At 71.2% G+C, this 115,343-nt stretch carries 90 protein-coding genes and 3 pseudogenes (2 of these 93 cut by a window edge); 61 read left to right on the top strand and 32 right to left on the bottom strand.

Translation table 11 applies throughout. The annotated features are described in order from the left end of the window. Positions 1-1,941 carry the 5' portion of a DEAD/DEAH box helicase gene (locus tag ACZ69Q_RS13540; protein WP_471041121.1) on the bottom strand. It extends 573 nt beyond the left edge of the window, so the window shows 1,941 of its 2,514 coding nt (coding positions 1-1,941); it begins with the start codon at positions 1,939-1,941; the stop codon falls past the left edge of the window. Between the two features lie 145 nt (positions 1,942-2,086). Here ACZ69Q_RS13540 and ACZ69Q_RS13535 point away from each other — a divergent pair, with 145 nt between their 5' ends. Next, positions 2,087-2,881: a metal-dependent hydrolase gene (locus ACZ69Q_RS13535; RefSeq protein WP_471041120.1), complete on the top strand. Its 795-nt coding sequence runs from the start codon at positions 2,087-2,089 to the stop codon at positions 2,879-2,881. Positions 2,882-2,982: 101 nt separating this feature from the next. Here ACZ69Q_RS13535 and ACZ69Q_RS13530 read toward each other — a convergent pair whose 3' ends face one another. The 4 genes from ACZ69Q_RS13530 to ACZ69Q_RS13515 all read right to left on the bottom strand — a co-directional run bounded on the left by ACZ69Q_RS13530 (position 2,983) and on the right by ACZ69Q_RS13515 (position 8,122). Continuing rightward, the gene (locus ACZ69Q_RS13530) at positions 2,983-3,243 is read right to left on the bottom strand and encodes a type B 50S ribosomal protein L31 (RefSeq protein ID WP_471041118.1); all 261 of its coding nucleotides are present in this window, start codon (positions 3,241-3,243) and stop codon (positions 2,983-2,985) included. 144 nt (positions 3,244-3,387) lie between these two features. Further along, entirely contained in the window at positions 3,388-3,858 is a 471-nt protein-coding gene (locus ACZ69Q_RS13525; protein ID WP_471041116.1) for a DUF5709 domain-containing protein, read from the bottom strand. Positions 3,859-4,376: 518 nt separating this feature from the next. Beyond that, positions 4,377-6,164 (bottom strand): ABC transporter ATP-binding protein, encoded by a 1,788-nt coding sequence (locus ACZ69Q_RS13520; RefSeq protein WP_471041114.1) that lies wholly within the window; start codon positions 6,162-6,164, stop codon positions 4,377-4,379. After that, positions 6,161-8,122, bottom strand: a complete 1,962-nt coding sequence (locus ACZ69Q_RS13515; RefSeq protein WP_471041112.1) for an ABC transporter transmembrane domain-containing protein — start codon at positions 8,120-8,122, stop codon at positions 6,161-6,163. The genes ACZ69Q_RS13520 and ACZ69Q_RS13515 overlap by 4 nt, the downstream gene beginning before the upstream one ends. Before the next feature lie 189 nt (positions 8,123-8,311). On the opposite strand from ACZ69Q_RS13515, the gene ACZ69Q_RS13510 reads away from it, so the two are divergent. The 3 genes from ACZ69Q_RS13510 (at position 8,312) to ACZ69Q_RS13500 (ending at position 12,374) form a co-directional block, all read left to right on the top strand. Continuing rightward, complete coding sequence (locus ACZ69Q_RS13510) at positions 8,312-9,064, top strand: hypothetical protein (RefSeq protein ID WP_471041110.1); 753 nt, start codon at positions 8,312-8,314, stop codon at positions 9,062-9,064. A gap of 50 nt (positions 9,065-9,114) precedes the next feature. Then, positions 9,115-10,758, top strand: a complete 1,644-nt coding sequence (locus ACZ69Q_RS13505; protein WP_471041109.1) for a peptide-N4-asparagine amidase — start codon at positions 9,115-9,117, stop codon at positions 10,756-10,758. Between the two features lie 176 nt (positions 10,759-10,934). Then, positions 10,935-12,374, top strand: coding sequence for a cation:dicarboxylate symporter family transporter (locus ACZ69Q_RS13500; protein ID WP_471041108.1), 1,440 nt, complete (start codon positions 10,935-10,937; stop codon positions 12,372-12,374). An 80-nt stretch (positions 12,375-12,454) separates the two neighbouring features. Here ACZ69Q_RS13500 and ACZ69Q_RS13495 read toward each other — a convergent pair whose 3' ends face one another. The 3 genes from ACZ69Q_RS13495 to ACZ69Q_RS13485 all read right to left on the bottom strand — a co-directional run bounded on the left by ACZ69Q_RS13495 (position 12,455) and on the right by ACZ69Q_RS13485 (position 17,729). Further along, positions 12,455-16,798 carry an nSTAND1 domain-containing NTPase gene (locus ACZ69Q_RS13495; protein WP_471041107.1) on the bottom strand — a complete coding sequence of 1,448 codons (4,344 nt, stop codon included), beginning with the start codon at positions 16,796-16,798 and terminating at the stop codon, positions 12,455-12,457. 12 nt (positions 16,799-16,810) lie between these two features. Beyond that, complete coding sequence (locus ACZ69Q_RS13490; protein ID WP_471041106.1) at positions 16,811-17,167, bottom strand: CU044_2847 family protein; 357 nt, start codon at positions 17,165-17,167, stop codon at positions 16,811-16,813. Positions 17,168-17,279: 112 nt separating this feature from the next. Then, positions 17,280-17,729: a MarR family winged helix-turn-helix transcriptional regulator gene (locus tag ACZ69Q_RS13485; RefSeq protein WP_471041104.1), complete on the bottom strand. Its 450-nt coding sequence runs from the start codon at positions 17,727-17,729 to the stop codon at positions 17,280-17,282. Between the two features lie 113 nt (positions 17,730-17,842). On the opposite strand from ACZ69Q_RS13485, the gene ACZ69Q_RS13480 reads away from it, so the two are divergent. Next, the gene (locus ACZ69Q_RS13480) at positions 17,843-19,645 is read left to right on the top strand and encodes an ABC transporter ATP-binding protein (RefSeq protein ID WP_471041102.1); all 1,803 of its coding nucleotides are present in this window, start codon (positions 17,843-17,845) and stop codon (positions 19,643-19,645) included. Between the two features lie 43 nt (positions 19,646-19,688). Continuing rightward, the gene (mltG, locus tag ACZ69Q_RS13475; protein WP_471041100.1) at positions 19,689-20,549 is read left to right on the top strand and encodes an endolytic transglycosylase MltG; all 861 of its coding nucleotides are present in this window, start codon (positions 19,689-19,691) and stop codon (positions 20,547-20,549) included. Between the two features lie 44 nt (positions 20,550-20,593). On the opposite strand, the gene ACZ69Q_RS13470 is transcribed toward mltG, so the two are convergent. The 5 genes from ACZ69Q_RS13470 to ACZ69Q_RS13450 form a co-directional block, all read right to left on the bottom strand. Beyond that, complete coding sequence (locus ACZ69Q_RS13470) at positions 20,594-21,679, bottom strand: NAD(P)-binding domain-containing protein (RefSeq protein WP_471041099.1); 1,086 nt, start codon at positions 21,677-21,679, stop codon at positions 20,594-20,596. Positions 21,680-21,721: 42 nt separating this feature from the next. Then, positions 21,722-22,729, bottom strand: coding sequence for an ABC transporter substrate-binding protein (locus ACZ69Q_RS13465; RefSeq protein WP_471041098.1), 1,008 nt, complete (start codon positions 22,727-22,729; stop codon positions 21,722-21,724). Between the two features lie 27 nt (positions 22,730-22,756). Continuing rightward, on the bottom strand, positions 22,757-23,530 hold the full coding sequence (locus ACZ69Q_RS13460; RefSeq protein WP_471041096.1) for an ABC transporter ATP-binding protein: 774 nt from the start codon (positions 23,528-23,530) through the stop codon (positions 22,757-22,759). Beyond that, a complete protein-coding gene (locus tag ACZ69Q_RS13455) occupies positions 23,503-24,405 on the bottom strand; it encodes an ABC transporter permease (protein ID WP_471041094.1) in 903 nt (300 codons plus the stop codon). The genes ACZ69Q_RS13460 and ACZ69Q_RS13455 overlap by 28 nt, the downstream gene beginning before the upstream one ends. A gap of 130 nt (positions 24,406-24,535) precedes the next feature. Continuing rightward, entirely contained in the window at positions 24,536-24,619 is an 84-nt protein-coding gene (locus ACZ69Q_RS13450; protein WP_349817350.1) for a putative leader peptide, read from the bottom strand. Between the two features lie 123 nt (positions 24,620-24,742). Here ACZ69Q_RS13450 and ACZ69Q_RS13445 point away from each other — a divergent pair, with 123 nt between their 5' ends. Continuing rightward, a complete protein-coding gene (locus ACZ69Q_RS13445; RefSeq protein WP_471041093.1) occupies positions 24,743-25,165 on the top strand; it encodes a secondary thiamine-phosphate synthase enzyme YjbQ in 423 nt (140 codons plus the stop codon). Positions 25,166-25,679: 514 nt separating this feature from the next. On the opposite strand, the gene ACZ69Q_RS13440 is transcribed toward ACZ69Q_RS13445, so the two are convergent. After that, positions 25,680-26,165, bottom strand: coding sequence for a TetR/AcrR family transcriptional regulator (locus ACZ69Q_RS13440; RefSeq protein ID WP_471041091.1), 486 nt, complete (start codon positions 26,163-26,165; stop codon positions 25,680-25,682). A gap of 120 nt (positions 26,166-26,285) precedes the next feature. Then, positions 26,286-27,275 carry an AraC family transcriptional regulator gene (locus ACZ69Q_RS13435; protein WP_051918932.1) on the bottom strand — a complete coding sequence of 330 codons (990 nt, stop codon included), beginning with the start codon at positions 27,273-27,275 and terminating at the stop codon, positions 26,286-26,288. A 385-nt stretch (positions 27,276-27,660) separates the two neighbouring features. Between ACZ69Q_RS13435 and ACZ69Q_RS13430 the strand changes: the two genes are divergently transcribed. Next, positions 27,661-28,425, top strand: coding sequence for a LuxR C-terminal-related transcriptional regulator (locus tag ACZ69Q_RS13430; protein ID WP_471041090.1), 765 nt, complete (start codon positions 27,661-27,663; stop codon positions 28,423-28,425). Here ACZ69Q_RS13430 and ACZ69Q_RS13425 read toward each other — a convergent pair. Then, complete coding sequence (locus ACZ69Q_RS13425) at positions 28,389-29,696, bottom strand: beta-ketoacyl-[acyl-carrier-protein] synthase family protein (protein WP_093695581.1); 1,308 nt, start codon at positions 29,694-29,696, stop codon at positions 28,389-28,391. The two genes, ACZ69Q_RS13430 and ACZ69Q_RS13425, sit on opposite strands and share 37 nt — an antisense overlap. A gap of 287 nt (positions 29,697-29,983) precedes the next feature. Here ACZ69Q_RS13425 and ACZ69Q_RS13420 point away from each other — a divergent pair, with 287 nt between their 5' ends. Together ACZ69Q_RS13420 and ACZ69Q_RS13415 are read left to right on the top strand one after the other, a co-directional pair. Continuing rightward, entirely contained in the window at positions 29,984-31,867 is a 1,884-nt protein-coding gene (locus ACZ69Q_RS13420) for a fatty acyl-AMP ligase (RefSeq protein WP_471041087.1), read from the top strand. A gap of 113 nt (positions 31,868-31,980) precedes the next feature. After that, complete coding sequence (locus tag ACZ69Q_RS13415) at positions 31,981-33,747, top strand: fatty acyl-AMP ligase (RefSeq protein ID WP_471041085.1); 1,767 nt, start codon at positions 31,981-31,983, stop codon at positions 33,745-33,747. Positions 33,748-34,255: 508 nt separating this feature from the next. On the opposite strand, the pseudogene ACZ69Q_RS13410 reads toward ACZ69Q_RS13415, so the two are convergent. Next, a pseudogene (locus ACZ69Q_RS13410) lies at positions 34,256-35,292 on the bottom strand (fatty acid desaturase family protein). A 556-nt stretch (positions 35,293-35,848) separates the two neighbouring features. Between ACZ69Q_RS13410 and ACZ69Q_RS13405 the strand changes: the two are divergent. Then, positions 35,849-36,281, top strand: a pseudogene (locus tag ACZ69Q_RS13405) (serine/threonine-protein phosphatase); the annotation flags it as partial. 639 nt (positions 36,282-36,920) lie between these two features. Here ACZ69Q_RS13405 and ACZ69Q_RS13400 read toward each other — a convergent pair. Next, entirely contained in the window at positions 36,921-39,458 is a 2,538-nt protein-coding gene (locus tag ACZ69Q_RS13400; RefSeq protein ID WP_471041083.1) for a SpoIIE family protein phosphatase, read from the bottom strand. A 435-nt stretch (positions 39,459-39,893) separates the two neighbouring features. Beyond that, positions 39,894-40,454, bottom strand: a complete 561-nt coding sequence (locus ACZ69Q_RS13395) for a hypothetical protein (protein WP_471041081.1) — start codon at positions 40,452-40,454, stop codon at positions 39,894-39,896. Between the two features lie 327 nt (positions 40,455-40,781). Here ACZ69Q_RS13395 and ACZ69Q_RS13390 point away from each other — a divergent pair, with 327 nt between their 5' ends. Further along, positions 40,782-42,053, top strand: coding sequence for a PP2C family protein-serine/threonine phosphatase (locus ACZ69Q_RS13390; protein ID WP_471041079.1), 1,272 nt, complete (start codon positions 40,782-40,784; stop codon positions 42,051-42,053). Between the two features lie 25 nt (positions 42,054-42,078). On the opposite strand, the gene ACZ69Q_RS13385 is transcribed toward ACZ69Q_RS13390, so the two are convergent. After that, complete coding sequence (locus ACZ69Q_RS13385) at positions 42,079-42,234, bottom strand: hypothetical protein (protein WP_471041077.1); 156 nt, start codon at positions 42,232-42,234, stop codon at positions 42,079-42,081. A gap of 140 nt (positions 42,235-42,374) precedes the next feature. Here ACZ69Q_RS13385 and ACZ69Q_RS13380 point away from each other — a divergent pair, with 140 nt between their 5' ends. Beyond that, a complete protein-coding gene (locus ACZ69Q_RS13380) occupies positions 42,375-42,884 on the top strand; it encodes a hypothetical protein (protein ID WP_471041075.1) in 510 nt (169 codons plus the stop codon). Here the strand turns inward: ACZ69Q_RS13380 and ACZ69Q_RS13375 are convergent. Then, a complete protein-coding gene (locus ACZ69Q_RS13375) occupies positions 42,871-43,341 on the bottom strand; it encodes a bifunctional DNA primase/polymerase (RefSeq protein ID WP_471041073.1) in 471 nt (156 codons plus the stop codon). The two genes, ACZ69Q_RS13380 and ACZ69Q_RS13375, sit on opposite strands and share 14 nt — an antisense overlap. A 289-nt stretch (positions 43,342-43,630) precedes the next feature. Between ACZ69Q_RS13375 and ACZ69Q_RS13370 the strand changes: the two genes are divergently transcribed. From ACZ69Q_RS13370 to ACZ69Q_RS13305, 14 genes are all read left to right on the top strand, one after another. Continuing rightward, positions 43,631-44,230: a DUF998 domain-containing protein gene (locus ACZ69Q_RS13370; protein WP_471041071.1), complete on the top strand. Its 600-nt coding sequence runs from the start codon at positions 43,631-43,633 to the stop codon at positions 44,228-44,230. Positions 44,231-44,359: 129 nt separating this feature from the next. Continuing rightward, positions 44,360-44,620: a hypothetical protein gene (locus tag ACZ69Q_RS13365; protein ID WP_471041069.1), complete on the top strand. Its 261-nt coding sequence runs from the start codon at positions 44,360-44,362 to the stop codon at positions 44,618-44,620. Continuing rightward, positions 44,620-46,962: a heavy metal translocating P-type ATPase gene (locus ACZ69Q_RS13360; RefSeq protein WP_471041067.1), complete on the top strand. Its 2,343-nt coding sequence runs from the start codon at positions 44,620-44,622 to the stop codon at positions 46,960-46,962. Before ACZ69Q_RS13365 ends, ACZ69Q_RS13360 begins: the two co-directional genes overlap by 1 nt. Continuing rightward, positions 46,959-47,501: a copper chaperone PCu(A)C gene (locus tag ACZ69Q_RS13355; protein WP_471041065.1), complete on the top strand. Its 543-nt coding sequence runs from the start codon at positions 46,959-46,961 to the stop codon at positions 47,499-47,501. Before ACZ69Q_RS13360 ends, ACZ69Q_RS13355 begins: the two co-directional genes overlap by 4 nt. Before the next feature lie 157 nt (positions 47,502-47,658). After that, the gene (locus ACZ69Q_RS13350) at positions 47,659-48,297 is read left to right on the top strand and encodes a hypothetical protein (protein WP_471041063.1); all 639 of its coding nucleotides are present in this window, start codon (positions 47,659-47,661) and stop codon (positions 48,295-48,297) included. Between the two features lie 166 nt (positions 48,298-48,463). Continuing rightward, entirely contained in the window at positions 48,464-49,225 is a 762-nt protein-coding gene (locus ACZ69Q_RS13345; RefSeq protein WP_471041062.1) for a sigma-70 family RNA polymerase sigma factor, read from the top strand. 116 nt (positions 49,226-49,341) lie between these two features. Next, positions 49,342-50,406, top strand: coding sequence for an ABC transporter substrate-binding protein (locus ACZ69Q_RS13340; protein WP_471041060.1), 1,065 nt, complete (start codon positions 49,342-49,344; stop codon positions 50,404-50,406). A gap of 14 nt (positions 50,407-50,420) precedes the next feature. After that, on the top strand, positions 50,421-51,494 hold the full coding sequence (locus tag ACZ69Q_RS13335; RefSeq protein WP_471041539.1) for a FecCD family ABC transporter permease: 1,074 nt from the start codon (positions 50,421-50,423) through the stop codon (positions 51,492-51,494). 19 nt (positions 51,495-51,513) lie between these two features. Then, positions 51,514-52,392 carry an ABC transporter ATP-binding protein gene (locus ACZ69Q_RS13330; protein WP_471041059.1) on the top strand — a complete coding sequence of 293 codons (879 nt, stop codon included), beginning with the start codon at positions 51,514-51,516 and terminating at the stop codon, positions 52,390-52,392. A gap of 29 nt (positions 52,393-52,421) precedes the next feature. Beyond that, positions 52,422-52,673: a hypothetical protein gene (locus tag ACZ69Q_RS13325; protein WP_471041058.1), complete on the top strand. Its 252-nt coding sequence runs from the start codon at positions 52,422-52,424 to the stop codon at positions 52,671-52,673. 155 nt (positions 52,674-52,828) lie between these two features. After that, a complete protein-coding gene (locus tag ACZ69Q_RS13320; RefSeq protein WP_471041057.1) occupies positions 52,829-54,181 on the top strand; it encodes an MFS transporter in 1,353 nt (450 codons plus the stop codon). 14 nt (positions 54,182-54,195) lie between these two features. After that, the gene (gene asnB / locus ACZ69Q_RS13315) at positions 54,196-56,022 is read left to right on the top strand and encodes an asparagine synthase (glutamine-hydrolyzing) (protein ID WP_471041055.1); all 1,827 of its coding nucleotides are present in this window, start codon (positions 54,196-54,198) and stop codon (positions 56,020-56,022) included. Between the two features lie 15 nt (positions 56,023-56,037). Continuing rightward, a complete protein-coding gene (locus ACZ69Q_RS13310; RefSeq protein ID WP_471041054.1) occupies positions 56,038-57,282 on the top strand; it encodes a cytochrome P450 family protein in 1,245 nt (414 codons plus the stop codon). 253 nt (positions 57,283-57,535) lie between these two features. After that, complete coding sequence (locus tag ACZ69Q_RS13305) at positions 57,536-58,468, top strand: L-tyrosine/L-tryptophan isonitrile synthase family protein (protein ID WP_471041052.1); 933 nt, start codon at positions 57,536-57,538, stop codon at positions 58,466-58,468. A gap of 4 nt (positions 58,469-58,472) precedes the next feature. Here the strand turns inward: ACZ69Q_RS13305 and ACZ69Q_RS13300 are convergent, their stop codons facing one another. From ACZ69Q_RS13300 to ACZ69Q_RS13290, 3 genes are read right to left on the bottom strand one after another with little or no spacing between them, the layout of a single operon-like run. Then, positions 58,473-59,477 (bottom strand): ABC transporter substrate-binding protein, encoded by a 1,005-nt coding sequence (locus tag ACZ69Q_RS13300; protein WP_471041050.1) that lies wholly within the window; start codon positions 59,475-59,477, stop codon positions 58,473-58,475. Then, complete coding sequence (locus tag ACZ69Q_RS13295) at positions 59,462-60,244, bottom strand: ABC transporter ATP-binding protein (protein ID WP_471041048.1); 783 nt, start codon at positions 60,242-60,244, stop codon at positions 59,462-59,464. Before ACZ69Q_RS13295 ends, ACZ69Q_RS13300 begins: the two co-directional genes overlap by 16 nt. Positions 60,245-60,246: 2 nt before the next feature. Next, positions 60,247-61,326, bottom strand: coding sequence for a FecCD family ABC transporter permease (locus ACZ69Q_RS13290; RefSeq protein ID WP_471041047.1), 1,080 nt, complete (start codon positions 61,324-61,326; stop codon positions 60,247-60,249). Between the two features lie 335 nt (positions 61,327-61,661). Between ACZ69Q_RS13290 and ACZ69Q_RS13285 the strand changes: the two genes are divergently transcribed. The 8 genes from ACZ69Q_RS13285 to ACZ69Q_RS13250 all read left to right on the top strand — a co-directional run bounded on the left by ACZ69Q_RS13285 (position 61,662) and on the right by ACZ69Q_RS13250 (position 71,193). Then, complete coding sequence (locus ACZ69Q_RS13285) at positions 61,662-62,387, top strand: ankyrin repeat domain-containing protein (RefSeq protein WP_471041045.1); 726 nt, start codon at positions 61,662-61,664, stop codon at positions 62,385-62,387. A gap of 242 nt (positions 62,388-62,629) precedes the next feature. Further along, positions 62,630-64,027, top strand: a complete 1,398-nt coding sequence (locus ACZ69Q_RS13280) for an FAD-binding oxidoreductase (RefSeq protein ID WP_471041043.1) — start codon at positions 62,630-62,632, stop codon at positions 64,025-64,027. A gap of 114 nt (positions 64,028-64,141) precedes the next feature. After that, a complete protein-coding gene (locus ACZ69Q_RS13275; RefSeq protein WP_471041042.1) occupies positions 64,142-65,569 on the top strand; it encodes a cytochrome P450 in 1,428 nt (475 codons plus the stop codon). Between the two features lie 188 nt (positions 65,570-65,757). Beyond that, on the top strand, positions 65,758-67,233 hold the full coding sequence (locus tag ACZ69Q_RS13270; RefSeq protein ID WP_471041538.1) for an MFS transporter: 1,476 nt from the start codon (positions 65,758-65,760) through the stop codon (positions 67,231-67,233). A gap of 61 nt (positions 67,234-67,294) precedes the next feature. Beyond that, positions 67,295-68,488, top strand: coding sequence for an esterase-like activity of phytase family protein (locus ACZ69Q_RS13265; RefSeq protein WP_471041040.1), 1,194 nt, complete (start codon positions 67,295-67,297; stop codon positions 68,486-68,488). Between the two features lie 208 nt (positions 68,489-68,696). Next, positions 68,697-68,888, top strand: coding sequence for a putative ATP-grasp-modified RiPP (tgmA, locus tag ACZ69Q_RS13260; RefSeq protein ID WP_471041038.1), 192 nt, complete (start codon positions 68,697-68,699; stop codon positions 68,886-68,888). A gap of 15 nt (positions 68,889-68,903) precedes the next feature. Next, on the top strand, positions 68,904-69,857 hold the full coding sequence (locus tag ACZ69Q_RS13255) for an MvdC/MvdD family ATP grasp protein (RefSeq protein WP_471041036.1): 954 nt from the start codon (positions 68,904-68,906) through the stop codon (positions 69,855-69,857). A 109-nt stretch (positions 69,858-69,966) separates the two neighbouring features. Beyond that, positions 69,967-71,193 carry a cytochrome P450 gene (locus ACZ69Q_RS13250; protein ID WP_471041033.1) on the top strand — a complete coding sequence of 409 codons (1,227 nt, stop codon included), beginning with the start codon at positions 69,967-69,969 and terminating at the stop codon, positions 71,191-71,193. Between the two features lie 13 nt (positions 71,194-71,206). Here the strand turns inward: ACZ69Q_RS13250 and ACZ69Q_RS13245 are convergent, their stop codons facing one another. The 4 genes from ACZ69Q_RS13245 to ACZ69Q_RS13230 are packed head-to-tail and all read right to left on the bottom strand — an operon-like array spanning position 71,207 to position 75,541. After that, positions 71,207-72,076 carry a sugar phosphate isomerase/epimerase family protein gene (locus ACZ69Q_RS13245; RefSeq protein WP_471041031.1) on the bottom strand — a complete coding sequence of 290 codons (870 nt, stop codon included), beginning with the start codon at positions 72,074-72,076 and terminating at the stop codon, positions 71,207-71,209. After that, a complete protein-coding gene (locus ACZ69Q_RS13240) occupies positions 72,073-73,089 on the bottom strand; it encodes a Gfo/Idh/MocA family oxidoreductase (RefSeq protein WP_471041030.1) in 1,017 nt (338 codons plus the stop codon). Before ACZ69Q_RS13240 ends, ACZ69Q_RS13245 begins: the two co-directional genes overlap by 4 nt. 53 nt (positions 73,090-73,142) lie before the next feature. Next, entirely contained in the window at positions 73,143-74,567 is a 1,425-nt protein-coding gene (locus tag ACZ69Q_RS13235) for a sugar porter family MFS transporter (RefSeq protein WP_471041028.1), read from the bottom strand. An 11-nt stretch (positions 74,568-74,578) separates the two neighbouring features. Beyond that, on the bottom strand, positions 74,579-75,541 hold the full coding sequence (locus ACZ69Q_RS13230; RefSeq protein WP_471041026.1) for a TIM barrel protein: 963 nt from the start codon (positions 75,539-75,541) through the stop codon (positions 74,579-74,581). A 208-nt stretch (positions 75,542-75,749) separates the two neighbouring features. Here ACZ69Q_RS13230 and ACZ69Q_RS13225 point away from each other — a divergent pair, with 208 nt between their 5' ends. After that, a complete protein-coding gene (locus ACZ69Q_RS13225) occupies positions 75,750-76,754 on the top strand; it encodes a LacI family DNA-binding transcriptional regulator (RefSeq protein WP_471041024.1) in 1,005 nt (334 codons plus the stop codon). A gap of 121 nt (positions 76,755-76,875) precedes the next feature. Here ACZ69Q_RS13225 and ACZ69Q_RS13220 read toward each other — a convergent pair whose 3' ends face one another. The 4 genes and pseudogenes from ACZ69Q_RS13220 to ACZ69Q_RS13205 form a co-directional block, all read right to left on the bottom strand. Further along, the gene (locus ACZ69Q_RS13220) at positions 76,876-77,880 is read right to left on the bottom strand and encodes a substrate-binding domain-containing protein (protein WP_471041022.1); all 1,005 of its coding nucleotides are present in this window, start codon (positions 77,878-77,880) and stop codon (positions 76,876-76,878) included. A gap of 303 nt (positions 77,881-78,183) precedes the next feature. Continuing rightward, positions 78,184-79,716, bottom strand: coding sequence for a C40 family peptidase (locus ACZ69Q_RS13215; protein ID WP_471041020.1), 1,533 nt, complete (start codon positions 79,714-79,716; stop codon positions 78,184-78,186). 358 nt (positions 79,717-80,074) lie between these two features. Continuing rightward, on the bottom strand, positions 80,075-81,133 hold the full coding sequence (locus ACZ69Q_RS13210; protein WP_471041019.1) for an NAD-dependent epimerase/dehydratase family protein: 1,059 nt from the start codon (positions 81,131-81,133) through the stop codon (positions 80,075-80,077). A 49-nt stretch (positions 81,134-81,182) separates the two neighbouring features. Next, a pseudogene (locus ACZ69Q_RS13205) lies at positions 81,183-82,028 on the bottom strand (enolase C-terminal domain-like protein); the annotation flags it as partial. 528 nt (positions 82,029-82,556) lie between these two features. Here ACZ69Q_RS13205 and ACZ69Q_RS13200 point away from each other — a divergent pair. The 25 genes from ACZ69Q_RS13200 to paaE all read left to right on the top strand — a co-directional run. Then, a complete protein-coding gene (locus tag ACZ69Q_RS13200) occupies positions 82,557-84,422 on the top strand; it encodes a phage tail sheath subtilisin-like domain-containing protein (RefSeq protein WP_471041018.1) in 1,866 nt (621 codons plus the stop codon). A gap of 33 nt (positions 84,423-84,455) precedes the next feature. After that, positions 84,456-84,980, top strand: coding sequence for a phage tail protein (locus ACZ69Q_RS13195; RefSeq protein ID WP_004003113.1), 525 nt, complete (start codon positions 84,456-84,458; stop codon positions 84,978-84,980). Between the two features lie 26 nt (positions 84,981-85,006). Next, positions 85,007-85,735, top strand: a complete 729-nt coding sequence (locus tag ACZ69Q_RS13190) for a T4 family baseplate hub assembly chaperone (RefSeq protein ID WP_471041017.1) — start codon at positions 85,007-85,009, stop codon at positions 85,733-85,735. Beyond that, on the top strand, positions 85,728-86,474 hold the full coding sequence (locus ACZ69Q_RS13185; RefSeq protein ID WP_471041015.1) for a hypothetical protein: 747 nt from the start codon (positions 85,728-85,730) through the stop codon (positions 86,472-86,474). The genes ACZ69Q_RS13190 and ACZ69Q_RS13185 overlap by 8 nt, the downstream gene beginning before the upstream one ends. A 111-nt stretch (positions 86,475-86,585) precedes the next feature. After that, positions 86,586-87,521, top strand: coding sequence for a Pvc16 family protein (locus tag ACZ69Q_RS13180; protein WP_471041014.1), 936 nt, complete (start codon positions 86,586-86,588; stop codon positions 87,519-87,521). A 33-nt stretch (positions 87,522-87,554) separates the two neighbouring features. Continuing rightward, positions 87,555-89,570: an ATP-binding protein gene (locus ACZ69Q_RS13175; protein WP_471041013.1), complete on the top strand. Its 2,016-nt coding sequence runs from the start codon at positions 87,555-87,557 to the stop codon at positions 89,568-89,570. Then, entirely contained in the window at positions 89,561-89,857 is a 297-nt protein-coding gene (locus tag ACZ69Q_RS13170; protein ID WP_471041011.1) for a hypothetical protein, read from the top strand. The genes ACZ69Q_RS13175 and ACZ69Q_RS13170 overlap by 10 nt, the downstream gene beginning before the upstream one ends. Further along, positions 89,854-96,621, top strand: a complete 6,768-nt coding sequence (locus tag ACZ69Q_RS13165; RefSeq protein ID WP_471041009.1) for an eCIS core domain-containing protein — start codon at positions 89,854-89,856, stop codon at positions 96,619-96,621. The genes ACZ69Q_RS13170 and ACZ69Q_RS13165 overlap by 4 nt, the downstream gene beginning before the upstream one ends. Before the next feature lie 14 nt (positions 96,622-96,635). Continuing rightward, positions 96,636-97,199 (top strand): HEAT repeat domain-containing protein, encoded by a 564-nt coding sequence (locus ACZ69Q_RS13160; protein WP_471041008.1) that lies wholly within the window; start codon positions 96,636-96,638, stop codon positions 97,197-97,199. Between the two features lie 54 nt (positions 97,200-97,253). After that, the gene (locus ACZ69Q_RS13155) at positions 97,254-97,952 is read left to right on the top strand and encodes a hypothetical protein (RefSeq protein ID WP_471041007.1); all 699 of its coding nucleotides are present in this window, start codon (positions 97,254-97,256) and stop codon (positions 97,950-97,952) included. 10 nt (positions 97,953-97,962) lie between these two features. Next, positions 97,963-98,349, top strand: coding sequence for a LysM peptidoglycan-binding domain-containing protein (locus ACZ69Q_RS13150; RefSeq protein ID WP_471041005.1), 387 nt, complete (start codon positions 97,963-97,965; stop codon positions 98,347-98,349). Then, on the top strand, positions 98,342-99,481 hold the full coding sequence (locus tag ACZ69Q_RS13145) for a hypothetical protein (protein WP_471041003.1): 1,140 nt from the start codon (positions 98,342-98,344) through the stop codon (positions 99,479-99,481). Before ACZ69Q_RS13150 ends, ACZ69Q_RS13145 begins: the two co-directional genes overlap by 8 nt. A gap of 53 nt (positions 99,482-99,534) precedes the next feature. Continuing rightward, positions 99,535-100,071, top strand: a complete 537-nt coding sequence (locus ACZ69Q_RS13140; RefSeq protein WP_471041002.1) for a phage baseplate assembly protein V — start codon at positions 99,535-99,537, stop codon at positions 100,069-100,071. 86 nt (positions 100,072-100,157) lie between these two features. Beyond that, positions 100,158-100,493, top strand: a complete 336-nt coding sequence (locus tag ACZ69Q_RS13135) for a hypothetical protein (protein ID WP_471041001.1) — start codon at positions 100,158-100,160, stop codon at positions 100,491-100,493. Further along, positions 100,490-100,882: a GPW/gp25 family protein gene (locus ACZ69Q_RS13130; RefSeq protein ID WP_471040999.1), complete on the top strand. Its 393-nt coding sequence runs from the start codon at positions 100,490-100,492 to the stop codon at positions 100,880-100,882. The genes ACZ69Q_RS13135 and ACZ69Q_RS13130 overlap by 4 nt, the downstream gene beginning before the upstream one ends. Further along, a complete protein-coding gene (locus ACZ69Q_RS13125; RefSeq protein ID WP_471040998.1) occupies positions 100,879-103,980 on the top strand; it encodes a putative baseplate assembly protein in 3,102 nt (1,033 codons plus the stop codon). Before ACZ69Q_RS13130 ends, ACZ69Q_RS13125 begins: the two co-directional genes overlap by 4 nt. After that, positions 103,977-107,783: a putative baseplate assembly protein gene (locus ACZ69Q_RS13120; RefSeq protein ID WP_471040997.1), complete on the top strand. Its 3,807-nt coding sequence runs from the start codon at positions 103,977-103,979 to the stop codon at positions 107,781-107,783. Before ACZ69Q_RS13125 ends, ACZ69Q_RS13120 begins: the two co-directional genes overlap by 4 nt. Beyond that, complete coding sequence (locus ACZ69Q_RS13115) at positions 107,783-109,969, top strand: hypothetical protein (RefSeq protein ID WP_471040996.1); 2,187 nt, start codon at positions 107,783-107,785, stop codon at positions 109,967-109,969. The genes ACZ69Q_RS13120 and ACZ69Q_RS13115 overlap by 1 nt, the downstream gene beginning before the upstream one ends. A 78-nt stretch (positions 109,970-110,047) precedes the next feature. Continuing rightward, on the top strand, positions 110,048-111,595 hold the full coding sequence (locus tag ACZ69Q_RS13110) for a DUF6519 domain-containing protein (RefSeq protein WP_471040995.1): 1,548 nt from the start codon (positions 110,048-110,050) through the stop codon (positions 111,593-111,595). Next, the gene (locus tag ACZ69Q_RS13105) at positions 111,595-112,482 is read left to right on the top strand and encodes a peptidoglycan-binding protein (protein WP_471040994.1); all 888 of its coding nucleotides are present in this window, start codon (positions 111,595-111,597) and stop codon (positions 112,480-112,482) included. The genes ACZ69Q_RS13110 and ACZ69Q_RS13105 overlap by 1 nt, the downstream gene beginning before the upstream one ends. A gap of 144 nt (positions 112,483-112,626) precedes the next feature. Beyond that, a complete protein-coding gene (gene paaA, locus ACZ69Q_RS13100; protein ID WP_471040992.1) occupies positions 112,627-113,604 on the top strand; it encodes a 1,2-phenylacetyl-CoA epoxidase subunit PaaA in 978 nt (325 codons plus the stop codon). After that, positions 113,601-113,894, top strand: a complete 294-nt coding sequence (paaB, locus tag ACZ69Q_RS13095) for a 1,2-phenylacetyl-CoA epoxidase subunit PaaB (RefSeq protein ID WP_030957096.1) — start codon at positions 113,601-113,603, stop codon at positions 113,892-113,894. Before paaA ends, paaB begins: the two co-directional genes overlap by 4 nt. A 10-nt stretch (positions 113,895-113,904) precedes the next feature. Further along, positions 113,905-114,732, top strand: coding sequence for a 1,2-phenylacetyl-CoA epoxidase subunit PaaC (gene paaC, locus ACZ69Q_RS13090; protein ID WP_471040990.1), 828 nt, complete (start codon positions 113,905-113,907; stop codon positions 114,730-114,732). Then, on the top strand, positions 114,726-115,235 hold the full coding sequence (gene paaD / locus ACZ69Q_RS13085; protein ID WP_471040988.1) for a 1,2-phenylacetyl-CoA epoxidase subunit PaaD: 510 nt from the start codon (positions 114,726-114,728) through the stop codon (positions 115,233-115,235). The genes paaC and paaD overlap by 7 nt, the downstream gene beginning before the upstream one ends. Beyond that, a protein-coding gene (gene paaE, locus ACZ69Q_RS13080; RefSeq protein WP_471040986.1) for a 1,2-phenylacetyl-CoA epoxidase subunit PaaE crosses the window boundary here: on the top strand, positions 115,236-115,343 show its 5' end (the start). It continues 1,008 nt past the right edge of the window; 108 of the gene's 1,116 nt are visible here — the first part of the coding sequence; the start codon lies at positions 115,236-115,238; the stop codon falls past the right edge of the window.

The following is a 115,343-nucleotide window of genomic DNA, read 5'->3' as shown; positions in this document are numbered from 1 at the left end:
GTAACGCAGCACGATGCCCTCGGTGCGGGCCAGCTCGTAGACGGACACCAACTCCGTGAAGGTCAGCGCCCGTTCGTACATGTCCCGGATGACCGACTTCGGCGACAGCGGGTGGTCGCCGACCCAGGGGTGGCTCTTGCGGTACGTGTCGTACGCGTGGAAGAGCAGCTCCTCCAGGGGCTTCGGGTAGCTGATGTCCTGGAGGCGCTCCATGCGCTCCTCGTACTCGACGCCGTCCGCCTTCATCGCGGCGACGGCCTCGCCCTTCGCCTTGTTGAGCTGGGCGACGAGGATCTGCCGCGGGTCGTCCAGCGTGGACTCGACGACGGACACCATGTCGAGTGCGTACGACGGCGACTCCGGGTCCAGCAGCTCGAACGCGGCCAGCGCGAAGGTGGACAGCGGCTGGTTGAGCGCGAAGTCCTGCTGAAGGTCGACGGTGAGGCGGGCGATGCGGCCGGTGCCGTCCGGCTCGTCGAGCTTCTCGACGATGCCGCCGTCCAGCAGCGAGCGGTAGATCGCGATTGCGCGCCGGATGTGCCGGAGCTGCTGTTTGCGCGGCTCGTGGTTGTCCTCCAGCAGATGCCGCATCGCCTCGAAGGCGTTGCCAGGCCGGGCGATCACCGACAGCAGCATGGTGTGCGTCACCCGGAAACGGGACGTCAGCGGCTCCGGTTCGGAGGCGATGAGCTTCTCGAAGGTGTTCTCCGTCCAGGCGACGAAGCCCTCGGGCGCCTTCTTGCGGACGACCTTGCGGCGCTTCTTCGGGTCGTCGCCGGCCTTGGCGAGCGCCTTCTCGTTCTCGATGACGTGCTCGGGGGCTTGCGCCACCACGAAGCCCGCCGTGTCGAAGCCGGCCCGCCCGGCGCGGCCCGCGATCTGGTGGAACTCACGGGCGCGCAGCGTGCGGACGCGGTTGCCGTCGTACTTGGTGAGGGCCGTGAACAGCACCGTGCGGATGGGGACGTTGACACCCACGCCGAGCGTGTCCGTACCGCAGATCACCTTCAGCAGCCCGGCCTGCGCGAGCTTCTCGACCAGGCGCCGGTACTTCGGCAGCATGCCGGCGTGATGGACGCCGATGCCATGCCGGACGTAACGGGACAGGTTGCGGCCGAACTTGGTGGTGAAGCGGAAGTTGCCGATCAGTTCGGCGATCTGCTCCTTCTCCTCGCGCGAGCACATGTTGATGCTCATCAGCGCCTGCGCCCGCTCCACGGCCTGCGCCTGCGTGAAGTGCACGATGTAGACCGGGGCCTGCTTGGTGTCCAGCAGTTCCGTCAGCGTCTCGGTGAGCGGGGTGAACCGGTACTCGTAGGAGAGCGGGACGGGGCGGGTCGCCGAGCGCACCACCGACGTCGGGCGGCCGGTGCGGCGCGTGAGGTCCTCCTCGAACATCGAGACGTCGCCGAGGGTGGCCGACATCAGGATGAACTGCGCCTGCGGCAGCTCCAGGATCGGGATCTGCCAGGCCCAGCCCCGGTCGCCCTCCGCGTAGAAGTGGAACTCGTCCATGACGACCTGGCCGACGTCCGCCTGCTTGCCGTCGCGCAGCGCGATCGACGCGAGCACCTCGGCGGTGCAGCAGATGACGGGGGCGTCGGCGTTGACGGACGCGTCGCCGGTGAGCATGCCGACGTTCTCGGTGCCGAAGATCTTGCACAGCTCGAAGAACTTCTCCGAGACGAGCGCCTTGATCGGAGCGGTGTAGAAGGTGACCTCGTCCCGGGCCAGCGCGGCGAAGTGGGCACCCGCCGCGATCATGCTCTTGCCGGAGCCGGTGGGCGTCGACACGATCACGTTCGCACCGGAGACCACCTCGATCAGCGCCTCCTCCTGGTGGGGATAGAGGGTGAGCCCGCGCTCCTCGGCCCACGACTCGAAGGCTTCGTAGAGGGCGTCGGGGTCGGCGGTCGGCGGGAGCTGATCGATGAGGGTCACCCACCCATCTTGCCTGCCCTCCCGCCTCATAGGGGAATCGGCTGCGGGGGCGAAGATCGCGAACGCTACGCTGTGTCGCCGACGACAAGTCAGCGAACCCGGTCAACTGGACAGCGGCACACGAGGAATGGGGCGGGCAACACCGATGATGGGACCAGCACACTCACTGTCGGGCGCCGCCGCCTGGCTCGGCGTCGGAGCGGCGGCTGCCGCCGCCGGGCACGGAATGCCCTGGCCCGTGCTGCTCTCCGGCGCGCTGATCTGCGCCGGGGCCGCCCTCGCCCCGGATCTCGATCACAAGGCGGCCACCATCTCGCGGTCCTTCGGTCCGCTGTCGCGCTGGCTGTGCGAGATCGTCGACAAGCTGTCGTACGCCGTCTACAAGGCGACGAAGAAGCAGGGCGACCCGCGGCGCTCCGGTGGGCATCGCACCCTCACGCACACCTGGCTGTGGGCGGTCCTGATCGGCGGGGGCGCCTCCGCCCTGGCGATCACCGGGGGGCGTTGGGCGGTGCTGGCGATCCTGTTCGCCCACATGGTGCTGGCCATCGAGGGCCTGCTGTGGCGTGCGACCCGGGGCTCCAGTGCCGACGTCCTGGTCTGGTTGCTGGCGGCGACCAGCGCGTGGATCCTCGCGGGCGTGCTGGACAAGCCGGGCAACGGTTCGGATTGGCTGTTCACGGCGCCCGGCCAGGAGTATCTGTGGCTGGGGCTGCCCATCGTGCTGGGCGCCCTGGTGCACGACATCGGGGACGCGCTGACGGTGTCCGGCTGCCCGATCCTGTGGCCGATTCCGGTGGGCCGCAAGCGCTGGTACCCGTTGGGGCCGCCGAAGGTGATGCGGTTCCGGGCCGGCAGTTGGGTCGAGCTCAAGGTGCTGATGCCGGTGTTCATGGTGCTCGGCGGGGTGGGCTGCGCGGCGGCGCTCAACGTGATCTGAGCGGGCGAAAGCGTGGGCGGCACCATCCCGGTGAACCGCCCGCGCAGCCGGGCAACCGCACACCGGCGACCTTCGGTGTGCTCACCCGTGTCCCAATCGGATCAGCCGGTTTCTCCCGCGCCACCGCCGTAGCGCCGCTCGAAGGCGGCGACCCGGCCCTCGGAGTCCACCGTTCTGGCCTTGCCGGTGTAGAAGGGGTGGCTCTCCGAAGAGATCTCGACGTCCACGACCGGGTAGGTCTCGCCGTCGTCCCAGTCGATCGTCTGTTCACTGGTCGCGGTGGACCGGGTCAGGAAGGCGTAACCTGCGGCGCGGTCTCGGAAGACGACCGGGTGGTAGTCGGGTTGCTTGTCCTGCTGCATGCGAGCTCCTCGGGTGGCGGTATCGGCGAGGCCGACGGCTTGGGGGCGGCGGATGAAGCCGGTGGGGTGGCCACTGCGATCGCTGGGACCGCGGGACAGAGCGGGCGGGCGTCGGAGGCACGGGTGCCGGAGGGGCCTCGGCCGTCAGCCGGACAGGGAGTCCTCGTCGACGATGTGCATGGCGGCCTCCTCGGCGGACGCCGCCGCACCGTCGATGCCGACGTCCGTCGCGACGAGCGCGCTCTCCTCGTCCTCGTGGGCGCCTTCGTCGGGTGCCACGAGGCGGCCGGAGCGCAGGGCACCGACCTCGTTGTCGAGGAGTTCTCCGTCGGTGCCGTCGGCGTCGCCCATGCCGTCGCCGTCGGGCGTGGCAAGGTCCGGCATCTCCTCGGCCAGACGTTGGTCGAGGGTCTCGCCCTGCTTGCGCTCGGCGGCCGTGACACCGGAGTGCTCCACGGCCCATGGTCGGTCCGGAGGGGACCAGCCCCGGTCCAGCGGGTCGTCGACGCCGTCGTTCTCCAGGGTGTCCTCCGCGTCCAGCAGCCCCGTGTCCTCACGCTGATCGGAGGCGTCGGGCTGGTAGACGTCGTCACCCCATCCCTCGGCGCTGTTCACGGGTACCTCCAGGTGGTGCGGACGGGCCCGAACCCACCGCGGCAAGCGACGGGCCGTCGCGGTGCGGGGCACAGGCCGCACCCGGCGCGAACCGCGTGGTTCCCGGGTGCTCCCCGAACCGGTGCCGCTATCCAGCCTTCCACCCCTTTTCACCCCGGCGCAACGGCACGGACGAGGGCGAGCGCTCCGGATGCATCCGGGCCGGCTCCGTGCGGTCACGCCGGGCGGAATCGGGGAGGCCTGGTTCGGTATACCGGACGCGGGTGCCCCAGCCGGGCCATGGCAGACGCCGCCCTGGCCACTCCGGTCACGCCGGAGCCCGTCCCGGTGACGTCGGGCGTTGCTCTGACCTGGGTAGATCCCGCCCTGGAGGGCGCCGCCGGCTCCGGCGATCCCGGCAGTCCCCCCCTCACCCGTGCCAGGGCGGCGCCATGGAGGTCGATCCCGGCAGTCACCCCCCGCACCCGTGCCGGGACGGTGCTGTGACAGTCGATCCCGGCAGCCACCCGCGTGGCCGCTCACCCATGCCAAGACCGCCACAGCGCCGCGTAAGCGCCATCCGCCGTGACGAGTTCCTCGTGGCTGCCCAGTTCGCTGATCCGGCCGTTCTCCACGACGGCGATGACGTCCGCGTCGTGGGCGGTGTGGAGGCGGTGGGCGATGGCGACGACCGTGCGGCCGTCGAGGACGCGGGCCAGGGAGCGTTCCAGGTGGCGGGCGGCGCGGGGATCGAGGAGGGACGTCGCCTCGTCCAGGACCAGCGTGTGCGGGTCGGCCAGCACCAGTCGGGCCAGCGCGATCTGCTGGGCCTGGGCAGGGGTGAGCGCGAAGCCGCCCGAGCCGACCTCGGTGTCGAGGCCGTCGTCGAGCGCACGCGCCCACGCGTCGGCGTCGACCGCGCCCAGTGCCGCCCACAGCTCGGCGTCGGTCGCGTCCGTGCGGGCCAGCAGCAGGTTGTCGCGCAGGGAGCCCACGAACACGTGGTGTTCCTGGTTGACCAGGGCGACGTGGGAGCGGACGCGCTCGGCGGTCATCCGGGACAGTTCGGCCCCGCCCAGGGTGATCCGGCCGTCGCGGGGCGCGTAGATGCCCGCGAGCAGCCTGCCCAGCGTGGACTTGCCGGCACCCGAGGGGCCGACCAGGGCCAGCCGGGTGCCGGGCGCGACCTCCAGGGAGACCTTGCGCAGCACGTCCACGCCCTCCAGGTAGCCGAAGTGCACCCGGTCGGCGTGCACGTCGCGGCCGGCGGGCGCGAGCTCCGTGTCCCCGGCGTCCGGCTCGATGTCCCGTACCCCGACCAGCCGGGCCAGCGACACCTGGGCCACCTGGAGCTCGTCGTACCAGCGCAGGATCAGACCCACCGGGTCGACCAGCATCTGCGCGATGAGGGCACCCGTGGTGAGCTGACCGACGCCGATCCAGCCCTGGAGGACGAAGACGCCGCCGATCATCAGGACGGAGGAGAGGACGGTGACATGGGTGACGTTGATGATGGGGAAGAGCACCGACCGCAGCCAGAGCGTGTACCGCTCCCATGCCGTCCACTGCTTGACCCGCAGGTCCGACAGTTCGACCCGGCGGGCGCCGAGGCGGTGGGCCTCGACGGTGTGCCCGGCGTCCACGGTCTCGGCGAGCGCGGCCGCCACGGCTGCGTACCCCGCGGCCTCCGAGCGGTAGGCGGCGGGCGCCCGTCGGAAGTACCAGCGGCAGCCCAGCACGAGAAGCGGCACGGCGAGCAGTACGGCGGCCGCGAGCGGCGGCGCGGTGATGATCAGTCCGCCGAGCAGCAGGGCCGCCCACACCACGCCGATCGCGAGCTGCGGCACGGCCTCGCGCATCGCGTTGGCCAGCCGGTCGATGTCCGTCGTGATCCGGGACAGCAGGTCGCCCGTCCCGGCGCGTTCCAGGACACCGGGCGGCAGCCCGACCGACCGTACGAGGAAGTCCTCGCGCAGGTCGGCCAGCATCCGCTCGCCGAGCATCGCCCCGCGCAGCCGCACCTGCCGTACGAAAACGGCCTGGACGACGAGCGCGACCACGAACAGGCCGACGGTGAGCTCGAGATGGAGCTCGCGCTCGGCGGCTCCGTCCGATACCCGCTCCACCAGCCCGCCCAGCAGCCAGGGCCCCGCCATCGATGCCACGACGGCGACCGTGTTGACGCCGACGAGCAGCAGGAAGGCACGCCGGTGCCGTTGGAACAGCTCCACCACGTAGGTGCGCACGGTCGTGGGGGCGCCGACCGGCAGGGTGTTCGCCGCCGTCGGGGCCGCCGGGTCGTACTCCGGTGGCGCAACGCCGATCATGCCGACTCCTCGATCTCTTCCAGTTCCTTGAGTACGTCTTCGAGGGCGGACGCCTTGACCGGTTCGTCCCTGCCCAGCCCGCCCGTGCTGGGCCCGCCGCCCGTGCCGGGCCCGCCCGTGCCAGGCCCGTCCCCATGGGCGGCCCCGGCTCCGCGGCCGGCCTCCCTCTCGGCGGCCTCCCTCTCGGCCGCCTCCATCTCCGTCGCCTCCGTCTCCACCGCCTCTTCCTCCGTCTCCCGTGTCACCACGGCCCGGTACCGAGGCTCGGTGCTCACCAGCTCACGGTGTACGCCGACCGCCGCGACCTCGCCCTCGTGGATCAGGACGACCTGGTCGGCGCGGTCCAGGAGCAGCGGAGAGGAGGTGAACACCACGGTCGTGCGTCCGGCCCGCAGGTTCCGCACGCCCTGGGCGATGCGGGCCTCCGTGTGCGAGTCGACGGCCGAGGTCGGCTCGTCCAGGACGAGCACGCCCGGGTCGGTGATCAGCGACCGGGCGAGCGCGAGACGCTGGCGCTGGCCGCCGGAGAGCGACCGGCCGCGCTCGGTGATGCGGGCGTCCATCGGGTCCTCGGCGTCGATCGAACCCTGGACCAGTGCCGCCAGGACGTCCGTGCACTGCGCCGCCGAAAGCGCCTCCTCGGGGCGGACATCGCCCGACCTGGGCACGTCGAGCAGTTCGCGCAGCGTGCCGGAGAGCAGCACCGGATCCTTGTCCTGCACGAGGACGGCCGTGCGGGCGCTGTCGAGCGGCAACTCGTCGAGCGGGACGCCGCCGAGCAGTACCGGGGTGCCCTCCTCCGAGGGGTGTCCGCCCAGCCGTTCGGCCAGTCGTCCCGCCGCGTCCGGGTCGCCGCACACCACGGCGGTGAGCCGGCCCGTGGGTGCGAGCAGTCCGGTGGCCGGGTCGTACAGATCCCCGGACGGCACCTGTGCCCCGTCGCGCGATCCGTCGGTGTCGGTGGCCCGTTCCAGTGACAGCACACGGGCGGCGCGCCGGGCCGAGGGCCGCGAGAAGGAGTACGCCATGGCGATCTCCTCGAAGTGCCGCAGCGGATAGGTGAGGATCATGATCGAGCTGTAGACGGTGACGAGTTCGCCGATGCTCACCTGTCCCTGGCGGGCGAGGTGGACGCCGTACCAGACCACCGCGATCAGCAGCAGGCCCGGCATCAGCACCTGGATCGCGGAGATCAGGGACCACATCCGGGCGCTGCGTACGGCCGCGTGACGTACCTCTTGGGAGGCGCTGCGGTAGCGGTCGAGGAAGAGTTCCTCGCCGCCGATGCCGCGCAGGACACGCAGTCCGGCCACGGTGTCGGAGGCGAGCTCGGTGGCCCGGCCGGCCTTCTCGCGCTGGAGGTCGGCCCGTCGGGTCGCGCGTGGCAGCAGCGGCAGTACGGCGACCGCCAGTACGGGCAGGCCCACGGCCACGACCGTGCCGAGGGCCGGCTGGTAGACGACGAGGCCGACACAGACCACCACGATGGTGACGGCCGCGGCGGTGAACCGTGACCAGGCCTCGACGAACCAGCCGATCTTCTCGACGTCACCCGTGGAGACGGCCACGACCTCGCCGGCGGCGACGCGCCGGGTCAGGGCCGAGCCCAGTTGTGCGGTCTTGCGGGCCAGCACCTGCTGGACGCGGGCTGCGGCCGTGATCCAGTTGGTGACGGCGGTGCGGTGCAGGAAGGTCTCGCCGATGGCGTTGCCGGCGCAGCACAGGGCCAGGAGTCCGCCCGCCAGGGCGAGCTGCTTGCCCGAACGGTCGACGACGGCCTGTACGGCGACGCCGACGCAGAAGGGCAGCGCGGAGACGGACAGGAAGTGCAGCAGTCCCCAAGCCAGGGCTTTGAGCTGGCCGTCCAGTTGGTTCCTGAAGAGCCACCACAGGAATCGGGGACCTGAGCGGGCGTCGGGCACACCTGGGTCGGGGTACGGAAGGTCTTGAATCTGCATGACGTCCCAGTGGCTCGTGTCAGTGGGGGAAGGGATGGGGGTCGATTGACGGCCGTTGCGCGGAACGGGCAGCGCACGGCGGCAGCAAACCGTGAAAGGTTCGCGTCGCAGCGTGGCCGGACGCAAACGGTTTTCCAACAGGACGCTCAGTTCCGGCCCCCGGGCCGGACGCGGTGCGACCATGGAACGATGCGGAACGGCGGAGCATGGCGCGCGACGGTCCTGGCGGCGGCCCTCGGATCCCTGCTGGCGACCACGGCCTTGACGGCGTGCGGCGGCGCGCGGGACGGAGCGCGTGACGACGGCGGTGCGGACGTCGGCAAGTCGGCACCCAGACGCTCGGCCACCGCCGATCCGACGCGCATCCCGGGCATCAGCGACCGCTGGCAGCGACGCATCCCCGCCGAGTCACACCAGGTCGTGGCGGTCTACGGCGACGGCAAGGACTCCGCGGACTCCACCGTCGTGCTCTACACCAAGCACGGCACCGACTGGGACCGGGTCCGTGCCTGGCCCGCGCACAACGGAAAGAAGGGCTGGACCACCGACCACCATGAGGGCGACAACCGCAGCCCCGTCGGCGTGTTCACCCTCAGCGACGCGGGCGGCGTACTGAAGGATCCCGGGGCCAGGCTGCCGTACACGCGGTCGGCCGCCTTCGCGGCGCCGCGCTGGTGGGCGAAGTCGTACTGGCACGACTTCGACTACGTCATCGCCATCGACTACAACCGGGTCGAGGGAACCCCGCCCAACGACCCCACCCGCCCCCAGGGCTACGAGCGGGGCGGAGGCATCTGGCTGCACATGGACCACGGGAGTGGCACGTCGGCCTGCGTGAGTCTGTCCGAATCCGGGATGGAGCATCTGCTGCGCACGCTCGATCCGGACCTGCATCCCGTGGTGGTGATGGGGGACAAGGCCGACCTGAAGTCCGCGCGCTGACGAGTAGGCGTCATTGCGGCGGGTGCCCGACTCCCCGTAGAACACCGCCCATGAAGAGACGGATCGTCATGTCCATGCTCGCGGGGGCAACCCTTCTTGCGAGCACCCTCCTCGGGGCGGGCCCGGCTCCGGCGGCGGAATCCGCCGAACCCGCCGCCGCAGCCGCAGCAACCCCGGCGGCCCAACCCGCCGACGTCCCTGCCGAGTTCGGCGCCGACTGGCACGACCCCATCACCGCCGCCCCTCCCGTCACCAGGCCCTCCGGCAAATCGTGCCAAGTCACCGTCGCCGAGGCGCAGTTCCGTGACTTCACGCCGTACAGGGGCACTTACGCACCACCCGAAGGCTGCGGCGATCGCTGGGCCAAGGTCGTGCTGCGGATGGACGGCAAGGTCAAGGGCCGCCAGTACGACCGGCTCGGCCATCTGCAGATCGGCGGGGTCGAGATCTTCCGCACGTCGACTCCGGAGCCGTCGCCCGACGGCATCGAGTGGTCCGTGGAGAAGGACGTCACGCGCTACAGCGACACCCTGCGCACCGGCCAGGACGTCGAGATGCTCATCGGGAACGTTGTCGACGACACGTACACCGGCGTCATCGACGTCAAGGTCACGCTGACGTTCTACGCCGGCCGCCCGGCCTCGAGCCCCGACCGTGTCCTCACCCTCAAGGACGGCACGCTGACCACGCCGCGCAACAGCGAACGCATCGTCGCCGAGGTGTACGCCACCGGCTCCGGCGGAGGGTGCGAGGAGTTCTGGTACCTGTCGGCACCCGATGCGGCGCCCTACTCGTGCAAGGCCGCCGGCGGACCGTACCGCGAGGTCCAGATCAAGGTCGACGGCCAACTCGCCGGAATCGCCGCGCCCTTCCCGCACGTGTGGACCGGCGGCTGGTCCAACCCCTTCCTCTGGTACGTCATCCCGGGGCCGCGCGCCTTCGACGTCAAGCCGATCGAGTACGACCTGACGCCCTTCGCCGGCCTGCTCAACGACGGCCGCCCGCATCGCGTGGAGGTCTCCGTCGTCGGCGTCCCCGAGGGGCAGAGCGGCTGGAGCGCACCCGTGAACGTCCTCGTCCGGCAGGACGCGAAGCGTGCGCACGTCACCGGCAAGCTCACCGTGCACCGGGCCGGCGACCTCGCCAACTCCTCGACGTACACGCCAGGTTCGGAACACCGGGTGGACACGCAGGGTGGTCACCGGCTCACCGTGGCCGGGTACGTCGACACCTCGCACGGCCGGGTGACGACCACCGTGCGCCGCTCGCTCACCAACGACTCCGTGCACCGCTGGACCGACGGCGAGAACCTGGACGCCCTCGACGCCACCTGGACGGACGGCCAGTCGGTCACGGTCGACGGACGCGGACCGGCCCGCACGACCAGCACCCAGCGGACGTACACGATGGACGGCTCCATCGTCATCGGCGCGGGCGACAGGCTGCGCACCGTGCTGACCCTCGGTGACCGTGCCTCCGTCGTGACCACCCAGGACGGACGGCGGACCGCCTGGTCGCGGCTCGACGACACCTACACGGGAGACGCCGCCTGGACGTTGAACGTGCCGCGCGACCAGCGGCACGCGGTCGGTACGACGAGCGAGCGCTATCGGTCGTACGGCTCGGACGGTTGCCACGACCGTTCTCTGGCGAGCGTTCAGGGGGTGCTCACCGAGGACCGAAGCCGCTGCTGAAGGCGGGGTGTGTGCGACGCGTCACGCGGGGCGTGATTTACACGGATGCAACACGGCGGTCTTGTGCGGGACCAACATCAGCCGCAGAGTGATCCGAACGGAATGCGCTTTCCGTATGGCAGAAGTCCCCGCCGTTCCAGGGGACTTCTGTGTGCCGCCGTCCCCAAGGAGTTCCCGTGCCGCCGTCCGTACCGTCCCTGCCGCGACGCGTCGCACGCATATTGCGTACCTCTCTCTTCGCGCAGGTCGCCTGCGCGCTCGTGCTCGGAATCGTCGTCGGGAAGCTGTGGCCCGGGTTCGGTGCGGATCTCCAGCCGCTCGGCGACGGTTTCATCCGGCTCATCAAGACGATCATCTCGCCGCTCGTGTTCTGTGTGGTCGTCGTCGGCATCGCCAAGGCCGGTGACCTCAAGGCGTTCGGCCGGATCGGGCTCAAGGCCCTGATCTGGTTCGAGGTCGCGAGCACGCTCGCGCTGGTCATCGGTCTTCTCGCCGCCAACGTGGTCCAGCCGGGATCGGGGATGCACGTCGACCCCGCCACGCTGGACGCCTCGGCGGTCGACGCCAAGACGGGCGGCGGGCACCTTCCCTCGACGACCCAGTTCGCGCTGGAGGCCATCCCCACCTCCTTCATCGGTGCCTTCGCCGAGAACTCCCTGCTCCAAGTCCTCGTCCTGGCCTGCCTGGTGGGCGCCGCGCTGCTGCATCTCGGCCACACCAAGGTGCCGCAGGTGCTGCCCGCCATCGAACAGGCCCAGGAGATCATCTTCGCGATCGTCGGCTTCGTGATGCGGCTGGCCCCGATCGCGGTGTTCGGCGCGATGGCCGTCCTGATCGGCAACTACGGACTCGGCGTCATCGAGACCTACGGCAAGCTGATCGTGCTCTGCTACGCGGCCGCCGCGCTGTTCATCGCGCTTCTCGCACTGGCCCTGAAGGCGGTCACCGGGCTCAGCCTGTGGAAGTTCCTGCGCTACATCCGTGAGGAAATGCTGCTCGCGCTCGGCACCGCGTCCACCGAGTCGGTCCTGCCGCGGGTGATGCAGAAGCTGCGCAAGGCGGGGGCGCGCGACGACGCCGTGGGTCTGGTGCTGCCGACGGGCTACTCCTTCAACCTCGACGGCGCCTCGCTCTACCTGTCCATCGGCACGCTGTTCATCGCCCAGGCCGTGGGGGTGGACCTGAGCCTCGGCCAGCAGATCACCGTCGTCCTGGTGCTGATGCTGACCAGCAAGGGCATGGCGGGCATCCCCGGCTCGGCCTTCCTCGCCCTGTCGGCGACCGCCTCCTCGCTGGGCGCGATCCCGGCCGGCGCCGTCGCATTGCTGCTCGGCGTGGACCGCATCATGGACTCGATGCGCGTCGTCACCAACCTGCTCGGCAACTGCGTCGCCGTCTTCGCGGTCGCCCGCTGGGAGGGCGCGCTGGACAGGGAACGGGCCAAGAAGGTCCTGGACGGCGAAATCGTGGTGACGGTGGAGGACGACGAGCCCCGTGGAGCGGAGTTCGACAAGGCCCAGCACGCGGAGCGCGACAGGGCCGAACCGTCCGTGTCCGGCGGTTCCGTCACCGTACCGGCCCGCAGCACTGAGGAAGCGGCCGGCGAGACAAACTGACGGTCCGCACGAACAGCGGCTACGGCCACCGCTCCGGCAGTAAGGAGCGGTGGCCGCGGCCTGTCACCGCCGAGGCCCTTTCACGAGCACGTGTTCCGGTAGGGCAGCGACGGAATGAAGGACTCCCACTCCAGTTCGTCCAGTCCGTCTCCGGCGAACGCGCACGCCAGTTCCGTCGGCTCCGCGCGCGCGTCCGCGATGGCCCCCACGTTCCACAACCGCGCCACACCATCCGCACCGTCGGTGACGAGCGTCCGGGTGTCGGGGGAGAAGGCCATGGCGAGAACCGTGCCCGAGTGGCTGAGCGTGGGCGGGCCGCTGAGGTTCAGGGGGCCGTCCTTGCCGGGCGACCAGATCACGACCGTGCCGTCGGTGGCCCCTGTGGCGGCCGTGGAGCCGTCGGGAGAGAAGGCGATGGCGGAGATCGCCGTGCTGTGTGCCTTGACCGGAAGGCCGACCCGGCGGCGTTCCTCGTAGGCGCCCTCGATCTGCCACAGCGTCAGCGTGCCGAAGGGACTGCCGACGGCGAGCATCCGTCCCGCCGGATGGAACTCCACCGCCGAACCGACGTTTCCCGGGCCGGGCAGTTCATGCGCTCCGCTGCCCGGCATGGGGCCGGAGTCGCCGACCGGCCACAGTTGCACGCTCGCTCCCACCAGGTCGCCGCGCTCGCGAACGACCTGGGAGAACGGCTGATAGGGCGCGACCCGCGCCATGGTGTCGGTCTGCCGACTGAACGCCACACGGGTGACGAACTGGGGATAGACCGTGCCCATCGTGAGGGGGATCGTGCGCGAGCCGGTCCGCCAGCGCACCACATAGGCGTTGTCCGAGAGGTGCAGCGTTCTGCCGTCGGGGGTGAAACTCAGTGCGGTGACACGGTCGAGAGTGGATCTCGGGGCCGCGCTGCGACGTACCGGCCGCCGCATGTCGCTGACGTTCCAGAGCTGGGCCGTGCCGCCTGCCCCGCCCACCGCCAGTTCTCTGCCGTCCGGGCGAAAGGCCATGGCGCTCACCCCGCCCCTGACGAGTGCACGGAAGGTGGAGACCCGGACGGCGTGGTCCGGCGAAGCGATGTCCCAGCAGTCGACCCAGCCGCCTTCGCGCGCCGTCACCAGGACGCGCCCGTCCGCCCGCAGGGCCAAGGCGGGGGAGCGGGACGGCAACTTGCCGCCCACGGGCTGCGGCAGACCTGGCCGGCGCAGGTTCCAGACCGTCACGTAACCCCCTGCGGAACCTCCTTGCTGCACCATGAGGCGTCCACCGTCCGGCGCGAAGCGGATCGCGGCGGCTCCGCTCTCGTGGGGCGAGGGGAATGCGTCGACGCGCCTGGCCCGCGACCTGTCGGTGACGTCCCAGAGCACGGCGCTGCCGTCGTCGCCCGCGGTCGCCAGCGTCCGGCCGCCGGGTGCGAAGACCGCCGCGGAGCCGACGTCCGTGAGCGTTTCGAGCAGCGTGGGGCGCCCGGGATCGGCCATGTCCCACAGGACCACGCCACCGCCGGCGGCCGCGGCCAGCGTCCGCCCGTCCGGGCTGAAGGAGATCTGGGAGATCTCGTACGGATCGGTGTACGCCTCGGTCTTGAGCGGCGGCAGACGCAGGCGCGCCACCTCGCGCCGGGGTGCGGCGACGCTCCAGAGGACGACCGACCGCTCGCCGGCCACTGCGAGGAGTCGGCCGTCGGGGGAGATCCCCGGACGGGCGGACCACGGGGAGGCATCGTCCGCTCGCGGCTTCGGCCGGACGCGCAGGGGTGTACCCAGCGCGGTCGGACGGGAAGACCGGGAGACGTCCCAGAGGGTCACCGTGCCGTCCAGATGGCTCAGTACCAGGCGTCTTCCGTCCGCGCCGAACTCCGCGTCGGTCGTTCGAGCGTCCGTACCGAACGCTGGAGACGCGGCCGTTCCCTCGTCGTCATGGGCACCCACGGCATGCACCCGTACCGACCGCCCGTCCTCGTCGAACGTGGCCAGCCGCCTCCCGTCCTGACTGAGGGCGGCTGCCACGCCGATGTCGCGTCGCCGCAGCGCCCGGCCGGGATCCGTCCCGCCGACGGCATACGTGGTCAGGAGCTCGCCGTCCGCTTCGGCCCTGTCGGTCCCGACCAGGAACCGGTCGCCGCTGTCGTCCGTGAATCCCAGGCCCCTGCCCGAGAAGGTCCCGGCGAGTCTTGTGGTGCTCAGTGTGTTGACCAGGCTCGCTCGCACCTTGGCGGTGCTGCGCAGTCGATCGGCGGCCATACCCAACTGGAGGGCGAGCCGCGGATCGCTCTCGCGCAGCCGCTCGGCCTGGGCCGCGAGTCCCTCGGTCGTGGCGATCAGCTCCCGCTCCTGCCTGGCCTCGGTCTCCTGTCGTGCGCGATTGGCGGAGTCGACCGCGAAGGCCGATGCGACCATCAGTCCGGCGGTCATCAGGGACAACACCGTGATGACCGTGCGGCGGATGCGCCTACTGCGCAGCTCGCGAGCCTTGTGGTGCGCGTCGCTTGCCCGGATGAATTCACTGACGTGGGGAGGCAGGGTGCGCTTGTGCGCGGCCCAGTCGAGTGCGGCGTTCAGATCGGAGCGCTGAAGGAGATCATCGGCGTTGTTCGTCGCCTCCCAGTTCCGCCGTTGTGACTGGACCTGACGAAGCCACGCGTCGAACGGGGCGTCCCGTTCCACCCACTTCCTCAGGTCGTCCCACGTGCTGATGAGGTACTCATGGACCAGCTCGACCATGGGCCGGCCCTTGTACCTGCCTTCCGGCGGCGTGTGCGTGATGACGAGCCGGTGGCGGGCCAGCACGGCCAGGACCTCGTCGAAGGACGAGTCGGCGGTCAGATCACTCAGTTCCTCCACCGAGCGGATCTGCCGGGTGTCGGGGGCCTGCTCCGATTCGTCGTGACGGACAAGGGCGCTGAGAACGCGTTGGGCCACGGCCCGCCGACCGGGGCCGAGTTCCTGGAAGGCCCGTTCGTACCAGCCCTTCAGGCTCCCGCGGAATCCGCCGATCCTGTCGTATGCCCCGCGCGTGAGCCGGTTGTCGCTGCGGTTCTCCCAAAGCAGCGTCAGGGTCTTCTCCAGCAGCGGCAGCACGGAGACATCGGCCCTGCCGTCCGGGGCGACACGCGGACGTGGGGCCAGAACCTCGGAGACGATCGTTTCCGGCAGGCCCTCCTCGAACCGCAGGCCGACGCTGTGGGCGGGCCGGGTCACGATGGCGCGCAGTTCCTCGGCCTTGAGCGTGGGGAAGAGGTCGATCTGCCCCTGCTTGACGGCTTCCAGCAACTCCGGCGCGAGAACGTGCAGTCGGTGGTAGAAGTCGACCCGCATCACCAGCAGCACCACGACCGGCTCGTACGAGCGGATGACCTCGGTGAGTTGCCTCAGGGCGCCGTCGGCGTGGCTGAGCGGATCGGAACCGGCACCGGCCGACGTGAGCAGCTCCTCGAACTGGTCGAGGACGAGCAGCAACCGGACGTTTTCCTGCCGGTCCGCCAGCAGTCGGCGCACGGCCTGTGCGAGACCGGCGTCCCGGACGCCTGTCAGACCGTCCCGTTCCAGGTCACCGGCCCAGTCCCGGCCGGTGCGCGCGGTACAGGTCAGCCAGTTCTTGGGCAGCGCGGGGAGGACGCCGGCCTGCACCAGGGACGACTTGCCGGAACCGGAGGGACCTTGCAACAGGACGCCGCGGTGCCGCATCAACTTCTCCAGCACCTCGTCCCGTGCCCCCTCACGCCCGTGGAACAAGTGGCTGTGCCTCGTCTCGAAGGGCTCGAGGTCCAGATAGGGGCAGATGTCCTGGGTGGCGAGCGCGGGGCAGGCGGTGCGAAGCCTCTCACCAGGTGTCACATACGCGACGTTCACGCCTCGTTGGTGACGGTCGGGGGCGGTGATCTCGGTGACCATGCCGATCACGAGCCCGGATTCCTCGTCGATGACCGGTCCGCCACTGAATCCCTGGGTCAGTGAGTTCGCGCTGTCCAGTTGCAGGAGTACCCGGCCGTCGGCGTTGAGGTGGCCCTGGACGATGCCGGTTCCGAAACGGCCGTCGGCATGCGCCTGGGCCGGAAAGCCGAACGAGCGCACCCGTTGCCCTTCGAAGCCCTGGGCCGATCCGATCGCGAGCGCCGCAAGGCCGGGGGGTGCGGCGTGCAGTTGGATGACTGCGATGTCCTCGCCGTCCGGGTCCCGCCACGGCTCGGCGAGGACCGTCCCGTCCGCGTACGGCGCGTTCGCGGCCTGGGCGAAGCGCACCCGGACGTCGTCGCCGGGGCCGTGCCCCGCGCCCTGAAGGACGTGCGCGCAGGTGAGCAGCAGATCGTCGCCGGCCAGGAAACCCGAGCCGGCCACGGCGCTGTCGGGTGCGAGGATCTGCGCGACAGCGGTCTTGGGGCCGGGCCTGAGCCGTGCCGTCGGCCCGCCGCCCGCTTCCGTCAGCATGGCGGGGCCGCCTCAGCTCGCGCCCTCGTCGGTACTCGCGGTGCTGTTCCAGGTCATCGCCACCTTCAGATGGCAACCCGCCTCGCTCTTGGCGATCACGGCTCCGGCCTGGGCGGCGAGGTTCACTCCGAACTCCACCGTGACCCCGTCGGGTCCGGCCCGGCGCAACTGTTCCAGGACGGCCCGGGCCATATCGGTGACGGGCCCCATGGCCGCCTGCAGGTTCTGCGGCAGTTCACGTATCGCGTCCGCCGTCCGGCCCGCTTTGACGGGCCCTGGCAGGTCGGCCGGTACGTCGTCCGGGTCCACCTGCACCAGAATCGAACCGCCGCCCGCCAACGGGACCAGCACCACAGCCGGTGTCAGCACATGTCCTCCCCCACGCATGCTCGTTCGCTCAACGTAGCCGAACGGACACACTCCGGGAGGTCGAGTCGACGCATTTGGAAGTGGCGGTCGACGGTCCTGGTCGTGGCGGGCTTCAGCAGCGCCGCTCCCCACCCCCGTCGATCAACGTGTCCAGCAACTCCCCCAGCACCGACCGCTGTTCGTCCGTCAGGGGCGCAAGGATCTCCTCCGCGGCGGAGCGTCGCGCACCGCGCAGCTCCCGCAGGGCCTTGCGGCCGTCCTCGGTGAGCTCGATCCGGATCACCCGCCGGTTCGTCGGATCCGGTACCCGCCGTACCTTCCCGCTCGCCTCCAGCCCGTCGACGAGTGTCGTCACCGCGCGCGGGACCACCTCCAGGCGCTCGGCGAGGTCGGCCATCCTGGGCGGCGAGTCGTAGTGTGCGAGGGTGCGCAGCAGGCGCGACTGGGCCGGGGTGACGCCGAGGCCGCACTCGTGGAGGTGCCTTTTCTGGATCCGGTGCACCCGGCGGGTGAAGCGCAGGAGCTGCTCGGCGAGCGGGCCCTCGGGATCGGGGGTGGTCATGCGGGAACAATATCAGGACCAAGTTCATTGTGAGCATAGGTAACAATGAGCTAAGCTCCGTCAGCGGCCCCGGGGGGCCGTCCGTCCGCATCGTCACACCTCCGTAGGAGCCCATGCACCCCGACAACGAACCCGCCTGGACACCATCCGCCGCGCAGCCGGAACAGCCGCGGCAGGTGCGTCGCATCCTGAGACTCTTCCGTCCGTACCGCGGCCGCCTCGCGGTCGTCGGCCTGCTCGTCGGCGCCTCGTCGCTGGTCGGCATCGCCACGCCGTTCCTGCTCAAGGCCATCCTCGACGTCGCGATCCCCGAGGGCCGCACCGGCCTGCTCAGCCTGCTCGCGCTCGGCATGATCCTCAGCGCCGTGCTGACCAGCGTCTTCGGCGTGCTCCAGACCCTGATCTCCACGACGGTCGGCCAGCGCGTCATGCACGACCTGCGCACCGCGGTGTACGGCCGCCTTCAGCGCATGTCGCTGGCCTTCTTCACCCGCACCCGCACCGGCGAGGTCCAGTCCCGCATCGCCAACGACATCGGCGGCATGCAGGCCACCGTCACCTCCACGGCGACGTCCCTGGTCTCCAACCTGACCAGCGTCGTCGCCACGATCGTCGCGATGATCGCCCTGGACTGGCGGCTGACCGTCGTCTCGCTGCTCCTGCTGCCGGTCTTCGTCTGGATCAGCCGCCGCGTCGGCAACGAACGCAAGAAGATCACCACCCAGCGCCAGAAGCAGATGGCCGCGATGGCCGCCACCGTCACCGAGTCGCTCTCGGTCAGCGGCATCCTGCTCGGCCGGACCATGGGCCGCTCCGACTCGCTGACCAAGGCCTTCGCCGACGAGTCCGAGCAGCTCGTCGACCTCGAGGTGCGGTCGAACATGGCCGGCCGCTGGCGCATGGCCGTCATCACCATGGTCATGGCCGCCATGCCCGCCTTCATCTACTGGACCGCAGGCGTGGTCCTCCAGGTCGGCGGCCCGCAGGTCTCGATCGGCACGATCGTCGCGTTCGTCTCGCTCCAGCAGGGCCTGTTCCGCCCGGCGGTCAGCCTGCTGTCCACCGGCGTCCAGATCCAGACCTCGCTCGCGCTGTTCCAGCGCATCTTCGAGTACCTCGACCTGCCCATCGACATCACCGAGCGCGAGGATGCCGTCCACCTCGACCGCGTCAAGGGCGAGGTCCGCTTCGAGAACGTCGAGTTCCGCTACGACGGCAAGAGCGGCCCGATCCTCGACGGCATCGACGTCACCGTCCCGGCGGGCGGCAGCCTCGCGGTCGTCGGCCCGACCGGCGCCGGGAAGTCGACGCTCGGCCATCTCGTGCCGCGGCTGTACGACGTGACGGGCGGCCGGGTCACCCTCGACGGGGTCGACGTGCGCGACCTCGACTTCGACACCCTGGCCCGCGCGGTCGGCGTCGTCTCGCAGGAGACGTACCTCTTCCACGCCACGGTCGCCGACAACCTGCGCTTCGCCAAGCCCGACGCCACCGACGAGGAACTGCACGCGGCGGCGAAGGCGGCCCAGATCCACGACCACATCGCGTCCCTGCCCGACGGCTACGACACCGTCGTCGGCGAGCGCGGCCACCGCTTCTCCGGTGGTGAGAAGCAGCGCCTGGCCATCGCCCGCACCATCCTGCGCGACCCGCCGGTCCTCATCCTCGACGAGGCGACCAGTGCCCTGGACACCCGCACCGAGCACGCCGTCCAGGACGCCATCGACGCCCTGTCCGCCAACCGCACCACGGTCACCATCGCGCACCGGCTGTCCACCGTCCGGGACGCCGACCAGATCGTGGTCCTCGACGCGGGGCAGGTGGCGGAACGCGGTACGCACGAGGAGCTGCTGGAGCGGGACGGGCGCTATGCGGCGCTGGTCAGGCGGGACGCCCAACTGGAGCCCACAGGGTGACGTTATGCCGGGTTTGTGACCATGTGCGGGATACCGTGCCCGCATGTACTTGAACACTCCGCCACGGAGCACGATTCGACTGACGCGCCGGGGGCGTGTGGCTCTCATCGCTGCCGGCGCCGTCGTGGCAGGCACCGCCGTGGCGGTGCCTCTGTTGGTCATGGGCGAGGAGGAGGCGGCGCGGCCCACCTCGCTGGTGATCCCGGAGGGCTGGCGATCCAGCCAGATCTACACGGCAGTGGACAAGGCCCTCGCCCTGCCGTCCGGCACTACGAAGAAGTCCCTCGAAAAGCTCGACCTGAAGCTGCCGAACGATGCCGAGGGCAACCCGGAGGGCTACCTCTTCCCGGCGACCTACCCGCTGGAGAAGAACGGCAAGAGGGCGACGCCGGATTCGCTGCTGTCGGCCATGGTCGACACCGCCAACCAGAAGTTCAGCGGCGCCCCCATCGCCGCCGGGGCGCAGCGCAACGCCATGAACGTCTATCAGGCGGTCACGATCGCGAGCATCGTCCAGGCCGAGGCCGCCACCGAGGCGGACATGGGGAAGGTGGCGCGGGTCATCTTCAACCGGCTCGAACGCGGCATGCCGCTCCAGATGGACTCCACCATCAACTACGCCCTGAAGCGCTCCACGGTGAGGACGACCGAGGCCGACACCCGGATCGAGAGCCCTTACAACTCGTACCAGCGCATGGGCCTGCCGCCCACGCCCATCGGCAACCCGGGCGACGAAGCGATGCGCGCCGCGATCAATCCGGCCGCCGGCGACTGGCTGTACTTCGTCACGGTCAAGCAGGGCGACACCCGCTTCACGGCCGACTACACGGAACACCAGCGCAATGTCGCCGAGTTCAACGCCCAGCAGAAGCAGTACAAGGCGAGCCCGAAGCCGACCGGGTGAGCCGGCGGGACTTCATGCGGATACCGCTCCGGCCGGCCGGAGCGTCACGCGGCCACCGGCTCCTCGGCCAGCAGCCGCCTGATGTCCCGTACGGCCGCACGGCCCGCCCGGTTGGCGCCGATCGTGCTGGCGGAGGGGCCGTAGCCGACCAGGTGGACACGCGGGTCGGCGACCGCTCGCGTCCCCTCCACCCGGATGCCGCCGCCCGGCTCGCGCAGGTGCAGCGGGGCGAGATGGTCGATGACGGCGCGGAAGCCCGTCGCCCACAGGATGACGTCGGCCTCCACACGCTCGCCGTCGTTCCACTCCACCCCGTCCGGTGTGATCCGGTCGAACATGGGCCGACGGTCCAGGACGCCGTCCGCCAGGCCCTGCCGGATGGCGTCGTTCAGCGGCAGCCCCGTGACCGAGACCACACTCTTCGGCGGCAGGCCCTGCCGGACCCGCTCCTCCACCAGCGCGACCGCCGCCCGGCCCACGTCCTCGGTGAAGGGGCCCTCGCGGAACACCGGCGGACGCCGTGTGACCCACGTCGTGGCCGCCGCGTAGGGCGCGATCTCCAGAAGATGCTGGGTGCCGGAGGCGCCGCCGCCCACGACCACGACCCGCTGACCTGCGAACGCCTGCGGCCCCGGGTACTGCGCGGTGTGCAACTGCCGCCCCCGGAAGGACTCCTGGCCGGGGTAGCGCGGCAGGAACGGCCGGTCCCAGGTGCCGGTGGCGTTGATCAGGGCCCGCGTCGCCCAGGTTCCCGCCGAGGTCTCGACCAGCAGCCGCCCGTCCGGGCCCTCGCGTACGGCCTGCACGTCGACGGGCCGCAGCACAGGCAGGCCGAAGCTCCGCTCGTAGGTGTCGAAGTACTCCGCGATGACCTCGGAGGACCGCCGCTCGGGGTCGGCGCCGGTCAGTTCCATGCCGGGCAGCGAGTGCATCCCGTGCACCTTGCCGTACGTCAGGGACGGCCACCGGAACTGCCAGGCGCCGCCCGGACCGGGGGAGTGGTCGAGGACGACGAAGTCACGGCCCGGCTCGAAACCGGTGCGCCGCAGGTGGTAGGCGCTGGACAGGCCTGCCTGACCAGCGCCTATGACGACCACGTCGACCGCTTCGACCGCCTCAGTGTTGTTCACGCTTCTACCAACGGCCTCGGGGGCGCGGATCTTCCCCCGGGACTACCGACGGGCCCGTGTGGTCGACGGCGGCAGGTCGCCGTTGTAGCGCGTGTCCACGAAGTCGCCGAAGTCCACCTTTCCGGGGATGAGCTTCAGCTCGGTGAAGGTGTCGGCGATCTCCTGCTCGGAGGCGATGAGCGGCTTGTCGACCGCGACCGAGATCCGGGTGGCGTTGGTGCGCTTCACCGAGGCCAGCGCCACCTCATAGGGCAGCCCCGTGTCCTTCGCCCACACCTTGGCCCACTCCTCCTGGTGCTCGTACACCCACGCCGTGGCGCGCCGCAGTCGCTCCAGGTAGTCCTTGACTGCGGCGGCCTTCTTCTTGTCCTGAAGCGCGGAGGGGGCCGCCACCTGGAAGGTGAGCCCGTTGGTGATCCCGTCCCCGGTCGTCAGGACCCGTCCCTGCTTGGACAGCAGCACCTGTGACGTGTACGGGTCCCACACCGCCCAAGCGTCGACCTTGCCGGCGGTGAACGCGGCCAGCGCGTCCGCCGGCTGCAGGTACTTGACCTTGACGTCGCTCAGGCTCAGGCCGGCCTTCCTGAGGGAGGCGACGAGCTGGTAGTTGGCGGAGGAACCCTGCGCCACGGCGATCGACCTGCCCTTGAGCTGCTCGGGCTTGGTCAGCTCGGAGTCGTTCGGCACCAGGATCGCGTCGCCCTTGGACGTGCCCTTGAAGGCGGCGACCGCCGTGATCTTCGAGCCGGCGCCCGCCGCGAAGACCGGCGGTGTGTTGCCGACGCCGCCGATGTCCACGGCCTTGGCGTTGACGGCCTCCAGCAACGGCGGACCTGAGGTGAAGGTCGACCATTTGATCTTGTAGTCGAGGTTCTCGAGCTCTCCTGCGGCGCGCAGGATGGCCTCCGAACCGCCTTTCTGGTCACCGACGTTGAGCGTGAGGGAGCCCTGGCCGTCGGTGTCCGTCGCGGCTGCCGAGTTCCCGCCGCAGGCGGTGAGCACAAGAGCGAGGGGGAGGAGGAGCGCGGCGGGGACGAGGCGTCGTCGCATGGTGGTTCCGTTCTGGGATGGGGGTGATCAGGCGGCTTCGGCGGCGGTGTCGACGCCGAGGCGTTCGAGGAGTCCGGCGCGCAGTTCGGCGAAGCGGGGGTCGGTGATGTCGCGGGGGCGGTCGAGGTCGATGCGCTGCTCGTGAGCGATCACCCCGTCATCCATCACGAGGACGCGGTCGGCGAGGAGCACGGCCTCCTCGACGTCGTGCGTGACGAGCAGGACCGCGCAGCCGCGCCGCTGCCACAACTCGCCGACCAGGCGCTGGGCCTTGATCCGGGTGAGCGCGTCGAGCGCGCCGAACGGCTCGTCGAGCAGCAGCAGATCGGGCTCGCGGACCAACGCCCGTGCCAGGGAGGCCCGTTGTGCCTCGCCGCCGGAGAGCGTCTTGGGCCAGGCGTCCGTACGGTGGTCCAGGCCGACCTCCTCGAGCGCCCGCTCGGCGACCGCGCGGCCAGGCTTGCCCGGCAGCCCCAGCAGTACGTTGCGCCACACCTTCTTCCACGGCATCAGCCGCGGTGCCTGGAAGGCGACGGCCTTGCGGCGCGGCACCAGGACGGTGCCCTCGATGTCGCGGTCGAGACCGGCGAGGATGCGCAGCAGGGTGGACTTGCCGCAGCCGCTGCGGCCGAGAAGGGCGACGAACTCGCCCGGCCGCACATCGAGTTGAAGCCGGTCGATGACGGCACGTCCGTCGAAGGAGCGGGTCAGCCCCGACACGTGCACGGCCTGCGCGGCCGGCACGGTCCGGTCGGCCTCCGTGGCCTTGGGGCTCACCGGCCGGTGAACGTCGGTCGCCATTGCAGCAGCAGCCTTTCGAGGGAGCGGACGATGAAGTCGGCGAGCAGGCCGAGGAAGGCGTAGACGATCAGGCAGACCACGATCACGTCGGTCCGCAGGAAGTCCCGCGCCTGCACCATCAGGAACCCGATGCCGGAGTCGGCGTTGACCTGCTCGGCGAAGACGAGCGCGAGCCAGGCGATGCCGAGCGAGTAGCGCAGGCCGGTCAGGGCGCCCGGCAGCGCACCCGGCAGCACGACGTGCCGCACGAGTCCCCACCTGGACAGCCCGAGCGACTCCCCGGCCTCGATCAACTGGGCGTCCACGCCGCGGATGCCGGCGTAGACGTTGAGGTAGAGCGGGAACGTCACGCCGAGCGTGATGATGGCGATCTTGGGTGCCTCGCCGATGCCGAACCAGATGATGAACAGCGGGATCAGCCCGACGAACGGCACGGTTCGCAGCATCTGCACGGGCGCGTCCACAAGATCCTCGCCGATCCGGAACAGGCCCGAGACCAGGGCGAGTCCGGTGCCGACGAGCGTGCCGAGAGCGAGCCCGGCGGCGACGCGCTGGAGGGACGTCCCCATGGCCGAGGTCAGCGATCCGTCGGCGATCATGTCGCCCGCCACCTGGGCGATCCGGCCGGGCGAAGCGAGGACGTCGGAGGTCAGCAAGCCCGAGCCGCTGAGCAGTTGCCACAGGATCAGGAGCAGGACGGGGCCGCTCGTGCGGCGCAGCCAGCGCGGTACCCGGGTCCGGCGGGAGGAGGTGGGGACCAGGGGTTCGAGGTCGGGAACGGCGGGGGCGACAGCGTCTGCCTTGGCGAGTCGGTCGTCGGGTATATCGGAAATATCCGGCCCAGAGGAATCGGGCGGGGCATGGCTGATGCTCATGGGTGCTCCACGGGATGGTCGGCGACCGGTGGGGAGGACGCGCCCCGGCGCCGCCGCGTCTCACACGTGGGTCAGAGACGAGGACAGGGCGGTGCCGCGGATGCGGAGGAGGCGAGGAAGAAGAAGGGCGTCAGCAGCCGCGGCGACACGCGGCAGAGGCCACCCGCAGCAGGTCGATGTGACCGCGCGTGGTGAGCAGGGCTGAACGCAACATGCCGCAGAAATTAGCCAGATGGCGCGGTCACGGTCAATGGTGTCTCGCGAAGTGGACCTCGCGTATCACGCCCCGGCCGTCTGCCGACGGGTGAACTCGGCCGCATGGGCGAGGATGGAGGGCATGTCAGACGCCTTCACCACCCGAGTTCTGAACGTCGCATCCGGCTCCTCGGAGCGGGTCGTGGATCTCACCCGCGACTGCGAGGCCTTCCTGCGCGAGGCGGCGGCGGGCCGCGACGGACTGCTGAACGTCTTCGTGCCGCATGCGACAGCCGGTGTCGCGATCATCGAGACGGGCGCCGGCAGCGACGACGACCTCCTGGCCGCACTGCACACCCTCCTTCCCGCCGACGACCGCTGGCAGCACCGCCACGGCAGCCCCGGGCACGGCCGCGACCACGTCCTGCCGGCCATCGTCCCGCCGCACGCGACACTGCCCGTGGTGGGCGGGCGGCTGGAGCTCGGAACCTGGCAGTCGGTGTGCCTCGTGGACACCAACAAGGACAACGCCCACCGTCAGGTTCGGCTGAGCTTCCTCAGTTAGGAGTTCTGGTGAGACTGTAGGGGCAAAGTCTGGCCGCACTGAATGGGCAAGGAGTGGGGCTGGGGGACTGTACCCCCGTGGGCTTGGCGCCTGCTGAATCCTGTAGGAGCTCTGTCAGCAGCCTCTTGGGCGGCTGGCTGTATGCGGCGACCGGGAAGCCCGGAAGGAGCGCGTTTCGGCGTCGAGCAGAGCAGCGGACTCATAATCCGTCGGCCGTGGCCGGCCGTGCCGCGAGTACCTGCTCCAAGTGTTCGGCGTCGAGGCGGTGGAGCCATGCTGCGAGGGTCGACTTACCGGACTTCACTGATCAGTGCACCTCGTCGAGGGAAACGCCACGCTTCGCGCCGGCAGGCCGGGCGAGACGCGCTGTGCCGTACTGCCTCCAAGCATGGCGCATCCGGCGGGTGCCGTCGTCAGAGATTCGCGGACGGGCCGCACTGGTTCTTCCCCGCGAAGTCGCCCCCGTGGCAACTGGAGAAGCCGGAGGGGGAACGGTTCCGAAGGGCGAGAGGGATCATGGTGGCCGCGGCGTCGATCGGGCTTGCGGAGCCAGTCGGCCCAGTTGCTGCTCGTCCCGGAGGTAGTTGGACAGGGCGGCTCGCAGACCGTCGCGCCCTGCTCCCATGCCGGGAGCATGCATGGGTGCGAAACGAGCGAAGATCTTGTGCTGGGAGATGAGTCCGGCGAAGACCGGGAGAATACGGGTGAGCACATCGAGCCCGCGGGTGATGTAGTCACGGAGGTTGTCCTCGACGGTGCTCCGACCGGCCACCGGCGGTTCACCGGCGCCAGTCATGACGGTCGTGACGTGCGCGTGCAGGGCTTCGGCGAGGAGTTCTTCCTTGGCCGCGAAGTGGTTGTACAACACGCCGTCGGCGACCTTGGCCTCGCGGGCGATGCCGCGCACGGTCAGGTCCACGCTCCCGTGTTCGGCGATGAGGCGTGCAGCAGTGGCGATCAGGTGCTCGCGGGGCTTCTGATCGCCTCCGCCGTCCCGCAATAGTGCGGGTTTCCTAGGTGACATCACGTCGCAGTGCAGTGAGGCTCGCAGCGGTGGCGATCACCACGGCGCACATGGCCGACATGACGCGCCACCCCACAGAGGCAGCAGGGCCGTCCTTCACTCGTGGGCCCTCGACAGGTTGCGTACTGATCGCGTTCGGTAGGCACCGGGGGTCGCACCAGTCCACCGGCGGAAAGCGCGGATGAATGCCGCTGCGTCGGCGTACCCGAGACGTACGGCGATCTGGTCGACCCCGAGTCCGAGGGTGGACAGCATCTCGACAGCACGCGTGTGCCGCGCTGCGTCGACCAGACGCCGGTAGGACGTGCCCTCCACTGCCAGACGCCGGCGCAGAGTGCGGGTGGAGACGTGCAGCGCGGCTGCGGCAACGCCCATGTCAGGGATGCCGTCCGGCCACTGCATGAGCAGTTCCCGTACCCGCGCTGCGAATCCGGTGTCGGTGCGCCGGGCCAGCAGGAGCCTGCACTCGCGTTCGCACACCTGCATGGTGTGCTGGTCCGCCTGCGGCAGCGACTGCTCCAGTACCGCCGCGAGGGTGACGATCGCGTTGCGCGGCGCCCCGAAGGCGATGGGCACGTCGTCAAACGTCTCGTACGGCGCGGACGTTTCAGGCCGTGGAAAGCGCAGATCCAGCCGGAGGGGGGTGAAGGGCCTGCCCACAATGGTGTCGAGGATGGCCCGGATATTGGCTATTTCCCGCTCGATGAAGAAGTGCCGGACGGGCGGGGGCACCAGCCCGTCGTCCAGGACGAGACGGACCTCGTTTCCGTCCTCCTGAAGGTGGATCCCGACCATGGCGAAGGTGAGTTCCAGGTAGCGCAGTCCCACAGCCGCGGCCTCGCGCAGCGTCGGGCTGGCGAGCAGTGCGAAGCCCAACACGCTGTACGTACGCAGCGGAATCCGGCTGCCGACCGCGAGCCCCAGGCCGGGAGCGTCGCCCGTGGCGCGGACCAGGTTCTGCGCCACAGTGAGCTCCTGCCAGGCCCGGACATGTGCGGCATCGTCGGCAAGAGCGTTCTCGTCCACACCACTGCCGTCGAGGCATGCCGGTACGGGCACTCCACGCTCGACGCCCACGTCCACCATCGCGCGCACACCTGCGATGCCTCGGTTGAACAGCCGTGGAGCTGTGGAGACTTCGTCGGCCGCCACCCTGTGGCCGGAACGGCCAACAGCATGGCCGCCATTGCCTGGAACCAGCACTGCCAATCCCCCTAGCATCGGAAGGGATCGATGCGGCGGATCCCGCCGTATGCTCCCATTCAGCCTAGTCGGGATGTGCGTGCGGGCCAGGGGGCGCACGCGTTATCAGCCACCGCTGTCTGGAGCGCTCGGCGCGGCCCGCGGTCCTCACGTGCGCGACCGCTGCACCGGAAAACATTCTCGAGCACAGCCAGTGAAACGCACAGTGCCGGTTGCTGGTTGCCGAAGGCAACGGGGGCACTTCCGAATCGCATGGGCGGAGCGAATGATGGACGAGTTCAGCACGTTGGAAGTAATGTTGGTCGACAATGAGGATCTCGTGCGCCGCGGATTCCGGCAGGCCCTCGGGGAGGCGCCGGATATCACGGTGGTCGCAGATACGAGAGTCGGCGAGGAAGCATTACGCATGGCCGAACTGCGGCGACCGCAGGTCGTCCTCGTGGATGCCGAATGCGAATTCATCGGGAAACTCGCCCGGCCCTTGGGGACGGTAGTCACCCGAGTCGCGCCGGGGATAATTGTCCTGACCAGCAACGCCCTTGACAGCTATCTGCTCGGGTCGCTGAAGGCGGGCGCACGTGGTTTTCTGCTCAAAAGTGCCAGCCAGGACGAGCTGATCTCGGCTGTCCGTGCGGTTGCTGACGGCGCGGCCTTCTTGTGCCCCACGATGACCCGACGGCTGATCGATCGGTTCGAGATTCTGCCGCCGCCACATGAGCGGTCTCACGCGGTCGCCCTGGCAAGCCTGAGCGGCCGCGAGGCCCAAGTTCTCTGCGGTATAGCCATGGGCAGGTCGAACCAGGAGATCGCCCACGAGCTGCATGTCACGCTCGCCACCGTGAAGTCCCACGTCTCGCGCATCCTCGCCAAGCTCGAGTTGCCGAACCGGATGCACGCGGCGCTGATGGCCCAGCGGAGCGGTCTCGTGCCCCCGCCCCAGCCACAAACAGGCCGCGGCAGGCCCCCTGTCCTGCGGCCGCCCGTCCCAAGCCGTGGTCAGGCGGGCTTGGTGAACGCGAGAACCACGTTGTGACCGCCGAAACCGAAGGAGTTCGAGATGGCTGCGGTGACCCTGATGCGCTGCGGGGTTCCCGTGACGATGTCCACCTTCACCTCAGGATCCTTGTCGTCGAGGTTCCTGGTCGCGGGAATCACGTCGGTGAAGACGCTCAGGACCGTGAAGATGGCCTCGATCGCCCCGGCCCCGCCTATGAGATGGCCGGTGATCGACTTGGTCGCCGTCACCAGAGCGTGCGGACCGAGCGATTCCAGCAGTGCCGCCGCCTCGATACGGTCACCGACGGGCGTACCGGGAGCGTGGGCGTTGACGTGAACGATGTCCTGCGGGCCGAGGCCGCCGGAGCGCAAGGCCTCGCGGATCGCACTGATCTGACCGTCCGCTGACGGAGACGTCATGGTGTGCGCGTCGGAGCTCATCCCTGTACCGGCGAGCGTGGCATACATCCGCGCGCCACGAGCTTTCGCGAACTGGGTCCGCTCCAGCACGACGGCGCCGCCGCCCTCGGACATGACGAAGCCGTCACGGGCACTGTCGAACGGCCGCGATGCGTTCTGAGGGTCCTCATGACGGCCGGACAGGGCTCCCATGCGGGCGAAAGCCGCCATGGACAGCCGGCCGATGCATGCCTCGGTGCCGCCGGCGACAACGACATCGGCCCGCCCGTCCCGCAGTAAGGCGAGCCCCATGGCTATTGCCTCCGCTCCGGAGGCGCAGGCGCTGGTCGGCGCGTGGGCGCCGGCCCGGGCGTCGAGAGCCAGACTGACGGCGGCGGCCGAACCGTTGGGCATCAACATCGTCACCGCGAACGGCGACACGCGGCCCGGCCCTTTGGCCAACGACACGTCGTGCTGGTCGACCAGCGTCCCCCCGCCGCCGAGACCGGTGCCGATCACCACGGCCAGCCGCTCCGGCGCCACCTCGGGCGCGCCGGCGTCGGCCCATGCCTGCCGGGCGGCCACCATCGCGATCTGCTGGCAGCGGTCCATCCGTCGGGCCTCGACCCGGTCTAGTACCTCGGTCGGTTCCTGACTCAGCCGACCTGCCAGTCGTACGGGCAGATCGCGAGACCACGGTTCGTCGAGCACGGTGATCGGGGATTCGCCGGCGAGCAGCGCCTTCCAGGTGGAGTGGACGTCGCCGCCCAGCGGCGTGGTCATTCCCAAACCGGTGACCACCACGCCGGTCGTACCCAGGACCTCCCCGTCCGGGCGACCGGGGAGATCGGGGAGTTCGGGGAGCTTCGGATAACCCAAGAAGTAGTCGTCAGATGCGTCGTAGGACATCGAGGTTCCCTTTCTGAAGCCTTCTGGGGAAACGTTCTCCCTTGGATACGGGCCATTCGTCGTCGACTGGCCGTCGTCATGACGTTATCCAGTACGAGGCACTTTCCGTAACGGCCGACGGACCGAACCGTGACGGCGACCGGAGGATGGCTTTCATCCGTCTTCCGGCCTACTCGAAGCTCGCCTCCGGCAGGGGGGATGGACCCATCCCGCGGCGGATACCCGATATTTCTCCGCCGACTTAGCATCTCTTCGAGCGGAAACCACCAAGACGCACACGTACAGCAATGGCTGAATACTTAACCAAGTCCCGGCGGCTCAGTGGGGAAATGGCAGGGGAAATGCCAATGGCCGAGTCGAACAGGAGGACCACGATGTCAGAGGATGCCGTAACAGAATCCCGACTGGAGCCGACGACCATGGTCGAGCTCTGCAGGTATCGCGCGTCCAGGGAGCCGGATCGACGGATGTTCGCCTTCCTGGAGAACGGCCTCGAAGAGTCCGACTCGCTCACCCTCGCCCAACTGGACGCCCGGGCAAGGGCAATCGCGGCGCGTCTGAGCAGGCAAGCCCCGCAGGGCGCCCGCGCCGTGCTGAGTTACCCGCCCGGCCTGGACTTCGTGTCCGCCTTCTTCGGCTGCCTGTATGCCGGCCTGATCGCGGTGCCGGCTCCTCCGGTGCTGCGCGTCGGTGTCGACGACCGGTATGCGCGCTTCCGGGCAATCGTCAATAGCTGCCAACCGGATGTGCTGCTGTCGAACGGGTCAAGGCTGAACCGTGTCGACGCGTTGCTGAAGGACATCTCCACACCACGCCGGCCGACCTCTGTGGCGACCGACGAGATCAGTGAGACGGACGCGTATGGCTGGAATGCCCCCGGCATCGGCCCTGACACGATCGCGTACCTGCAGTACACCTCCGGCACGACCGGTCCGCCCCGGGGTGTGGAGCTCACCCATGGCAACGTTCTGCACAACCTCTCGTTGATCTTGGCCAACGGTACCCGGGCCACGGACGACTTCGACCGGCTGCCGCCTGTTGTGTCCTGGCTGCCCGTGTTCCACGACATGGGACTGATCACCGGGGTCCTGCAGCCGATCTACGTCGGGTACGACGCCGTAATGATGCCGCCCTCGGCGTTCACCCAGCATCCGGTCAACTGGCTCCGCGCGATATCGGAACGCGGGGCGGGCATCAGTTCAGCACCCGGTTTCGGGTACGAGTTGTGCCTGCGGCGCGTCTCCGAGGAGCAGGTGCGTTCCCTCGATCTCAGCGCCTGGCGGATCGCGGTGGTCGGCGACGAGCCGGTGCGTGCAGAGACGATCGACCAGTTCAGTGCCATGCTCGCCCCGGCCGGCTTCCGCCGCGAGGCGTTCTTCCCGAGTTACGGCATCGCCGAGTCCACTGTCATGCTCAGCGGCGGGCCGGTGGAGCCCGAACCGGTGATCCGCCGGTTCGACGCGGTGGCGCTGGCGAAAGGCAAGGTGCAGCGAGCCGGACCCGAGGACGAGGTGCGCCGGCTGGTCGGCCTGGGCCAGGTACACCAGTCCATGACCATCGCGGTGGTGGATCCGGCCACCGGCGAACCGTGCGCCCCGGACGAGACAGGGGAGATCCTGGCGTCCGGACCGAGTATCGGTGCCGCGTACTGGAACGCCCCGAAGGAGACAGCGCGTACGTTCAACGCCACCGTGCGCGGCCACGAGGGCCGCCGGTTCCTGCGCACCGGCAGCCTGGGCTTCCTGGACGGCGGTCAGCTCTTCGTCACCTGCCGTGTGGACGACCTCATCGTCGTGGAGGGCATGCAGCACTACCCGTACGACATCGAGGCGACCGCGGCAGCAAGCCACCCCGCCATACGAGAGGGGTGCTGCTGCGCCTTCACCGCCGAGGACGGCGGACGCACACGCCTCGTCGTCCTGGCTGAGATCAACAGCCGGTACCGCGTCACGACCGGCCCCGTCCCGGACACTCCGCCAGGTCCCCGCGCGACCCACACGGCCGATGAGGTCGAAGAAGCCGTCCGGGAGGCCGTCTTCGCCGGGCACGGCCTCCGGGCCGACGACGTCCTCCTGGTCAAGGCCGGTGCGCTGCCGTTCACCACCAGCGGCAAGTTGCAGCGCGCACAGTGCCGGTCCAGGTACCGGGCGCGGACATTCGCAACAGTCTGAACCTCGCTCCATGCAGGGGGCGCGCGAACTGTCCACCGCCTTCTGCCTCTTCCTCCGTTTGGAGTGGTCATATGCGAACCAATCCCGAGCACGGTGTCCGGCTGCCCGAGGCGGTGGCCGGCGAGCACGGTGCACTGCCGACGCTGGTCGACCTGTGCCGCACTCGTGCGGCAGCCGAGCCCGACCGGAAAAACTTTGTGTTCCTGGGCGACGGTGTCGAGGAATCAGAATCACTGACCCTGGCCGAACTCGACCGCCGGGCGCGGGCTGTCGCCGTGACGCTGCGACAGCAGGTTCCTGCCGCGCGCGCACGCGCGCTGCTGAGTTACCCGCCGGGACTGGACTTCCACGTCGCCTTCCTGGGCTGCATCTATGCCGGTCTGATCCCGGTGCCGGTGGCTCCGCTCGACGGGACGCGGAGCAATGCCAAATGGACCCGGGTGGAGTCGATCGCCGCGAGTTCCGAGCCCTCGCTGTTCCTGTCGACCGGTCCCATGCTTGCCGCCGCGGAGCACGTCCTCACCGACACCGACGGGCTCGCCCAACTCAACCGGGTGGCGACCGACGAGGTACCCCTGGACCTGGCCCGGGAGTGGACCCCACCGGTGGCCACCGCTGAGATGGTCGCCTATCTGCAGTACTCCTCGGGATCGACCGGTGTGCCGAAAGGCGTCGCGATCACTCACGGCAATGTGCTGAACAATCTGTCGTTGATATACGACAATACGCGTCGCTCTGCCGACGACGCCGGGCTGCCCCGACCGTCGTCGGTGTCGTGGCTGCCGCCGCACCACAACATGGGCCTCATCTGCAATGTCCTCGACCCCCTCTTCTCCGGCCGGGATGCCATCCTGCTGCCGACGATGACCTTCGTGCAGCGTCCGCTCACGTGGCTGCGGGCCATCTCCCGGCTCGGACGCGCGGACAGCTGCGCGCCGAACTTCGCCTACGACCTGTGCGTCCGCCGGGTGACGGACGCTCAGCGCCGGGAACTCGACCTCAGCCGCTGGGAGATGGCGCTGGTCGGAGGTGAGCCCGTCCGCTCCGATACGCTCGACCGCTTCAGCGCGGCATTCGCGGAGGCCGGCTTCCGGCGCGAGGCGCTGTCCCCCGCGTACGGCCTCGCCGAGGCGACAGTGATGGTCACGGCCGTGCCGGTCGGCCAGGCCCCGGAAGTCCTGCGGCTGGACCCCGAGTCGCTCGCCGCCGGAAAGGTGCGCCCAGCCGCGTCGGCACAGGACAGCCGGGAGTTGGTCGGCTGCGGCCCGATCCATCCGTTGAGCACGGCTATAACCGTGGACCCGGAGACAGGCAAGCCCTGCGGGGAGGACGAGGTGGGTGAGATCTTCGTATCCGGCCCGAGCGTCGCAACGGAGTATCTGAACGCTCCCAAGGAGACTGCCGAGACCTTCAGGGGGTCCATTCCCGATCAGCCGGGGGAGCGGTTTCTCCGTACTGGTGACCTCGGATTCGTGCAGAACGGGGAGCTGTTCATCACCGGCCGGGCAAAGGATGTCATCATCATCGCCGGTGCCAACCACTACCCGCAGGACATCGAGGCCACCGTTGAGGCCAGCCACCCGGCAGTCCGCGAGTTCGGTACTTGCGCGGTGTCGGTCGACGACGGCGCACACGAACGGCTCATCGTGCTCGCCGAGACGACGACGGCAGCCGGAGGCGAGACCGGTGATCATGTGATCGCCCAGGAGATCAAGCAGGAGATCAGGCGCGCGGTCCATGCCGGACACCGCATCCAGGTACACGATGTCGTCCTCCTCAAGCCGGGGACGCTGCCGCTCACGACGACCGGCAAGCTGCAACGGCGCGACAGCCGGGACCGGTACCTCGGGGGTTGCTTCGAGGCGGCCCTCATCGAATGACGGTGCGTCCTCTGCGCATCCGGTGCCCTGGCGGGCCTTGCCCGGCCAGGGCACCGTGCAGGTACGCCGACGCAGGATCCCGGCGCCGGGTAACCGGTGCCGGTCGGCACTCTGCGCTCAGGCCGCAGGCCCGTCCCTTCCTCCTTCAGCATGTGGTGATCGACATGCACCGGCGGTGTTGGTGTGTCTTGCAACGGCTAAACGCAGTGAGGTGAATCGGCGCTGCTGGCCATTCATGAGCCCCGTAAGCGGTAGCAGTCTCGGCAAGCCGTCGGCCGTGGGTTCGAGTCCCACCCGCCACACTCGTACAGGTCGCTGACCCGCGCTCGCCGCGGCACTCGGTCCTCTTCTTCGCTTTCGCCTTCGCCGTGATCGCGGACCCGGTCTCCTCCGTGGCCTACGCGATCGAGGCCGCGCTGCGCGCGCCCCATTTCCGCCGGGACGGCTCGTGCACCGCAGTTCCGCGCGCCTCATCGTCACCGGTGGCCCGCCGGTCGTAGCTGCTCCGTCAATCACTGCCGCCGATGGCAAGGGCACGTTCCTGCCGGGACGCCGGTGTGCGAAGCGGTGCTCCGGCCTGATGGACACTCGCGAGGGCCAGCCGGTAGGAGGTGATCAGCCCGGTCTCCACGTAGTCCAGACCCAGTTCCTGGCAGTGGCGCCGCACGATAATGCGGGCCTTGGGCAGGTTGGGGCTGGGCATGCCGGGAAACAGGTGGTGCTCGATCTGATGGTTCAGCCCGCCCAGTGCGATGTCGGTGAACCTGCCGCCGCGCACGTTGCGTGAGGTGAGCACTTGGCGGCGGAGGAAGTCCGGGCGGTCTTCGCCCGTCAGGATCGGCATGCCCTTGTGGTTCGGCGCGAAGAGAGAGCCGAGGTGGACGCCGAACAGGCCCTGGTGGACGGCGAGGAAGGCGATCGCCATGCCGGACGGCAACAGCCAGAGCAGGACGGTCAGGTAGGCAGCGAAGTGCGCGAACAGCAAGGTGCCGTCGAGCGTTCGGTGCTTGAGTGAGCGATTGGCCAGCGCCTTCACGCTCGACACGTGCAGGTTGAAGCCCTCCAGCGTGAGGAGCGGAAAGAACAGGAACGCCTGCCAGCGGCCGATCAGGCGGGGGAGACCCTTGGCGGCCCGGCCCGGCCCGGCCCGGCCCGGCCCGGCCCGGCCTGATCCTGGGACCAGACCAGCAGGTCGGGGTCGAGGTCAGGGTCGAGTTCCTCGTGATTGGGGTTGGCGTGGTGGCGGGTGTGTTTGTCGTGCCACCACCCGTAGCCCATCCCGATACCGGCACCGGCGATCCGTCCGGACACCTCGCTGGCCCGGCGCCGCCGGAACACCTGACGGTGGGCCGCGTCATGCGCGAGCAGGGCGACCTGACCGAAGGCAACGGCCAGGAAGGCGGCGATCGCCAGTGTCCACCAACTGGGGCCCATGAGCGCGAGGCGTCACCCGCCCACGCACAGCCAGGCCACGAGCGTGATCCGCAGCGCGTAATAGCCGGGGCGGCGTCCCAGCAGGCCGGCAGCAGCGATCTTTCTCGACAATCGGGCGAAGTCACTGCCGGACGTCCCCGAGGGCGGGGGCGGACCGCGGTACTTCTGGTCATGATGGTGAAACTCTCTCCGAAGGAGGCGGGTAGCTCGGACGCCTCCCTGGGAGCCGCTGAGACCGGGCCGCAAACAGGGATGCGCTTCCTCACTGCGGGAAGCGCATGGCGCTACTGCGGAGCAAGGACAGGTCTGCTTCATCAGCCAGCGGCCGCGCAAGCCCTCTATCTGAATCGGGCTCCCTGCCAGGCGGGTCTCACACTGCAACAGCACAGGGCTCTTGGCGCGGTCTGCGCTCTCATGGCGGCCGGTGACGCGGGTCCGGCTGGGCGCCGAGAGGCGCCGCCACAACGACACGCGGCTGGGGTGACATGCCGCAGTCGGCGTGATGGCCCTGTACGGCCGCAGTGCGGCGGCGGTCTCTGCACGGACTACGCTCCGCCGGGGCCCTCTGCCTCCATTCCTTTGGCTACGCGCATAGGGCCGCTCAAAGGACGCTGAGAGAAGGGTGGGGCATGGCGGAAGGGAGCAGAGCCGGCAGCCTCGTCTGAGCATGCCCGACCGGTCGGAAGGGTTCGGTGAGCGGCTGCTGGGCCTGTTGCTGGACCGGGCCCACGAGATGCCACCGCAGCTCATCGCTCCTCCGGTCGCGGAGGAGGTCGCCAGGTTCGGCGGTCGCGAGGTGTCCATCCTGCCGCAGGACTACGGGCAGGAACTGATGGCGCCGCTGCCGGGCAGGGGACTGCTGGTCGGTGGGCCCGAGCCGATCGCCGACTCCTCTGCCGGCAAGGCCTTCCTCACCAGGACCACCGTCGAGGTCGCGCAGGCGGACGGCGTACGGATGTATCTGCCCATGCTGGACGGCAGCGACCAGGTGTGGGTGATGGCCCTCACCCTCGACACCGTCGTCGACGACGACCGGCGGCCCGCTGCGCAGGCTCGTTGGCCTGGTCGCCGACATGATCGTCACCAAGCGCAGAACCACGGTGCCGGGGAGTACGGGCTTACTGCCGGTATCGGCCAGAAGCCTGACGGGGATCACGAGAACTCACCCCACTGCCTTCCGGGTGTGGTGCCTGGGCCGGAGTCGCCCACGTCCCCCGTCACGATGGTCACGGCGGTCACCGACGCCGCTCGCCCCGGCCCGACCGAGTGCCTTCTGCGGAACCGACGGAACCGGTCCCCGGACTGCCGGCCCGGGGCGGCCGTAGCGGAAGGCGGGGATGCGCTCATCGTGCTGCGAGTTGAGCAACAGCCGCCTCTGCTGTTTCTTGACGTACGGACTGCTCTCCCTGCTGGCTGACCACCGCCCCACCACGGCCCCGGCCGTCTGGCCTTCGGCGGCGTCCAGCGAACAGAGCACCAGGCGGCCACCGTGCCCGAGCCGCTGTCCCTGAAGGGCCGGCAGACCGTCGACGAGTTCAACCGAGCCTTCTCCGGCCGCTCGGCCAGCGGATATGTGGCCCCTTTCACATCACTGCGGCCGCCACGAGGGACAGTGCCAGGACCTGGGACCCGTCGGGTTACCAGGGGGCGTACGGGGAAGATCCGGGGCAGGGGACGGCGGCGTCGGAGAGCCTGCTGCCTCACGGCGACGGGCCGGAGCCGGCGCGTGCGGACGCCGGCTATGTCGCCGTCTGCGGTGGCGGGGCGTACTCGGTGAGCAGGAGGGCGATGTCGTCCGCCCTGTCGGCGGAACGGCGGGCGTCCCGCAGCAGCGCGTCGGCCAGATCCTCCAGGCGGCCCCCGCCCATGCGGGCCAGTGACGCCCGGAGCCGGTCGACGTCGGAATCGATGTCCGAGTCACGCCTCTCGATCAGTCCGTCTGTGTACAGGGCCAGGACCGACCCGCGTACGAGGCGCAGCTCCGACTCCGGAAAGTGTGCCGCTGTGTCGATGCCGAGCAGAGGGCCGCCGGGCACATCCAGGACTTCGGCCTGCCCGTCGGGCAGGCGCAGCAAGGGCGGGGGGTGGCCGGCACGGACGATGCGCACGACCCCCGAGCGAGGATGGAGGCGGGCGTAGCAGCAGCTTGCGAGGAGCGCCGGGTCGAGGTCCATGTGGAGTCGGTTGGTGTTGGCGACGACGTCGCTCGGCCGGTGGCCGGCGGTGGCGAAGGCTCGTACCGCGCTGCGCAGCTGGCCCATGGCGGCCGCGGCGGCGACATTGTGCCCCTCGACGTCCCCGACAATCAGCGCGACCTCGTCGCCGGTGGGGATGACGTCGTACCAGTCGCCGCCGATGTCCATCCCTCTGGTGCCCGGAAGATAGCGCCCGGTGACATCGAGGCCCGGCAGTGTGGGCAGCCCGTGCGGCAGCAGCGCGTTCTGCAGGCCGCGGGCGAGGGCGAATTCGGCGTCGTAGAGCCTGGCGCGCTCCAGGGCCTGGGCGATGAGGCCGCCCAGCGCGGTGAGGACTCCGCGCTCCTCGTCGGGAAATCGGTGGACGTCGTCGAAGCCGAGCAGGCAGACACCGACCGGGCGGTTCGAGGCGATCAAGGGCAGGAACGCCCAGGAGTTGGACTGACTGACCATGATCCCGGGGTAGGTCTCGAGAAGCTCCTCACGGGACTCGACGAACAGCGGGGCCCCGGAGGTCAGCGCGTCCGTCACGGGCAGCCGGGCATGCAGCGGAGTGCCTTCGAACCGGGCGAGAAAGCGCTTCGAGTAGCCGCGCTGATCGAGCAGGCGCAGGCGCCGCTCCTCCACCACGGCGATCGCCAGCTTCTGACCGCCGAAAGCGGGCAGCAGCTGCTCCGCGACGGCCTCGAACACCTCGTGCGCGGTGACCGCCTCGGTGAGCGCGCTGCCCAGCGTGAGCACCCGGTAGAGGGAACCCACGCGCGGGGCCGCGGGCGGAGGTGACCAGGAGGCGGGCGGCCCCCCTTCCACGAGGGTTGCCCCGGGTCCGGTGTCGGCTGGTACGGGCTGTCGCACGGGTGCCGCCCACCCCGTCATGCCCTGAGCGCCCGGGTGGAGGGAGAAGACCAGCCAGTTGTCCGGTGGGCGGCGGACCAGGAAGGAGACCGGTTGCTGGGAGACCAGGGCGGCCCGGTAGCGGTCCTCGTACACGGGATCGGCCAGCCAGGGCAGGACGTCCCAGGGGCGTCGGCCGAGCAGTTCGTCCTGGCGGACCCGCAGCAGATTCTCCAGGCTGTGGTTGGCGTAAGCGAGGCGTCCGTCGGGCGAGAGCGCGAAGAAGCCGTCCGCGAGCCGCTCGATCGCCGCGACGGCGGCCATGCGGCTCCCGGAGTCGAGTACGGCGCCGACCAGATGGGCCGAGGCCTCCAGGTCGTCAGGGCTCTCGGGCACCCGGCCCCACAGCTCGACGGTGTGGTGGCCTCCGCGGCCGTCCCGGATGCGCAGGCAGTGTGCCAGTACGTGGCGTTCCTGGACCGCGGCACGGGCGGAGGACCGGAAGCCGGGCAGATCCGCGGGCTCGATCATGGCCGCCAGGGTGGCCGCCCGTCCGTCGAACTCGCGGGGCGGCATTCCGAAGATCGCGCACAGCTCGTCGTCGGCCGTGAGGGCTCCGGTCTCGAGATTCCAGTCGAACAGACCCACCCGGATCACCGGAGCGGATGGCAGCGGGACCACTACCGGAGCCGTTCGCTCGTCGTACTCACCGAGCGCGCCGCGGGCCCGCAGTCCGGCGAGGGTGGTGCCCAGCCGGCTGGCGGCGGAGCGCAGCTTCCGGCGCTGCGCCCTCGACAACCCTGTCCCGTCCGGCCTGGCCGTCCACACCACGGCCATGGTGCCGAAGGTCCGCTCGCCCGCCCGTACGGGGACCGACGCAGAGCCGAACGGGTAGGGCAGGGCGACCGAGAGCTGCGGGAAGCGCCGCATCGTCTCCTCCGCGCCGGCCAGATGGACCATGCGCCCGGAGCGGTACGCCTCCGCCACTGGCAGACCGCTGTTCACCGGGATCCGACGCCACCCGCTGAGCAGGGAGGGTGGCGACCCGCACGACGCGGCTACTACGAGCGAGCGGTGGTCGCCGGAGAGCAGAAACACGCTTCCGGTATGCGCTCCGGCCAGCTCCACGGCACCGACGATGGCACTGACCAGCGCGTCGTCGCGCTCGGGCGCCTCGCCGACACTTGCGGCGCCGAACGGGTACAAGTTCGATGCCACACCGTTGGCCGACACGTTGCCCTCGATCATCGATGGATAATTTGTTCCATTTTAGGGCGGTCCATGGCTCCCCGTGGGCACCTGTCGGGCCGGGAAGGCCGTCCAGCATCCACGGACCGAGCAGCAAGTTCCTACGTTTCCGCTTGGCCGGCCAGAGCAGGGGCCCACCCGACCGGGATCGACCTGGCGCAGAAGCAGCTCGCCACGGCTCGCACGATGCGGGCGGATACTGAGGGCCCCGGCACCCGCCCGGAAGACCGCGAAATGTATCCGGTGGAGATTCCGCGCTCGGCTACCTTGACGGTTGTCTTAACGGAGTTTGGCGGACACCAACAAGACCAACGCCCACCGTCAGGTTCGGCTGAGCTTCCTGGGCTGAGGAGAAGGCCGGACGCGGTCACCTCGCCGGTCGAGTCCGCGTCCTCGCGCTTGAAGGACACGCACGGCGCCGGCGAGGCGGGCTCGTCACGGCCGTACGCGTTCCCCCGCCACGCACTGGCGCACGAGCCCGGCATCCTCGACCGGCCGTTCGGCCGGAGTCGTATGGCCATGGGCGGCGGGCGCGCAGTGCCCTTGGAGGCGGGAGAGTTCGCCCGCGCAGCGTTGCAGGGCCACCTCCATGACCTCCGGCATGTTGAGGGTGCCGGTGCCGTCCGGCGGGACGAGCCAACGCAGGGCGCCCCAGCGGCAGTGCGGGGCGGGGGCCGCGATCCAGGTCCCGGCGCCCAGCAGGCGCACCCCGGTGCCGATCCACACGGTCTGCGGCTCCGGAGGCAGCAGGAAGCCCACATGCCGGCGCCGGGCGTCCAGCAGGCATGGGCCGGGTTCCAGCAGCGGCAGCTCGTCGAGGAGGTCGGCCACCCGCAGCCCCAGCGGCTCCGGCACGATCAGCACGTCCCAGAACCGTCCGGCCTCCAGCAGCGCGACCCCGGTGCTGCCGTTCTGCCACTCCTGCTTGCAGGCGCCCGGGTCCTCCGACGCCGCGGCCAGCCATTCCATCGACTTCGTCCACTCCGTGAGTGCCATGAAGAGCCTCCCTGTGGTGCGCTGACGCCCGGTTGATGCCTTAGTGCACCGGGTGGCGGGTGTCGCGGCCATACGGCGGGAGCTCAATTCCCCGTATGGGGCGAGCGCCCGCGCGCCAAACAGGCAGGTAGCAGGGCGTGCGCCCCCGGGCCGGCGGAGTACGCCGGAGCCGGTCGAGTGCGCCGGGACCGCCGGGCGCCGCCCGTTCCCGCCGGGTCACCGCTCGTACGCTGTCCGTGCTCGCGTCCCAAGCGGCGCCCCCACGGGACACCTGCCGGGAGCCGGCCGGTCTGTGCGTCGCCGGTGAATGTTTGTGACCGTTCTAGGGTGTTTGTTGTGGTGCGCTGGTTTCAGTCGTTTCCCAGACGGCCGAGGGCGGGGCCCGCCGCGTCCGGCGGCGTACCCGACCAGGGCCTCGTCGTGCCGTCCCGGCTCGCCGCGCTGCGCACCTCACTGGCCGGGATCGGCACCACCCTGGACGAGGGCATGACCTGCGCGGAACTGACCCGGGAGGCGGTCCGGCAGGCCGGCGGCGCGGCGGCCGTGCTGCGGATCGGCGGCGACGCCGTGGCGCGGTACGAGGCCGTCGAGGGCGACCCGACGCTGCTGCCCGGCATCCCGTGGGCCCTCGCCGCCGTGCGGGAGATGGGCGCGCTTGAGGAGGCCACGTCCCCCGTCCTGTACGCCTCGGCCGGCCGAGGCCGAACGGCGCTCTGCGTTCCCGTGGCCACCGACGGACACCTCTGCGGCGGACTGGTCTGCGCACGCGAGCGGGCACCGTTCACCCCGGAGGAGGCCGAGCTCCTCGGCCTCCTCGCCGAACGCGCCGCCTCCCACATCCGGCACGCCCGCGAGCACGAGCGGGTCAGCGGCGTCGTCGGCAACCTCCAGCGCGCCCTGCTCGCCGAGCCCGGCCGTCCGCACCCCAACCTGGACGTGGCCATCCGCTACATGCCCGTCGGACAGAGCGCCCTCGTCGGCGGCGACTGGTGCGAGACCGTCCGGCTGCACTTCGGACGGACGCTGCTCGTCGTCGGCGACGTCATGGGACACGGCTTGGAGGCCGCCGTCGACATGACGGCGTACCGCTCCTCGCTGCGCTACATCGCATCCGCCGACCTGCCGCCGCACCGCGTGCTGCGCCAGCTCGACGACAGCGCGTCCGCGGAACCGGACCGTCGGCCGGCCACCTGCCTGATCGCGCGCGTCGACCCCGACCGGGGCCAGGTCACCCTGGCCAGCGCCGGTCACCTGCCCCCGGCCGTGATCGACCGGCAGGGCCGCACCTCACTGCTGCCGGTGCCGGTCGGCCCGCCCCTGGGCACGGGCCTCGGCGGCTACGAGCCGGCCACCTACCGACTGGACCCGACCCAGACGCTGGTGCTCTTCACCGACGGCCTGGTCGAGCACCGCGGCGAGGACATCGACCACTCCCTGGACCGGCTGGCCGGCGTCGCCTTCGAGGCCACCGCGGGTGTCGAGGCCGTCATCGACACCGTGCTCGCCCGCCTCGACGCCCGGCACGCCGAGGATGACGTCGCCGTACTGGCCGCCCAACTCCACGATCGCGTGCTGCGCGACGACCGCGAGGCCACGTGAGCGACACCGGCCCCGGCGCCGTTCCTCACCAGTCGTCGTGGTCGTACTGCGCGCCCGAGACGTACGGGTCATGGCGCCGTCCCGGCGACTTGGGCGGCGGTGCCGTAGGTGGCAGGCTCGCCTCCCGCAGCGCGTCGCACCACGGGCAGCCGGCGGTGTCCTCGCTGTCGTCGCGCTCCAAGCGGGTGGCTCCTGTCCTGTTCGAGGGCGGGCGGTGTGAGTCGGGCACGGATGACTCCATCCGGGTTATCTCCTCACTCGACTGGGTGGTGGCGAAGGCGTCCGGCGTACCACCGGCGCACGCCTCGGCGTTGCTCCGGCATGGACAGCACTGATGCGGCGCGGCGAGTCCTCGGCGGCGACGACGCACCCATGTCGTACGTCGTGCCGGTCACCGGCGTCCCGGGCCGGCCGTCGATCTACGCGGCCCTGGTCGCGGAGTGGCGTGCCAAGGGGCGCACGGTGCCTGGGCGCCGGGACATGTCGTGGGACCTTCTCGTGGCAGCCGCCGGCCAAGGACAGACGGTCACCTCCTGGGCCGTCGGTCCCTGTGCCGGTCTGACCCCGGCCCTGGCCGCCGGCCGGCCCGCCCGCGTGGACTACGGGCCGGCCCGGGCGGACGAGCGCCACCTCGGGACGGTCGAGGGGGACGCCGCAGCGGTCGATCCGGGCGCCGGCACCGTCGAGCGGGACGCCTGCGCGCAGAACCCGTCGCCCGAGCGCGTCCCGGCGATCGTCGTCCCCCGTGGCCTTCCCGGACCGTTGTTCGTGTGGGAGGGCAGCGGCAGCGGTGGACGCGTCGGCGTGGCCGATCCGCTCACGACCGACTGACGCCCACCGGGACGGCGAGCGCGCCGCCGACCGCGCGCAGCGCCAGCCGCACCGCGGCGGGGTCGTACAGGGCGCCGCTCCCGTCGGGCGGCAGCAGCCACTCCATCCGCCAGCCACCGCAGAGGTAGGGCGGCGGTACCGCGACCCACGAGCCCCGGCCGGCATGGCGGACTCCGGGTCCGGCCCACCCGCTGGCGCCGGCCGGCAGTATGAAGAAGCCGACCCGTCGCGCCCCACAGTTCATCAGCACCGGGCCGCAGGCCCGCGGTCGCATGCGTCTGAGAAGATCCAGGGCGCTCAGGCCGAGGCGCTCGGGGACGCTGAGCACGTCCCAGACACGGCCGGCCTCCAACAGCACCGCGTCCGCGCCCTGGTCCCACTGCCGCTTGCACGAGCGAGGATCCGTCGCGGCCGCCGCGAGCCAGTCGACGGCCTGCTTCCCCATGGCGCGCTGCATGTCCCACTCCCCGTGCCTCTCGGCTCCGCCGTCCCGTTCAGGGCCCCTCATGCTGGTGGATATTTCTATGCGCCGGAAGGGGTGGCGTGGCCTGGCGTTTGCAGGTGATCCGTGCGGCTCTCGCAGGGCTGTTCGGCTCCGGTGGGATCGGCATCGACCTGTTCCGGGGCCCTGCCGAGATCCTCGTTCGCGTCGACGGCGCCGGTGACCTGACGGAGTGTCGACCGCGGCGCCGGTCGACTGCGTGTAGCTGACGGGCCAACTGATTCGGGCGTTTTACGGTGTCTTGATGCGACTCGTGTCTAGATGGGCGCTGCTTTCGTCGGGATGCGCGCCTGTCGTACTGATCGGCGGGTGGCTGATCGCGGCGCACCTGGAAGGCCCCGCCTACGACCCCGTCACGCAGACGATCAGCGTCCTGGCGGCCTACGGCGCTGCGGGATTCTGGGTGATGACGACAGCGCTGGCCGTCCTGGGCCTGTGCCATTTGGTCACCGCCCTGGGGCTGCGGGCGGCCGCGCTCCCGGGACGGGTGGCGCTGGGCGCCGGGGGAGTGACGGCGTTCGTGGTGGCCGCGCTCCCGCCGCCGAGCAGCGGAGGATCCCTGCGCCACGGCGCGGTCGCCGGGGTCGGCTTCGCCCTCCTCGCCATGTGGCCCGTCCTGGCCGCCGATCGCCGCGGTGCCGGACCCTGGGGGCTCAGGTTCGTGCCCTCCGTCGCGGCGACCGTGCTGATGCTCGTCAGCGCCGTCTGGTTCCTGGTCGAGATGCACTACGACGGTCCCGTCGGCGTCGCCGAACGCCTGGTGACCTCCATCCAGTCCCTGTGGCCCTTCGTGGTCGTCGCCTCCTGCCTCCGGCACCGATACGGCGTCAGCCGTTCAGGGTGACGGCCGTTCGCCGTGACGGCCGTTCGCCGTGACAGCCGCTCACGGTGACCGAAATGGCGGACAAGGTCCGGGAACTCCCTGTCCCCCGAGCCCGACTCCTGTAGCGGTACGCACATCAGGAGGCCGCCGATGAATCAACCCCAGCAGTCCTCTCGCGGGGCGGGCGCGGTACTGCGCGCACTCGCCCCGCCACCCGCCCTCTGCGGGTTTCTGCTGCTGCTCGCCCTGATCTTCACGGCGTCGTACGCCGTCGGAGCCGGCTCCGGGCCCGTCGCGCCCGGCATGCACGGCCCCCGAACGAGCGGCAGCGGCGACGGCTCGGAGCATCAGGACACCGGAGACATGGGAGACATGGGCAACACGGACATGCGGCACGGGAGCGGCGGCTGATGGCCATCGAACCCGCACCCCCGATGACCACCACGGACCTGACCGTCGGCGGGATGACCTGCGCGGCCTGTGTACGGCGGGTGGAGAAGAAGCTCGCCAAGCTGGAAGGCGTGACGGCGACGGTCAACCTGGCCACCGGGCGCGCCCGGGTGAGCCATCCCCCGCACGTCCGCCCCGAGGAACTCGTCGCGACCGTCGAACAGGCCGGATACACGGCCGCCTTGCCCGAGCCGCCTGAGGCACGCCGGCGCCGGGACGCAACGGGCCATGAGGAAGAGGCCGGGAGCGGGGGCGGACGGGAGTCCGAGGACGTCCGGTCGGAGCGGGACCGGCTGCTGGTCACCGCCCTGCTCGCGGTGCCGGTGCTCGTGCTGTCGATGGTGCCCGCCTGGCAGTTCCGCAACTGGCAGTGGCTCTGCTTCGTACTGGCCGCCCCGGTCGCCGTCTGGAGCGCCTGGCCCTTTCACGTGCGGGCAGCGCGTGGGTTGCGGCACTCGACGGCGACGATGGACACGCTGGTCTCCCTCGGCGTGGTGGCGTCCTTCTCCTGGTCGGCGTACGCCCTGTTCCTCGGCGGCGCCGGCGCGCCGGGGATGCGGATGCCGTTCAGCCTGCTGCCCTCCGCCTCGGACGGCGTCGCGCACGTCTACCTCGAAGCGGCCGTCGGCGTCCCCCTGTTCGTGCTGGCCGGCCGGTTCCTGGAGGCACGGGCACGTCAGGGCACCGGGGCGGCGCTGCGGTCACTCGCCCGGCTCGCCGCCAAGGAGGTGTCGGTACGGGAGGGTGGCAGCGAACGCCTCATCCCCATCGAGGAGTTGACCGTCGGGCAGATCTTCGTCGTACGCCCCGGGGAGCGGGTCGCGACCGACGGCGAGGTGGCCGAGGGCAACTCCGCCGTGGACCTGTCGCTCGTCACCGGGGAGAGCGACCCCGTCGAGGTCGGGTCCGGCTCACCGGTGGTGGGCGGCGCCGTCAACGCGGGCGGCATGCTGCTGGTGCGGGCCACCGCCGTCGGTGCTGACACCCAACTGGCCCGGATCACACGCCTGGTGACGGACGCCCAGGCAGGCAAGGCGCGGGCGCAGCGGCTTGCCGACGCCGTCGCCGGGGTGTTCGTGCCCGCGGTGCTGGCGCTGGCCGTCACCGTGCTCGGGTTCTGGCTCGGGGCCGGGGCCGACCCGCAGGCGGCGATCACCGCGTGCGTGGCCGTCCTGGTGGTGGCGTGCCCCTGCGCGCTGGGCCTGGCGACCCCGACCGCGCTGATGGCGGCCACCGGACGCGGCGCGCAGCTCGGCGTCCTGATCCGCGGCCCGCAGGCCCTGGAAGGGCTCCAGCACATCGACACCGTCGTCCTCGACAAGACCGGCACCCTCACCTCCGGGCACATGACCGTCGCCGGCGTCACCGCCGTGCCCGGCGGGCTCGGCAAGGACGCCGTGCTGCGGCTGGCCGGTGCCGTGGAGCAGGGTTCGGAACATCCGCTGGGCCGCGCGGTCGTCGCTCATGCCCGCAGGGTCCTGCCCGAAGGCGAGGCGCTGCCCGAGGTGCGGGACTTCAGCGCGCAGGCCGGCCGGGGCGTGCAGGGTCGGGTCGAGGGGCGCGTGGTGGAGGTGCTCGCGCCGGACGAGTCGCTGCCCACGGCACTGGCGGACGCCCTGCCGGTGGCGGAGGCGGCCGCACACACGCCCGTCGTCGTCCGCGTCGACGGGGTCGTCGAGGCACTGATCGAGATCGGGGACGTCGTACGGCCCGGCAGCTACCGTGCCGTGGACCGGCTGCGGCGCCTGGGCATCCACCCGGTGCTCGCCACCGGCGACCGCGAGGCACCGGCCCGCGCCGTCGCCTCCGCCCTCGGCATCGAGGAGGTGCACGCGCGCCGCACACCCGAGGACAAGGCCGGCCTCGTACGGGAACTGCGGCGCGAGGGCCGCAGGGTCGCGGTCGTCGGCGACGGCGTCAACGACGCGGCGGCGCTGGCCGGTGCCGACCTCGGTATCGCCATGGGCACGGGCACGGACGTGGCGATCGGGGCCGCCGACGTGACCCTGGTGCGCGGGGACATCGAAGCACTCGGCGACGCGGTCCGGCTCGCCCGGCGCACTCTGGGCACCATCCGCGCCAACCTGCTGTGGGCCTTCGGCTACAACCTGGTGACCGTGCCGCTCGCCATGGTCGGACTGCTCAACCCCATGGTCGCCGCGGTCGCCATGTCGGCGAGCTCTCTGCTCGTGGTGGGCAACAGCCTGCGGCTGCGGGCCTGGCAGCCGGCCGCGGGCCGCAGTCGCGAGCAGGCCGGAGTGCGGGGCCGCACGCCCGCCGTCGCTGGAGGACGTACCCGATGACCGTGTCCACGGCCGAACGACCGGCCGACCCCCGGGCCTGGCGCCCGACCCGCCGCCGGATCACCGACGGCCTGCTCGCCGCGCTCGCCCCGATCGCCGCATGCGCCGTCGCCCTGGGCGGCCTGACCACCTGGGCCGGCTCCGGCAACGCGGGCAGCCCGGCGCGGGTCACGGTGACCGCAGGGCAGGTCTTCCTGCCGTACGGCGACGTCCGGGACACCGCGGCGTTCTTCCGGATCACCAATTCCGGCGGCTCGGACGACCGGCTGCTGAAGGTGACGTCGTCCGCGGTCCTAGGCGAGGCGACGCTCAGCCGTCATCGGATGGCCGGCGGCAACGCGGCGTCGGCGCAGACGGTGGACTCGGCCCGCGTCCCGGCCGACAGCACTCTCGCCATGTCCCCATTCGGACTGGACGTGACACTGCGGGCCGATCCGCAGTGGGTGGCGGGCACATATGTGCCGTTCACACTGCACTTCGAGCACGGTGGGCGGATCGATGTGCAGGCCAAGGTGGTCCGCCCCGGCGAGGGTGGGTGAGGGCGGCCCCACACCACCACTTGTCGGCCGGTGTGCGTGCCCAGTTCCCTCCAGTCGATGTGTCCTGTATCACTCTTCTGGGCCTGAGTGCGGAACGGGGGTGTTGTGCGTACCCACCCGTGACGAGTGGGCCCAGGATGCGAGGATGAGGGCCGTCATGACTGCTGGGTGGGGTGTGCGCACGATACGGGCCGCGGTGTTCGCGTCGGTCTGTGTGCTGCTCGCCGCCCTCGGCCACGTCCTCATGTCGGGCGAGACCGTCCCCTGGTGGACGCTGGCCGCCGGTGCCGTCCTGACGGGCGGCGCGGGCTGGTGCCTCGCCGGCCGCGAGCGCGGGCTCCCCCTGGTCGTGTCCGTCGTGGTCGCTGCCCAGGGCGGGCTGCACACGGCCTTCGAGTTCGCCCAGTCCTCCACCACCACGGCCACCGCGCACGACATGAGTTCCATGTCCGCGCACGGCGGTTCCATGTCCATGGGACACATGGGGATGGAACACATGGACATGGGCCACGACATGGGCGCCACATCCTCCTTCGGCATGTTCGCCGCCCACACCCTTGCCGCGCTCCTGTGCGGCCTGTGGCTCGGCCACGGCGAACGCGCAGCGTTCCGCATCCTGCGGGCCGTCGCCGGATGGCTGGCCGCCCCGCTGCGGCTGTCGCTCGCCCTGCCCGCACCACCGCACCGCCCACGGCTGCGTCCGCGGCGCGGGCACTCCGACCGGGCGCCGCGGCTGCTGCCGCTCGTCCACACGATCACCTCTCGGGGTCCTCCAGCAGGGATCGCTGTCATCTGAGACAGCCGGTCACCCGAGGCGCGCGACCGTGCCTCGGGCTCCGGCCGTACCTGCCGTACGGCCGTATCCCTTGCTTCCCCGGACCCATCCGGCACGGTGTGCCCGCACGTCGTACGCCGTCGTGCCCGCCTGCGTGCCGGAGTCCGGACTACCGAGAAGGAACCAGGTGATCACTCCTGCCCTGCCTTCCTCACGCCCGACCCGCGTGAGGTATTCGAAGGCGGACCACGAGGCGGACAGCACCTCCACGACCGTCTCCCGCGACGAGTCGACGACCGCGTGGGCGCTGGCCGCCGGCGGCGGTGACGCCGACGCGACCGACCGCTTCGTCCGCTCGCTGCACCGCGACGTCGTGCGCTATGTGGCGCATCTGTCCGCCGATCCGCAGGCCGCCGACGACCTGGCACAGGACACGTTCCTGCGGGCGCTCGGCAGCCTGCACCGGTTCGAGGGCCGTTCCTCGGCGCGGGCCTGGCTGCTGTCCATCGCGCGGCGCGCGGTGATCGACAGTCACCGCTACGCGGCCGTCCGGCCCCGGCTGTGCGACACCGACGACTGGACGCTGGTGGCGGAGCGCGCCCAGCCGACCGGCCTGCCCGGTTTCGATGACGGCATCGCGCTGCTCGACCTGCTGGACGCGCTGCCCGACGAGCGCCGCGAGGCGTTCGTCCTGACGCAGATGGTGGGCCTGCCGTACGCGGAGGCGGCCGAGATGAGCGACTGTCCCGTCGGCACGGTCCGCTCGCGCGTGGCACGCGCCCGGGCGACCCTCGTCGAGCTGCTGGCGGAGGCAGAGACCGCGGTCGCGGACGACGCCGTGGCCCTCGCCGAACCGGCGGTTGCCGTGGCCCTTGCCGAACCGGCCACCGTGGCCATGGCCGAACCGCCCGCCGTGGCCATGGCCGAACCGGCCGTCGTGGCGGCCTGACTCCGAATCCGGTGTCGGTTCACCCTGCCGGGAACCGACACCGGGTTCGCCCCGACTACTGGTTCGGGCGGCGGCGAAATCCGCCCGTACGACCAGTGGATACAGGGGAGTTTGCGATGCGTTCTCGTGTGGGGCGGGCCATGACGGCCGCGGTGCTCGGCGGCCTGCTGGCGACAGGCTGCGGCAGCGGGAACGACGAGACGGCGAGTCCGGCCGCCGGCAAGGGCGACTCAGCGGACCATCCGGTCACCGTCACCGACTGCGCGGGCGCCGAGACCACCTTCACCTCCGCTCCGCAGCGCATCGTCACGAGCAATGCCTCCAGCCTCGAACTGCTGCTCCGGCTGGGTGCCGGGGACCGGGTCGCCGGCACCGGCTTCCCGCCCGGCAAGGGCACCCTGCCGGACGAACTCGACGCGCGGGCGCAGCAGGTGAAGGTGCTCGGCGAGACCGTGATCCCCAAGGAGAAACTCCTCGGATCCGGCGCCGACCTGTACATCGACACCTTCGCCTCGATGAACATGGGCGGCGGCATGGGGGACGCGCCGACCGAGGCGGAGTTCAAGGCCGCCGGCATCAAGCACATCTTCCTCAAGTCCACGGCGTGCGCCGCCATGAGCAAGAGCCCGGTCACCGACCTGTCCGCCGTAGAGGACGACATCACCTCCCTCGGCGCCGTCACCGGCACGAGCGCCAGGGCCGGGGAACTCGTCGCCGGCATGAAGAAGAAGGTGGACGCCGTCCGCGAGGCGGTCGGCACCACGCCCGAGGGGAAGCGGCCCACGTACTTCTTCTTCGACTACGACGCCGGCACCAAGCAGCCCATGGCCGTCTGCAACCGCCAGGTCGCCAACGCCGTCATCACGCTCGCCGGGGCGCGCAACGTCTTCGCCGACTGCGACGGTGACTACAAGCAGGTCGGCTGGGAGGACGTGATCGCGAAGAATCCGGACTGGATCCAGCTCGGGGTGCGCGACCGGGGCAGCGAGGCCGCGAACGACAAGGCCTACGACGAGGCCCGCAAATGGCTGGAGACGAACGCCGCGACCAGGGGCCTGAAGGCCGTCGAGAAGGGCCGCTTCCTGCGCATCGGCTCCGAGCGGACCACCATCGCCGGGGTCGCCAACGCCGACACCGTCGAGGAGATCGCGAAGACGCTGTACCCCGGCAAGGTCGGCTGACCGTGCTCGACACCATGGTGCGCCGGAAGGGCACGGCGGATCCGCAGGAGCGCACCCGGACGCGCTCCGTGCCGGCCGCGCCGCTGGCAGTCGCCCTCGCCCTGGCCCTGTTCGCCGCTCTCACCGCGGCCGTGTCCTGGGGCTCGACGTCCATCCCGGCCGGTGAGGTGTGGAGTGTCGTCGGGCGGCGCCTGTCCGGCGAGGCGCCGCGCCCCGGCACCGACGACCTGATCGTCTGGCAACTCCGGGTGCCCCGCGCCCTGCTGGCGGCACTCGTCGGCGCGGGTCTCGGTCTCGTCGGCACGGCGATGCAGGCCCTCGTACGCAATCCGCTGGCCGACCCGTACTTCCTGGGCATCTCCAACGGGGCGTCCCTCGGAGCGGTCGCCGCGATCGTGCTCGGCTTCGGCACGGGCGGCGCGCTCGGTCTGGGGCTGTCGGGCGCCGCGTTCGCGGGTGCCCTCGCCACCTTCGCGCTGGTGTGGGCGGTGGCCCGGCGCCGGGGCGGATTCGCACCGCTGCGGCTGGTGCTGGCCGGAGTGGCGATCGGGCAGTTCCTGTCCGGGTTCACCAGCTACCTGGTGCTCCAGGCCGGCGACGAGCAGCAGACCCACAGCGTGCTCTTCTGGCTCATGGGCAGCCTGAGCGGCGCGAGTTGGCCGCTGCTCGCCGCCCCCGCGGTCGCCGTACCCGTCACGCTGGTGTGGCTCCAGGCGCGTGCCCGGGGCCTGAACGCCCTCATCATGGGCGACGAGACCGCGGCCGGGCTCGGCGTCGACGCAACCCGCCTGCGCCGGGAACTGTTCACCCTCACCAGCCTGCTGACCGGCGTACTCGTCGCCGTCTCCGGCGCCATCGCCTTCGTCGCGCTCATGGTGCCGCACGCCTGCCGCCTGATCGTCGGCGGTGACCACCGCCGCCTGCTGCCCGTCTCGGCGCTGTTCGGCGCGCTGCTGCTGGTCGTGGTCGACATCGTGTGCCGCACGGCCATGGACACCCAGGAGCTCCCGGTCGGCGTGGTCACGTCCCTCATCGGGGCACCGGCGCTGCTGTATCTGCTGGACCGGCGGTTGGGGAGCGGCAGTTGAGGATCTGGGGGAGTACGACTTGAGGATCGACATCGAGGACCTGGAAGTCGCCTACGCCGGCCGCACGGTCGTCGCGGGCGCCCGGCTGATCGCCGCCGAGGGTGAGATCACCGGTCTCGTCGGTCCGAACGGCAGCGGCAAGTCCACACTCCTGCGCACCGTCTACCGGCATCTGAAGCCGGCCGCCGGCCGGGTCCTGCTGTCCGGCACCGACCTGCGCCGGCTGAGCCCCGCCGCGGCGGCCCGCCATGTCGCGGCACTCCCGCAGGAGCGGGGCGGCGACTTCGAGCTGACCGTCCGCGAGGTCGTCGCCATGGGCCGTACGCCCTACAAGCGGGCCTTCGCCGGGGAGGACGCCACCGACCGGGACGTCGTCGCCCGCGCCCTCGCGGACGTCGGCATGGAGCGGTACACCGGGCGCCGCTTCATGGAACTGTCCGGCGGCGAGCGCCAACGCGTCCTGCTGGCCCGCGCCTTCGCCCAGCAGCCGGACGTCCTGGTGCTGGACGAGCCGACCAACCACCTCGACATCCGGCACCAGGTCGAACTGCTCGCCCTGCTGCGGGCGGGCCGCCGGACGACGCTGGTGTCGCTGCACGACCTCAACGCCGCCGCCTCCGTCTGCGACCGGCTGCACGTCCTGCACGACGGCAACGTCGTCGCCTCGGGCCCGCCGCGCGAGGTGCTGCAACCCGCGCTGCTGGCCGAGGTGTTCGGCGTACGGGCGACCGTCGTGGACCATCCGCTGACCGGAGACCCGCTGATCGCCTTCGATCACCGGGCCCCGGCGGACGGGCCGGACGACGTCGACGGCCCCGGCACGGCCTTCGGCGCCGGTGTCCCCATTTCGGCCCCGAGCGGTGTCCCGGGGGCTGATCCCGGGCGGTCACACCGGTGAGCGCCCACGATCGCGAAAGGCAGTGAACCATGAGCGACATCAAGGGAATTGACAGCACGGCCGGCATCGAAGGTGTCGGCGGCCCGGACCCCGTGGCGACCTTCTGCGGCGACTGCGACTGCGGCTGTCCGCAACTGTTCGTCGACCCCGCCGCCCCGGCCGAGCGCCGGGTGGTCCTCACGGACGACTTCGGGCAGCGGGTGCAGATGAGCGCGGACCAGTTCTCGTCGCTGGTCGCGGAGGCCAAGTCCGGCAAGCTGGACGGCATCGGCGCGCCCTGATGCCGCAGTACCCGGACGGACTCCGCACGGCCACCGGGACGGACTCCGCATTCTTCATATTTCCTGCCATTTCCGGGAACTGAGCCCTCAGCGCCCCCGACCTCTGGAAGTGAGGCTGCCGTACGGCGGCCGGTCAGGAGAGGGAGGGGGCGAGGGTGACGGACCGCTGGGTTCTCGTGGCCGTCGCGGGCGCGCTGTCGTTCGTGGCCATGCTCGACATGAACATCGTCAACGTGGCGCTGGCCGACATCTCCACGGGACTGCACGTCTCGCCCGCGACGGCGCAATGGGCGGTGCTGGGTTATCAACTTCCCGTCGTCGCCCTGTTGTTGCCGGTCGGCAGATGGCTGGACGGCTCGGGCACGCGCCCCGCGCTGCTGGCGGCGACCGCCGGGTTCGCGACGTGCGGTGTTCTCGCCGCGGCGGCTCCCTGGGCGGCCTGGCTGACGGCGGCCCGCATCGGGCAGGGCGTGTGTGCGGCGGTGCTGTTCGTGCTGATGCCGGTGCTGGTGATCCGCGCCGTACGTCCCGAGGCACGTGGCCGGGCGATGAGCGTGCCCGCGACGCTCGGCCCGCTCGGCGCCATGACGGGACCAGCGGTGGGCGGGCTGCTCCTGGATCACCTGGGCTGGCGCTGGGTCTTCCTGGTCAAGCTTCCGTTCTGCCTGCTGGCCCTCGTCCTGACCTGGAAGGCGATGCCCGACGACGGCGCGTTGCGCGCGCCGGACCGGCGGTTCCTGGCCGACACGCTGCTCGTGGGCGGCGGGCTGGCCATGCTGCTGCTCGCCCTGACGCTGGGAGACGGCCGTCCGCCGTGGTCCCTGCTCGCACTCGCCGCGCTGGTGCCGCTGTGGCGGTGGCTGCGCGGGCCCGGTGGCCGTCCGGTGACCGGAGTCCTGCGGGCGGCGGGGTTGTTCCGGGCGCACGGCGCGGTCCTCGCGCTGGCGGCGGCCTTCGCCGCCATGCACTACGTCGTCGCCCTGCACCTCCAGCGGGACGAGGGAGTCAGCGCCACCGCGACCGGCCTGACCGTGCTCGCCTTCCCGCTCGGCATGGGGCTGGCCGGACCCGTCGGCGGTCGGCTCGCGGACCGGTACGGCCCTCGGCTCCTCGCGGTCACCGGTGCCGCGTTCACCGCAGCCGGACTCCTCCTGCTGATTCCGCTCGGCGACGGCTGGTCCCCGCCGGACGTGGCCTGGCGGCTGGCGCTGGCCGGCCTCGGCATGGGATTGAGCGGCGGCCCGACGCAGGCCCTCGTCATGGGCGCCGCCCCGCCGGGGCGGACCGCCACCGTCGGATCGACCGTGCAGGTCGCCCGCAGCCTCGGCTTCACGCTCGGCCCCGCACTCGCCACCGCGGCGTGGGCCCTGGCCGGGTCCGACGGCGGCGCGCGGGCCGGGCTGACGCTCGCCGCCGCGGCCGCCTGTCTCGCCGTACCCCTGCTCGCGCTGCCCGGCCGGCCGGGCGCGGCCGTGCCCGAGCGGACCACCGACACCGTCCCGACCTGATCCAGGAGTTCCCCATGTGCGGAATCACCGGCTGGGCGTCCTTCCACCACGACGCCCGCACCCAGGCCCCGGTCATCGAGGCCATGACCGCCGAGCTCTCCCCACGCGGCCCCGACGCCGGGGGCGTGTGGCTGGGGGAGCGGGCCGCGATCGGCCACCGCCGCCTGGCCGTCATCGACCTCGCAGGCGGCGCACAGCCCATGACCGACCGGCCGCACACGCCCACGGCCGTGCTCAGCTACAGCGGAGAGGTCTACAACCACCACGAGCTGCGAGCCGAACTGCGCGGTCGCGGGCACCGGTTCAGCACCCGCAGCGACACCGAGGTCGTGCTGCGCGCCTACGCCGAATGGGGCGAGGGACTCACCGACCGCCTGGAGGGCATGTTCGCGTTCGCCGTCTGGGACGAGCGAGCCCAGCGGCTGCTCCTCGTCCGTGACCGGCTCGGCGTCAAACCGCTGTTCTGGGCGGCCGTCGACGGCGGTCTGGCCTTCGCCTCCGAGCCCAAGGCCCTCTTCCGGCACCCCGAGATACGGCCCCGCGTCGACGCGGACGGGCTCCGGGAGGCGTACGGCCTGCTGTTTAACACCGGGCCGACCGTGTGGTCCGGGGTACGGGAGGTGGAGCCGGGCGGCCTGCTCGTCCTGGACCGCGACGGCATCCGCGAACGCCGCTACTGGCAACTGGAGGCCGGCGCGCACGAGGACGACCGGGACGCCACCGTCGAGCGGATCGGCAACCTGGTCGGCGCCGCCGCCCGCGGTCAGTTGGAGGCCGACGTACCGCTGTGCAGCCTGCTGTCCGGCGGTATCGACTCCACCGTCCTGACCGCTCTGCTCGCCGACGAACTCCAGCTTCGCGAGGGCCCGGAGGCCCGCATCCGCTCCTACGCCGTCGACTACAGCGACCAGGCCGAGCAGTTCACCGGCGACGTCCTGCGCACCGGCCACGACACGCCGTACGCCATCGAGGCGGGCGCGTTCATCGGCACCGACCACAGCACGGTCGTACTGGATCCGCGCACCCTGCTCGACCCCGAGCACCGCAAGGCCGTCGTGGTGGCCCGCGACTCACCGATCGGCGTCGGCGACATGGACACCTCGCTGTACCTGCTGTTCGGGGAGATACGACGGCACTCCACCGTCGCCCTGTCGGGCGAGGCCGCCGACGAGGTCTTCGGCGGCTACCCCTGGTTCCACAACCCCCGGGCGCTCGCCGCCGACACCTTCCCCTGGCTGCTGGTCACCGGCGACGAGGCCGCCATGCCACTCAACCCCGAACTCGACCTGCGGATCGGCGAGTTCCGCGACGACACCTACCGCACCGCCCTGGCCGCCGTGCCCCACCTAGACGGCGAGAGCCACGCCGAGCACCGGCAACGCGAGATGCAGCACCTGTCCCTGACCCGCTGGCTGCGCCAACTCCTGCACCGCAAGGACCGGTTGAGCATGGCGCGGGGACTGGAGGTCCGCGTCCCGTACTGCGACCACCGGCTCGTCCAGTACGCCTTCGACGTGCCCTGGGCGCTGAAGAGCTTCGACGGCCGGGAGAAGAGCCTGCTGCGCGCCGCCGGAGCGGGACTGGCACCCGACTCCGTACTGCACCGCCCCAAGAACCACTACCCGGCCACCCACCACCCCGACTACAACCGCGGACTTCAGGACCTGGCCCGTGACGCCCTGTCCGTCCAGCAGGTCCGCGCACTGGCCGACGAGGCCCGCATCAAGCCCTGCCTCGACACTCCGCCCGAACACCTGGAATGGGGCCACCGGCTCCGCCTCGAACGCGTCGTCGACCTCGCCCTGTGGCTGGACCACCACCAGCCCGAACTCGCCCTCTGAGGAGCGCCACCAGCCATGACCACCCACGACTCGCAGCCACTCACCGACCCGGTACCGCTGATGGGCTGCCCGTACAAGGCCGACCCCTATCCGCTGTACGAGCGGATGCGCGACGCCGGGCCGGTGCATCCGGTCCTCTTCCCCAGCGGGGTCCGGGCCTGGCTCGTCACCGGATACGACGCCGCCCACGCCGCGCTCAACGACGACCGGCTCGGCAAGAACCACGACCGGGGCAACGACCGCTGGCGCGAGCGTGCCTCGATCATGCCCGAGCCGCAGCACTCCCAGCTCCAGGTCCATCTCCTGCACCAGGACCCGCCGAAGCACACGCACATGCGGCGCTTCGTCACGGACGCGTTCACGCCGCGCCGCGTCGAGGCACTGACGCCGCGCTTCCAGGAGCTGGCCGACACGCTCGTCGACGCCCTCCCGGAGCGCGGCCCTGCCGACCTCGTCGCCGGATTCGCCGCCCACTTCCCCTTCCGGGTACTCGCCGAAGTCATCGGCCTGCCGGGCGAGTTGGCTGCCCGCTTCGACCGGGACTGGGGCAAGGTCGTCCAGCCGGTCGGGCCGACGGACCCGGGGCGGCCTCGGTACGAAGCCCGGCTGCACGGCCTTCAGAGCTATATCGCCGAGGTCGTCGCCCACAAGCGCGAGCACGGGGACGGCGATCTGCTCGGCCGTCTCGTCGCGGCCCGCGACCAGGGCGAACTGTCCCGGGAAGAGCTGGACTCGATGATCTTCCAGCTACTGGTGGCCGGCCAGGAACCGGTCACCAACCAGATCACGACGGCCCTGATCGCCCTGTTCCGCCACCCCGGGCAGCTCGTCCGGCTGCGCCACGACCCCGGCCTGATGCCCCGCGCGGTCGAGGAACTCCTGCGCCACGACAGCGCCTTCGAGCTCACCACCTGGCGCTTCTTCGACCAGGACAGCGACCTGTACGGCACCCGGATCCCGGCCGGGGACTCCGTGATCGTCTCCCTGTGCGCGGCCAACCGCGACCCGCGCCGTTTCCCCGACCCCGACACCCTCGATCTCGACCGCAGCCCCAACCCCCACCTCGCCTTCGGTCACGGCATCCACTTCTGCCCCGGCGCCGCCCTCGCCCGCGCCGAACTCCGTGTCGCCCTCGGCACGTTGCTGGCCCGCCTGTCCGGCCTGCACCTCGCCGTCGCGGACGAGGACATCGAGTGGATCCCGTCCGTCCTGGGCCGCGGCACGCACCACCTGCCCGTCGGCTACGACCGACGGCTGTGAGGCCGGCCCCGGCCGACCCCGCCCCCTTGAACGACCCGCGCCCTGACCGACCTGCCCTTTGACCGGGCCGCGCCCGTCCCGTCGAGGCGCCGTCCCGCCCTGCCCGCTGACCGACCGCGCCCGCTGACCGGCCGCGCCCGCCCGTCGAGGCGCCGCCCCGCCCTGCCCCCTGACCGACCCCGCCCGCTGACCGACCGCGCCCGTCCCGCCGAGGCGCCACCCCGCCCTGCCCGCACACCCGTGGAGGAACGACATGCCGCTGACCACCGCACCGGACACCCTCCCCCGAACCACCGGCGCGAGGATCCTGGACCTGCTTCTCGCCCACCACCGCACGACGGACCCGTCTCACGCCACGGCCGAGGCGTTCCCCCACCAACTGCGCCGGATCACCGACTACGTCCGCCAGGACGCCCCCATCGTCCTCACCCTGCCCGGCTTCCCCTGCAAGTCGCCCAACCCGGCCAAGACCCTGGGCCACCTGCCGGACATGGGCGAACGCCTCTCCCTCGCCTTCCTCGACACCCTGTGCGCCGAGATCGAGGAGATCCACCCACCCGGCGCGCAGGTCGTCATCTGCTCCGACGGCCATGTCTTCGGCGACCTGATCGGCGTCCCCGACGCGCACATCGACGCCTACGCGGACGAACTGCGCGCCCTGATCCGGGAGTCGGACCTGCGCCGCCTCTCCGTCTTCGACCTGCGCGACGTCCTCGGCGACCTCCCGCACGACGCCAAACGCGCCCACGTCCACGACCGCTACGCCCCCACCATGGACGCCCTGCGCGCCGAGGTCCGCACCGACCCGCAGACCCTCGCCCTGTACCGGGGCATCACCCGCTTCCTCGTCGAGGACACCACCGGCTTCACCGGCACCCGCTCCGCCCTCCAACGCGAGTGCCGCAAACGGGCGTACGGCGTCATCCAGCGCAGCCGGGCCTGGGGCCGGCTCATCGGCGATCACCATCCGCGCGCCGTACGCCTGTCGATCCACCCCCAGTTGGTCGGTGCCGCCAAGTTCGGCATCCGGCTGCTCGACGCGCCCGACGTGTGGACGACGCCCTGGCACTCCGTCGCCCTGCGCGAGGCCGACGGAAGCTGGACCCTCATGCCCCACGCCAGGGCGCGACGCCTCGGGCGGCTGGTCCACCGCGACGGCAGACCCAGCCACTTCGAGCGGGCGTGACGGCTCAGCGCCGCCCGGCCGCCGTCCGCAGATAGGTGCCGAGCCGGGCGATGGCCGACGGATTGCGCGGGCTCTCGACCAGGTCGACGTAGTCCAGGACGAAGATCCGCTTGTGCTTGACGGCGGAGACGTTGCGCAGCGGCCCGTAGGAGAGCAGGAACTTCTTCTTCTGCTCGGCGCTCACATCGCCGTAGTCGCAGATCACGATGACGTCCGGGTCCCGCTCCACGACGGTCTCCCAGCCCACGGTGGTCCACGAGTCCGCGACGTCGCGCATGATGTTCGTCCCGCCGGCCTCGCTGATGATCTGCTCCGGGGCGGCGAAGCGGCCCGACGTGAAGGGCTGGTCCTGTCCGCTGTCGTACAGGAACACCTTCGGCCGCGCGGCACCCTCGGGAGACTTCGCCCGCACTTCAGCAACCTGCTTCTTGAAGTCGGCGATCAGCGCGGCGGCCCGCTTCTCGACGCCGAACAGCTTCCCGAGGTTGGTGAGGTCGGCGTACAAGGCGTCCAGCGGCGGCATGATGCCGCGCGAGCTGTCCGTGCGGCCGTTGCGGCAGGACTCGGTGAGGACGTACGAGGGGATGCCGAGCTTGTTGAGCGCCTCGGGCGTGAAGCCGCCGTCCTCACGGAAGCCGTAGTTCCAGCCGGCGAAGACGAGGTCGGCGCGGGCGTCGAGGACGTTCTCCTTGGTGAGCTGGTCCTTCGACAGCCACTTCACCTTGTCGTAGCCGTCCTTCCAGGGCACGCCCCTCAGGTCGCCCTTGTCGTCGGGCATGGCGAACCCGGCCATGCGGTCCTCCAGACCGAGCGCGAACATCAGCTCGGTGATACCGACGTCGTTGGTGACCACCCGCTCGGGCACCTTGTCGTACGTCACCTCCCGGCCGCAGTTGGTGAGGGTGACCGCGGACGACTTCGCGTCCGTCGGCTTCTCCACCGTGGCCCCGCACCCGGTCGCGGTGACCGTCGCGGCGAGGCAGAGGGCGGTGGCTAGGAGCTTGCGCATGTGGTTCCTTGGGGGAGGAGGTCGAACAGGAGCTGGACCGCGCCGGTCTCGGGGTGCCGTACCGGATGGGCACGGACCCCGAAGACGTCGGCGAGCAGGTCGGGTCGCAGGACGTCGTGCGGCGGGCCCGACGCGACGATCCGGCCGCTGGCGACGACGTACAGGACGTCGCAGTGCGCGGCGGCGAGGTTGAGGTCGTGCAGCGCGGCCAGCACGGTCAGGCCGCTGGAGCGCACCAGGGACAGCACGTCCAACTGGTGGGCGATGTCGAGGTGGTTGGTGGGCTCGTCCAGGACGAGCACCTTCGGCTGCTGGGCGAGCGCCCGCGCGATGAGCACGCGCTGTTTCTCGCCGCCGGACAGGGCAAGGAACCCGCGCCCGGCGAGATGGGCGACTCCGGTCCGTTCCATGGCGGCCGCGCAGATCTCCCGGTCGGAGGCGGCCGTACGGCCCGGGTGCGGCAGCCGCCCCATGGCCACTACCTCGGCGACGGTGAAGTCGAACTCGGCCGACGACTCCTGCGGCAGCGCGGCCAGCACCCGGGCCGTCTGCCTGGGCGCCATGGCGTGCACGTCGTCCCCGTCGAGCCGCACCACGCCCGCGGCCGGACGCAGCGCCCGGTACACACAGCGCAGCAGCGTGGACTTGCCGCTGCCGTTCGGGCCGACGAGACCGACGAACGCCCCGCTGTCCACGGCGAGTCGGATGTCGTCGACCAGTCGTGCCCCGGCCGCCTCGACCGTGACGCCCTCGATGCTGAGCCGCATGGTCACCGGCCCCCGAACGCGTAGCCGCCGCGCCGCATCAGCAGCACGAACGCGGGCACGCCGACGACGGCCGTGATCACGCCGACGGGCAGTTCGGCGGGCGCGAGGAGGAGCCGGGACAGCAGGTCCGCCCACACCAGCAGCACCGCCCCGGCGAGCGGCGCCACGGCCAGCACCCGCCGGTGATCGGCGCCCACCAGCATCCGGACGACGTGCGGCACCATCAGCCCCACGAACCCGATGGCCCCGCTGACCGCGACCACGGTTCCGGTCACGGCGGCCGTGACGAGGAACAACTCCCTGCGCAGCCACGCCGGTTGGACGCCGAGCGCCGCGGACGTCTCGTCCCCCATGGCGAGGGCGTTGAGCGACTCGGCCCGCAGGCGCAGCCACGCCCACCCGGCCGCCACGGTCACCGCCGCGAGCGGCACCTGGGCCCAGGTCGCGCCGCCCAGACTCCCGAGCAGCCACATGATCGCCGACCGGGCCGCCTCGCCGCGGGCCGCGCCGAACACCATGACGGTGGTGACGGCCTCGAAGCCGTACGCCAGTGCCGTCCCGGTCAGGATCAGCCGCAGCGGGGTGAGTCCGTGCGGGGAGCGGGCCATGGCGTACACCAGCGCCGTCGCCGCGAGTGCCGACGCGAAGGCGGACAAAGACAGCGCCCAGACTCCCAGCCCCGCGAACACGCCCAGCAGGATCACGGCGTTGGCGCCCACCGCGGCGCCCGAGGAGATGCCCAGCACGAACGGGTCGGCGAGCGCGTTGCGCACCATCGCCTGCACGGCGACACCGACGGCCGCGAGCCCCGCCCCGACGACCGCGCCGAGCACGACGCGCGGCAGCCGGATCTCCCAGACGATGGTGTACGCGGCGACGTCCCCGGCGTCGAGGGTCCCGCCGGTCAGCCCGGCCCCGAGCAGCCGGAAGACGTCCACCCACCCGATCCCGGCGGCCCCGAGCCCCACGCCGCACACCAGCGACACGAGCAGCAGCAGCGTCAGCCCGAGGACGAGCGGTAGGACGGGGAGACGGGCCGTACCGGATCCAGGGGTGGATATCCGTGGCGTACTTCGGTGCACGGGCGGGCGGTCCTTCGCCTGGGGCCGCCTGTGAACATCGAGCAGGAGGCAGCCCGCACGACCGTGCCGGTCGCGCGGTCCCCTCTCGCAGTCCGCGGCGAGCAGTCAACGGGTCGCACCAACCACGGGCGATCGGGCTCACGCGACGACCAGGAGGGTCCTCGCACACACCGTTGCGGGTCAGCGCCGGATTCTCACCGGACTTCCCCCGCGGAAGGCCCGGGGAGCGTAACAGACGGGAGTACGGGCCGGTGGGACAGGGGGCGCCCCTCCACGGGGGAGCGGGCGTTGTCAGTGGGCCGTGCTATCCAGGTGGAGATCTGGGAGGTGGCTCGATGCTGATCGACCCGAACACTTCGCCGGCCCACGCCGTCGTGGAGGCGATCCGGACCGGCGACGTGGGCGGGTTGCGGGACCTGCTCACCGCGCATCCGGGGCTTGCCACGGCACGGGTGGGCGACGTCAATACCGCGCGGAGCCTGCTGCACATCGCCACCGACTGGCCCGGCCACTTTCCCGACGGCCCCCGGACGGTGGCCGCGCTGGTCGCCGCCGGCGCGGACGTGAACGCCCGGTTCACCGGCGCGCACCGGGAGACCCCGCTGCACTGGGCCGCGAGCTGCGACGACGTGCCCGTCCTTGACACCCTGCTCGACCTGGGCGCGGACATCGAGGCCGACGGCGGCGTCATCGGCGACGGCACACCCCTCGCCGACGCGGTGGCCTTCGGGCAGTGGAGGTGCGCGCGGCGCCTGCTGGAGCGCGGCGCCCGCACCACCCTGTGGCAGGCCGCCGCTCTCGGCGAAGCCGACCGCGTCGCCGCCTGCTTCGCCTCCGGCACCGACCGGCCCGGGGCCGACGACGTCACCGCCGCGCTGTGGTGCGCCTGCCACGGCGGGCAGCAGCGCATCGCCGACCACCTGCTGCGACGGGGCGGTGACGTCAACTGGATCGGCTACGACCGGCTGACCGCCCTGGACGCCGCCGACCGTGAGGGCCACCACGCGCTCGTGACGTGGCTGCGCGAGCAAGGGGCGAAGTCCGCCGAGGAGTTGGTCTGACGCCGGGCACAGGGCCACACCTTCGACGTGCGGGGGCCCACTCCGGGGTGAAGACTGGGATACGGCGGGGCGGGTCCGCTCTGCCGTGTATCGACACATCGGTACATCGGAAAATCGATACAGCGAATCGATACAACGACACGAGGTGCGAACGGATCCGCGCACCACGCCCCCGCAGCCCGCCCGGACGTCACGCGCCGTCATCCGTCCGCGGCTCAGCGTCCTGACACAGGGAGCCGGCCATGGGCGGCATCAACGGAACAGCACTGGAAGGTCTGCGCGAGGCGCTGCGGGGACCCGTGATCACTGCGCACGACCCCGGCTACGACGAGGCCCGCGCGCTCTACAACGCCATGATCGACCGGCGCCCCGCGGCCATAGCGCAGTGCGTGGACGTCGCCGACGTGCGGACGGTGATCTCCGCCGCCAGGGACACCGGAGTCGAGCTCGCGGTGCGCGGCGGCGGCCACAGCGGACCCGGCCTGTCCATGGTCGACGACGCGCTCGTCCTCGACCTGTCGACCATGCGCGGAGTGCGGGTGGACCCGGGCACCATGACCGCACAGGTCGCCGGGGGTGCCCAACTGGGCGACCTCGACCACGCGGCCCACACCTTCGGCCTGGGCGTGCCCGCCGGCATCATCTCGATGACGGGCGTGGGCGGCCTCACCCTCGGCGGCGGCCACGGCCATCTGACCCGCAAGTACGGCCTGACCGTCGACAGCCTGCTGTCCGCCGACGTCGTCCTCGCCGACGGAACCTTCCTCACCGCGTCCGAGGACGAGCACCCCGACCTGTTCTGGGCACTGCGGGGCGGCGGCGGGAACTTCGGCGTCGTCACGTCGTTCACCTTCCGGCTGCACCCGGTGGGCACCGTCGGGGTCGCGGTCACGGTATGGCCGGTCGACCGCACGCCCGAAGTGCTGCGCTGGTACCGGGAGTTCCTGCCCGCCGCGCCGCAGGACCTGAACGGCTTCTTCACCCTGTTCACCATCCCGCCCGGACCGCCGTTCCCCGAGGAGATCCACGGGCAGAAGATGTGCGGCGTCGTCTGGTGCTACACCGGCGACCCGGCGGACGACAGCCTGGAGCAGGCGCTCGCCCCGGTGAACGAACCGGCGCCGCCCGCCTTCCACTTCACCACGCCCATGCCCTACCCGGCCCTTCAGGGCATGTTCGACGAGCTGATCCCGAAGGGCTACCAGTGGTACTGGCGCGGCGACTTCTTCGACACGATCTCCGACGCCTCGATCGACGTCCACCACAAGTACGGCGAGAACCTCCCCAGCGAGCTGTCCCTGATGCACCTGTATCCCGTGGACGCCGCGGCCCACCAGGTCAGCGCCGACGACACGGCCTGGGCCTACCGGGACGCCGTGTGGTCCGCGGTGATCGCCGGCGTCGACCCGGACCCCGCCAACGCCGAGGCGATCAGGCAGTGGAGCGTCGACTTCTGGAGCGATCTGCATCCGCACTCCATGGGCGGCTCCTACATCAACTTCATCGGCGAGGGAGAGAGCACGGACCGCGTCCGCGCGACCTACCGAGGCCACTACGACCGGCTGGCCGCGACCAAGCACACCTACGACCCGGACAACTTCTTCCACGCCAACCAGAACATCCCGCCGGCCGCCGGCTGACGTCCCCCGCACCGTCGTTCACCCGCGAGCACCGCCTGGGGTAGGGTCCCCACGGGTGTTCGGCTACTCACTGGTAGTGCGTCGGTGCGCGGAGTGTCGGAGGGCGGCAGGGCGATGGAATCGCGGTGGGGCGAGGGCGGATCCGTGGGCGTCGACGGTACGCTTCTTCAGGATTTGACCCCCGAACCCCTGTTGACCCGCGACTACGAGACACGCCCCTCCCTCGTGTACGAGCGGCTCAGGCAGCAGCACGGACCCGTCGCACCGGTCGACCTGCTGGGTGTACCCGCGTGGCTGGTCCTCGGCTACCGCGAGGCCCTCCAGGTGCTCCAGGACGACGAGGGCTGGCCGAAGGGGCTGGAGAACTGGCGGGCCCGCACCGACGGCGAGGTGCCCGCCGACTGGCCGCTCGGACCGTCCCTGGAGGTCAACCACGTACTGATCCAGGGCGGCCCCGGATACCCTTCGCTGCGCACCGCGTGGGACGCGGCGCTCAAGCCGTTCCAGGACCCCGGCCACCCGCAGGCGAAGCGGCTGAAGGCGGCCGTCACCGCCTACGCCGACGAACTGATCACCCTCGTCGGACAGGGCGGCGGCACGGGCGTCGCGGACCTGTCCGCGCAGTTCTCGCGGCCGCTGCCGCTGATGGTGGCCAGCCACCTGCTGGGCTTCCCCGGATCGCAGGGCGACGACGCCCTGATGGACATGTGGCGGGTCCTGGACGCGGGACCGGACGCCGAGCCCGCCCTGGACCGGCTGCTGGCGACCCTCGCCGAACTGGCTGCCGTGAAGCTGGAGAAGCCGGGCGACGACTTCCCCTCCCAGTTGCTGGCCGCGCACCCCGGCCTCTCGCTCGACGAGCTGGCCCGTGAACTGTTCATGCTGCTCGGCATGACCTCCGACCACGTCGGCATCCTCATGTCCAACACCGTGGTCGAGGTCATCTCCGGCGACGGCGGCGGCGTCCGGGCGAGCCTGTCGGCCGGGATGATCCGGGAGACCATGAACCGGGTGGTCATGCGCAAGCCGCCGCTGGTGAACTTCGTCCCGCGGTTCGCCGCCGAGGACACCCCGCTCGGCAACTACACGATCCGGGCGGGTGATCCGGTGTGGGTGTCCTCCGCCGCCGCGCATGCCGACCCCCTCTTCGCCGACCATGTCGCGCCGAGCAGCACGATCAGCACCCGGGCGCACCTGTCCTGGGGCGCGGGCCCGCGTCAGTGCCCGGCCAGACAGCTCGCCTCGACGGTCGCGGCCGTCGGCGTGGGCCGGCTGTTCGAACGGTTCTCCCATCTGGAGCTCGCGCTTCCCGCCGACCAACTGCCGTGGCGCTCCTCGCCGTTCATGCGCGGCCTGCGCTCACTGCCCGTACGGTACGAACTCGCCCCGGGGACCGAGCGGCTCCCGGCACCCGGACAGGCCCCGGCCCTGTCGTCGGCGCCGGAACCGGAGGCCGCCGAGCCGGTGCTGCCGGACCGGTCCGCCCGGCAGCGCTCATCGCTGTGGCGCTATCTCACGGGGCTGATCCGGGTCGGCCGCTGACCCGGCCGGCGCCGTCCGCTCCGTGATCGACTGGAGGCTGCTCCGGCACCGGCGTACCTTCGAATGGTGGCGGGAACCGACCCCCGAGCCCCCGTCCACGGCGCGATGCGATGAGCAACCCGGAGCCGACCCACGAAGCGCGGCCCACCCCGCAGGAGACGGAGCGGAGTGATGGCCGCGGCAGCGGTATGGCGCTGCTGGTCATCGCTTCCTGCCAACTGATGGTGGTCCTCGACATCACCATCGTGAACATCGCCCTGCCGGACATCCAGCGCTCGCTCGACTTCTCCACGACCAGCCTGTCGTGGGTGGTGAACGCCTATACGCTCACCTTCGGCGGACTGCTGCTGCTCGGTGGCAGGATGGGTGACATCCTCGGCAGACGACGGGTGTTCGTCTTCGGCGTCCTGCTGTTCGTCCTCGCCTCGCTGCTCGGCGGACTCTCCCAGAACTCCTGGCAACTCCTCGCCGCCCGCGCCCTCCAGGGAGTCGGCGGCGCCATCGCGTCCCCGACCTCCCTCGCCCTGATCAGCACGACCTTCCGCGAAGGGCCCGAACGCAACCGGGCGTTCGGCGTCTTCGCCGCGGTCTCGGCGGGCGGCGGCGCGATCGGGCTGCTGATGGGCGGCATCCTGGTCGAGTGGCTGAACTGGCGCTGGGTGCTGTTCGTCAACGTGCCCATAGGGCTGCTCATCGTGCTCGCCACCCCGCGCTACATCCGGGAGTCCGAGCGCCACCCCGGGCACTTCGACATAGCGGGCGCGATGACCTCCACCATCGGCATGGTGCTGCTGGTGTACGGGTTCATCCGGGCCGCACAGGACGGCTGGCGGGACCCGCTCACCCTGGGCTCGTTCGGGGCGGCCGTCGTCTTCCTGATCCTGTTCGTCCTGGTCGAGCAGCGCTCCAGACAGCCGATCACGCCCCTGCACATGTTCGCCGACCGCAACCGTTCGGGCACGTACGGCATCATGCTGAGCCTGGCCGCAGCGATCTTCGGCATGTTCTTCTTCCTCACGCTCTTCGTGCAGGACGTGCTGGACTTCAGCCCGCTCCAGGCCGGCCTCGCCTTCCTGCCGGTGAGCGCGGTGATCGCGGTGGGCGCGGGGATCGCCTCCCAACTCCTGCCGAAATACGGACCCAAGCCGTTCATGGTGACGGGCGCGATCCTGGCCGCGGCCGGACTGTCCTGGCTGACCCTGACCGACGTCGACTCCACCTACCTCGGCAGCATCCTCGGCCCCATGCTCGTCTTCAGCCTCGGCATGGGCATGGAGTTCGTGTCCCTGACCCTGATGGCGCTGTCCAACGTGACCGTCCAGGAGACCGGGGCCGCCTCCGGACTGCTCAACGCCACACAGCAGGTGGGCGGTTCCCTCGGGCTGTCCATCCTGGTCACCACCTTCGGTACGGCCAGCAACAACGAGGCGGACAAACAGATCCCCGCCTTCCTGTCCCAGGCGACCCCGCTGGAAAGGCTGCGCTTCGAACGCACCGGGCAGCTCCCGTCGCAGTACGCCGACCAGATCCTCACCTCCGGCATATCGGCCGCCTTCATCGCGGCCGCGATCTTCACCGGGATCGCCGCGGTGATCGCCCTGCTCGTCATCCAGGTGCGCCCTTCCGACCTGGAGCGGCTCCAGGGCGGGATGCCGACGCCCTGAGATTCGGGGTGGACGTCTGTCGTTGGCACAACCGTCACCCGGTGCTCTTACTGTGCGCGCCATGAGAAGAATTTCGATCATGGTCAGCGCCGCGGTGCTGACCGCCGGCCTCGCGTCCCCCGCGGTGGCCCACCCGGGCGGATCCGGCTTCGGCCGGGCCACTCTGACCGGCTTCGCGTCGCTGCCGGCCGAGACGTTCGTGCCGGGCAGCGAGCCGTCCGGCGCCGCCATCGGCGCGGGCCCCTTCAACGGGATCGCGGCGCCCTTCGCGCACCAGCCGGTGCAGGGCTTCAGCGGTGTGGTGAACCGGCGCGACGGAACCTTCGACGTGCTGTCGGACAACGGCTACGGCAGCAAGGCCAACAGCGCCGACTTCCTGCTGCGCGTGAACCGCATCGAGCCGGACACGCGCACCGGCAAGGTCACGGTGCTCGGCGGGTTCAACCTGAGCGACCCCGACCGTCATGTGCCGTTCGCGCTGACGCGGGCCGACCGGGTGCTGACCGGCGCCGACTTCGACGTCGAGTCGATCCAGCGGATGCCCGACGGTACGTACTGGATCGGCGACGAGTTCGGCCCCTGGCTGCTGCACTTCTCCGCCAAGGGACGCCTCCTCGAGGCGCCGATCGCGCTGGACGGCGTGCAGGCGCCGGAGAACCCGTACCTGAACGGCGCCCAGCCGACCATAGCCGGCAGCAAGGGCTTCGAGGGCCTCGTCCGCTCCGTCGACGGCCGTCACCTCTACCCGCTCCTGGAGGGCACGGTGACCGGCGACACTCCCGGTGACCTGCGGTTCAGTGAGTTCGATCTGTGCAAGGGCAAGTACACCGGGAAGCGGTACGTCTACCGCCTGGAGTCGACCGCGAACGCCATCGGCGACGCCATCGCCGTCGACCGGCACCGGTTCCTGGTCATCGAGCGTGACGGCGGGCAGGGCGACACGGCCAAGTTCAAGCGCATCTACCTGGCCGACACCCGGGACCGCGACGGCGACGGCCTGATGGACAAGACCCTGGTCGCCGACCTGCTGGACATCGCCAACCCCAAGGGGCTCGGCGGCTTCGGGGAGACGTTCCGCTTCCCGTTCCAGACGATCGAGGACGTGAACCTCGTCGACGACCGCACGCTCGCGGTCCTCAACGACAACAACTTCCCGTTCTCCTCGGGCCGTACGGCCGGCAAGGCCGACGACAACGAGTTCATCACCATCCGGCTCTCCGCCCCGCTGCACGCGGACAAGCGCGCGCTGCGCTGAAAGCCGTGACACGGCCGGACCGTTCGAGGGGACGAGCGGTCCGGCCGCCGCATGTTCCGCGTGGTGCACAACTGCCGTCCATACGCCCGTAATAGCGGCAGCGCAATGTGATGACCTTCACCCCGGTGTGGCGGAAAGTGATGAATTCCTTACGCAAGCAGTGCGTAAGGGACGGTAATTCAGACAACGCCACCAGTGGAGGTTTAAAGTGCAACCGTTCACCCTCAAGTACGCGTTTCCCGGCGGGATTTCTCAGGCGGTGACGCCTTATCACTTCGATCCGGCCCGGCAGCTCAACATGCTGCCCGACGGCCGGCCCGCCGTAAGTGACCCGGACCTCCTGCTCGCGGTCGGCACGACGACGTCCACCGCCGGGTCCGCGACCCACTTCGACGACTGACGAACCGGTCCGCGCATGACGGTTCTCATCCTGACGTCCGAGGAGGACGTGACCGCCGACATGGTGGTGGCCGCACTGCACGCGACAGGGACGCCCGTGCTGCGGCTGGACCCCGCCGACCTGCCGGGCAAGGCCGTGCTGGCCGCCGACTACGCCTACGGCGACTTCGACGGCCATCTGTCGGTCAACGGGCATGTGCTCAGCATGGGCGGCCTGCGCTCCATCTGGGTGCGCAGGCCCGGCGAGCCGGCCGCACACGCGGCCACCCCCTCGCCGTGGCTGACCGCCGAGACCCGGCAGGCGCTGTACGGGATGCTCCACTCCGCCGCCGCACGGTGGATGAACCACCCGCGCAACGCCGATCAGGCCCGGCTGAAGCCCTGGCAGCTCAGGGTCGCCCACCTCAGTGGCTTCGCGGTGCCGCCGACGGTCTTCACCACCGCACCCCGGCTGGCGCGGGAGTTCGTCGAGGAGCACCGGGACGTCGTGGTGAAGTCCGCCTCGGGGCCGCCGCCCGGTGACCCCGTGCTGACCCTGCCCACCACCCTGATCGGCCCCGACGCGGACTTCTCCGCCGTCGCGGCCGGGCCCGCGCTGCTCCAGCGGTACATACCCAAACGCGCCGACATCCGGCTGACCTGCGTCGGCACCCGGCTGTTCGCCGCGCGCAAGACGGCCGAGCCCGGCCAGGTCGACGGGCGGTTCGGGGAAACCGGGCACGGCTGGGAGCCGGTCCCGGTCCCCGACCGCATCGGCAAGTCGGTGCACGAGTACGTCACGCTCGCCGGACTGGCGTACGCGGCCTTCGACTTAGCCGAGGACGAGGACGGCATCTGGTGGTTCCTGGAGTGCAACCAGGGCGGCCAGTTCGGCTTCGTGGAGCTGGAGACCGGACAGCCGATCGCCGAGGAGGTCGCCCTGTGGCTGGCCCAGCGCAGGTCGGACCGCCGCGCGGAGGGCCGTGGTTGAGTCCCTGGACTACGTTGAGGAGCACCGGTCCGACGTGCGCCCACAAGCCCGCCCCCGGGCCATGGGCGCACCGGGACCGACGCACCGGCGGACAAGGGGAGGACATGCGATGACCACGCGGCGGACGATCGCGCCGGACGAGCTCGACACGCTGGACCTGGCCGATCCGCGGTTGCACGCCGAGCGGGACCTGTCCGCCGTGTGGCGCCACTTGAGGCAGCGCCGGCCGGTCCACTGGAACCCGGCGACCGACACGGCTCCCGGGTTCTGGGCCGTGACCCGGCACGCCGACGTCATAGCCGTCTACCGCGACAGCGCACGCTTCACCTCCGAGGGAGGCAATGTCCTGCAGACCCTGCTCGCCGGCGGCGACACCGCGTCCGGGCGCATGCTCCCCATCACCGACGGGGAGAAGCACACCGGACTGCGCCGGGTGCTGATGTCGGCGTTCTCACCACGGGCGTTGCAGCCGATCGTGGAAAGCGTGCGGCGCACGGTGACCCGGCTGCTTCAGGACGCGCTGGAAAAGGGCCGCTGCGACTTCGCCGCCGACGTGGCAGCCCGCGTACCCCTCGGTGCGATCTGTGACCTGCTGGGCGTCCCCGACCACGACCGGGCGCATGTGCTGAGTCTGACGTCCTCAGCGCTGGGTTCGCACGAGGCCGACAGCACGGCGGCCGACGCCTGGATCGCCAGGAACGAGATCCTGCTCTACTTCGCCGAACTCGCCCGCGACCGGCGCGACAGCGGCCACTCGGACGTCATCACACTGCTGGCCGGCAGCGAGGTGAACGGCCTGCCGCTGGACGACGACGAGATCATGCTCAACTGCTACAGCCTGATCCTCGGCGGCGACGAGACGGCCAGGCTGTCCATGGTCGGCGCCGCCCTCGCGCTGCTGGAGCACCCCGGCCAGTGGCAGGCCCTCAAGCGCGACGACGCTCCCGTCGAAACGGCCGTCGAGGAGATCCTGCGCTGGACGACCCCCGCGCTGCACGCCGGGCGTACCGCGACCACCGACACCGAGATCGGCGGCCACCCGGTGCGGGCCGGCGACATCGTCACCGTCTGGAACGCCTCCGCCAACCAGGACGAGCTGGTCTTCGACGCCCCGGGAGAGCTGCGGCTGGACCGCACGCCCAACAAGCACCTCACCTTCGCCCACGGTCCCCACTTCTGCCTCGGCGCGTACCTGGCCCGCGCGGAGATCGGGGCCGTACTGGCCGGGCTGCGTGACCTCGTAGCGGAGATGGAGCAGACGGGTCCCGCCAGGCCCGTCCACTCCAACTTCCTCAGCGGCTTCGGCGCCCTGCCGCTCACGCTGAAGGCCGCCTGAACCGTCGTACCGCCTACGCGGCCAGCTCCTTGCGGATGCGGTCCAGCATGAAAGCCGAGGACTCCTTCGCCCGTTCCTCCCAGGCGAAGACGCAGGCCGTGGCGACGCCGTCGAAGTCCAGCTCGCGCAGCGTGCCGAAGAAGGCGTCCCAGTCGACCTCGCCCTGGCCGATGTCCAGGTGCTGGTGGATACGGGCCGGGGTGCCGGGCGGGTTGAGGATGTAGCGCAGGCCGGAGGAGCCCTTGTGGTTGAAGGAGTCCGCGATGTGCACATGCCGGAGCTTGTCGCCGGCGTAGCGCATCATCGCCGCGATGTCGGCGCCGACCTGCGAGGCCCCGGAGAGATGGAAGGAGTGCGGGGCGCAGTAGAGGTAGTTCACCCAGGGCTTGTCGATCGCTCGGACCAGGTCGACCGCGGGGGCGTTCTCCTCGCAGAAGTCGTCCGGGTGCGCCTCCAGGTTCAGGGCGATGCCTTCACGCTCGAACACCGGGAGCAGCTCCTCCAGCGAGCGCCAGAAGGCGGCCTCGCTCTCGGCGGCGCGCTCGGGACGGCCGTTGAACTCGCTGTTCATGAGCGGACATCCGAGGTCGGCGGTGATCTCGATCATCCGCTTCCAGTAGCGGACGGCCGCCTGCCGTTCCGTCTCGTCCGGCGAGGACCACTTGTACAGCGGCAGCACGGAGGACAGCTCGACGCCGTGCGTGCGCAGGGCGCCCTTCAACTCGGCGATCCGCTCGTTGTCGGCGCGCGGGTGCAGGAAGAACGGCATGAAATCGTCGCGCGGCGACAACTCGATGTAGTCGTAGCCGAGTTCGGCGACGGTGCGCACCAACTCGTCGATGGACAGCGCGCGGAACATGTACGGGTCGAGGGCGATCTTCACGCGGCACCTCCGTAGAAGGCGGGACGGGGCTTGAGGTCGGTGGCGACGACGCGGCCCGACCCAAGGGCCTCGACGGTCGCGGCGGTGATCACGGTCGCGGCGTAGCCGTCCCAGGCGGAGGGCCCGGTGGGCTCGTCGCCGGCGGCGATGCCCGCGATCCACTCGCGGAACTCGGTGTCGAAGGCGTCCCGGAAGCGGCCCACCCAGTCCGTGAGCACCTCGGTGCTGTGCTGAGCGGCGGTGCGTACGCCGACCGCGGCGGGGTCGGGCAGCCGGACGAGGCCCTCCTCGCCGACGGCCTCGCACTGGATGTCGTAGCCGTACCGGCAGTTGACGAAGACCTCCAGGTCGATGCGGACGCCCTTGGCCGTCTCGAAGAGCATGATCTGCGGGTCCTTGAGGTGCGCGAACCGCTTGCTCGTGGAGCGCGGGGTGATGACCTGGGTGGAGACGATCTCGTCGTCCAGCAGCCAGCGAAGCACGTCGACCTCGTGCACGGCCGTGTCGAGGGCGGCCATCTCGGAGGTGTACGACTTAGGGACGGCCGGGTTGCGGTGGGCGCAGTGCACGATCAGCGGTTCGCCGATCCGTCCGGCGTCGATGACCTGCTTCATCTGCCGGTACCCGGCGTCGTAGCGGCGCATGAACCCGACCTGCACCAGGCGCCGGCCGTGGGCGGTCTCGGCCTCGACGATCCGCAGACAGTCCTCGGCGGTGGTCGCGAGCGGCTTCTCGCAGAACACCGGCTTCCCAGCGGCGACGGCGCCCAGCACGTGCTCGGCGTGGGTCGGGCCCCAGGACGTCACCAGGACGGCGTCGACGTCGTCCGCCGCGATCACGGCGGCGCCGTCGGGCAGTACGCGGGCGCCGACCGGGGCCGCCGCGTCCTCGGCGCGGGCGGCGTCGATGTCGGTGACCGCGGTGACCCGGGCGCCGGTGACGGTGTTGGTCAGCCGCCGGATGTGCTCCTTGCCGATCCAGCCGGCGCCGATGACGCCCACTCGTACGGTCATGGGTGGTGGTCCTTTCTGCGGTCCCCGGCCGCGACGGACCCGGGGACGGGTGTTCAGGAGAAGCGCGCCCGGAGTTCGGCTTCGAGGGTCTCGAGCGAGCGGCCCTTCGTCTCGGGGACGTAGAGCTTCACGAAGGTGAGCGAGAACAGGCCCGCCACCACGAACAGGAAGAAGGTGTTGGAGATCCCGATGGCGGACACCAACGAGGGGAAGACCAGCCCGATCACGAAGTTGGTCAGCCACAGCACCACGGCCGCGACCCCCATGCCGAAGCCGCGCATCCGCATCGGGAAGATCTCCGACAGCATCAGCCACGTCACCGGCGAGATCGCGCCCTGCTGGAAGGCGAGGAAGGTGACGGTCATGGCGAGCACGGCGTAGGCACGGGCATCACCGGACGGCAGCACCAGCGAGAAGACACCGATCAGCAACAGGGCCGCTGTGGTGCCGATCTGACCCGCCATCAGCATGGGGCGCCGGTTGACCCGGCCGAGCAGCCAGATGCCGACGAAGGTGGCCAGCACCGAGATCACGCCGTTGGCGATGTTCGCCGTCAGCGCGCTGTCGGCGGCGAAGCCGGCGTCGGTGAGGATCTGGGTGCCGTAGTACATGATCGTGTTGACGCCGGTGATCTGCTGCACGATCGCGATGCCGAAGCCGATGAGCATCAGCCTGCGGATCCACGGGGTGGCCTTCATGTCCTGCCAGCCGCCGAGCCGCTCCTGCTCCTCCTTGACGGCGAGCGCGGACACTTCGGCGAGCTCGGCCTCGGCGCGCTGCCGGGACCTGACCTGCCTGAGGACTTCCAGGGCCTCGCCGAACCGGGCCTGGGAGGCGAGCCAGCGCGGGCTCTCGGGCATGACCAGCATGCCGAACCACAGCACGACGGCCGGGACGGTGGCGATCATCAGCATCCAGCGCCACACCCCGCCGGACTCGCCGCCCACCCGTGCGATGACCGCGTTGGAGGTGAACGCCAGCAACTGACCGCTGACGATCATCAGTTCGTTACGGGTGACCAGCGCGCCGCGCCGCTCGGCGGGGGAGACCTCCGCGAGGTAGACCGGCACCGTCACCGACGCGCCGCCCACCGCGAGGCCGAGCACGAACCGGGCCACGACCATGACGGCGGTCGTCGGCGCCAGTGTGCAGCCGAGCGCGCCGATGAAGAACAGCACCGCGAGGACAAGGATCGTACGACGCCGGCCGCGCGCGTCCGACAACCGCCCACCGGCGACGGCACCCAGGGCCGCGCCCAGCAGCAGCGAACTGGTGACCATGCCCTCGGTGACGGCGGTCAGGCCGAGGTCGTCGGTCATGTACGGCAGGGCGCCGTTGATGACGCCGGTGTCATAGCCGAAGAGCAGTCCGCCGAAGGTGGCGATGACGGTGATGAGCCGCAGCCGGCGCGAGACCGCGGGCGGGGCCTCCTGTGTGACGGTGGCAGCGGTCTCGGCCGCGTCGTCCCTGACATCCATGGGCCGCCTCCTCACTGGTGACCGGGTGTCTTGAGGGCGGGGCGTCGCGTCCCGGTCAGGCCGCAGCCCGCCAGGTGCTCACGCGTATCCATGGCGATGGGCAGCGGCACCTCGGGCGCGCACGGGTACAGGTCCTGCTCGACGATCACGAACAACTCGGCCTCCAGGCGGGCCAGTTCGGCCACGACGTCGGCGGGATCCGGCACGCCCGCGGGCGGTGAGACACACACTCCGCGCTTGACGGCCTCGCCGAACGACAGGTCCTCCGCCGCGACCTGGACGAGGACGTCCGGGTCCATCTGCTTGATGTGCACGTATCCGACGCGCTCACCGAAACGGCGGATCAGGTCGACGTTGTCGCCGCCGCCGTAGGCGACGTGCCCGGTGTCCAGGCAGAGGTTCGTCCAGCGGGGGTCCGACTCGTTCAGCAGCCGCTCGATCTCCGGTTGGCTCTGGATGTGGCTGTCGGCGTGCGGGTGGATGACGAGACGTACGTCGCACTCGTCCAGGAGCAGCCTGCCGAGCCGGTCGGCGGCCTTGCCGAAGCCCGCCCACTGCCCGGCGGTCAGCACCGGCGACTCGGTGAACCCGCCGGTCTTCTCGTCCCGGTACATCGGCGGGATGAGAACCAGGTGGTGGGCGCCGGCGGCGGCGGTCAGCTCGGCGACCTGCCGGACATGGGTGAGCATCCCGTCCCATGCCCCGGGCCGGTGCAGCGCGCCGAAGGCGGTGCCGCCGGAGACCTTGAGGCCGCGCGCGTCGAGCTCGTCCTTGAGCTGCCGGGGGTCGGTGGGGAGATAGCCGTACGGCCCGAGCTCCAGCCACTCGTACCCCGCCGCGGCGAGCTCGTCGAGGAAGCGGGTGTACGGGACCTGCTGGTCGTCCTCGGGGAACCACACGCCCCACGAGTCGGGGGCCGAGCCCAGGCACAGGTTGCCAGCGGTGGTGCGGAGCGAGGTTGGCGCCGTTGCCATGACAAGTCCTTCGGGGAGGGGACGTCAGTGGTGGTGTCCACGAATCTTCTGTCGCGCTCTACTAGCGCGCTCTAGTTCGAGTACGATGACCCTGGTCCAAATGTCATGTCAATAGCTTGTTGCTGGGAGATTTCGAGACCTGGCTAAGGTGAACGGCGTCGAAGGGTGGGTTCACAGGGTGGATGCGGCAGGCCGTCAGCGGCCCACGATGGCGGACGTCGCCCAGAAGGCGGGCGTCTCCCGGGCGCTCGTCTCGATCGTCTTCCGGGGTCTGCCCGGTGCGGGCAGCGAGACCCGGGAGCGGGTGCTGCGCGTCGCCGACGAGATCGGCTACCGGCCGGACAACGCGGCCCGGCTGCTCGCCCGGGGCCGCAGCCGCACGCTCGGCGTGATGTTCATCGTCCACCAGACCTTCCACACGGACCTCATCGCGGGCATCTACCCGGAGGCGGAGCGGCTCGGTTACGACGTGCTGCTCTCCGGGACGACCGCCGGCCGCGGCGAGGACAAGGCGATCGAGGCCCTGCTCAGCCACCGCTGCGAGGGCCTGATCCTGCTCGCCCCCGACGCCGAGCCGGGCTACCTCGACGAACTCGGACACCGCGCGGCAACCGTCTCGGTCGCGCGGCGCGCGCCCGGCGCCCATGTGGACTTCGTGCACAGCGCCGAGGGCAAGGGCGTGCGCCAGGCCATGGACCACCTCGTGGAACTGGGCCACCGCCGGATCGTGCACATCGACGGCGGGCGCGGCCCCGGCTCGGCCGAGCGGCGGCGCGCCTACCGGGCCGCGATGCGGCGGCACGGACTGGAGGCCGAGCAGCGGGTGATTCCCGGCACCCACACCGAGGAGTCGGGCATCGAGGCGGGCCGCATGCTGCTGGCGGAGCGCGAGCGCGGGCTGCCCCTGCCGACGGCGGTCCTCGCGGGCAACGACCGGTGCGCGATGGGCCTGTTGATGTCCCTGACGCGCTCGGGCGTCGAGGTCCCGCGCGACATGTCCGTGGTGGGCTACGACGACAGCCATCTCTCCCACCTGATGCCGATCGGCCTGACCACCGTCCGCCAGGACGCGGTCCTGCTGGCCGAGCATGCGGTGCGGTTCGCCGTGGAGCGGCTGGAGGATCCCGAACTGAAGCCGCGCGAGGCCGTGCTGGACCCCAAGCTCGTCGTGCGCGGCACGAGCGGGCCGGCCCCGCAGGAGCCGGCCCGCTGACGAACAGCGGCGAGGCCGGCCGCGCCCCGTCGCGGCCACGGCCGGCCTCGCCTGTCCATGTACGCGCCTGGCGCGTGCCTCTCGAATTACGGGTCCAGCGAGTGCCTTTCGATGTACGCGCCTAGCGCGTGCCCTTCGCGGCGAACTCGGCGACCGCGTCCACGTTGTCCTTGGTGATGAAGGCGGGCCCGGTCAGCACCGGAGCACTGCCGCCCCCGCTGAAGTTGCCGTTGGTCCTGTACAGCCACAGCGAGTCGACCGCCAGGTAGCCCTGGAGATAGGGCTGCTGGTCGATGGCGAACTCGACCTTGCCGTCCTGGACGGCCGTCACCAGCTCCTTGTTGAGGTCGAACGTGGCCACCTTGGCCGTGCTGCCCGCGTCGGACACCGACTGCACGGCGGTCAGCGCGAACGGGGCGCCGAGCGTGACCACCTGGTCGATGGAGGAGTCCTGCTGGAGCTTGGCGGTGATCGTCGACTTCACGGACGGCATGTCGGTGCCGTTGACGTAGAGGATGTCCGACCTGCCCTTGAAACCCTTCTTCAGACCGGCGCAGCGGGCCTCCAGTGCGACATGGCCCTGTTCCTGGATGACGCACAGCGCGTGCTTGGCGCCGGTCTCGCCGAGCCGCTCGCCGAAGGCCGCGCCGGCGATGTTCTCGTCCTGGCCGAAGTACTCGAGCATGCCGAGTGCCTTCCAGTCGTCCAGGCCGGAGTTGAAGCCGACGACCGGGATACCGGCCGCCGTGGCCTTGGCGACCACGGCCTTCATCGCGCTCGGCTTGGCCGCGGTGAGGGCGATGCCGTCGACCTTCTGGTCGATGGCGTTCTGCACCAGGTTGGCCTGGTTGCCGGCGCTCGGGTCGCTGGAGTAGACGAGCTTGATGTTGTCCTTGGCGGCGGCGGCCTCGGCGCCCTTGCGGATCAGGTCCCAGAAGGTGTCACCGGGGGCCGCGTGAGTGACCATGGCAACGGTCATCCGGGGAGTCGTGGCCTTGCCCGCCGAGGTGTCCGCGGAGCCCTCCTCGGAGTCCTTCCCGCCGGAGCCGCTGGAGCATCCCGCGGCGAACAGGGCGGCGGCCAGGGCGGCGGCCGTCAGGCCGGCGGCTCGGTGGTGTCTGCGCATGTCCCATGCACCTCGCTGTGCTGATCGGGGCGGGTTCTCAGGTGGGGGAGGTTCACGGGTTCCGCCCGCCGGTCAAAGGCTGGAGCGCTCCACTAGCGCGCTCTAGTGGCAGGAACTATGCGGCCGCCCGCAGATGATGTCAATGGGTTTGTCAGGACGTATCGACAAGGCCGAGGTGGAAGGGCGAGTCGGCCGCTGCGGCGGGTGCGTGAGGCGCAGCGCGGCCTCGGGCGACACAACGCCACCCCGCCTCGGACGAGACGGGGTGGTGAGGGCGGTTCGGTGGCCGGGTCGGCCGACGGCTCAGGCGGGCCGTATCGCGCTGTGGATCGCCGACTCCCCGGCGTACTGGATCGACTCCTCGCGTATGAGCGCACCGGGCCCCGGGGCGTGGATCATCATGCCGTTCCCGGAGTAGATGCCGACGTGCCCGGCGTGGAAGAGCACCAGGTCACCGAGTTCGAGGTGGGTCAGGGCGACACCCTGCCCCGCCGTCGCCTGCTCCGGGGCCGTGCGCGGGAGCGTGATGCCGGCGGCCTTCCAGGCGGCCTGGGTGAGACCGGGGCCGTCGAACGCCTCGGGGCCGGTCGTGCCCCAGACGCAGGGCTTGCCCAGTTGGGCGCGGGCGAACTCCAGGGCCCGGATGGCGCGGGTGTCCTGCGAAACCGTCGACGTGACGGCGGTGGTGGTGGCCGCCGGAGTAGTGGCCGGTGGCGTGGCCGTCGTGAGGGTGCCGAGGTAGGGGTCCGTGATGGTGGTCGGGGTGGCGGTCGGTGGTGTCGGCGTGGTGAGGGTGCCGAGGTAGGGGTCCGTGATGGTGGTCGTGAGGGGATCCGTCGCCGGAGCCGCCGGTGCGGTCGTCGGCCAGGCCGTCGCGCCGGGCGGGACGGTGGTCAGGTCGGCTGCCGACTGCGCTTGCAGGGCCTGCCACTGGTCCTCCGCCGAGGGCTGGGCCTGGGCCGGCGGGGTGCCCCAGGTGTCGGACGCGGGCAGCGCGGCGATGGCCGCCGAGGGGGCGCTCTGCCCCGTGGCGTACAGGGACAGCAGCTCTCGGGCCCGGTCGAGCTTGCGCCGGTTCTGCTCCTTGGTCGTCCGCAGCGAGGCCCGCGTCTGCGGATCGGCGGCGGAGTCGATGGCCGGGACTGCCGCGGAGGCCGAGGCGGTCGACGCCGGCAGGGCGAGGACGGCCGGCATCACCTGGGTGGCCTGGAGGTCCGCCGACGGGGTCTCGGGCGCGGCCGGCAGGGCGGCGACGGGGCCGGCGGTCAGCTCGGCAACCGGAGCCGCTCCGACGGCCGGACCGGACGTCAACTCCCTGACCGGCGCGGCGGGCAGCTCCAGCGGCGCACGGCCGGTCGACTCCCACGCCGGGGCGAGGTCCTGCATCGCACGCGCGGGCCTGCGTTCGGCGGGACGGGCCGGCGTTCTGTCGGCCGGCAGCGCGGCCGGCACGGTCGGGCCAAGCTTTGCACGCGCGACGTCGAACCACTGCCGGGTCACGCTGTCGAGAGCGGGGTCGCCGCGCCTGTCCTCGCTCGCCCGTGTTCCGGCGGGCGCGGATCCGGCGTCAGCCGGCCGGGCACCGCGCTTGCGCGGCCCCGTCGACGCTGCGCGGGTGGCGTTGAAGGTCCCCGAGTCGGTCTCGGCGCGGTCGTAGAGGGAGGTGATCCGTCGGCTCACTTCCTCGCGGCTGGGTGCCTCGTCCGCCGACGCGGGGGCGGCGCCCGCCGTCTGGCCGAGCAGCGCCACCGAGGTGAGGGCCGCCGACGCGAGTGCGGAGTTGCGCATGCCGGGCAGGCTGAGAGCCCCCGGCCGCGCGGTGCCTTCCGGCGCCATGGGCGACGTACTCCTTCCGTACTCCGCCTACCGAGTTAGCGGTGGGGGTACCCCCAGGTCGTTCAGGCTCTGGGGGAGGGTTCGGGCGGTCGAATCGGAAGGTGTGCCCTACAACCCCTTGCCCCGAAGGGCAGTTGGCCGATTCACCCCAAGTTCGGTTGGGTCCCCGGCTCCGGTGAACCTCATTGAGCGCACCGGACTCGGCGGAGGCCACGCGTCCCGGCGGGGTTCGCCGGAGGTCGTCGTGTGGCCTGAGCCGTAACCTAGCCAACTTGTGCGCCTCCCGTGAAGGTTGAGGCGCTAAATGTCCGATACGTTTCTGTGACCTTCGACGCTTGCGGGGGAGCGGCGGCCGGATTCACTTCGCAGTGCGCTGACGCCGCCACGCTTCGTAGTGGTCGAGGACCGTCTGCTCGATCGGGCGGTAGGTGATGCCCAGTTCGCTCACACTGCGGCTGTTGTCCACCCGGAACCGGATGCCGAGGTGTTTACGGATGTAATCCTGCGTCAGGCCGAAGGCGGGGCCGAGGATCCGCACCGGCCAGTGCGGGAGCGCGGTCCGCGGGAGCCGGAGGTCGCGGGGGTAGCGGGTCCGCAGGATGCGGGACATCTCGTGGAACGACGTCATGGTCTCGGCGGCGACGATGTAACGGCCCTTCGCGTCCGGGTTCTCGGCGGCCGCGATGTGCGCGTCGGCCACGTCGCGCACGTCCGCCGTGGTGAAGCTGAAGTCCGGGGCGCCGTAGAAGAAGTAGCCCTTGAACAGCTCCTGGAGCAGGAACAGGCTGCCGGACTCGGAGGCGGGTGTCAGGGACGGACCCAGGATCAGGCCGGGGTTGACCGACACCATGCTCCAGCGGCCCTGGGCGGCCTCGGCGTCCCGGGCGGCGCGCTCCGCGACCGTCTTGGCGTAGTGGTACGGGTTGTTCTCCACTGTGCTGGTGGTGTTGAAGTACCGCTCGGAGAGCATCTCGTCGTCCATCTTCAGGACGTCCGCGTAGTCACCGAAGATCGTGCCCACGGTGGAGGTGAGCACGAGCCGCTCCACCGTGGGAGTCCGCTCGACGGCCGACAGTACATTGCGCGTGCCGAGCAGGGCCGGGTCCACCATGTCCCGGCGGCCGTCCTTGATCTTCTCCGGCATGCGGAACGGCGACGCCACATGGAACACCGTCCGGCAGTCGGTCATCGCCTCGTCGAAGGCGCCCTCGGCCAGCAGGTCCGCCTCGAACAGGGACAGTCGACCGGGATGCGCGTCCTGCATCTCGCGCAGCGGTCGCACCTTGGCCGTGGCGGCCGTGCTGCGGACGGTGGCGTGGACGTGGTGGCCGCGCTCCAGAAGCCGGTGCACCAGATGACTGCCGACGAAGCCGCTGCCGCCGGTCACCAGTACGGCTGCCGAACCGTCCGAGCCCATGCCCTCACCCCTCACGTCCCGCGGTCGGGGGTCACCTTATGGTGCCGTGTCACCAGCGCGGCAGACGCAGTTCGTACTCGGGCCGGATCCGCCGCATGCAGCCCGTGTCGTCCGTCCCGGGAGCGCATGCCGGAGTCGACGTACAGGCGGTGCAGTCGGTCGAGGGCGTCGTGATCGAGCTCGACTCCGAGTCCCGGGCCGGTGGGGACCTCGACCGCTCCGTCGCGCAGGACGAGAGGGCCGGGGACGATCACGTCGTCGGCGGAGTTCCACGGGTGGTGCGTGTCGCAGGAGTGGTCGAGGTTGGGGACGGCCGCCGCCGCATGGGTCATGGCGGCGGGGCTGATGCCCAGATACGAGTTGGAGTGCAACGAGAGCGCGATGCCGAACGCCGCGCAGACGGCGGCCAGTTCACGGGTGCGGCGCAGCCCGCCCCATGTCTCCACCGTCCAGGCCGTGTTGGGGTCGAGCCGCAACGGCCGCCCGGGGAAGCCTCCATCAGCGCCCGGATCGCGGCGATCTCCTCGTCGGGCGGGAGGACGCCGCCCTTGAGCTTGAACGAGCAATAGCCGTAACGCTGTTGCATCAGCCGGGCCTGTTCGACGATCCCGGCGGGGTCCAGGGCCTCGCCCCAGTCATCGCCCACGGCCTGACGGGCGTCGAGGGCGGGGTGTTCGGCCCACTTGTAGAAGAGGTGCGCGGCGAACGGCACGGCGTCCCGGACCCTTCCGCCCAGCAGGTCGCTGACCGGACGGCCGAGCAGCCTGCCCTGTGCGTCGAGGCAGGCCACCTCCACCGCCGAGGTCGTCCAGCCGCGCTCTTGGGAGCCGGGCACGCTCGGCAGCAGGGCGGCGTCGATCGCGGGGTCAAGACATGACGGGGGGATTTCGTCGACCCGGTAAGGGGCGGGTCCAGGGTGCGAGGTTGACGGGCGGGTTCTCGTCACCCCTGGAAAACCGGCCAAGGAGGGTTGTGTACGACTCGGGGAGGTCGCACGCGCGTGCGACCAGTCGAACGGTGTGGGTAAGGGGTTTCCATCGTGCGCCGGGCGTCGGCCGGCACCCCGTCGCGAGACTCGCTGTGCAGGATCTGTGAACCACCTGGCCGGGGCGCGCAGGCAGGATGTGCGGATGCCGGGAGGGCGTCTTCACCGAACCCCCTCCCGGGGTGGCCTGAAGCCGTCTTGCTCGGTCAACTTCGAACGCATCAAGGTGGATTGAGCACTTGAGCATCAGGAGTCACAAGCGCGTTGCTTGGCCCGGACGGCCGACAAGTCCGGGATATTGACGGGGGAAACTGATGCGGTGCGCACGGCCGCCGCCATCGACCCGCGGGGGCTGCTCGCGCACCCGTCCGGCACTTCTTCCTCTGCCGTCTCTTGGTGCCTATGTCCCGGTGCCCGAGACAGGGATAAGGAGGGGGAATGCCGATGAGCGCGGTGAGCGCCGCCAAGCCGACGTATCCCGGCGTCTACGTCGAAGAGCTTCCCAGCAGCACCCGTACGATCTCGACCCTGACCACGTCCGTGACCGCCTTTGTGGGCCACACCCGACGTGGTCCGCTCAACGAGCCGGTACGCGTCACCAGCTTCACGGAGTTCGAGCGCCGCTTCGGCGGCCTGAGCGCCCAGAGCGCCGTCGGCTACGCGGTCCACCAGTTCTTCGGCAACGGCGGCACCGTGGCGGTGATCGTCCGTGTCGCCAAGGCAGGCAGCGGCAAGGCCGCCTGCGTCACCCTCAAGTCCACCGAGGGCCACAGCGAGGGCCCGGTCCTCGAAGTGCACGCCAAGGAGCCCGGCGTCTGGGGCAACGGCCTGCGTGTCGCCGTCGACCACGACACCCCGTGCCCCGACGAAACCTTCAACCTGAGGGTCTACGACGCCAAGGGCGACGCCCGCGAGAGCTTCACCGGCCTGTCCATGGACGCCGCCAACGGCCGCTACGCGCAGACGGTGATCAACGCGGGCTCGAAGCTGATCCGCGTCGAGGTAGTCGGCGAGGGCCGCCCCGACCCGTCCGGCACCGTCTCCAAGCCCTTCGGCGACGAACTCCCGAACCTGGCCGTCGACCTGACGGTCAAGATCGGCGAGGTGGAGCGCGAGTTCACGCTCTACGACCCCGACTGCGACGGCGAAGCCCCGTGCAGCGTGGCCGAGTTGGCGCTGCTGCTCGAACGCAAGCTGCGCGCCCTGCCCGACGCGCCCGGCAAGCACGCCTTCGCCGGCGCCGAGGTCACCGCGTTCGGCCGCCGTATCCAGGTCGTCGCCGGGTCCACCGACCCCGAGGACGTCGTCCGCTTCCTCGGCGAGTGCGCCAACGACCTCGGCCTGGAAGCCTCCGTCAACCCGCCGGTCTTCCCGCTGGAGGGCGGCGAGGACGGCGAGGCACCCGGCCCGCGCGACCTCATCGGCTCCGAGGGCGACAAGACCGGCATCCAGGCGCTGCGCGGCGTCGCCGACGTCAACCTGCTGGCGCTGCCCGAGCTCGCGGCGTACGAGAAGACCGAGGACGCCCTCACCGTCATCTCGGCCGCCCAGCGGCTGTGCGCCGAGCGGCGGATCTTCCTGCTCGTCGACGCGCCGAGCACCTGGGTCAGCGTCGACTCCGCACGCGCCGGCCTCGCCGCCTTCGACGCGGTGCGCGGCAACCACGCGGGCCTGTACTTCCCGCATCTGCAGCTCACCGACCCGCTCACGGGCCGGCTGCGTTCCTTCCCGCCGTCCGGCGCCGTCGCCGGCGTCATCGCGCGCACCGACTCCGAGCGGGGCGTATGGAAGGCCCCGGCGGGCACCGAAGCGCGGCTCGCGGGCGTGCACTCGCTCACCGTCAACCTGACGGACCGCGAGACCGGCCTGCTCAACCCGCTGGGCGTCAACTGCCTGCGCACCTTCCCGGTCACCGGCCCGGTCGTCTGGGGCGCGCGCACGCTGGAGGGCTCCGACGCGCTCGACAGCGAGTGGAAGTACGTGCCGGTGCGCCGGCTCGCGCTGCACGTCGAGGAGAGCCTCCAGCGCGGCCTGCAGTGGGTGGTCTTCGAGCCCAACGACGAGAACCTGTGGCAGCAGATCCGGCTCGCCGCCTCCTCGTACCTGCACACGCTCTTCCGTCAGGGCGCCTTCAAGGGCGGCACCCCGCGCGAGGCGTACTTCGTCAAGTGCGACAGCGACACGACGACCGCCGAGGACATCGAGAACGGCATCGTCAACGTCCTCGTCGGCATCGCACCGGTCCGGCCGGCGGAGTTCGTGATCGTCAAAATCCAGCAGACGTCCGGGCAGTTCGCGCTCTAGGCGCGGGGAATCGTGGAGAACTGAAGGAATCCGATGGCTGAGTTCACGGTCAACGCGCATCGCTTCGACCCCTACAAGAACTTCAAGTTCCTGGTCCTGTGGGACGGTCGCACGGTCGCCGGCATCAGCAAGATCAGTCCGCTGAAGCGGACGACGGAAGTCGTCAAACACCGGCACGGAGGCGACCCGTCGTCGCCCCGCAAGTCGCCGGGCCGCTCCGAGTTCGAGGGCATCACCCTGGAGCGCGGCGTCACCCACGACCCCGAGTTCGACCGCTGGGCCAACAAGGTCTGGCAGGTCGGCGCGGGCCTCGGCTCCGAGGTGTCCCTCGCGGACTTCCGCAAGGACATCGTCATCCAGGTCCTCAACGAGGCCGGCCAGGTCGCCGTCTCGCACAAGCTGTACCGGACCTGGCCGAGCGAGTACCAGGTCCTCGGCGAGCTGGACGCCAACGCCAACGCGGTGGCCATCCAGTCGCTGAAGCTCGAGTGCGAGGGCTGGGAGCGGGACTACGAGGTGCCCGAGCCGGAGGAGCCGTCGTTCCTCAACCCCGCTTGATCGACGGGTAGTCGGAGGGGGACGAGATGGCGATCACCGGGGCGGCCGATCTGCTGGCCACCTGGGAGGCGGGCCTCGCCGAGGCACCGACGGGGCGCGCCCTGCTGCTGCACCGCACGGCACGCCCGGACGTCGACGCGACGACCCTGCCGGTGCTGCCGGTGGGGGAGCGCGAGGCCGACCTGTTCACGCTGCGCCGCGCCCTGTTCGGGGAGCGGATGCAGGTGCTGCTGGCCTGCGCGGCGTGCGGGGAGGACATGGAGTTCGACCTGGACGCCGGGGAGTTCGCCCGGTCGCTGGGCGCGCCGGGTGACTCCGTGGTGCGGGTCGAACAGGACGGCTGGGACGTGGAGTTCAGGCTGCCCGGGGTCGCCGACCTGACGGCCGCGGCCCGTTCGGCGGACCCACGTGCCGCCCTGCTCGCGCGCTGCCTCGTCTCGGCGGCGCGCGACGGGGCGGCGGTGGCCGCCGGCGATCTGCCCGCCCCGGTTCAGCGCCGGATCGCCGAGGCCGTCGAGGCCGCCGACCCGGGGGCCGACGTGACACTCAACATCGCCTGCCCCGAATGCGGTGCGGCGACCCGGGCCGAGCTGGACATCGCCTCCTACCTGTGGACCGAACTGGACACCTGGGCAAGGGACCTGCTGCTCGACGTCCACCTGCTCGCCACGTCGTACGGCTGGACCGAGCCGGAGATCCTGGCGCTCAGCCCGCTGCGGCGCCGCTACTACCTGGAGCTGTGTGCGGATGTCTGACGCCGACGGGGCGCCGGTGCCCGACTTCCTCGACCGGCTGATCGCCCGGCACACCCCGGCCGCGGCCGGTACGCGCCCGGACGTGGTGCGGGTACACCCCCGGCTGCCGGGCCCGTTCGAACGGGCCGAGGCGGTACGGAGCACCGCGCCGGACCCGGACGAGGGCTCCGGCCTGCTGTGGCCCTCCACGACACCGTCCGCCGTACGGCCGGGGGACGCGCCGCGCCCGGCGCCGCCCGCGGCCCGCCTGCACACGGAACGGGAGCGGACGGTCGTACGCACCGAACACGCCCCGGCCGACCCGGCACCACGACCCGCGGCGCGGGCCCTGCCCGAGACGCCGCTGCTGCGCCCCGTCGCGACCGTGGCACCCGGCCCCCGGCCGGCACCGGACGCCGTGCGGCGGGCACGGGGCCGGGACCGTCAGGAGCGCGGCTCCACCCAGAGCGCGGCGTCCGTGCCCATCCCCCCGGGCGCGGACGCCGCTACCCCCGCAGCCGTGTCAACCCCCCTGCGGCCCAGCGCCGCGGACACGGCGGCGGCCCGCGACGCGGTACGGCAGGCCGCCGCGCGGCGCCCCGGACGGGCGCCCGAGCAGGTCGTACAGATTCAGATCGGCCGGCTGGAGGTGACGGCGGGACCGTCGCCGTCCGGCGGCACGCGTCGGCGGACGCCGCCGCCGGGGCGTCAGGCGACGACCCTGAGCCTCGCCGAGTACCTGGCGCGAGGACGGGAGTGACATGGGGTCGCTTCGACAGGACGAGGGCATGCGGCGCAGCCGGGAGACCGAAGGCACGCGGCGCGGCCGGCAGGACGACGTGACAGACCGAGGAACCGAGGAACCGACGCCATGAGCAACGCACTCGCCATCGCCCATGTCACCCAGGCCCTCGCCCTGCTGCTCGCGTCCAACGTGGGCCCGGAGTTCGACGAGGCCGTGAAGGTGGAGCCGCACAAGCCGCCGACGGAACCGCCGGACTACCCCACCATCAACGTCTTCCTGTACCAGGTCACGCCCAACACCTCGATGCGCAACAACGACCTGCCGACCAGGGCATCCGACGGCACCCTGGTGAAGCGGCCGGCCGCCGCGCTGGACCTGCACTACGTCATCAGCGCGTACGGCGACGAGACGACCCTCGTCGGGCAGCGGCTGATCGGCTCCGTGGTGCGGACCCTGCACGAGATCCCGGTGCTGCCTAAGGACGTCATCGAGGAGACCGGTCAACTCCCGCACCTGGCGGGCAGCGACCTCGCGGAGGCGACTCAGCGGGTGCGGCTGACACCGACGGTGATGGACATCGACGAGACGTCGAAGCTGTGGGGGATGCTCCACCAGACGCCGTACGCGCTGTCCGTGGTCTACCAGGCCACCCTGGTGCTCATCGACGGCCGCGAGCAGCCGGTGCCCGGCAAGCCGGTCGAACGGCCCGAGGTACGGGTGCTGCCGTTCGGTGCGCCGGGCGCGCCGGTTCCGCCGGGCGCGGGAACGGAGCCGGGCAGCACTGACGGCGCGTCAGTGAACGGCTCTGGCAAGGCGATCGGCGCGGCCGACGCCCAACCGGAGCAGTCTGCGCAGACGCAGGCGGCCGGGAAGGCCGTCGCCAGGACCCCGGCCAAGGCCAAGGCGCCCGCCAGGTCCGCCGCGACGCCACCGGCCAAGTCCGCCGCCAGGACGCCGGCCAAGGCTTCGCCTCGCGGTCGCAAGGCCACCGGCCAGACCGGCAGATCGGCCAAGGCGGGTGGCACGGCGCCGGACGACGGAGCCGAAGGCACCGAGAACTGACACGGCATGGGAACGACGGGGGCAGGTGAGGGCATGGGGACGAACGAGCCGGGCACGGCGGCCACTTCGCGTACGACGGGCGGCCACGACGCGGGCGCGACGCTGATCGACGAGATCCGTCGTGTCCTGTCCCGCATCGACGCCCACGCCCGGACCGCCGGTGACGGGCAGGCGCCCGGCCCGGATCCGGCCGCACCGACCCCGACGGGCACCACAGGCACCGCGAGCCCGGCACCCCCGGCCGTCCCGGGCACCGCCCCGCTCGACGCCCTCGTCACCTGCTTCGGGCTCACCGCCTTCGAACGCGACGTGATCCTCCTCGCCGCCGCCGACGAGCTGGACCCGACGACCGCGGCCCGCTGCGCCGCCGCCTGCGGTGACCCGCAGCGCGCGTACCCGACGTTCTCGCTCGCCCTGGCCGCCCTCGGCGACCCGCACTGGAGTGCCCTCACGCCCGTCGCGCCGCTGCGACGCTGGCGGATCGCGGAGCTGGACGACGAGTCCCGGCTGACGACCTCCCGGCTCCGCCTCGACGAGCGGATCCTGCACTTCCTGCTCGGCTCGCCCTATCTGGACGCCCGGCTGCACGGCCGGCTGCGCCGCACCTCGGTGCCCGAGCAACTGCCGCCGTCGTACGACCTGGCCGCGAGCCGGGTGGCCGAGGGCTGGACGACCGGGGCGAACCCCGACGCGCCGCTGCTCGTCGAGGTGACCGGCGGTGACCTGCGCAGCCGTGCCGACATCGCCGCCGCCGCGGCCGCGCGGTCCGGTCTCGGCCTGTACGCGATGGGCGCCGAGGACATGCCCGCCGACCCCGCCGAACGCGACCGCCTCGCCCGGCTCTGGCAGCGCGAGGCGATCCTGCTGCCCGCCGCGCTGCTCGTCGAGGTCGGCGACCTGGACCGCGACCAGCGGGCGGCGACGGAGGCGTTCCTGGCCGGAGCGGCCGTACCGGTCGTCGTGTCCAGCGAGGACCCGCTGCGCACGGACCGCCCGCACGGCGCACGGGTGGCGGTGCCGCGGCTCGACGACGAGGAGCAGGTCGAGCTGTGGGGCCAGGCGATGCACCCGATCGCCGACCTCGACGAGGGTGAACTGCGCTCCCTGGTCGCCCAGTTCCAGTTGCCGCCGCACGTCATCCGGTCCGCCGCCGCGACCGTACGCCGCCGGCTGCCGTACGAGGACCTCGACGCAGCCCAACTCGCCTGGCGGGCGGGCCTGGAGGAGGCCCGGATCGGCATGGACGAACTGGGCCGGCGTATCGAGCCGGAGGCGGCCTGGGGCGACCTGGTCCTGCACGACCGGCAGACGAACGTCCTGCGCGAGATCGTCGCCCATGTGCGCCAGCGCGCCACCGTCCACCAGGAGTGGGGTTTCGCGGGCACCCTGCGTCGCGGACTCGGTGTCACGGCCCTCTTCGCGGGCGGCTCGGGCACCGGTAAGACGCTGGCCGCGGAGGTCATGGCGAAGGAGCTGGGCCTCGACCTGTTCATCGTCGATCTCTCCCAGGTCGTCAGCAAGTACATCGGCGAGACCGAGAAGAACCTCCGCCGGGTCTTCGACGCCGCCGAACGCGGCGGCGCGCTGCTGCTGTTCGACGAGGCCGACGCGCTGTTCGGCAAGCGCAGCGAGGTCAAGGACAGCCACGACCGGTACGCCAACCTGGAGGTCAGCTACCTCCTGATGCGGATGGAGGCCTACCGCGGCCTCGCCATCCTCACCACCAACATGAAGAAGGCCCTCGACACCGCCTTCCTGCGCCGTATCCGCTTCGTCGTCGACTTCCCCTTCCCGGCCGAGCACGAGCGTGCCGAGATCTGGCGGCGGGTGCTGCCGTCGCAGGCCCCGGTCAAGGGCATCGACACGGACCTGCTCGCCCAACTCACCGTCGCGGGCGGCTCGATCCGCAACATCGCGCTGTCCGGGGCGTTCCTCGCGGCCGAGGAGGGCGACCGCCTGCAGATGCGGCACATGCTGGCGGCGGCCCGGACCGAGTACCAGAAGCTGGAGCGTTCCCTGACGCCGGGGGAGGTGCGGGGATGGGTGTGAACGGGGAGACCCGTGATGAGCCTCGTGAGATCCGGGTGGAGATCGGCGAACTCGCCCTGAACGGCTTCGGCGTGGACCCGGAACGGGTGTCGGACGCCTTCGAACGCGAGCTGACCCGGCTGATCCGGTCTCACGGCGTTCCGCTCGCGGCGGACGGCGCCGTCGCCGTCGACGCCCTGACCGACCTGCCGGCGCTGCCCGCCGGCCTGTCCGCCCGCCGGCTCGGCCAGGAGCTGGCCCGCGTGGTGCACGAGGGGCTCAGCGGCCACGGGGAGGTGACGCGATGAGCTCCCGGACCCAGGACGCCAGTGGCGAGCAGGCCGCGGAACAGCGCCGCCGCAAGCGCAAGGAGCGTGCCGCCAAGTCCCGTACGCCGGAGCCGAAGGACATCGTCAGCGGTGCCGGGCAGCCGCTCGACCCGGGCGTGCGACGAGAGCTGGAGGAACGGCTCGGCCACGACCTGAGCCGGGTACGCCTGCACACGGGCCGCGACGCCGGGCAGTTGACCGACCTCCTCGGCGCGGACGCTGTCGCCGTAGGCCAGGACGTCTTCTTCGCCGAGGGCGCCTTCAAGCCCGGCACCGAGGAGGGGCGCCGCCTCCTCGCCCACGAGCTCCTGCACACGGTCCAGAACCCGCACGGCCTCGGCACGTTGCGCGCCGGGCGGGAGCTGGGGGCGGTGAGCCTGCCGCAGCAGGCGATCGAGCGGGAGGCGGAGTCGGCGGCGCAGAACGTCGTACGGGAGCCGCAGGCCGGGCCGGAAGCGGCGGACGTCGAGCAGGACCAGGCGACGCCCGGGTGGCTGCGGTACGCAACCGTGGACGCCGACCGCAACCGCGCCGAGGCCGTGGACCCCGCGACCCTCGTCGACCGCCTCGCCAACTCGGTCGTCCGCTCCCTGCGCGGCGACCCCGAGGACCTCTCCCAGCGCACCCGCAAGCAACTCGCCCGGCTGCCCGAGGAGTTGCTCGACGGCGTCCTGATGCGGCTGGAGAACCGGCTGCTGGGTTCCGAGCACGACCGGGTCCTCGATCTCGTCGACGAGATCGAGGCGTACGACGACCACGCCGAGGACGGTCTGGAACGGGACGCCCACGACGCTCCCGAGATCGAGCCCGACACGGCCGGCGAAGTGCGCACCGAGCGTGAGAACGCGCTGCGCGACGCCGAGGAGCGGCGGGCGGAGGCGGACCGGCCTCGTATCGCGCCCGGGCCCGAGAAGGAGCAGGGCGCCGAGGAAGGCGCGGTCGGCAGCACCCCGCAGAACGGTGGGACGCAGGAGCACGGCAGCACACCCCAGGGCGGGGGCGCGCCCGGCGACGCGCCGGAGCAGCAGGCGCCGGACGCGCAGGGATCCACGGCGGCGGGAGCCCCGGCCTCCGGTGGTGCCGCCTCTCGTGAGGAGCGGTCCTCGTCCTCCTCGGCGGGTTCGGGCGCGGGTGCGCAGCAGGCCGAGAAGGGGTCTGGCGGCTCCGCTTCCGACAAGGGGGCGGCGAGCTCGGGGGGCAAGGAGAAGTCCGGAGGCTCTGCCGGCAAGGAGAAGGACAAGGGCGGCCGGGAGCAGACCGATCGCAAGGACGCGGCTGCCGCGAGCAAGGAGGAGTCCGCGGCGAAGAACCGCCCGGGCGCCGCCGAGGCCGCAGTGGCCGGACGTCAGGTGAAGGAGCAGGACAGGCGCGGGCAGCAGAAGCCGGCCGGTTCGCCGACGGCTGCCGGCAAGGACACCCGACTGCCCGGCAAGGTCAGCACCCTCGACGGCAAACGCAACCAGGACCTCGTCCCGCAGGAGGAGGCGGACGAGGACCCGTTCGGCTCCGGCAGCGAGTCGGAGGTCGAGGTCGGGGGAGGAGAGCCGAGCGCCTGGGACGTCAAGCTTCAGCCCGAGGACTTCGTTCCCGACAGGGACCTCGACCTGTCCGCCGTACCGACCGCCGACGAGCTGGACCCGTCCGCGCCGGCGGCCGCCCAGACCGCCCCGTCCCTGCCGGCACCGCCGCCGACCCGGGCCGAGCAGGTACAGGCCGAACGGACGGCGGAGGACGCCGAGGACGAGGCGGCGGAGCCGGAGGAGGAGCCCGCCGACCTGGCCACGGAGCCGGAGTCGTCCGCACCGGAGACCGAGGGCAGCCCCGACGGTGGCACCGGGCTCGGCGGCCTCGGGCTGGATCGGGCCGCCGCGCCGTCCACGGGCAGCCGCGACCCGAAGAAGGGCGACGACCCCAAGGCCGGCCCCGTCGCCGCGCAGACGACGGTGCAGGAGGCGCCGGGCAGGCAGGAGAGCAAGTCCGAGGGCGGTGGTGACGCCAAGGAACCGGCCGCCAAGGAGGAGAAGGGCACCGCCGCGGCGGGGGACCAGGCGGGTGCCGCCCCGGAGAAGGAGTCCCAGCAGGCGACGGGTGGCCGGTCGGCGCAGGGCGACGCCGGGGCGAAGGAGGTGGCCGGGAGCAGCTCGGGCAGCTTGGGTGGCGCGGGCAGTGAGCAGGCCGGGGGCGGTGGCTCAGCGGCGGCCGGTGCGCGGGACGCGGCCGGCGCCGCACAGGACGTGTCCGCGGTAGGCAGCGGCTCTACGGCACCCGGCGCGTCCGGGAACTCCGGTGCGCCCGGCGCCGAGTCGGCGAGTGAGGCGCCGGCACCGGAGTCCCGTAGCGAGGGAAGTGGCCGTACGGAGGCCCCGGCGTCCGCGAAGGCCGCGCCCGCGACTGCGCCCGCGAAGTCGGAGCCCGCGGCGTCGGCGAAGGCGGCACCGGAGTCGAAGGCAGAGCCGGAGAGCGCACCGGCCCCGAAGGCGGCGTCGGGCGGGGCTTCGCGCGGCGGTGGCGGCGCCGGTGGCGGAGGCGGCGGTGGAGCCGCCCCGCCCCGCGGCAAGGGCAAGAAGGATTCCGCTCCGGTGCCCAACCTCGCCGGGGTCTCCCCGGAGGCCGGCCTGTCGACGGCGTCCAGGCTCAAGCCGCACAAGGCGCTTCAGGCGATGGGCGGAGTCGGCGGTGCGGTGGACCGCTCCGTCGGCGACGAGCACAAGGAACTGGCCGCGGCGCCACCGTCGATGCAGCGTCCGGCGGGCGCGCCGCAGACGCTCCAGGGCAAGCCGAAGTCGGACGCCCCCGCCGAGTACTCGCAGGACAAGCCCCAGGAAGCCCAGGCGCCGGAGCAGGAGAACGCCGAGGTCGAGGGCGCCAAGGAGCCCGAGGGCCAGATCGAGGCGGAGAAGGCGGAGGAGCCCAGCGGCTGGGACACCTTCAAGATGGCCCTCGGCTTCGGCATCGGCAAGGTCGCGAGCTGGCTCGGTTTCGAGGTGGACGCGCAGGAGCTGGCCGCCAAGTTCGCCGGGCTGCCCACGAAGGACGAGGCGCTCAAGCAGGCCCAGGCCGGCAACGCGCCGGGCGTCGGGATGAAGGGCGACGCGGAGCAGACGGCCGGCGAGCAGGACGGCCATGTCGACGCGAAGGGCCAGGAGACGGTCTCCACGGCCCGCGACGACTCCGGCCGGGGCATGGGCGAGGACCAGGTCTACCCCAACGCCCCCAAGGAGGAGTTGAGCGCTCAGGTGCCGGGCGCGAAGGGCGGCGAGGGTGGTGCCGTCGAGGGCGGCGGAGCGACGGGCGCCGTCCCGCCGGAGGCCGCCTCGGAGGTGGCCGAGCACGAGCAGGGGCCACAGTTCCAGGCCGCGTTCAGCGACGGTCAGAAGTCCATGTCCGAGGGGCGCCAGGCCAAGGACCGTGACTTCCGTGACTCGCAGGCCAAGCACAAGCGGCAGGTCGACGCCGAGATCGCGACGAACACCGAGACGCAGGCCGGTGAGCGCGAGAAGGCGATGGGCGACGTCACCGCTCAGCGCGAGGGCTGGCGCAAGGAGCAGGACGAGGAGCTCAAGAGCCTCGGCGACAAGAAGACCGAGCGGCACGACAAGGTCCGCAAGGACGTCGAGGACAAGGAAAAGCAGACCGACGACAACGTCGAGAAGGAGAAGGACGGCAGCGACAAGAAGATCCGGGACGAGAGCGACAAGGCGGAGCGCGACGCGGAGAAGCAGCGCGACGGCGCCACCCAGGAGTCCGGGAACTGGATCAGCAAGGCCTTCGACTGGATCAAGCAGAAGGTCATCGAGATCAAGAACGCGATCGTCCGGGTCATCCGGGCGGCGCGGGACGCGGTCGTCGGCTTCATCAAGAACTTCAAGGAAACGGTCGAGCGCTGGATCAACGAGGCCCGCAAGGGCATCGTCGAGGCGATCAAGAACCTCATCAAGGACCTGATCGAGTTCGCGGTGGCGATGGTCCGCGCCGTCATCGAACTGGCGGCCCGTATCCGCAAGTTCATCACCGACCTGATCGCGGCGGCGATAGCCCTGGTCAACCGTCTGGCCGAGGCGCTGAAGAAGGCGATCAGCGACCTCCTCAACGCCATCGGCAAGCTTCTCAGCAGCATCCTGGACATCCTCAAGAAAGCGCTCCTCGACGTCGTCAAGGCGATCGTGGACGCGGTGAAGGCGGTCCTTCAGTTCGCGTCCCGGATGCTGAGCGCCCTCGGCGAGTTCATGCTCATCGCGGTCGACTTCCTCTCCGACCCCGGCGGTTGGCTGGGCGGTGCGAAGAACTCCGCGGTGGACGGTGCGAAGAATCACCTCTTCCGCGAGGTCAAGTCGGCCGTCAAGGAATGGTTCCAGTCCAAGATCCAGGAGATCATCGGCATCCCGAAGGCCATCCTCGACAAGCTGATCAAGGGCGGCATAGCCCTGGACCAGATCGTCAAGGAGGCCTGGAACGCGATCGTCCCCCAACTCCCGCTGATCATTGGCGAGATCGTCATCACGAAGGTCATCGCCAAGCTGATCCCAGGAGCGGGCTGGGTGATGGCGGTGATCGACGCGATCCGTACGGCCATCGGCGCCCTGGGCGAGATCCTCCGCGCGATGGGCGCGGTCCTCGACTGGCTCAGGGCGGTCCGCCAGGGCGGCGCCGGCATCCTCTTCGCCAAGGCGGTCGCGGCAGGCATCGTGGCCCTGCTGGAACTGGCCTACGAGGCGCTCATCAGCGGCATCGGCAAGTACGTGGCGAAGGTCGGCCGCCGCTTCAAGGACCTCGCGGCGAAGCTGGGCGGCAAGGGGAAGGGCGACAAGCCGGGCAAGGGTGCGGGCGCGGACGGTTCGGACGACAAGGGCGGCGACAGGAAGCCGACGCGGGAGGGCCCCGCGAGCAAGCCGACGACGACCACGGCCGCGAAGCCGGGCCGGGGCAAGGACGGCACGCCCGGGAAGCCCGACACGAGGAAGCCGACTCCTGACACGGGCAACAAGCCCACGCCCGCCACGAGCAAGGACAAGAACGGCAAGCCGAAGGACGCGGACGAGAGGCCGGACACCAGGCCGACCCCGACACCCAGGCCGAAGCCGAAGGCGGACCCGCCGGCCAGGCCGAAGCCGGAGCCGGCCGCGAAGCCGAAGGACACCGACGGCAAGAGCTCGGACAGACCGAAGGACGACAAAGACGCGGGCACGTCCAAGCCCAAGGACGACAAGGGCACCACGGGCAAGCCCAAGGATGCCGACGGCAAGTCACCGGACAAGCCGAAGGACCAGGACCCGAACAAGCCGAAGCCCTCGGACAAGGACGCTCCGGGCAAGCGCAAGCCCGACGCGGACAAGGACCGGGGCCGGGACAAGCCCAAGGACAAGGACGGCGACGGGCCCGGCAAGCCGAAGAAGAAGGACGAGGACGGCAAGCAGAAGCCCAAGCACGAGGGCAAGGGCCCGCGGAAGCCGAAGCGCGACAAGCACGAGGGTTCGCGACCGAAGGACAAGGACTCGGAGAAGGAGAAACAGCAGAAGAAGGATCGACGGAAGAAGGAAGAGGACTCCAAGGACTCCAAGGACGCGCGGCTCCAGAAGATCATCACGCGCATCCGCCCGAAGATCGGTGGCCTGCTGCGAAAGCCGGTGCAGGAGCGTGTCCTGGACGCGGCCCTCGGCGGCATGCGGGCCTGGTACCGCTTGACGAGCCTCACGAAGAACGGCTCCCACGCCTTCCAGGTCGTGGCCACGCTGAACCCGAGCGGAAAGGCAGAGGACGGCTACCAGCTCTCCGGCGCGGAGATCCGGCCGATCATCCGGGACGTCACCGGCGAGCTGCTCGATCGCGAGGAAGTTCTGGAGCGCGCCCGTGAAATGCGTCGGCAGAAGCATGAGGCGCAGGAAGCCGATGACCGTCAGGGAATCGACGAGGCGTTGCCGATCAAGGGTGGGGACATCCCTGCCGCCGTCCGGTATCTCCTCGACCGCGGTGACGAACTGGACGTATCGAGGCCTGGCGAAGGCGAGCTTCTCGCTGATCCCTACAAGGTCGGCACCGGCAAGATGGAGCTCTATGACATAGGTGATAACCAGGAACGGGTGAAGGAGCAGAAGCAGAAATGGGGCTTGAGTAACCTGATCACGCAGGGGATCGGTAAATACCAGCATCTCCCTGAGGGAAAGGAGTTGGACCCCGAAAGCGCAAGCCGCCGGATGCCCGAGGAAAGCCTGAGGAGTGTCGGTCTGTCCGGTCCGCGTTTCGCCCTCGGTCTTCGTACCTACGTTCTTGAGGGAAAGGCACCCGAAGGCTTCACGGACGCTCAGGCTGAATTGGTGCGGAACGCCCACTGGTTGATGTTCGTCCGGGAGTCCCACCGCAATCCGACCAACTTGGCGTACGCCGCCATGACCGCCGATCTGCTCAGCTACGGCCCTGAACGAGGCGGCCTGACCCCGCATCAGGCCTTCGCCGAGTACGAGGGGGTGAGGCTCGGTGACCGCGGCCGGTTCCCCATGTCCATGCTGGGAGCGTCCGCGGCAGCCCAGGGAAATGAACAGGAAGAGGTTGGAAAGCAGACGACCGGCCTGAAGAGTACGAAGGCCAAGCGTGACGAACTCAAAAAGCGTGAAGGTGAATTGGCGGAACAATGGCTGCTGGCCCGAATGAAGCTGGAGGACATCGAGTTCGACAGTGAGGACGACGCCAAGCGGAAGGCGCGTCAGATGATCCGTGAGTTCCTGCTAAGGTTCTACGGACTTGAATGAGGAGAGGTGCCACTATGACGGATTTCATTGAGCGTTTGGTCATCAAGCCCGGTTTTACGTCGGATGACGTTGACTTCGTGTCCATGCAGCGTGGGTGGATTCTGCAGCGTTCCCGGATTCCGGAGGGTGGAGCATTCGTCGACACCTGGGTCACGCTGGACCGCAAGACAGAGATCCATCAGGTCGACGACCAGCCCATCGGTACCCGGTACTTCACCCTACGGGGGCCCAATACCGCGGAAGTGGCCCGGCACATCCGCCAGGACTGCGACATCTGGTCGACCGATGAGGCGCTTGAATCCTTGCGCGGGTCGGACGACCGGGACGAGAAGCTGAGGCTGGTCTACGCCGTGGCGCTCTCCGCCGTCGAGCAGGACGCGGAACGTGTCGTGGCGGAGTTCCGCAGCGTCGTGAATGATCCCGATGCCGGGGTCCGCCAGGCTGTCGTCATCGCCACCGGCTACTTTCCGCACCCCGGTCTGGTCGAACTCGTCGGGGAAATGCGCGACAGCGACCCCGTGGACCATGTCCGCCGAAACGCGGCGATTCTGCTGGACGGACTTTCCGAAGGGAACTGACATGCGCCCCCTCGTCCCGGCTTTCCGCCGGACCTTGCCCACGGAGGCCAAGCGGTGACCCGCTACGCCGACATCCCCAAACCCATCCGCTCCGGAATAGTCGTGGTCAACCCCGACACCGGCACCCCCCAGCGGATCATCGTCCTGCAATTCAACCCGGACACCCTGGAGCGAAGCGTCGCCCCCCAGTCCGCCGGCGACAGTGGTGACGCCGGAGGCGGTGGTACCGGGAGTGGGGACCGTAACGAGGCCCTTCGGCTCAAGGGACCCGCGCAGGAGACCTGGAAGTTCACCGCCGAGATCGACGCCACCGACCAGTTCGAGGTCGCCGCTCCGGACGGGATCCACCCGCAGCTCGCGACGCTCGAAATGCTGGTGCAGCCGACCGTCGCCCAGCTTCGGGCCGCGAGCAAGCTGTCGCAGAAGGGTGCCATCGAGATCAGCCCGATCGAGATGCCGCTGACGCTGTTCACCTGGGGGAGCAAGCGGGTCATGCCCGTCCGGCTCACCGAACTCTCCGTCAACGAGTCCGCCTTCGACGTGAATCTCAACCCCATCCGCGCCTCCCTCAGCATCGGCATGAAGATCCTCACCGTCAGCGACCTCCCGGCCGGCCACCGCGGCGCCGACCTGTACATGGCGCACCTCGCCCAGAAGGAGCGGCTCGCCGCCGCGGCGCGCGGAGGCGGCCTCGGCTCGCTCGGGCTCGGTGGAACCGGCACCGGAACCAACGTAGTGATCGGAAGGGGCTGAACAACACACCATGGCCGAGACCGAGCCCTACGAGAACGCCCTGGATGCGATACCGGGTGCCCATCCCTACCCCCGCACCAGCCGCTACCACGACGCCGAGATCGGGATCCACCGGCAGCCCGACGGAACCGAAGTGCGCTACACCAAGCGCCGCCTGCTGCCCCCGCTCGACCCCGCCGGCCCCGACCCCGACCTCACCCAGCAGCACACCGTCGGCGCCGGTGAGCGCCCCGACCTGCTCGCGCAGCGGTACTTCGGCGACCCCTCCCAGTGGTGGCAGATCGCCGACGCCAACCCCGCACTCGACCCACGTGAGTTGACCGACGAGGCCGGGCGCGTCATCGACATCCCACTCGCCGGCGGGTTCCCGGGCGGCAGGGGAGACCGGCGTGTTTGATCTGCCCGTGGGGCAGGGCCCCGTTCACATCACGCTCCTCATGGGGCCCAAACTCGCCCGGCCCGTCCCGGCCGAGGTGACCGAGGCCCTGCTGTCCGCCCAGATCACGGCCACGGCCGGGGAACGCAGCGGCTTTCAGCTCGCCTTCGATCTCACCAAGAACGGGATCATCAGCCGCCGGCTGCTGCCCGAGGGGTTCTTCGATCCCAAGACGAGGCTCGTCGTCACCGTCTCCGTCAAGGGCACCCAGGACGTGCTGTTCGACGGGCTCGTCGTCCGGCACGAAGTCGGCGCCAGCAACCAGCCCGGGCACTCCACGCTCACCGTCACCGGCGAGGATCTGACGCTGCTCATGGACCTGGAGGAGCGCACGGCGCGGTACCCGAACCTGCCGCCCTCCGAGCGCGTCCTCGCCATCCTGCGCCGCTACTCCGACTACGGAATACGGCCCGACGTCTACAACGAGAAGGTCGCCCAACCCCCGCACCAGGACCTCCGCGTGCACTACCAGACCGGCACGGACCTGCAGTACGTCACCGAGCTCGCGCGGGCGAACGGCTACACCTTCTACCTCGAACCCGGGCCCAACCCCGGCCAGTCCTCAGCCCGTTGGGGACCCGAGGTCCGCCTGGGCATCCGCCAGCACGCCCTCAACGTCAACATGGACGCCAACTCGACGGTGGACCAACTGACGTTCGCCTACGACGGCACCGCACGAGAAGAGCCGCAGGCCCGCTGGCAGAACCCAGAGACCCGGCAGTCGGACCTGCTCCCGCAGCCGTCCATCAGCCCGCTGCGCCCGCCCCTGGGCAAGCGGCCCACCCCGGCCCTCAAGCGCAGGACGCTCTCCGGCACCGCCAAGCAGCAGCGCGAGCAGGCCGAGGCCGAACTCCTCGCCCGGGCCGCCGTGTCCGCCGACGTCGTCTCCGGCTCCGGCTCGCTCGACGTCATCCGCCACGGCTACATCCTCCAGCCCCGCCAGCTCGTCGGCGTCCGCGGCTCGGGACGGGCGTACGACGGCGACTACTTCGTCAAATCCGTCACGCACAACCTGCGTCCGGGCTTGTACCAGCAGAACTTCACCCTCTCCAGGGAGGGCCTGGAAGCGCGCAGCGACTACGTCCGGCCGTAACACAAGAAGACACAGCCCGCACTCACGACCCATCGACCAGGAGCACCTCCACCATGGCGGCACCCAGCAATCGCTACCTCGGCAAGTTCCGCGGCCGGGTCGTCAGCAACGACGACCCGCTGCGCATCGGCCGTGTCACCGTCGAGGTCCCGGACGTCCTCGGTAACGAGCCGTCCACCTGGGCGCTGCCCTGCCTGCCGTTCACCGGGCCGGAGTCGGGGCAGTTCGTGGTGCCGCCACCGGGCGCGGGCGTGTGGGTGGAGTTCGAGCAGGGGGATCCGAGTTTCCCCGTGTGGACCGGGTGCTGGTACGGGGCGGCCGACGAACTGCCGCCCGACGCGCGGCGGGAGCTTCAGGCCAACTCGCCGAACAAGCCCGTCGTCGTGCAGACGCCGCAGGCGCACAAGCTCGTCATGAACGACACCGCCGGTGCCGAGCAGGGGATCCTGCTCCAGGCCCAGGGCGGGGCATACATCCGTATCACCAAGGAGGCCGTGGTCATCTCGACCGGCGCGGGCGCCGAGGTCCTGCTGCGCGGCAACGAAGTGACCATCAACGAGGGCCAGTTGACCGTGCTCTCCAAGCGATGAAAGCGATCAAAGCGACGAAACCCGCGAGAGCGATGACGGCCGTGCGAGCGGCCACAGCGACGAAGGAAAACGGGGGACCACGAACCATGTCCGGGAGTCTGCTCGACGCCGACGCCGTGATCGGCTGTCCGCACGGCGGCCGTGTCGCGCCCGCCACCACCACCTCCGGCGGCGTACGCCTCGCGGGCGCCGCCGTCGCCACGGCCGCCCACAGCTATGTCGTCATGGGCTGCCCGCACACCGTCGACGGCGTGCCCGCGCCGTGCGTGTCGGTCCGCTGGACCGCCGACGGCACCGGCGTCACCGTCGACGGCCGTCCCGTGCTGCTCGACACCTCCGCGGCCCAGTGCTTCAGCGCGGCCCTGGTGCCGCAGGGACCGCCCGTCGTCCAGGCCGCGCAGCGAAAGGTCACCGTCCGATGAGCCGCCACCCGAGCGGGCGCCCCCGCAGCGACCTCGCGTTCCCCTTCCGCGCCGACCGCCGGGGCCGTACCGCGCACGCCACCCGGGGTGAGCACGTCCACGACCTCATCGAGCAACTGCTGTTCACCAGCCCGGGCGAGCGCGTGATGCGGCCCGACTTCGGCTGCGGCCTCCTCGATCTGGTCTTCGCCCCGACCAGCCCGGAACTCATCAGCACCCTCGAACTCTCCGTCCAGGCATCCCTCCAGCGCTGGCTCGGCGACCTCATCGACGTGGAGGCCCTCGACGTGGTCAGTGAGGACAACGTCGTCCGTGTGTATCTGTCGTACGTCGTGCGCGCCGACGGCGCCCGGCGTGACGACGTCTTCGAAGGGAGGTCCGCGGCATGACCGGTACGACCGTCACCTCCCGCCGCGCCAAGGTCCGCGCCGCCCAGCTCAACGGTGTCGACTCCGTCGAGGTCGGCGACGACGGCCTGCTGCTCACCGTCAGCTTCCTCGGGAAGGCCCCGCACGGCCTCGGCCCCGAGAACGTCCGTATCGACGGCGGCCGCCGCATCACCGGCATCACCGCGGTGGACGTCAGCGTGGAGCGCGAGGAGGACCCCGAGCTCGACGACCGGCTCTACGTCACCCTCGACAAGGCCGGCGACACCTCCCGCTACCGGCTCTCCCTCGTCGAGACCGACCCGTACGGACGGCCCGGAACCGAGCCGTACCGCGGCTTCGACCAGCGCTACCACAGCGCGGCCTTCGCCTTCCGGCCCGACTGCCCGACCCCCTTCGACTGCAAGGAGGACGAGCAGGACGCCCCGGACTTCCCGTCCGCGCCCGTCATCGACTACACCGCCCGCGACTACGACACCATTCGCAAGCTGCTCCTCGACCGGCTCGCACTCACCACGCCCGACTGGGTCGAGCGCAACCCCGCCGACCTGGGCGTGACCCTCGTCGAGCTGCTCGCGTACACCGGTGACCAACTCAGTTACCAGCAGGACGCGGTCGCCACCGAGGCCTATCTCGACACCGCCCGGCGTCGGGTCTCCGTGCGGCGGCACGTACGGCTCATCGACTACGCGATGCACGACGGCTGTTCGGCGCGCGCGTATGTCGCCGTCGAGACCGCCGGCGACCACACGCTCGCCCCGGGCACCTTCCGCTTCGCCTCCGTCGACGTGCGCACCCTCGACCCGCACGACCGCCCGGAGCCCGGCACGGTCGTCGACGAGGCCGAACTCGGCGACCTCGACGAGCGCGGCTCAGTGGAGGTCTTCGAACCCGTCGTCACCGAGGACCCGCTGGAGCTGCGCGTCGCGCACAACGCGATCCGCCTGTGGACGTGGGCCGGCGAGGTCTGCACCCTGCCGAAGGGCGCCACCTCCGCCACCCTGCGCGACGAGTGGGTCGACCAGGAGACCTGCCGGGATCGCCGACTCGACCTCAGGCCGGGCGACCTGCTCGTCCTGGAGGAGGTCAAGGGGCCGCGCACCGGCACCCCCGGGGACGCCGACCCGAGCCACCGGCAGGCCGTCCGCCTGACCTCCGTCACACCGGCCGTGGACCGCATCGAGGACCAGCCGGTCCTGGAGGTCTCCTGGGCCGCCGAGGACGCCCTGCGCTTTCCGCTCTGCCTCACCACCCGCGGCGGCCGCGACTGCCTGCCCGTCGAGGACGTGACCCTCGCCCGCGGCAATGTCGTCCTCGTCGACCACGGCCGTACGCTTCACGGGCTCCCCGAGACGTTCACCGTCCCGCAGGTCCCCGCCGAGGTCGCCCCCTGCGACGGACCCGCCTTCGGCTGCTACGACCGAGAGGAGGGCAACGCACCCGCGCGGCTCATCAACTCCCTCACGGACAAGGCGGAGTCGGGCGAGTCACTGACGGCCGACGACGTCCGCGAGCTCTTCGAGGTGGCCGGCGAGGCCGCCGCCAACCGCGCCGGACTCGGCCTGGAACGCGCCGGACAGCGCCACGAACGCGTCGTGCCCGGCACGGCCTACGCCCAGGCCGCCGCCCTGCGCACGCTGCTCGCCCAGTCCGTCTACCCGGGCATCCGGCCCCGCTTCCGTCCCGTCCTCGGGCGGATACCCGTCGCGCAGGCGGTGCCGTTCCCCGAGCCGGGCACCGTCGCCGCCGGGCAGGCCACGCGGATCGCCGCGATCCCGGGGCGGGTGCGGCAGCGGCTCGTCGAGCTGTGGCGCAGCGCCCGCGACCGGGACGGCCTCGCCGACGAGGAGATCGCCGAGCTCACGGTGATCTACGGGCTGCGAATCCTGGAGCGCATCGAACTGCGCCGCCATCCCGTCCGGGCCCTGCGTGAACTGCTGTTCCGCAGCGACCAGTTGCTCGACGCCAAGCTGCGCCGCATCGAGGTCCTCACGGCCCGCGCCCGCGCCGGCACCGTGCTCGACGGGCACATCGCCTGGGAGATCGCCCATGGCTGGGGGCCGTCGTACGCGGCCGGGCTGCACCCCGACGAGCCGGTACTGCGCGGCTCCGCGACCGTCGCGCTCGATCAGGACCCGCGTCGCGCCCTGCCCGCCGTGCGCCTCCACGCCGGTGAGGACGAGACCTGGGAGCCGCGCCGCGACCTGCTCGACAGCGGCCCGCGTGACCGGCACTTCGCCGGCGAGCTGGAGGACGACGGACGGCTCGCCCTGCGCTTCGGTGACGGGCGCCACGGCGCCAGGCCGACGCCCGGGTCACGGATCGCCGCGCACTACCGCCTCGGCGGCGGCACGGCCGGCAACGTCGGCGCGGAGGCCATCAACCACCTCGTCGTCCAGTCCGACTGCACGCCCCCGCCCGCCGCCGCGGTCCGCAACCCGCTGCCCGCCGTCGGCGGCACGGAACCCGAACCCGTGGAGCAGGTACGCCAGTTGGCCCCCCTCGACCTGCGCCGCACCCGGCAGCGCGCGGTCACCGCCGACGACTACGCAGCCCTCGCCGGCGCCCTGCCGGGCGTCCAGCGGGCAGCGGCTGAGCTGCGCTGGACCGGCAGCGTCCAGGAGGCGCACATCGCGGTCGACGCGTACGCCACCGGCGCCCCGTCCGCCGAGCTGCTGGCGTCGGTCGAGCAGGCCCTCGAGCCGTACCGGCGCATCGGCCACGACCTCGTGGTCGGCGCCGCTCGTGCGGTCCCGCTGGACATCGCGCTCACCGTGTGCGCCAAGCCCGGCCACCAGCACGGGCAGATCCTGGCCGAGCTGTACCGCGTACTGGGCAGCGGTGCGCGGGGCTTCTTCCACCCGGACGCGCTGACCTTCGGCGAGCCGGTGCGGCTCAGCCGGCTGGTCGCCGTCGCGGCGGCCGTGCCCGGCGTGGAGAGCGTCCAGGTCACCCGGCTGCGCAGGTTGTACGAACCGGACCGAGGAGAGAGGGAGGACGGCGTGCTGCGGCTCGGCCCGCTGGAGATCGCCACCTGCGACAACGACCCGGACCGGCCGGAGAACGGCCGGCTGGCGATATCCCTGGGAGGTGCGCGATGACCGAGGTCCCGATCACGGACGACTGCGGCTGCGGCGGCGCCTGCCGAGGCGGGCACGACGAGCGCCCAGCCCCGGCCCCCGTGCACAACCCGCCCGGCCGCACCGCGCTCGACTACCGCGTCGGCGAGTACGGCTCCTTCCGCGCCGCTCTGCTCGACCGGCTCGCCTCACCGGCGTACCCCGCCCTCCAGAGCCTCACGGTGCGCACCCCGGACGACCCGGCGATCGGCCTGCTCGACGCCACCGCCGTCCTGGGCGACCTGCTCACCTTCCACTCCGAGCGGATCGCCGACGAGGCCTACATCCGTACGGCCAACGAGCACCGCTCCCTGGTCCTGCTCGGCCGCCTCGTCGGCCACCGGCCGCGTCCCGGCGTCGCCGCCGCCACGCACCTGGCGTACACCCTGGAGCGCGACCCGCGTGCCGAGGCGCTGCCGGTGCTGATCCCGCGCGGGGCGCGCAGCCACAGCGTGCCGGCCTCGGCCGACGAACAGTCCCTGACCTTCGAGACCAGCCGTGACCTGACGGCCCGCTGGGACTGGAACGAGCTGAAGGTGCGCCGCAGGCGCCCCTCCCTCGTCACTCCCGCGGACCTGGAACGCCGCTCGGAGATCTTCGTCGAGGGCACGGCCAACTCACTCCAGACCGGGGACCAACTGCTCTTCGTCTTCGGCGAACAGGCGGGCGGCGAGCGCAAGTTGCTGCCGGTCGCGAAGGCGCGGGTCGACCGGGAGGACGAGATCACGGCGATCTCCCTGCCGAAGTCCGCGCCGCCGACCCTGAAGGAACTCGTCGACGAGGTGCGGCGCTGGACGGCTGCGCCGGCCGCACCGGGAGAGCCGGGTGATGAGCCGCCGACGCCGGAGGTGCCGAACCCGCGGCCGGTCAGCCGGCTGATCGAGGACTTCGAGGATCAGGTGCTCGCGCCGCTGCGGGGGGACTTGGACGGCATCAAGAGTCCTGAGCGGCTTGCGGCGCGGCTTGCGGAGCCGGTCGCGCGTCTCGGTGAGGCTCAGGTGTTGGCGGAGCCGTACGAGGACGTCGCCGCTTGGTTCGGGCAGTTGGAGGCGGTGCTTGCGGAACTCGCCGAGCGCGCCTTGGAGTTGGCACCCGCGCAGTCGGAAGAGGTGGGTAGGCGGTCGTCTGCCGCGCCGTTGGGGCTGGTCGCGCAGTTCCCCGCGCCCCTGAAGGGGCGCGATGCGCGTACTGCTGCTCTTGAAGCCCTCGGCGATGTACTTCCCGCCCTTCGCTCCTCGACCCCCGCCCCGCGCGGCGGCACCGGCTCCCAGCGACCCGGTACCGACACCGCCCGGTTGCTCTCCGCGCTCAACCCCTCCCTCGGCACCCTCTACCCGGCCTGGCGCACGGCCGCCGCCCCCGGCAGCCCGCGGCTCCTGCGCGAGCTGCTCGCCATGCGGGTCACCGCCGCCCCCTTCGGTGCGACGGCCCCGCTCAAGCCGGTCCAGGACGACCGGGGCCGGGTCATCCGCACCGCCGACTGGCCGCTCACCGGTGCCGTCCTGGCGAGCATGCGCGTCGTGTACGACACGTCGGGGAGGGCGCCCGTCCGCGCCGAGTTCCAGTACGTGGAAGGCAGCAGCTCCGACCAGCGTGCGGAGAACCTGCCGGTCGCCCAGCCGCTGACCTTCCCGCTCGGCACGGGTCAGGTCGAACTGTCCGTCCGCTCCGGCCAGGACCGCGACCTCAACTGGCTCAACCGGCGCCCCGCCGACTCCCAGGACCCCGGCGTCACGGCGCGCTTCCAGTCGGGCCTGCCCGAGCGCACCCTCTTCGTGTCCCGCCCGGACGACGAGGGCCTGGTCCACGTCGGCGTCCACAACGGCACGTCGGTGCAGATCCCGTTGCGGCCGGGCGCGAACGAGCAGGTCACGCACGGCGAGTACGAGATCGGCCTGAAGTACACGGTGGGCACCACCGAGCCCAACGTCGAGATCGTCATCGCCAGCAAGCCGGAGCCGCTCAACCGCCGCATCCTCCAACTGGACACGGTCCACACCGGCATCACCGTCGGTAGCTGGGTCGCGATCCAGCGCCCCGCCAAGGGCGCCCTGGACGGCATCCCGGGCGACCCCAAGCTCGCCTTCGTCACCACCCAGGTCGTCGCGGCGCGTACGGCGGCGTACTCGAACTACGGCATCACCGGGCGCGGCACCGAACTCACCCTCGCCGACCCGTGGCTGGACGAGTTCGACGTACTGCTCTCGCACATCCGCGACACCACCGTGCACGCGGCCGGCGAAGCCCTCCGCCTCGCCGACGAACCGCTCGGCGAGGACGTGCACGGCAACGAGATCGAACTCGCCGAGCTGTACGACGGGTTGCGGCCCGGCCGCACGCTCATGGTGGGCGGCGAGCGCAGCGACATCCCGGGGACGGCGGGGGTGAGGGCCACCGAGGTCGTCGTCATCGCCGCCGCGGACCCGGCCGTCGACCCGCAACTGCCCGGCGACCGCGTCCACACCCGCCTCACCCTGACCGCCATCCTGGCCCACCGCTACCGCCGCGAGACGGTGAAGATCCTCGGCAACGTCGTCGAGGCCACCCACGGCGAGAGCCGCGAGGAGGCCATCGGCAGCGGCGACTCGGACCGCGTGAACCAGACGTTCGCGCTGTGGCAGTCCCCGCTCACCTGGCTCGCCGACGACAATCCGCTCGGCGCCACACCGGTGCTGGAGCTCCGGGTCGACGGCATCCTGTGGCACGAGGTCGACAGCCTCGCCGGACGCGGCCCCGGCGAGCGGGTGTACATCACCGGCTCCACCGCCGACGGCCGTACGACGGTCACCTTCGGGGACGGAATCAACGGCGCCCGGCTGCCCTCCGGCCACGAGAACATCCGCGCCCGCTACCGCTTCGGCACCGGCAAGGCCGCCAACGTCGCCTCCGACCGCGTCACCCAGCCGCTCACCCGGCCGCTCGGCGTCACCCAGGTGACCAACCCGCGTCCGGCGAAGGGCGGCGCGGACGCCGACGGCCCCGGCCTCACCCGCCGGACGATCCCGCTGGCCGTGGCCGCGCTGGACCGGCTGGTCTCCGAGTCCGACTACGAGGACTTCGCCCGCTCCCGCGCCGGCATCGGACGGGCCGCCGCGCGCGAACTCTTCGACGGACGGCGGCGCGTGCTGCACGTGACGGTCGCGGGCACCGACGACGTGCCGATCGACGGCGACTCGGACACCCTCAAGGCCCTGCGCGGCGCGCTCACCGAGTACGGGGACATGAACCTCCCGGTCCGGGTGGACGTGCGCGAACTGGTCCTGCTGCTGGTCGCCGCCAGGGTGAAGGTCGCCCCCGACCATGCCTGGGAGATCGTGGAACCCCGGCTGCGCCAGGCGCTGCTGGCCCGACTCGGTTACGAGGGACGGGAGCTGGGCAGGCCCGCCCGCCTCTCCGACGTCCTCGCCACGGCCCACTCGGTGCCCGGCGTGGACTACGTGGACGTGGACGTCTTCACCGGCGTGCCCGCGTCCGCCACACCCGAGGAACTCACGGATCTCCTCACCGACCCGGGCCCGCCCAGGTCATCGGTCCCGGCGCATCCGGCGACTTACGACGTCAGGACCCACACCGTCCGTGCCGCGAACGGCGAGACGCTGTCGGAGATCTGCGCCCGGTACGGCGTCCCGCTCGCCGAACTCCTGCGCCTCAACCCCGACATCACCGACACCCGCCGCCTGGCGAAGGGCCGTTCGGTGTTCGTCTTCCGCGGTATCCGCCCCGCCCAGCTCGCGATGCTGTCGCCGAAGGCCGCGGACACCCTGATTCTGACGGAGGTCAAGTGATGTCCCCGGACGTCAAGTTGGAGACCGCCACCCCGGCGACGGCCTCCAGGGAACCCGACGGTCTCGCCGCGCTGCTGCCGCGTTGGCACCTGTTGCGCGACGCCGAGGAGGGCGAGCCGCTGCGCGCGCTGCTCGCCGTGATCGCGGAGCAGCTCGACCGGGTCCGCGACGGCGTCGAGCAGGGCTATGAGGACCTGTTCGTGGAGACGGCCGCCCCCTGGGTGCTGCCGTACCTCGGCGACCTGGTCGCCTACCGCACCCTGCCCGGCTACGAGCGGGTCCTGACGACCGGCCTGCACGAGGGGGGCCGCGCCGCCCTCGCCGAGGCCGTCGCCCCGCGCGCCGACGTGGCCGCCACCGTCGCCAACCGCCGTCGCAAGGGCACTCTCCACCTCCTGGAGGAACTCTCCGACCAGGTCACCGGCTGGCCGGCGCGCGCCGTCGAACTGTCCCGGCAGGTCTCCCACACCCAGCCCGTGAAACTGCACGGCGACACCGGCGTCCACCGTGGCGAGCGCGGCCGGCTCGTCGACCTGCGTGACAACTCCGCCCTCGACCTCGCGGGCGGCCCCTTCGGCGCCACGGCCCGCACGGCCGACGTACGCCGCGCCAACTCCCGGCACCGGCAGGGTGGTTGGACCACGGCCGGGGTCGCGCTGTTCGTGTGGCGGCTGAAGGCGCACTCGCTGACCCAGTCCCCGGCGTACTGCATCGACCGCGCCCGCAACCTCTACACCTTCTCGATCCTGGGCAACGACACCCCGCTGGTCACCAAGCCGTTCCCGGAGCCGTCGCCCACGCACATCGCCACCATCGACAACGTCCCGGCGTTCGTCACCCGCCGTCAGCTCCACGACCGGCTCACCGACTACTACGGCCCCGGCAAGAGCCTCGTCATCCGGCGCGACGGCGAGGACCAGCCCGTACCGCCGTCCGACATCGTGGTCGCCGACCTCTCCGACTGGCGCTATCGGCCCAAGCGCGGCCAGGTCGCCGTCGACCCGGAGCTCGGGCGGATCGCGTTCGGGTCGCGGTCGGCGCCCCGGCAGGGCGTGTGGGTGGACTACCACCACGCGTTCGGCGCGGACATGGGCGGCGGCGAGTACGAGCGCCCGGACCGTGAGCCGCGTCCCGAGGCGGAGGTCTACCGGGTCGGGCCCGGGCAGCCGCACCGCCAGATCATGGACGCCTACCGGGCCTGGCAGCACGACCGCCGCGCCGACCGTACCGGCCCCGACGGCATCATCGAGATCACGCACAGCGGCGCCTACCAGGAGCAGCTCGACTTCGACCTCGACCCCGGGGACCGTCTGGAGGTCCGCGCGGCCGAGGGCACCCGGCCGGTGATCCGCCTGCTCGACTGGTACAGCAACCGCCCCGACGCCCTCAACATCCGCGCGGTGTCCGAGGACTGCGCGCCGCACGAGCGGCCCCGCATCGTCCTCGACGGCCTGCTGGTCGCCGGCCGCGGCATCAACGTCACCGGCCCCATGGGCGCCGTCGTCGTACGGCACTCCACGCTCGTGCCCGGCTGGTCGCTGGAGCCCGAGTGCGATCCGCACTCGCCGGAGGAACCCAGCATCGTCCTGGAGCGCACCACCGCGTGCCTCCAGATCGAGCACAGCATCCTCGGCACCATCGAGGTCATCGGCGACGAGGTGAGCGAGGAACCCCTCGACATCCACCTGCGCGACAGCATCCTCGACGCCACCGGCCCCGGCCGCGAGGCCCTCTCCGCGCCGGACTGCCGACACGCCCACGCGGTACTGCACCTGCACCGCACCACGGTCATCGGCGAGATCTTCACCCACGCCGTGCAGATCGCCGAGAACTCCATCCTCACCGGCCGCCTCCATGTGGCCCGGCGCGGCATCGGCTGCATCCGGTACTCGTACGTGCCGCCGGGGTCGCGCACCCCGCGCCGGTACCGCTGCCAGCCCGACCTCGCCGGGCCCGAACAGGCCGCTCGCGTACGGCCGTTGTTCACCTCCGAGCGCTACGGGACGCCCTGGTACGGCCTGTTGGCGGACCGGTGTGCCGAGGAGATCCGGCGCGGCTGCGACGACGGCGCCGAGATGGGCGCGTTCCACGACCTGTACCGGCCGCAGCGCGAGGACGGCCTCAGGGCGCGGCTCGCGGAGTACACCCCGACGGGCACGGACGCCGGGATCTTCTTCGTGACGTGAGGCGAGACATGAACCATCGCATGCGCGCCGCCGCCGTAAGCCTGACCCGCACTTTCCTGAACCAGGGGGACCCCCTTCATGCACGCTGATCTCTCCCGCCTCACGTTCCGCCCGCAGCGGCGCTACTCGGCGGTCATCGCCCAGCAGGGCCGCGTCCAGCTCGACGCCGACCTCAACGAGCAGACCGCGATCCAGCTCCACCAGGCCCGCACCCTCGCCGCCGATCTGATCGGCCGGCACGGGGGACCGCGCGACGCCGCGGGCTTCAAGATCCAGTACGTCGGCGGCAAGCACGACATCGACACGCTCCACATCCAGGGCGGCCGTTACTACGTCGACGGCATCCTGCTCGACGCGACCCGCCCCGCTCCCGGCGTGCCGGTCCCGGACGACGACGCCGAGGAGCAGGAGGCCGCGGCCCCGCCCGCGTACTGGACCTACTGGGACCAGCCCGACGGCTTCCGTGACCCGGAGAAGCCCGGCGACCGGCTGCCCTCGCCCGCGCAGACGCCGTTCGTGGTCTACCTGAGCGTGTGGGAGCGTGCCGTCTCCGCCGCCGAGGACCCCGCCCTGCGCGAGGTCGCCCTCGGTGCCGCGATGCCGGACACCGCCGCGCGCGTGAAGGTCGTATGGCAGGTGCTGCCGCTGTCGCTGGCCGCGCTGGAGATCGAGGACGACAACCCGTCCAAGGAGGTCGTGCGGGCCGCGTTCGACAAGTGGGCGCAGAAGCAGGCCACCCCCACCGGGCGCCTGGCCGCCCGCAGCGAGCGGCCCGACCACGCCGACGAGGACCCCTGCCTGGTCAAGCCGGACGCCCGCTACCGCGGCCAGGAGAACCAGCTCTACCGCGTGGAGGTGCACGCGGGCGGCGAGTCCAAGGACGCCACCTTCAAGTGGTCCCGGGAGAACGGCTCGGTGGTCTTCCCGGTCGACGAACTCGACGGCACCTGGGTGCAGTTGGCCTCCCTCGGCCACGACGACAAGCTGGACCTGGACGTCGGCGACCACGTCGAGCTCGTCGACACCGCCTACGCCTCCCGCCTGGAGCCCCTGCCCCTGCTGCGGGTCGAGGAGCTGGACCTGCCGGGCCGCCGCGTCCGCCTCAGCGCCGAGCCCGACCAGTCGGTCGGCCGGCTGCCGCACCTCAACCCGTTCCTGCGCCGCTGGGACCACCACGAGGGACCGAGGCGCAAGGGCCGTACGACCGCTCTGAAGGGCGGTGCGGTTCCGGTCGCGGAGGGGGAGTGGCTGCCGCTGGAGGACGGCGTCGAGGTGTACTTCGCCAAGGGCGCCACGTACCGCACCGGCGACCACTGGATCATCCCCGCCCGCACCGCCACCGGCAGCGTCGAGTGGCCGGCGGACGCGGCCCGGCGCCCGCTGCTCCAGGGTCCCGCCGGCATCGTCCGCGGATTCGCGCCGCTCGCGCTGGTCAAGGGCGAGGGCGGCACCGTCGACCTGCGCCTCGCCTTCAACCCGCTGGCCAGCAGCATCCCGGCCGCGGACGAGGCGACGCTGGCGGCCGAGGAACAGGCCAGCCGCGAGGAGCAGTTGGCGGAGGACCCGTCCGGCGGGAGGTCGCAGACCACGGCGGATGCGGAGGCCGCGGTGGAAGGAGACAAGTAATGGCCAAGCCCCTGAGCGCGTCCAAGATGGTGGAGATCCTGCGCGCGGAGGGCCTCACGGTCCACGAGGTCCGTAGCTGGCGCACCCACAACCGCAACAGCAAGGGCCCGTGGGGCCCGGTGAACGGCGTGATGATCCACCACACCGTCACCAAGGGCACCGAGAACTCGGTGAGCATCTGCTACAACGGCTACTCCGGGCTGCCCGGCCCGCTGTGCCACGGCGTCATCGACAAACAGGGCCACATCCACCTCGTCGGCAACGGCCGCGCCAACCACGCCGGGCTCGGCGACAGCGACGTCCTGCGCGCCGTGGTCAACGAGTCCAGGCTGCCGCACGACAACGAGGCCGACACCGACGGCAACGCCCACTTCTACGGCTTCGAGTGCGTCAACCTCGGCGACGGCAGGGACCCCTGGCCCGAGGCGCAGAAGGAGGCCATCGAGAAGGTCTCCGCCGCGATCTGCCGCCACCACGGTTGGAGCGAGCGCTCGGTGATCGGGCACAAGGAGTGGCAGCCCGGCAAGCAGGACCCGCGCGGCTTCACCATGGACGGTATGCGCAAGCGCATCGCGCAGCGCCTCAAGGGCGGGGGAGGAGGGGCACCCGAGCCGGACCCGAAGCCGGCTCCCAAGCCCAAGCTGGAGCCCTTCCCGGGCAGCGGCTTCTTCCACATCGGGCAGAAGTCCCCGATCATCACCGCGATGGGCCGCCGCCTGGTCGCCGAGGGCTGCGGCCGCTACGAGGAGGGCCCGAGCCCCGAGTGGACCGAGGCCGACCGCCGCTCCTACGCCGCCTGGCAGCACAAGCTCGGCTTCAAGGGCAAGGATGCGGACGGCATCCCCGGCAAGGTGAGCTGGGACAAGCTGAAGGTGCCCAACGTGTGACGGTCGCGCGCACGCGCCGAAACGGCCCAGGTACCCCACGGGGGTGTCCTGGGCCGTTTTCACGGGCCCGAAGGGTCTTGCTCCCCTGGCGGAAACACGTCACACTGGATACCGAACGAATGGTCGGTTGGGAAGCGGGAATCGATGACGACTTCACACTCCGCCGAGGCGCCTGCCGAAGAGCCGCTCCAAGAGCACTTCGACGCGACGATCTCGCGTGACCAGCGGATCGAGCCGCGGGACTGGATGCCGGAGGGCTACCGGAAGACGCTGATCCGGCAGATCGCGCAGCACGCCCACTCGGAGATCATCGGCATGCAGCCCGAGGGCGAGTGGATCAGCCGCGCGCCGTCGCTGCGCCGCAAGGCCATCCTGTTCGCCAAGGTCCAGGACGAGGCCGGGCACGGCCTGTACCTGTACTCGGCGGCGGAGACCCTGGGCGCCGACCGCGCCGACCTCACCGACCGGCTGATCGAGGGCCGCCAGAAGTACTCGTCGATCTTCAACTACCCGACCATGAGCTTCGCCGACGTCGGGGTGATCGGCTGGTTCGTGGACGGCGCCGCGATCTGCAACCAGGTGCCGCTGTGCCGCAGCTCCTACGGGCCATACGCGCGCGCGATGGTGCGGATCTGCAAGGAGGAGTCGTTCCACCAGCGGCAGGGCTACGAGCTGCTGATGACGATGATGCGCGGCACCGAGGGCCAGCGGGAGATGGTGCAGGACGCCGTGGACCGCTGGTGGTGGCCGTCCCTGATGATGTTCGGCCCGCCCGACGAGGCCTCGCCCAACTCGGCACAGTCGATGGCCTGGAAGATCAAGCGGCACAGCAACGACGAGCTGCGCCAGCGCTTCGTCGACATGACCGTGCCGCAGGCCGAGAAGCTCGGCGTCACCCTGCCCGACCCGGAGCTGCGCTGGAACGCCGAGCGCGGCCACCACGACTTCGGCACTCCCGACTGGGACGAGCTGATGCGGGTCATCAAGGGCGACGGGCCCTGCAACGCCCAGCGGATGGAACGGCGCAGGAGCGCCCATGAAGAGGGCGCCTGGGTGCGGGAGGCGGCCACCGCCCACGCGGCCAAGCAGGCCGCCCGTGCGGAGAAGGGAGCGGCGGCATGAGCGCCGACAAGAAGGACTGGCCGCTGTACGAGGTGTTCGTGCGGGGCAAGCGCGGGCTGAACCACGTCCACGTGGGCTCGCTGCACGCCGCCGACGACCGGATGGCGCTCACCCACGCCCGTGACCTGTACACGCGCCGCAACGAGGGCGTCAGCATCTGGGTGGTGCGCTCCGAGCACATCGCGGCCTCGACGCGCGACGAGAAGGACCCGTTCTTCGCGCCCAGCGCCGACAAGGTCTACCGCCACCCCACGTTCTACGACATCCCCGACGACGTCCCGCACATCTGAAGGAGAGGGCATGAGTGACGACCACGTCTACATGACCCTCGCCGAGGGACACGAGGACGACACCCGCTGGGCCTACGGCACCGGCTTCGAGGACCCGCTGCACGGCGTGGACACCACCGTCCCCGAGGGCTTCGACGCCGGTGAACTGGCCGCCGTCTGCGTCGCGTTGGCCGACGACGCGCTGGTCTCGGCCCAGCGCCTTGCCGAGTGGATCACCCGCGCCCCCGAGCTGGAGGAGGAGGTGGCGCTGGCCAACATCGGCCTCGACCTGCTCGGCCAGGCCCGCCTGCTCTACTCCCGCGCCGGCCAGGCCGACGGCACCGGCCGCGACGAGGACGCCTACGCCTACTTCCGCGACGCCGGCGACTTCCGCAACGTACGCCTGGCCGAACTCCCCTGCGGCGACTTCGCGTTCTCCATCGTGCGGCTGCTGGTGCTCTCGAGCTGGCGCCTCGCCCACTTCGAGCGGCTGGCCTCCCACCCGGACCCCGTGCTCGCGGCCATCGCCGCGAAGGGCGTCAAGGAGCTGGCCTACCACCGGCAGTACGCCGCGGAGTGGGCCGTACGCCTCGGCGACGGCACGGACGAGTCCCATCGCCGGATGCGCCGCGCCCAGGAGCAAGTGGCCCCCTACATCGGCGAGTTGTTCACCGCGTACGACGTGCGCGACGAGGTGGTCGCGGACATCCGCCAGGTCACCGCGGCGGCCGGACTGCCCATGCCGGTGTACCGTCCGCTGCCCGGCTCCGGCCGCGACGGCGAGCACACCGAGCACCTCGCCCCGCTGCTCGCCGAGTTGCAGGGCGTCGCCCGCGCCCACCCGGAGGCGACATGGTGACCACCCTTCTCGACGCCCGGCGCGCCCGGCACATCGCCGCGTCCGTGCCGGACCCCGAGCTGCCCATGCTCACTCTGGCCGACCTGGGCGTCCTGCGCGGCGTCGAGCTGACCGGGGACGGCACGGTGGTCGCGAGCCTCACGCCGACCTACTCCGGCTGCCCGGCCATGGCCGAGATGCGGGCGGACGTCGCGGCGAAGCTGCGTGCCGCGGGGTACCCGCGCGTGGAGATCCGTACGGTCCTCGACCCGCCGTGGACCAGCGACTGGATCACCCAGGCCGGCCGCAGCAAGCTCGCCGAGCACGGCATCGCACCGCCCGGCCCCGCCCCGCGCGGCGGCCCGGTCGCGCTCGTGCTGTCGCCCACCCGGAACGCGGTGGCCTGCCCGCGCTGCGGCTCGGCGGACACCGAGGAGACCTCCCGCTTCGCGGCCACCTCGTGCAAGGCGCTGTGGCGCTGCCGCGCCTGCCGCGAGCCGTTCGAGTACGTCAAGGAGATCTGAATGGAAGGCGTCACCGAAGCACGGACGGCCGGCGGACCGCGCCCGCGCACCCGCCGCCGTCCTGCCTTCCACCGCCTGCGCGTTGCCGCCGTCCAGCCCCTGTGCGCG

Source organism: Streptomyces sp. NPDC036764 (assembly GCF_055609385.1).
Note: the sequence above shows the minus strand (reverse complement) of the source record. Positions and strands in the feature narration are given on the sequence as shown.

What these genes read in the sequence shown, in the direction of transcription:
- ACZ69Q_RS13425 (WP_093695581.1), bottom strand. Translation starts at nt 29,696, where the DNA reads ATGTCCTACGACGCATCTGACGACTACTTCTTGGGTTATCCGAAGCTC.
- ACZ69Q_RS13270 (WP_471041538.1), top strand. Translation starts at nt 65,758, where the DNA reads ATGGCGCTGCTGGTCATCGCTTCCTGCCAACTGATGGTGGTCCTCGAC.
- ACZ69Q_RS13240 (WP_471041030.1), bottom strand. Translation starts at nt 73,089, where the DNA reads ATGACCGTACGAGTGGGCGTCATCGGCGCCGGCTGGATCGGCAAGGAG.
- ACZ69Q_RS13235 (WP_471041028.1), bottom strand. Translation starts at nt 74,567, where the DNA reads ATGGATGTCAGGGACGACGCGGCCGAGACCGCTGCCACCGTCACACAG.
- ACZ69Q_RS13170 (WP_471041011.1), top strand. Translation starts at nt 89,561, where the DNA reads ATGGGTGTGAACGGGGAGACCCGTGATGAGCCTCGTGAGATCCGGGTG.
- ACZ69Q_RS13535 (WP_471041120.1), top strand. Translation starts at nt 2,087, where the DNA reads ATGATGGGACCAGCACACTCACTGTCGGGCGCCGCCGCCTGGCTCGGC.
- ACZ69Q_RS13105 (WP_471040994.1), top strand. Translation starts at nt 111,595, where the DNA reads ATGGCCAAGCCCCTGAGCGCGTCCAAGATGGTGGAGATCCTGCGCGCG.
- ACZ69Q_RS13200 (WP_471041018.1), top strand. Translation starts at nt 82,557, where the DNA reads ATGCCGATGAGCGCGGTGAGCGCCGCCAAGCCGACGTATCCCGGCGTC.
- ACZ69Q_RS13255 (WP_471041036.1), top strand. Translation starts at nt 68,904, where the DNA reads ATGACGGTTCTCATCCTGACGTCCGAGGAGGACGTGACCGCCGACATG.
- paaC (WP_471040990.1), top strand. Translation starts at nt 113,905, where the DNA reads ATGAGTGACGACCACGTCTACATGACCCTCGCCGAGGGACACGAGGAC.
- ACZ69Q_RS13355 (WP_471041065.1), top strand. Translation starts at nt 46,959, where the DNA reads ATGACCGTGTCCACGGCCGAACGACCGGCCGACCCCCGGGCCTGGCGC.
- ACZ69Q_RS13210 (WP_471041019.1), bottom strand. Translation starts at nt 81,133, where the DNA reads ATGGGCTCGGACGGTTCGGCAGCCGTACTGGTGACCGGCGGCAGCGGC.
- ACZ69Q_RS13185 (WP_471041015.1), top strand. Translation starts at nt 85,728, where the DNA reads ATGTCTGACGCCGACGGGGCGCCGGTGCCCGACTTCCTCGACCGGCTG.
- ACZ69Q_RS13480 (WP_471041102.1), top strand. Translation starts at nt 17,843, where the DNA reads ATGCACCCCGACAACGAACCCGCCTGGACACCATCCGCCGCGCAGCCG.
- ACZ69Q_RS13365 (WP_471041069.1), top strand. Translation starts at nt 44,360, where the DNA reads ATGAATCAACCCCAGCAGTCCTCTCGCGGGGCGGGCGCGGTACTGCGC.
- ACZ69Q_RS13340 (WP_471041060.1), top strand. Translation starts at nt 49,342, where the DNA reads ATGCGTTCTCGTGTGGGGCGGGCCATGACGGCCGCGGTGCTCGGCGGC.
- ACZ69Q_RS13495 (WP_471041107.1), bottom strand. Translation starts at nt 16,798, where the DNA reads ATGCTGACGGAAGCGGGCGGCGGGCCGACGGCACGGCTCAGGCCCGGC.
- paaD (WP_471040988.1), top strand. Translation starts at nt 114,726, where the DNA reads ATGGTGACCACCCTTCTCGACGCCCGGCGCGCCCGGCACATCGCCGCG.
- ACZ69Q_RS13460 (WP_471041096.1), bottom strand. Translation starts at nt 23,530, where the DNA reads ATGGCGACCGACGTTCACCGGCCGGTGAGCCCCAAGGCCACGGAGGCC.
- ACZ69Q_RS13165 (WP_471041009.1), top strand. Translation starts at nt 89,854, where the DNA reads ATGAGCTCCCGGACCCAGGACGCCAGTGGCGAGCAGGCCGCGGAACAG.
- ACZ69Q_RS13420 (WP_471041087.1), top strand. Translation starts at nt 29,984, where the DNA reads ATGGCTGAATACTTAACCAAGTCCCGGCGGCTCAGTGGGGAAATGGCA.
- ACZ69Q_RS13160 (WP_471041008.1), top strand. Translation starts at nt 96,636, where the DNA reads ATGACGGATTTCATTGAGCGTTTGGTCATCAAGCCCGGTTTTACGTCG.
- ACZ69Q_RS13175 (WP_471041013.1), top strand. Translation starts at nt 87,555, where the DNA reads ATGGGGACGAACGAGCCGGGCACGGCGGCCACTTCGCGTACGACGGGC.
- ACZ69Q_RS13465 (WP_471041098.1), bottom strand. Translation starts at nt 22,729, where the DNA reads ATGCGACGACGCCTCGTCCCCGCCGCGCTCCTCCTCCCCCTCGCTCTT.
- ACZ69Q_RS13325 (WP_471041058.1), top strand. Translation starts at nt 52,422, where the DNA reads ATGAGCGACATCAAGGGAATTGACAGCACGGCCGGCATCGAAGGTGTC.
- ACZ69Q_RS13125 (WP_471040998.1), top strand. Translation starts at nt 100,879, where the DNA reads ATGACCGGTACGACCGTCACCTCCCGCCGCGCCAAGGTCCGCGCCGCC.
- ACZ69Q_RS13395 (WP_471041081.1), bottom strand. Translation starts at nt 40,454, where the DNA reads ATGGCACTCACGGAGTGGACGAAGTCGATGGAATGGCTGGCCGCGGCG.
- ACZ69Q_RS13515 (WP_471041112.1), bottom strand. Translation starts at nt 8,122, where the DNA reads ATGCAGATTCAAGACCTTCCGTACCCCGACCCAGGTGTGCCCGACGCC.
- ACZ69Q_RS13280 (WP_471041043.1), top strand. Translation starts at nt 62,630, where the DNA reads ATGGGCGGCATCAACGGAACAGCACTGGAAGGTCTGCGCGAGGCGCTG.
- ACZ69Q_RS13350 (WP_471041063.1), top strand. Translation starts at nt 47,659, where the DNA reads ATGACTGCTGGGTGGGGTGTGCGCACGATACGGGCCGCGGTGTTCGCG.
- ACZ69Q_RS13220 (WP_471041022.1), bottom strand. Translation starts at nt 77,880, where the DNA reads ATGCGCAGACACCACCGAGCCGCCGGCCTGACGGCCGCCGCCCTGGCC.
- ACZ69Q_RS13435 (WP_051918932.1), bottom strand. Translation starts at nt 27,275, where the DNA reads ATGGTGGACGTGGGCGTCGAGCGTGGAGTGCCCGTACCGGCATGCCTC.
- ACZ69Q_RS13195 (WP_004003113.1), top strand. Translation starts at nt 84,456, where the DNA reads ATGGCTGAGTTCACGGTCAACGCGCATCGCTTCGACCCCTACAAGAAC.
- ACZ69Q_RS13400 (WP_471041083.1), bottom strand. Translation starts at nt 39,458, where the DNA reads ATGATCGAGGGCAACGTGTCGGCCAACGGTGTGGCATCGAACTTGTAC.
- ACZ69Q_RS13225 (WP_471041024.1), top strand. Translation starts at nt 75,750, where the DNA reads ATGGCGGACGTCGCCCAGAAGGCGGGCGTCTCCCGGGCGCTCGTCTCG.
- ACZ69Q_RS13295 (WP_471041048.1), bottom strand. Translation starts at nt 60,244, where the DNA reads ATGCGGCTCAGCATCGAGGGCGTCACGGTCGAGGCGGCCGGGGCACGA.
- ACZ69Q_RS13505 (WP_471041109.1), top strand. Translation starts at nt 9,115, where the DNA reads ATGAAGAGACGGATCGTCATGTCCATGCTCGCGGGGGCAACCCTTCTT.
- ACZ69Q_RS13520 (WP_471041114.1), bottom strand. Translation starts at nt 6,164, where the DNA reads ATGATCGGCGTTGCGCCACCGGAGTACGACCCGGCGGCCCCGACGGCG.
- ACZ69Q_RS13140 (WP_471041002.1), top strand. Translation starts at nt 99,535, where the DNA reads ATGGCGGCACCCAGCAATCGCTACCTCGGCAAGTTCCGCGGCCGGGTC.
- ACZ69Q_RS13370 (WP_471041071.1), top strand. Translation starts at nt 43,631, where the DNA reads ATGCGACTCGTGTCTAGATGGGCGCTGCTTTCGTCGGGATGCGCGCCT.
- ACZ69Q_RS13335 (WP_471041539.1), top strand. Translation starts at nt 50,421, where the DNA reads ATGGTGCGCCGGAAGGGCACGGCGGATCCGCAGGAGCGCACCCGGACG.
- ACZ69Q_RS13455 (WP_471041094.1), bottom strand. Translation starts at nt 24,405, where the DNA reads ATGAGCATCAGCCATGCCCCGCCCGATTCCTCTGGGCCGGATATTTCC.
- ACZ69Q_RS13430 (WP_471041090.1), top strand. Translation starts at nt 27,661, where the DNA reads ATGGACGAGTTCAGCACGTTGGAAGTAATGTTGGTCGACAATGAGGAT.
- ACZ69Q_RS13180 (WP_471041014.1), top strand. Translation starts at nt 86,586, where the DNA reads ATGAGCAACGCACTCGCCATCGCCCATGTCACCCAGGCCCTCGCCCTG.
- ACZ69Q_RS13110 (WP_471040995.1), top strand. Translation starts at nt 110,048, where the DNA reads ATGCACGCTGATCTCTCCCGCCTCACGTTCCGCCCGCAGCGGCGCTAC.
- ACZ69Q_RS13285 (WP_471041045.1), top strand. Translation starts at nt 61,662, where the DNA reads ATGCTGATCGACCCGAACACTTCGCCGGCCCACGCCGTCGTGGAGGCG.
- ACZ69Q_RS13530 (WP_471041118.1), bottom strand. Translation starts at nt 3,243, where the DNA reads ATGCAGCAGGACAAGCAACCCGACTACCACCCGGTCGTCTTCCGAGAC.
- asnB (WP_471041055.1), top strand. Translation starts at nt 54,196, where the DNA reads ATGTGCGGAATCACCGGCTGGGCGTCCTTCCACCACGACGCCCGCACC.
- ACZ69Q_RS13445 (WP_471041093.1), top strand. Translation starts at nt 24,743, where the DNA reads ATGTCAGACGCCTTCACCACCCGAGTTCTGAACGTCGCATCCGGCTCC.
- ACZ69Q_RS13115 (WP_471040996.1), top strand. Translation starts at nt 107,783, where the DNA reads ATGTCCCCGGACGTCAAGTTGGAGACCGCCACCCCGGCGACGGCCTCC.
- ACZ69Q_RS13120 (WP_471040997.1), top strand. Translation starts at nt 103,977, where the DNA reads ATGACCGAGGTCCCGATCACGGACGACTGCGGCTGCGGCGGCGCCTGC.
- ACZ69Q_RS13305 (WP_471041052.1), top strand. Translation starts at nt 57,536, where the DNA reads ATGCCGCTGACCACCGCACCGGACACCCTCCCCCGAACCACCGGCGCG.
- ACZ69Q_RS13510 (WP_471041110.1), top strand. Translation starts at nt 8,312, where the DNA reads ATGCGGAACGGCGGAGCATGGCGCGCGACGGTCCTGGCGGCGGCCCTC.
- ACZ69Q_RS13485 (WP_471041104.1), bottom strand. Translation starts at nt 17,729, where the DNA reads ATGACCACCCCCGATCCCGAGGGCCCGCTCGCCGAGCAGCTCCTGCGC.
- paaB (WP_030957096.1), top strand. Translation starts at nt 113,601, where the DNA reads ATGAGCGCCGACAAGAAGGACTGGCCGCTGTACGAGGTGTTCGTGCGG.
- mltG (WP_471041100.1), top strand. Translation starts at nt 19,689, where the DNA reads ATGTACTTGAACACTCCGCCACGGAGCACGATTCGACTGACGCGCCGG.
- ACZ69Q_RS13130 (WP_471040999.1), top strand. Translation starts at nt 100,490, where the DNA reads ATGAGCCGCCACCCGAGCGGGCGCCCCCGCAGCGACCTCGCGTTCCCC.
- ACZ69Q_RS13150 (WP_471041005.1), top strand. Translation starts at nt 97,963, where the DNA reads ATGGCCGAGACCGAGCCCTACGAGAACGCCCTGGATGCGATACCGGGT.
- ACZ69Q_RS13375 (WP_471041073.1), bottom strand. Translation starts at nt 43,341, where the DNA reads ATGCAGCGCGCCATGGGGAAGCAGGCCGTCGACTGGCTCGCGGCGGCC.
- ACZ69Q_RS13135 (WP_471041001.1), top strand. Translation starts at nt 100,158, where the DNA reads ATGTCCGGGAGTCTGCTCGACGCCGACGCCGTGATCGGCTGTCCGCAC.
- ACZ69Q_RS13215 (WP_471041020.1), bottom strand. Translation starts at nt 79,716, where the DNA reads ATGGCGCCGGAAGGCACCGCGCGGCCGGGGGCTCTCAGCCTGCCCGGC.
- ACZ69Q_RS13275 (WP_471041042.1), top strand. Translation starts at nt 64,142, where the DNA reads ATGGAATCGCGGTGGGGCGAGGGCGGATCCGTGGGCGTCGACGGTACG.
- ACZ69Q_RS13190 (WP_471041017.1), top strand. Translation starts at nt 85,007, where the DNA reads ATGGCGATCACCGGGGCGGCCGATCTGCTGGCCACCTGGGAGGCGGGC.
- ACZ69Q_RS13360 (WP_471041067.1), top strand. Translation starts at nt 44,620, where the DNA reads ATGGCCATCGAACCCGCACCCCCGATGACCACCACGGACCTGACCGTC.
- ACZ69Q_RS13450 (WP_349817350.1), bottom strand. Translation starts at nt 24,619, where the DNA reads ATGTTGCGTTCAGCCCTGCTCACCACGCGCGGTCACATCGACCTGCTG.
- ACZ69Q_RS13265 (WP_471041040.1), top strand. Translation starts at nt 67,295, where the DNA reads ATGAGAAGAATTTCGATCATGGTCAGCGCCGCGGTGCTGACCGCCGGC.
- ACZ69Q_RS13300 (WP_471041050.1), bottom strand. Translation starts at nt 59,477, where the DNA reads ATGCGCAAGCTCCTAGCCACCGCCCTCTGCCTCGCCGCGACGGTCACC.
- paaA (WP_471040992.1), top strand. Translation starts at nt 112,627, where the DNA reads ATGACGACTTCACACTCCGCCGAGGCGCCTGCCGAAGAGCCGCTCCAA.
- ACZ69Q_RS13380 (WP_471041075.1), top strand. Translation starts at nt 42,375, where the DNA reads ATGGACAGCACTGATGCGGCGCGGCGAGTCCTCGGCGGCGACGACGCA.
- ACZ69Q_RS13310 (WP_471041054.1), top strand. Translation starts at nt 56,038, where the DNA reads ATGACCACCCACGACTCGCAGCCACTCACCGACCCGGTACCGCTGATG.
- ACZ69Q_RS13230 (WP_471041026.1), bottom strand. Translation starts at nt 75,541, where the DNA reads ATGGCAACGGCGCCAACCTCGCTCCGCACCACCGCTGGCAACCTGTGC.
- ACZ69Q_RS13250 (WP_471041033.1), top strand. Translation starts at nt 69,967, where the DNA reads ATGACCACGCGGCGGACGATCGCGCCGGACGAGCTCGACACGCTGGAC.